This is a genomic window from Lutibacter sp., from assembly GCF_041555395.1.
Taxonomy (GTDB): Bacteria; Bacteroidota; Bacteroidia; order Flavobacteriales; family Flavobacteriaceae; genus Lutibacter.
The window spans coordinates 1-106,639 of record NZ_JBFFKM010000002.1; the positions used below are offsets into that span (position 1 = coordinate 1).

Annotated in this window: 94 protein-coding genes and 3 tRNA genes; 47 read left to right on the plus strand and 50 right to left on the minus strand. The window is 32.7% G+C overall.

Annotation, left to right across the window (positions count from 1 at the left end):
• The 8 genes from ABY285_RS00710 to ABY285_RS00745 form a co-directional block, all read right to left on the minus strand.
• A partial coding sequence (locus tag ABY285_RS00710) for a WbqC family protein (RefSeq protein WP_372765977.1) occupies nt 1–398 on the minus strand: 398 nt, incomplete at its 3' end.
• 4 nt (nt 399–402) lie between these two features.
• Nucleotides 403–1,941 carry a signal peptidase I gene (lepB, locus tag ABY285_RS00715; protein WP_372765979.1) on the minus strand — a complete coding sequence of 513 codons (1,539 nt, stop codon included), beginning with the start codon at nt 1,939–1,941 and terminating at the stop codon, nt 403–405.
• Between the two features lie 18 nt (nt 1,942–1,959).
• Nucleotides 1,960–2,664, minus strand: coding sequence for a 4-hydroxy-tetrahydrodipicolinate reductase (dapB, locus tag ABY285_RS00720; RefSeq protein WP_372765982.1), 705 nt, complete (start codon nt 2,662–2,664; stop codon nt 1,960–1,962).
• Between the two features lie 2 nt (nt 2,665–2,666).
• Nucleotides 2,667–3,245, minus strand: coding sequence for a DUF5683 domain-containing protein (locus ABY285_RS00725; RefSeq protein WP_372765984.1), 579 nt, complete (start codon nt 3,243–3,245; stop codon nt 2,667–2,669).
• A complete protein-coding gene (locus ABY285_RS00730; RefSeq protein ID WP_372765986.1) occupies nt 3,246–4,139 on the minus strand; it encodes a ParB/RepB/Spo0J family partition protein in 894 nt (297 codons plus the stop codon).
• The gene (locus ABY285_RS00735; RefSeq protein ID WP_372765988.1) at nt 4,123–4,905 is read right to left on the minus strand and encodes a ParA family protein; all 783 of its coding nucleotides are present in this window, start codon (nt 4,903–4,905) and stop codon (nt 4,123–4,125) included. Before ABY285_RS00735 ends, ABY285_RS00730 begins: the two co-directional genes overlap by 17 nt.
• 122 nt (nt 4,906–5,027) lie before the next feature.
• The gene (locus ABY285_RS00740; RefSeq protein WP_372765990.1) at nt 5,028–6,485 is read right to left on the minus strand and encodes an aminoacyl-histidine dipeptidase; all 1,458 of its coding nucleotides are present in this window, start codon (nt 6,483–6,485) and stop codon (nt 5,028–5,030) included.
• 19 nt (nt 6,486–6,504) lie between these two features.
• Nucleotides 6,505–7,137 carry an NAD(P)H-dependent oxidoreductase gene (locus tag ABY285_RS00745; protein WP_372765993.1) on the minus strand — a complete coding sequence of 211 codons (633 nt, stop codon included), beginning with the start codon at nt 7,135–7,137 and terminating at the stop codon, nt 6,505–6,507.
• A gap of 118 nt (nt 7,138–7,255) precedes the next feature.
• On the opposite strand from ABY285_RS00745, the gene ABY285_RS00750 reads away from it, so the two are divergent.
• Nucleotides 7,256–8,527 carry a DUF2851 family protein gene (locus ABY285_RS00750; RefSeq protein ID WP_372765995.1) on the plus strand — a complete coding sequence of 424 codons (1,272 nt, stop codon included), beginning with the start codon at nt 7,256–7,258 and terminating at the stop codon, nt 8,525–8,527.
• Here ABY285_RS00750 and ABY285_RS00755 read toward each other — a convergent pair whose 3' ends face one another.
• The 7 genes from ABY285_RS00755 to ABY285_RS00785 form a co-directional block, all read right to left on the minus strand.
• The gene (locus tag ABY285_RS00755) at nt 8,528–10,177 is read right to left on the minus strand and encodes a M28 family metallopeptidase (protein ID WP_372765997.1); all 1,650 of its coding nucleotides are present in this window, start codon (nt 10,175–10,177) and stop codon (nt 8,528–8,530) included.
• 136 nt (nt 10,178–10,313) lie between these two features.
• Nucleotides 10,314–11,075: an MBL fold metallo-hydrolase gene (locus tag ABY285_RS00760; RefSeq protein WP_372765999.1), complete on the minus strand. Its 762-nt coding sequence runs from the start codon at nt 11,073–11,075 to the stop codon at nt 10,314–10,316.
• Nucleotides 11,076–11,225: 150 nt separating this feature from the next.
• Nucleotides 11,226–11,633: a hypothetical protein gene (locus ABY285_RS00765; RefSeq protein WP_372766001.1), complete on the minus strand. Its 408-nt coding sequence runs from the start codon at nt 11,631–11,633 to the stop codon at nt 11,226–11,228.
• Between the two features lie 157 nt (nt 11,634–11,790).
• Nucleotides 11,791–13,584: an acyl-CoA dehydrogenase family protein gene (locus tag ABY285_RS00770; RefSeq protein ID WP_372766003.1), complete on the minus strand. Its 1,794-nt coding sequence runs from the start codon at nt 13,582–13,584 to the stop codon at nt 11,791–11,793.
• 57 nt (nt 13,585–13,641) lie between these two features.
• The gene (locus ABY285_RS00775) at nt 13,642–14,826 is read right to left on the minus strand and encodes an acetyl-CoA C-acyltransferase (RefSeq protein WP_372766005.1); all 1,185 of its coding nucleotides are present in this window, start codon (nt 14,824–14,826) and stop codon (nt 13,642–13,644) included.
• Nucleotides 14,827–14,915: 89 nt separating this feature from the next.
• Entirely contained in the window at nt 14,916–17,315 is a 2,400-nt protein-coding gene (locus ABY285_RS00780; protein WP_372766007.1) for a 3-hydroxyacyl-CoA dehydrogenase/enoyl-CoA hydratase family protein, read from the minus strand.
• Nucleotides 17,316–17,327: 12 nt separating this feature from the next.
• Nucleotides 17,328–17,780, minus strand: coding sequence for a MarR family winged helix-turn-helix transcriptional regulator (locus tag ABY285_RS00785; protein ID WP_372766009.1), 453 nt, complete (start codon nt 17,778–17,780; stop codon nt 17,328–17,330).
• Between the two features lie 129 nt (nt 17,781–17,909).
• Here ABY285_RS00785 and ABY285_RS00790 point away from each other — a divergent pair, with 129 nt between their 5' ends.
• From ABY285_RS00790 to ABY285_RS00805, 4 genes are all read left to right on the plus strand, one after another.
• Complete coding sequence (locus ABY285_RS00790; protein WP_372766011.1) at nt 17,910–18,602, plus strand: hypothetical protein; 693 nt, start codon at nt 17,910–17,912, stop codon at nt 18,600–18,602.
• Nucleotides 18,603–18,672: 70 nt separating this feature from the next.
• Nucleotides 18,673–19,602: an ABC transporter ATP-binding protein gene (locus tag ABY285_RS00795; RefSeq protein ID WP_372766013.1), complete on the plus strand. Its 930-nt coding sequence runs from the start codon at nt 18,673–18,675 to the stop codon at nt 19,600–19,602.
• 83 nt (nt 19,603–19,685) lie between these two features.
• Nucleotides 19,686–20,999, plus strand: a complete 1,314-nt coding sequence (locus ABY285_RS00800; protein ID WP_372766015.1) for an ABC transporter permease — start codon at nt 19,686–19,688, stop codon at nt 20,997–20,999.
• A 40-nt stretch (nt 21,000–21,039) separates the two neighbouring features.
• Nucleotides 21,040–22,203, plus strand: coding sequence for a sigma-54-dependent transcriptional regulator (locus ABY285_RS00805; RefSeq protein ID WP_372766017.1), 1,164 nt, complete (start codon nt 21,040–21,042; stop codon nt 22,201–22,203).
• 73 nt (nt 22,204–22,276) lie between these two features.
• Here the strand turns inward: ABY285_RS00805 and ABY285_RS00810 are convergent, their stop codons facing one another.
• Nucleotides 22,277–23,248, minus strand: a complete 972-nt coding sequence (locus ABY285_RS00810; protein WP_372766019.1) for an alpha/beta fold hydrolase — start codon at nt 23,246–23,248, stop codon at nt 22,277–22,279.
• A 190-nt stretch (nt 23,249–23,438) separates the two neighbouring features.
• Between ABY285_RS00810 and ABY285_RS00815 the strand changes: the two genes are divergently transcribed.
• The 5 genes from ABY285_RS00815 (at nt 23,439) to ABY285_RS00835 (ending at nt 29,549) form a co-directional block, all read left to right on the plus strand.
• Complete coding sequence (locus tag ABY285_RS00815; protein WP_372766021.1) at nt 23,439–24,086, plus strand: peroxiredoxin; 648 nt, start codon at nt 23,439–23,441, stop codon at nt 24,084–24,086.
• A 191-nt stretch (nt 24,087–24,277) separates the two neighbouring features.
• Nucleotides 24,278–25,126: a PPK2 family polyphosphate kinase gene (locus tag ABY285_RS00820; protein WP_372766023.1), complete on the plus strand. Its 849-nt coding sequence runs from the start codon at nt 24,278–24,280 to the stop codon at nt 25,124–25,126.
• Nucleotides 25,127–25,234: 108 nt separating this feature from the next.
• The gene (locus tag ABY285_RS00825) at nt 25,235–26,053 is read left to right on the plus strand and encodes an exonuclease domain-containing protein (RefSeq protein ID WP_372766025.1); all 819 of its coding nucleotides are present in this window, start codon (nt 25,235–25,237) and stop codon (nt 26,051–26,053) included.
• Nucleotide 26,054: 1 nt separating this feature from the next.
• Nucleotides 26,055–26,546 carry an ABC transporter ATPase gene (locus tag ABY285_RS00830; RefSeq protein ID WP_372766027.1) on the plus strand — a complete coding sequence of 164 codons (492 nt, stop codon included), beginning with the start codon at nt 26,055–26,057 and terminating at the stop codon, nt 26,544–26,546.
• An 84-nt stretch (nt 26,547–26,630) separates the two neighbouring features.
• Entirely contained in the window at nt 26,631–29,549 is a 2,919-nt protein-coding gene (locus ABY285_RS00835; RefSeq protein WP_372766029.1) for a glycoside hydrolase family 3 N-terminal domain-containing protein, read from the plus strand.
• Here ABY285_RS00835 and ABY285_RS00840 read toward each other — a convergent pair.
• The 6 genes from ABY285_RS00840 to ABY285_RS00865 all read right to left on the minus strand — a co-directional run bounded on the left by ABY285_RS00840 (nt 29,539) and on the right by ABY285_RS00865 (nt 34,975).
• Entirely contained in the window at nt 29,539–30,591 is a 1,053-nt protein-coding gene (locus tag ABY285_RS00840) for a lysophospholipid acyltransferase family protein (protein WP_372766031.1), read from the minus strand. The two genes, ABY285_RS00835 and ABY285_RS00840, sit on opposite strands and share 11 nt — an antisense overlap.
• Nucleotides 30,588–31,499, minus strand: coding sequence for a bile acid:sodium symporter family protein (locus ABY285_RS00845; protein ID WP_372766033.1), 912 nt, complete (start codon nt 31,497–31,499; stop codon nt 30,588–30,590). The genes ABY285_RS00840 and ABY285_RS00845 overlap by 4 nt, the downstream gene beginning before the upstream one ends.
• A 2-nt stretch (nt 31,500–31,501) precedes the next feature.
• Nucleotides 31,502–32,116, minus strand: a complete 615-nt coding sequence (locus tag ABY285_RS00850; protein ID WP_372766163.1) for a DUF4159 domain-containing protein — start codon at nt 32,114–32,116, stop codon at nt 31,502–31,504.
• Nucleotides 32,117–32,199: 83 nt separating this feature from the next.
• Nucleotides 32,200–32,907: a 16S rRNA (uracil(1498)-N(3))-methyltransferase gene (locus ABY285_RS00855; protein ID WP_372766035.1), complete on the minus strand. Its 708-nt coding sequence runs from the start codon at nt 32,905–32,907 to the stop codon at nt 32,200–32,202.
• On the minus strand, nt 32,907–34,025 hold the full coding sequence (locus ABY285_RS00860; RefSeq protein ID WP_372766037.1) for a GTP cyclohydrolase: 1,119 nt from the start codon (nt 34,023–34,025) through the stop codon (nt 32,907–32,909). Before ABY285_RS00860 ends, ABY285_RS00855 begins: the two co-directional genes overlap by 1 nt.
• A gap of 11 nt (nt 34,026–34,036) precedes the next feature.
• Entirely contained in the window at nt 34,037–34,975 is a 939-nt protein-coding gene (locus tag ABY285_RS00865) for a transporter (protein ID WP_372766039.1), read from the minus strand.
• Nucleotides 34,976–35,075: 100 nt separating this feature from the next.
• On the opposite strand from ABY285_RS00865, the gene ABY285_RS00870 reads away from it, so the two are divergent.
• Nucleotides 35,076–35,348 carry a DUF4834 family protein gene (locus tag ABY285_RS00870; RefSeq protein WP_372766041.1) on the plus strand — a complete coding sequence of 91 codons (273 nt, stop codon included), beginning with the start codon at nt 35,076–35,078 and terminating at the stop codon, nt 35,346–35,348.
• On the plus strand, nt 35,349–37,766 hold the full coding sequence (locus tag ABY285_RS00875; protein WP_372766043.1) for a YfhO family protein: 2,418 nt from the start codon (nt 35,349–35,351) through the stop codon (nt 37,764–37,766).
• Here the strand turns inward: ABY285_RS00875 and ABY285_RS00880 are convergent.
• Complete coding sequence (locus ABY285_RS00880; protein WP_372766045.1) at nt 37,763–38,518, minus strand: LytR/AlgR family response regulator transcription factor; 756 nt, start codon at nt 38,516–38,518, stop codon at nt 37,763–37,765. The genes ABY285_RS00875 and ABY285_RS00880 overlap by 4 nt on opposite strands.
• Before the next feature lie 9 nt (nt 38,519–38,527).
• The gene (locus tag ABY285_RS00885; RefSeq protein WP_372766047.1) at nt 38,528–41,470 is read right to left on the minus strand and encodes a two-component regulator propeller domain-containing protein; all 2,943 of its coding nucleotides are present in this window, start codon (nt 41,468–41,470) and stop codon (nt 38,528–38,530) included.
• A gap of 304 nt (nt 41,471–41,774) precedes the next feature.
• Here ABY285_RS00885 and ABY285_RS00890 point away from each other — a divergent pair, with 304 nt between their 5' ends.
• From ABY285_RS00890 to ABY285_RS00920, 7 genes are all read left to right on the plus strand, one after another.
• Nucleotides 41,775–42,290: a methyltransferase gene (locus tag ABY285_RS00890; RefSeq protein ID WP_372766049.1), complete on the plus strand. Its 516-nt coding sequence runs from the start codon at nt 41,775–41,777 to the stop codon at nt 42,288–42,290.
• A 5-nt stretch (nt 42,291–42,295) separates the two neighbouring features.
• Nucleotides 42,296–43,486, plus strand: a complete 1,191-nt coding sequence (locus ABY285_RS00895; protein WP_372766051.1) for a glycosyltransferase family 4 protein — start codon at nt 42,296–42,298, stop codon at nt 43,484–43,486.
• The gene (locus tag ABY285_RS00900; protein WP_372766053.1) at nt 43,483–44,760 is read left to right on the plus strand and encodes a glycosyltransferase family 4 protein; all 1,278 of its coding nucleotides are present in this window, start codon (nt 43,483–43,485) and stop codon (nt 44,758–44,760) included. Before ABY285_RS00895 ends, ABY285_RS00900 begins: the two co-directional genes overlap by 4 nt.
• Nucleotides 44,757–45,833 (plus strand): non-hydrolyzing UDP-N-acetylglucosamine 2-epimerase, encoded by a 1,077-nt coding sequence (gene wecB, locus ABY285_RS00905; protein ID WP_372766055.1) that lies wholly within the window; start codon nt 44,757–44,759, stop codon nt 45,831–45,833. The genes ABY285_RS00900 and wecB overlap by 4 nt, the downstream gene beginning before the upstream one ends.
• Nucleotides 45,833–47,299, plus strand: a complete 1,467-nt coding sequence (locus ABY285_RS00910) for a polysaccharide biosynthesis C-terminal domain-containing protein (protein WP_372766057.1) — start codon at nt 45,833–45,835, stop codon at nt 47,297–47,299. Before wecB ends, ABY285_RS00910 begins: the two co-directional genes overlap by 1 nt.
• An 86-nt stretch (nt 47,300–47,385) precedes the next feature.
• Nucleotides 47,386–48,000: a LysE family transporter gene (locus ABY285_RS00915; protein ID WP_372766059.1), complete on the plus strand. Its 615-nt coding sequence runs from the start codon at nt 47,386–47,388 to the stop codon at nt 47,998–48,000.
• A gap of 42 nt (nt 48,001–48,042) precedes the next feature.
• Nucleotides 48,043–48,531: a DinB family protein gene (locus ABY285_RS00920; RefSeq protein WP_372766061.1), complete on the plus strand. Its 489-nt coding sequence runs from the start codon at nt 48,043–48,045 to the stop codon at nt 48,529–48,531.
• On the opposite strand, the gene ABY285_RS00925 is transcribed toward ABY285_RS00920, so the two are convergent.
• The 8 genes from ABY285_RS00925 to ABY285_RS00960 all read right to left on the minus strand — a co-directional run bounded on the left by ABY285_RS00925 (nt 48,515) and on the right by ABY285_RS00960 (nt 56,372).
• Entirely contained in the window at nt 48,515–49,585 is a 1,071-nt protein-coding gene (locus tag ABY285_RS00925; RefSeq protein ID WP_372766063.1) for a D-alanine--D-alanine ligase, read from the minus strand. The genes ABY285_RS00920 and ABY285_RS00925 overlap by 17 nt on opposite strands.
• Nucleotides 49,585–49,809, minus strand: coding sequence for a DUF6095 family protein (locus ABY285_RS00930; RefSeq protein WP_372766065.1), 225 nt, complete (start codon nt 49,807–49,809; stop codon nt 49,585–49,587). The genes ABY285_RS00925 and ABY285_RS00930 overlap by 1 nt, the downstream gene beginning before the upstream one ends.
• A complete protein-coding gene (murQ, locus tag ABY285_RS00935) occupies nt 49,796–50,617 on the minus strand; it encodes an N-acetylmuramic acid 6-phosphate etherase (RefSeq protein WP_372766067.1) in 822 nt (273 codons plus the stop codon). Before murQ ends, ABY285_RS00930 begins: the two co-directional genes overlap by 14 nt.
• Before the next feature lie 133 nt (nt 50,618–50,750).
• Nucleotides 50,751–53,006, minus strand: a complete 2,256-nt coding sequence (locus ABY285_RS00940; RefSeq protein WP_372766069.1) for an NADP-dependent isocitrate dehydrogenase — start codon at nt 53,004–53,006, stop codon at nt 50,751–50,753.
• Between the two features lie 777 nt (nt 53,007–53,783).
• A complete protein-coding gene (gene rplS, locus ABY285_RS00945; RefSeq protein WP_372766071.1) occupies nt 53,784–54,134 on the minus strand; it encodes a 50S ribosomal protein L19 in 351 nt (116 codons plus the stop codon).
• A gap of 88 nt (nt 54,135–54,222) precedes the next feature.
• Complete coding sequence (trmD, locus tag ABY285_RS00950; RefSeq protein WP_372766073.1) at nt 54,223–54,900, minus strand: tRNA (guanosine(37)-N1)-methyltransferase TrmD; 678 nt, start codon at nt 54,898–54,900, stop codon at nt 54,223–54,225.
• A gap of 135 nt (nt 54,901–55,035) precedes the next feature.
• A complete protein-coding gene (prmC, locus tag ABY285_RS00955) occupies nt 55,036–55,881 on the minus strand; it encodes a peptide chain release factor N(5)-glutamine methyltransferase (protein ID WP_372766075.1) in 846 nt (281 codons plus the stop codon).
• Nucleotides 55,881–56,372: a GNAT family N-acetyltransferase gene (locus ABY285_RS00960; protein ID WP_372766077.1), complete on the minus strand. Its 492-nt coding sequence runs from the start codon at nt 56,370–56,372 to the stop codon at nt 55,881–55,883. The genes prmC and ABY285_RS00960 overlap by 1 nt, the downstream gene beginning before the upstream one ends.
• Nucleotides 56,373–56,394: 22 nt before the next feature.
• On the opposite strand from ABY285_RS00960, the gene ribD reads away from it, so the two are divergent.
• Nucleotides 56,395–57,447, plus strand: coding sequence for a bifunctional diaminohydroxyphosphoribosylaminopyrimidine deaminase/5-amino-6-(5-phosphoribosylamino)uracil reductase RibD (gene ribD / locus ABY285_RS00965; protein WP_372766079.1), 1,053 nt, complete (start codon nt 56,395–56,397; stop codon nt 57,445–57,447).
• Nucleotides 57,448–57,625: 178 nt separating this feature from the next.
• Nucleotides 57,626–58,213 carry a YigZ family protein gene (locus ABY285_RS00970; protein WP_372766165.1) on the plus strand — a complete coding sequence of 196 codons (588 nt, stop codon included), beginning with the start codon at nt 57,626–57,628 and terminating at the stop codon, nt 58,211–58,213.
• Here ABY285_RS00970 and ABY285_RS00975 read toward each other — a convergent pair.
• Nucleotides 58,203–58,610, minus strand: a complete 408-nt coding sequence (locus ABY285_RS00975; RefSeq protein WP_372766081.1) for an acyl-CoA thioesterase — start codon at nt 58,608–58,610, stop codon at nt 58,203–58,205. The genes ABY285_RS00970 and ABY285_RS00975 overlap by 11 nt on opposite strands.
• Nucleotides 58,611–58,781: 171 nt before the next feature.
• Between ABY285_RS00975 and dnaA the strand changes: the two genes are divergently transcribed.
• Genes dnaA through ABY285_RS00990 form a run of 3 tightly spaced genes read left to right on the plus strand, consistent with a single transcriptional unit; the run spans nt 58,782 to nt 61,389 of the window.
• A complete protein-coding gene (gene dnaA / locus ABY285_RS00980) occupies nt 58,782–60,209 on the plus strand; it encodes a chromosomal replication initiator protein DnaA (RefSeq protein ID WP_372766083.1) in 1,428 nt (475 codons plus the stop codon).
• A 9-nt stretch (nt 60,210–60,218) separates the two neighbouring features.
• Nucleotides 60,219–60,680: a low molecular weight protein-tyrosine-phosphatase gene (locus ABY285_RS00985; RefSeq protein ID WP_372766085.1), complete on the plus strand. Its 462-nt coding sequence runs from the start codon at nt 60,219–60,221 to the stop codon at nt 60,678–60,680.
• Nucleotides 60,673–61,389, plus strand: coding sequence for an SAM-dependent methyltransferase (locus tag ABY285_RS00990; RefSeq protein ID WP_372766087.1), 717 nt, complete (start codon nt 60,673–60,675; stop codon nt 61,387–61,389). The genes ABY285_RS00985 and ABY285_RS00990 overlap by 8 nt, the downstream gene beginning before the upstream one ends.
• A 52-nt stretch (nt 61,390–61,441) precedes the next feature.
• Here the strand turns inward: ABY285_RS00990 and ABY285_RS00995 are convergent, their stop codons facing one another.
• The 4 genes from ABY285_RS00995 to dapF form a co-directional block, all read right to left on the minus strand.
• Nucleotides 61,442–62,068, minus strand: a complete 627-nt coding sequence (locus ABY285_RS00995) for a peptidoglycan-binding protein LysM (RefSeq protein WP_372766089.1) — start codon at nt 62,066–62,068, stop codon at nt 61,442–61,444.
• A 193-nt stretch (nt 62,069–62,261) separates the two neighbouring features.
• Nucleotides 62,262–63,296 (minus strand): endolytic transglycosylase MltG, encoded by a 1,035-nt coding sequence (mltG, locus tag ABY285_RS01000; protein WP_372766091.1) that lies wholly within the window; start codon nt 63,294–63,296, stop codon nt 62,262–62,264.
• Nucleotides 63,286–63,819, minus strand: a complete 534-nt coding sequence (locus tag ABY285_RS01005; RefSeq protein ID WP_372766093.1) for a GNAT family N-acetyltransferase — start codon at nt 63,817–63,819, stop codon at nt 63,286–63,288. Before ABY285_RS01005 ends, mltG begins: the two co-directional genes overlap by 11 nt.
• Nucleotides 63,819–64,598, minus strand: coding sequence for a diaminopimelate epimerase (gene dapF, locus ABY285_RS01010; RefSeq protein ID WP_372766095.1), 780 nt, complete (start codon nt 64,596–64,598; stop codon nt 63,819–63,821). The genes ABY285_RS01005 and dapF overlap by 1 nt, the downstream gene beginning before the upstream one ends.
• 158 nt (nt 64,599–64,756) lie before the next feature.
• On the opposite strand from dapF, the gene ABY285_RS01015 reads away from it, so the two are divergent.
• Nucleotides 64,757–66,163 carry a trypsin-like peptidase domain-containing protein gene (locus ABY285_RS01015; RefSeq protein WP_372766097.1) on the plus strand — a complete coding sequence of 469 codons (1,407 nt, stop codon included), beginning with the start codon at nt 64,757–64,759 and terminating at the stop codon, nt 66,161–66,163.
• Nucleotides 66,164–66,307: 144 nt separating this feature from the next.
• Nucleotides 66,308–67,753: a glyceraldehyde-3-phosphate dehydrogenase gene (locus ABY285_RS01020; protein WP_372766099.1), complete on the plus strand. Its 1,446-nt coding sequence runs from the start codon at nt 66,308–66,310 to the stop codon at nt 67,751–67,753.
• Between the two features lie 60 nt (nt 67,754–67,813).
• On the opposite strand, the gene ABY285_RS01025 is transcribed toward ABY285_RS01020, so the two are convergent.
• From ABY285_RS01025 to ABY285_RS01035, 3 genes are read right to left on the minus strand one after another with little or no spacing between them, the layout of a single operon-like run.
• The gene (locus ABY285_RS01025) at nt 67,814–68,290 is read right to left on the minus strand and encodes a DsrE/DsrF/DrsH-like family protein (protein WP_372766101.1); all 477 of its coding nucleotides are present in this window, start codon (nt 68,288–68,290) and stop codon (nt 67,814–67,816) included.
• A gap of 18 nt (nt 68,291–68,308) precedes the next feature.
• On the minus strand, nt 68,309–68,617 hold the full coding sequence (locus ABY285_RS01030; RefSeq protein ID WP_372766103.1) for a TusE/DsrC/DsvC family sulfur relay protein: 309 nt from the start codon (nt 68,615–68,617) through the stop codon (nt 68,309–68,311).
• Between the two features lie 20 nt (nt 68,618–68,637).
• Nucleotides 68,638–69,870, minus strand: a complete 1,233-nt coding sequence (locus ABY285_RS01035; RefSeq protein WP_372766105.1) for an NAD(P)/FAD-dependent oxidoreductase — start codon at nt 69,868–69,870, stop codon at nt 68,638–68,640.
• A gap of 199 nt (nt 69,871–70,069) precedes the next feature.
• Here ABY285_RS01035 and ligA point away from each other — a divergent pair, with 199 nt between their 5' ends.
• A complete protein-coding gene (ligA, locus tag ABY285_RS01040) occupies nt 70,070–72,103 on the plus strand; it encodes an NAD-dependent DNA ligase LigA (protein ID WP_372766107.1) in 2,034 nt (677 codons plus the stop codon).
• Between the two features lie 2 nt (nt 72,104–72,105).
• Here the strand turns inward: ligA and ABY285_RS01045 are convergent, their stop codons facing one another.
• A complete protein-coding gene (locus tag ABY285_RS01045) occupies nt 72,106–72,759 on the minus strand; it encodes a Crp/Fnr family transcriptional regulator (protein ID WP_372766109.1) in 654 nt (217 codons plus the stop codon).
• A gap of 292 nt (nt 72,760–73,051) precedes the next feature.
• Between ABY285_RS01045 and ABY285_RS01050 the strand changes: the two genes are divergently transcribed.
• The gene (locus tag ABY285_RS01050; RefSeq protein WP_372766111.1) at nt 73,052–73,720 is read left to right on the plus strand and encodes a lysoplasmalogenase; all 669 of its coding nucleotides are present in this window, start codon (nt 73,052–73,054) and stop codon (nt 73,718–73,720) included.
• A gap of 47 nt (nt 73,721–73,767) precedes the next feature.
• On the opposite strand, the gene ABY285_RS01055 is transcribed toward ABY285_RS01050, so the two are convergent.
• The 3 genes from ABY285_RS01055 to ABY285_RS01065 are packed head-to-tail and all read right to left on the minus strand — an operon-like array spanning nt 73,768 to nt 76,500.
• Nucleotides 73,768–74,808, minus strand: coding sequence for a GMP reductase (locus ABY285_RS01055; protein ID WP_372766113.1), 1,041 nt, complete (start codon nt 74,806–74,808; stop codon nt 73,768–73,770).
• 14 nt (nt 74,809–74,822) lie between these two features.
• A complete protein-coding gene (locus tag ABY285_RS01060; RefSeq protein WP_372766115.1) occupies nt 74,823–75,731 on the minus strand; it encodes a bifunctional UDP-sugar hydrolase/5'-nucleotidase in 909 nt (302 codons plus the stop codon).
• 4 nt (nt 75,732–75,735) lie between these two features.
• Entirely contained in the window at nt 75,736–76,500 is a 765-nt protein-coding gene (locus tag ABY285_RS01065) for a 5'-nucleotidase C-terminal domain-containing protein (RefSeq protein ID WP_372766117.1), read from the minus strand.
• A gap of 53 nt (nt 76,501–76,553) precedes the next feature.
• Here ABY285_RS01065 and ABY285_RS01070 point away from each other — a divergent pair, with 53 nt between their 5' ends.
• The 10 genes from ABY285_RS01070 (at nt 76,554) to ABY285_RS01115 (ending at nt 85,543) form a co-directional block, all read left to right on the plus strand.
• Complete coding sequence (locus tag ABY285_RS01070; protein ID WP_372766119.1) at nt 76,554–77,078, plus strand: hypothetical protein; 525 nt, start codon at nt 76,554–76,556, stop codon at nt 77,076–77,078.
• Between the two features lie 84 nt (nt 77,079–77,162).
• The gene (dapA, locus tag ABY285_RS01075) at nt 77,163–78,038 is read left to right on the plus strand and encodes a 4-hydroxy-tetrahydrodipicolinate synthase (RefSeq protein ID WP_372766121.1); all 876 of its coding nucleotides are present in this window, start codon (nt 77,163–77,165) and stop codon (nt 78,036–78,038) included.
• A 38-nt stretch (nt 78,039–78,076) separates the two neighbouring features.
• Nucleotides 78,077–78,592: a ferritin gene (locus ABY285_RS01080; RefSeq protein WP_372766123.1), complete on the plus strand. Its 516-nt coding sequence runs from the start codon at nt 78,077–78,079 to the stop codon at nt 78,590–78,592.
• Nucleotides 78,593–78,712: 120 nt separating this feature from the next.
• On the plus strand, nt 78,713–79,531 hold the full coding sequence (locus ABY285_RS01085; RefSeq protein WP_372766125.1) for an outer membrane protein assembly factor BamD: 819 nt from the start codon (nt 78,713–78,715) through the stop codon (nt 79,529–79,531).
• The gene (locus tag ABY285_RS01090; RefSeq protein WP_372766127.1) at nt 79,531–79,857 is read left to right on the plus strand and encodes a DNA-directed RNA polymerase subunit omega; all 327 of its coding nucleotides are present in this window, start codon (nt 79,531–79,533) and stop codon (nt 79,855–79,857) included. The genes ABY285_RS01085 and ABY285_RS01090 overlap by 1 nt, the downstream gene beginning before the upstream one ends.
• On the plus strand, nt 79,858–81,078 hold the full coding sequence (coaBC, locus tag ABY285_RS01095; protein ID WP_372766129.1) for a bifunctional phosphopantothenoylcysteine decarboxylase/phosphopantothenate--cysteine ligase CoaBC: 1,221 nt from the start codon (nt 79,858–79,860) through the stop codon (nt 81,076–81,078).
• The gene (locus tag ABY285_RS01100; protein ID WP_372766131.1) at nt 81,066–81,953 is read left to right on the plus strand and encodes a DUF4835 family protein; all 888 of its coding nucleotides are present in this window, start codon (nt 81,066–81,068) and stop codon (nt 81,951–81,953) included. Before coaBC ends, ABY285_RS01100 begins: the two co-directional genes overlap by 13 nt.
• Nucleotides 81,954–81,976: 23 nt before the next feature.
• A complete protein-coding gene (gene recN, locus ABY285_RS01105; RefSeq protein ID WP_372766133.1) occupies nt 81,977–83,629 on the plus strand; it encodes a DNA repair protein RecN in 1,653 nt (550 codons plus the stop codon).
• Nucleotides 83,630–83,680: 51 nt separating this feature from the next.
• Complete coding sequence (locus ABY285_RS01110) at nt 83,681–84,496, plus strand: enoyl-ACP reductase (protein WP_372766135.1); 816 nt, start codon at nt 83,681–83,683, stop codon at nt 84,494–84,496.
• A 93-nt stretch (nt 84,497–84,589) separates the two neighbouring features.
• Nucleotides 84,590–85,543 carry a glycosyltransferase family 2 protein gene (locus ABY285_RS01115; protein ID WP_372766137.1) on the plus strand — a complete coding sequence of 318 codons (954 nt, stop codon included), beginning with the start codon at nt 84,590–84,592 and terminating at the stop codon, nt 85,541–85,543.
• Here the strand turns inward: ABY285_RS01115 and ABY285_RS01120 are convergent.
• Nucleotides 85,530–86,096 carry a thioredoxin family protein gene (locus ABY285_RS01120; RefSeq protein ID WP_372766139.1) on the minus strand — a complete coding sequence of 189 codons (567 nt, stop codon included), beginning with the start codon at nt 86,094–86,096 and terminating at the stop codon, nt 85,530–85,532. The two genes, ABY285_RS01115 and ABY285_RS01120, sit on opposite strands and share 14 nt — an antisense overlap.
• A gap of 122 nt (nt 86,097–86,218) precedes the next feature.
• Nucleotides 86,219–88,750 carry an ATP-dependent Clp protease ATP-binding subunit gene (locus ABY285_RS01125; protein ID WP_372766141.1) on the minus strand — a complete coding sequence of 844 codons (2,532 nt, stop codon included), beginning with the start codon at nt 88,748–88,750 and terminating at the stop codon, nt 86,219–86,221.
• 256 nt (nt 88,751–89,006) lie between these two features.
• On the opposite strand from ABY285_RS01125, the gene gyrA reads away from it, so the two are divergent.
• Complete coding sequence (gene gyrA / locus ABY285_RS01130) at nt 89,007–91,547, plus strand: DNA gyrase subunit A (RefSeq protein WP_372766143.1); 2,541 nt, start codon at nt 89,007–89,009, stop codon at nt 91,545–91,547.
• A gap of 24 nt (nt 91,548–91,571) precedes the next feature.
• Nucleotides 91,572–92,852, plus strand: a complete 1,281-nt coding sequence (locus ABY285_RS01135; RefSeq protein WP_372766145.1) for a tetratricopeptide repeat protein — start codon at nt 91,572–91,574, stop codon at nt 92,850–92,852.
• Nucleotides 92,853–92,904: 52 nt separating this feature from the next.
• Here ABY285_RS01135 and ABY285_RS01140 read toward each other — a convergent pair whose 3' ends face one another.
• Together ABY285_RS01140 and ABY285_RS01145 are read right to left on the minus strand one after the other, a co-directional pair.
• Nucleotides 92,905–93,675, minus strand: a complete 771-nt coding sequence (locus ABY285_RS01140) for an NlpC/P60 family protein (RefSeq protein ID WP_372766147.1) — start codon at nt 93,673–93,675, stop codon at nt 92,905–92,907.
• A 9-nt stretch (nt 93,676–93,684) separates the two neighbouring features.
• A complete protein-coding gene (locus ABY285_RS01145; RefSeq protein WP_372766149.1) occupies nt 93,685–94,860 on the minus strand; it encodes an acetyl-CoA C-acyltransferase in 1,176 nt (391 codons plus the stop codon).
• 235 nt (nt 94,861–95,095) lie between these two features.
• On the opposite strand from ABY285_RS01145, the gene ABY285_RS01150 reads away from it, so the two are divergent.
• The 4 genes from ABY285_RS01150 (at nt 95,096) to ABY285_RS01165 (ending at nt 97,542) form a co-directional block, all read left to right on the plus strand.
• Complete coding sequence (locus ABY285_RS01150; RefSeq protein ID WP_372766151.1) at nt 95,096–97,147, plus strand: HD family phosphohydrolase; 2,052 nt, start codon at nt 95,096–95,098, stop codon at nt 97,145–97,147.
• 102 nt (nt 97,148–97,249) lie between these two features.
• Nucleotides 97,250–97,333: transfer RNA gene (locus tag ABY285_RS01155), tRNA-Ser, on the plus strand.
• Nucleotides 97,334–97,346: 13 nt separating this feature from the next.
• Nucleotides 97,347–97,421: transfer RNA gene (locus ABY285_RS01160), tRNA-Pro, on the plus strand.
• A gap of 47 nt (nt 97,422–97,468) precedes the next feature.
• Nucleotides 97,469–97,542 (plus strand) — tRNA-Arg (locus tag ABY285_RS01165).
• Between the two features lie 372 nt (nt 97,543–97,914).
• Here ABY285_RS01165 and ABY285_RS01170 read toward each other — a convergent pair.
• Together ABY285_RS01170 and ABY285_RS01175 are read right to left on the minus strand one after the other, a co-directional pair.
• Nucleotides 97,915–99,102, minus strand: coding sequence for a PAS domain-containing sensor histidine kinase (locus ABY285_RS01170; RefSeq protein WP_372766153.1), 1,188 nt, complete (start codon nt 99,100–99,102; stop codon nt 97,915–97,917).
• Nucleotides 99,103–99,301: 199 nt separating this feature from the next.
• Nucleotides 99,302–100,684 carry a sigma-54-dependent transcriptional regulator gene (locus ABY285_RS01175; RefSeq protein WP_372766155.1) on the minus strand — a complete coding sequence of 461 codons (1,383 nt, stop codon included), beginning with the start codon at nt 100,682–100,684 and terminating at the stop codon, nt 99,302–99,304.
• A 444-nt stretch (nt 100,685–101,128) separates the two neighbouring features.
• Between ABY285_RS01175 and ABY285_RS01180 the strand changes: the two genes are divergently transcribed.
• From ABY285_RS01180 to ABY285_RS01190, 3 genes are read left to right on the plus strand one after another with little or no spacing between them, the layout of a single operon-like run.
• Nucleotides 101,129–102,391 (plus strand): efflux RND transporter periplasmic adaptor subunit, encoded by a 1,263-nt coding sequence (locus tag ABY285_RS01180; RefSeq protein ID WP_372766157.1) that lies wholly within the window; start codon nt 101,129–101,131, stop codon nt 102,389–102,391.
• Between the two features lie 12 nt (nt 102,392–102,403).
• Nucleotides 102,404–103,099 carry an ABC transporter ATP-binding protein gene (locus ABY285_RS01185; RefSeq protein WP_372766159.1) on the plus strand — a complete coding sequence of 232 codons (696 nt, stop codon included), beginning with the start codon at nt 102,404–102,406 and terminating at the stop codon, nt 103,097–103,099.
• 15 nt (nt 103,100–103,114) lie between these two features.
• Nucleotides 103,115–105,520, plus strand: coding sequence for an ABC transporter permease (locus tag ABY285_RS01190; protein WP_372766161.1), 2,406 nt, complete (start codon nt 103,115–103,117; stop codon nt 105,518–105,520).
• Nucleotides 105,521–106,639 lie beyond the last annotated feature (1,119 nt).

Genomic DNA, 106,639 nt, shown 5'->3' on the forward strand with positions numbered 1-106,639 from the left:
GGAATTTCAAACTGAATGGCATCCATAATAATCTCGTGCGCCAATAGATTTAAATCCAGCAAAAATGTTTTCTTCTTTTCAAAAACCGGTAACAAATCATCGATATAAAATTCGTAAAAAGGTGATGAGCTATAAGCTGTTTTCAAGGTTTTTAAATGTTGCTTATGCCAATCATCTTTATAATCAATTTTTATCTCTTTCGTTTTTTGTTTAATTTCTTTGGCATGCTGAACAGGTACATTTAGCAAATGTTTCCCTTGGGAGGTATAAATATAACATCGGTTTCTAAAGGTTTGTTTTTGAAAATTATCTTCTGTTTCAAAAATAATTTCATCAGCATTTGCAACCGCAACATATTGCAGTATTGGTGAAAAATAGGTTGGGTGCAATAAAATCATAAATTTATTCGGCTTTATTGCGCTTTCTGAAAAAGCTAAAAGCATACCATAAAGCAAGAGCGCCTAAGAAATAATACAAGTACGAAACAGGTTTTCCGCTTCCGTGAACAGTGGTGAAAACACGTTCCCATCTAATTTTATTGGCAATTCCTTCCCCGTTAGTATCCCAGCTAAACCAAATAAACACAGGTTTTCCAACTACATGGTCAAAAGGAACATAACCCCAATAACGGGCATCTTCAGAATTATGTCTGTTATCGCCCATCATCCAATAATAATCTTGTTTAAATGTATAAGAGGTTGCCAGTTTTCCGTTTATGAAAATTTCATTTCCACTTGTTGTTAAATTATTGTTTTCATACACTTCAATAATTCGCTTGTAAAAAGGCAACGACTTGGCGTTTAATTCAACTGTTTTTCCAGCTTCAGGAATGTAAATTGGACCATAATTATCTATTGACCAAGGATATTGCTCATTATGTGGGAATATACCTGATTCATAATTCCCTTCGGGTGCAATTTGCTTTGTAATACTTTTAATTAATGGGTTGTTTTTGAGTTTACTAGCATTTTCATCGGTTAGGTTCAAAATGTAATAATCACCAAAAAAACCACCTTCCGTAACATTGTATCTTTTTAATAAAGCCGCAGAAAGTTGTTGTCCGTCAGTTATGACTTTATGCTTGTATTGAGGAAGAGCTCTATCCGGAAGCACTGTTCTTTCTCCATTGATATAAATATACCCTTCTTTTATTTCCAAGGAATCTCCTGGGATACCAACACATCTTTTTACATAATTCGATTTTTTATCAATAGGTTTGTCAACGTGAATTTTGGATATGTCTCTAAAAAAGCGAACAGAATCAACCGGCCAGTTAAAAACGACAATTTCGTTGCGTTTAATTTTTTCAAAACCCGGTAACCTGAAATATGGTAAATGAGGAATATTTAAATATGATTTTGCTTTTATCAATGGCAATGAATCATGAACCATCGGTGCAGCTATAACAGTCATTGGTGTTCTGGCACCATAATGAAATTTACTTACAAATAAGAAATCCCCCACCAATAAAGATTTTTCCAAAGAGGAAGTTGGGATGGTATAAGGCTGCATAAAATAAGTGTGTACAATTGTTGCTGCAACAATGGCAAAAACAATGGAACTTACCCATTCTCCCAATTCGGTCCTTGATTTTAAACTTCTGTCTTCAACATAGTTAACATCGGCAATATAATTTAAATAATAAATGTAAAAACCAAGTGTTAAAACTGCCAAAACTGAATCTATAGTTTTGTATTTTCCAAAACTTTTTACGGTTTCAACCCAAATTACGGGGAACATCAATAAATTGATAATTGGAATAAATAATAAAATGATCCACCAAATTGGCCTTTTTAATATTTTAAATAGCACAATGGCATTATATACCGGGATTAGTGCTTCCCATGATTTTCTACCTGCTTTTATGTATAATTTCCATGTTCCTGCAAAATGAATTACTTGAACAATCAAGAAAAATATAAACCATTGTATCATTGTCATAATTAATAATTTTTAATATTATTTAAGGCCTAAAACGTCTTTCATGGTAAAAACACCAGTTTTTCCAACAAGCCATTCTGCAGCAATAACTGCTCCTAAAGCAAAACCATCCCTGTTGTGTGCGGTATGTTTAATGTCTATCGTGTCTACTTCCGACTTATATTCAACTGTATGTGTTCCCGGCACCTCGTCTATACGTTTTGCTATTATTGGTATTTCAGTTTTCTTGTTTGTTACACCCAAAGCCCAACTTTCTTTATAAGAATTTTCAATAATTCCTTCAGCCAATGTAATTGCCGTACCGCTTGGCGTATCCAATTTTTTGGTGTGGTGAATTTCTTCTACAGAAATGGTGTATTGATCTAAACGATGCATCATTTTTGCCAAATAGGTATTTAATTCAAAAAATAAATTTACACCTAAGCTAAAATTTGAAGCGTAAATAAAAGCACTGTTTTTTTGTTTGCAAAGCACTGTTGCTTCGGGTAATTTTTCTAACCAGCCCGTTGTGCCGCTAATTACGGGGACGTGATTGTTTAAACAGGTTGAGATATTTTTGAAAGCCGCTGCGGGAATGCTGAAATCTATTGCCACATCCGCAATAGTAATATCATAATACAGACTGTTTTCATCAATTTTTAAAACAATTTCATGGCCTCTTTGCAGCGCAACTTGTTCAATTGTTTTACCCATTTTACCATAACCCAATAAAGCTATTTTCATATTTAGAATTTAAAATTGACTGATGCTCCAACAATTGCTTTTTTGTTGGTTTCATCAAAAATTATTTGGGGAGAAACAGATAAATCACTGTCTACATTGAGTTGAAGCAAATGAGCATTGACACTTGCTTCCACAATTTGTAAAACATATAAACCAACCGTAACAAGAAGCGATAAATCCCTGTCTTTTTTATACGATTTTTGAGCTGAAATTAAGGCGTCTTTTGTTAAAAATATATTCCCGTTTAATCCATCAAATTCATCTGGTTTTTCGTTGATTCTTAATTTGTAAGCTGTTCTTGCTCTGTTAAAGTTACTGTTGTTTGTATGATAGAAATAAATGCCGGAACCCATTGCTGCCCAAACAATCGGAATTTTCCAGTATTTTTTGTTGAATGCTTGTCCAAGTCCCGGTAAAACAGCGGAATAAAATGCCGCTTTTGCAGGGGAAAGTGGCTTAAAATTGTCAGTGGAAGCACTTATTGTATCTTTAATTTTTACGTTGGAAATTTTTTGTGCATAGCTGTTGAATACCGTTAAGGCGGTAATAATTAAATAGATAAATAAATTTTTTTTAAGCACTTATTCCAGTAATTTTTTAATTCGGTTAAAATCTTCTTCCGAATGAAACGGAATGCTGATTTTGCCTTTATCTTTTCCAGATAATTTTACGTCAATTTTATGTCCAAAGTAATTGCTGAAAGTATTTAATCCGGCGCTTACAAATGAAGGAAGTTTAGCTTCTTGAACCTGTTTTTTAGGTTTTGAGACAATTCCTTCTTTTAAATCTTTAACAAATTGTTCGGTTTGCCGAACGGATAATTTTTGTTGAATTATTTTTTCGTAAATGCTTAATTGGTCTTCGGTATTTTCAACATTTATTAACGCCCTGCCATGTCCCATCGATAAAAATCCGTCGCGCATACCAGTTTGAATTATTGGATCCAATTTTAGCAATCGCAAATAATTGCTGATGGTAGAGCGTTTTTTTCCTACACGTTTGCTCATTTCTTCTTGGGTCAAATCAATTTCATCAATCAATCTTTGGTAGGAGAGGGCAACTTCTATTGGGTCTAAATCTTTACGTTGTATATTTTCAACCAATGCCATTTCAAGCATTTCCTGGTCGTTGGCAAGTCTTATATAGGCTGGAATTGTTGTATTGCCAATTAATTTTGAAGCCCTGAACCTTCTTTCTCCCGATACCAATTGAAATTTATTTCCTTCTAATTTTCTTATGGTAATGGGTTGAATTACGCCCAATTCTTTTATAGAGCTTCCCAATTCGCGCAACGATTCTTCGTTAAAATAACTTCTTGGCTGAAAGGGGTTTACTTCAATTAATGCTAAATCAATTTCCAGAATACTGCCAACAAGTTTATCCGCATTTTTGTCGTCTGCGGAGGTAATGTCTGAATTGTTCAATAAGGCAGATAATCCTCTTCCTAATGCTTGTTTTTTAATTGCTTTTGCCATCCTTGCTATGCAGTTTTAATATTTCGTTCGCTAAGTTAATATAATTTACAGCACCGGTGCTAGTTGCGTCATAAGCGATAATGCTTTCGCCATAACTTGGTGCTTCGCTTAAGCGAACGTTTCTTTGAATAATGGTTTTGAAAACCATATTTTGGAAATGTTTTTTAACTTCTTCCACCACTTGGTTTGAAAGCCGTAAACGGGAATCATACATTGTCAATAATAACCCTTCAATATCCAAAGTGGTATTGTGTATTTTTTGAACGCTTTTTATGGTATTCAATAATTTACCCAAACCTTCCAAAGCAAAATATTCACATTGAATTGGGATGATTACCGAATCGGCTGCAACAAGAGAATTTAAAGTAATTAAACCAAGTGAAGGCGCACAATCAATTAAAATATAATCGTAATCATCTTTTATATCTTTCAGGGCTTCCTTCAGCATATACTCTCGTTTTGGTTTATCAACTAATTCAATTTCTATAGCCACTAAATCTATATGGGCCGGGATGATATCAACATTTGGTGAATTTGAAGGGACTATAGCCTCTTTTGCTGAAATTGAATGTTCTAACAATTGATACGTTCCAAGTTCAATTTCCTCTATTGAAATACCAAGCCCAGATGAAGCATTTGCTTGCGGGTCGGCATCAATTAATAACACTTTTTTTTCTAAAATCCCCAAAGCAGCGGCTAAGTTAATAGTGGTTGTAGTTTTGCCAACACCACCCTTTTGATTGGCGATTGCAATAATTTTTCCCATATAAGAATGTCGAATTATTTTAAGCAGTAAAAATACAATTATTTATGGTTTTTGAAAGTTTATATTGTTAACAAAGATATAAAAAAGCAAAAGGGGTTGAAATTATCAACCCCCTTTGCTTTTTATTTTTTAAGCGGAATATTTTCCAAAATTGTCAGTAAAAATTGCCAGAATTTTTGAGAAGATTTAATGTTCGCTTTTTCATCGGGCGAATGTGCGCCTTGTATGGTTGGGCCAAATGAAATCATATCCATATCTGGATAATTGGTTCCTAAAATACCACATTCCAAGCCGGCATGACATGCTACAACGTTGGCTTTTTTATTAAAAAGTTTCTCGTAGGTTTCGGTTAAAGTCTTTAAAATTGGTGAGGTTACATTTGGTTTCCATCCTGGGTAAGAACCTGATAATGTAACGGTATATCCTGCCATTTCAAAGGTAGCTCTCAGTGCGTTTGCCAAATCAAATTTTGATGATTCAACGGAAGATCTTGTTAAACACAAGATTTTCACACTTTCATCCTTAACAATTACACGGGCAACATTATTAGAAGTCTCTACCAAATCTTCCATATCATTACTCATTCTGTAAACACCATTATGTGCAGCATAAATAGCATTGAGCAAGGTATTCTGGCTTATGGTTGTCATCACTCTTTCGGGTTTGGCCACTTCAGAAATTTTAATTTCTAAATTAGGGTCAACAGCTGATTGTTCAGCTTTAATTTCTTTTACAATTTTATTTACTTTTTTAATAAAAGCATCTTTTCTAACGTTGGCAACTGAAATGGTTGCAAAACTTTCTCTTGGAATGGCATTGCGCAAACTTCCGCCATTAATTTCCGAAATCCTTATAAAATCTTTTGTTTCGTATAATAAACGGTTCATTATTTTATTGGCATTTCCCAATCCTTTATGGATGTCCATTCCTGAGTGACCTCCTTTTAAGCCAGTAACTGAAATTGAAAATCCGCCACTGTTTACAGGGGCGCCAACTTCATTATAAGTATTTTCAGCAGTGACATCAATGCCTCCGGCACATCCAATATCAATTTCATCATCATCTTCAGTGTCTAAATTTAACAATATTTCACCATTTAAATAATTTGCCTGTAGGCCCATAGCTCCAGTCATTCCGGTTTCTTCATCAATAGTGAACAAAGCTTCAATTGCAGAATGTTTAATGGTTTTTGAAGCTAAAACGCTCATAATTGCGGCAACTCCCATACCATTATCTGCACCCAACGTTGTTCCATCAGCACGAACCCAATCTCCATCAACAATCATTTTAATTCCGTCTGTATCAAAATTAAAGCTGGTATTTGAATTTTTTTGGTGCACCATATCTAAGTGCGATTGCAATACAACTGTTTTGCGATTTTCCATGCCTTTTGAAGCCGGTTTTTTGATAATCACATTTCCAACAGGATCAACTATAGTGTCTAGGTTTAATTTTTTTCCAAAATCGACCATAAATTGTATTACTTTTTCTTCTTTTTTAGAACCCCTTGGGACCGCATTTAAATCGGCAAAATTATTCCAAAGTTCAGTAGGTTCAAGAGCTCTTATATCTTTTGTCATTTTCTTGTTGTTTGAGTTTTTATGATATTTCTAATATGGTTTCACTTAAAGGTTTTCTAACTTTTTTCATGGCGCTCATAATGTCGTCATCAGCTCTAAAACCAACAGGCATCAATAATACGGATTTTAAATTTTGTGACGGTAAATTTAACAATTCATCAATTTTTTCAGGCATAAACCCTTCCATCGGACAATTGTCAATTTTTTCAACAGCGCAAACAGTCATTAAATTTCCCAACGCAATATAAGTTTGATATGTTGCCGATAATTGCTTTTCTTTCAAAGTTTTGTTTTTGTACATATCAACAAGTTGATTTCTAAAATTAGAAATTACGGCTTCTGAAGTTCCTCTAATTTCCTTTTCCATATCAAAATAAGCATTAACATCCTCGATTGTGGTGTCATTTTCAATGCATAAGACCAATAGGTGAGAAGCATCAGCAACCTGACGTTGAAAATAACAATATTTCACAAATTTTTCTTGAAGATCTTTATCTTCAATAACAATCATTTTTATAGGTTGTAACCCAAATGAAGTTGGAGTTAGGTTAAAAGCTTTTTTTAGCGTTTCAATTTGGGGTATTGTTAGTTTTTTTGAAGGATCAAATTTTTTGGTGGCATATCTCCATTCTAAACTATTGATAATGTTCATTTATTTAATTTTTTCAGCAACAAAAATAATATAAAAAATACCGAAAACAGGTAACTTTCGGATTCAATTTTTTTTAACTAAAAGAAATTGTATACTTTTAAGTTGTTATTGAATTGCTATGAAAGAAAATTTACTTCATTTTGTGTGGAAACTTAAATTGTTTTCGGTCAATCATTTAAAATCCACCAATGCTGAAATTATTGAAATTATTTCAGCAGGAACTGAAAATCTGAATTCTGGTCCCGATTTTCTAAATGCCAAATTAAAGATTAACAATCAGCTTTGGGCAGGGAATGTTGAAATTCATTTAAATTCATCTGATTGGTATGCGCACAATCACGAAAGTGATGAGAATTATGATTCAGTGATTTTGCATGTGGTTTGGGAACATTCTGTTGATATTTTCAGAAAAACGAATCATCCCATCGCTACTTTAGAACTTAAAAATTATATTTCGAAGGATTTATTAAACAATTATCAGCAACTTTTCATCAAAAATAAAAACTGGATCAATTGTGAAAAAGACATTGCTGGCATTGATTCTTTTATTTTTAATAATTGGCTTGAAAGGCTTTATGTTGAAAGACTGGAAATAAAGTCTGAACAAATTCAAAATATGGTCGCAAAATTAAATAACAATTGGGAAGCCGCATTGTTTGTTTTATTGACAAAGAATTTTGGTTTGAAAATAAATTCGGAGGCGTTCATGAATTTTGCAAATTCTTTTGATTTTTCTATTGCCAGAAAAGTCTCCAATAATTTAGAACAATTGGAAGCTTTATTTTTCGGTCAAGCCGGATTGCTTTCAAATGATTATGAATCGGAATATTATAAAAAAATAAAAAAGGAATACAATTATTTAAGGGTGAAATTTCAGCTTACACCCATCTCAAATATGCAAATTCAGTTTTTTAGGTTGCGCCCAAATAATTTTCCAACAATTCGGTTGTCTCAATTGGCAAAGGTTTATCACCGACATCAAAATTTATTTTCTAAAATTATTGAAACAGATAATATTCTAGAATTTTACGAATTGTTTGATGAAGCAACATCAGCTTATTGGGAAACGCATTATACTTTTGAAACCACATCAAAAAAAAGCATAAAAAAACTCACAAAACCATTTATTGATTTGTTGCTGATAAACACCATTATTCCTTTGAAATTTTTGTATTTAAAAAGTTTGGGAACAAATGAAATAAGTTCGGCACTTACCATTATCGCCAACATAAAACCGGAAAAAAATGTGATTATTTCAAAATTCAACGAACTTAATATTAAAAGCAACACAGCTTTTGAAACACAGGCACTGCTTCAGCTAAAAAACGATTATTGCAACAAACAACGGTGTTTGAATTGTGCTATTGGCAAAGAATTGATAAAAGGTTAACTATTTTATCATAGACTTTTCGCGAATGGCTTTAAATTCAGAATTTTCATTCCACTTTGGATAAGTGGTTTCATTTGCTAATTTGTATCCGATATTAAAGAAAAGCTTGGCATCTTCAACACATCCAGACAAATCAGCCGTATTTGGGTTATATTCATCTGTAGGTTTGTGATACGTATTTGCCCAATAATTATTAATTTGTTCTTTTGCCCATTCTTTTCCATGTTCTCGGCTGTCTTGCCAACCCTTGATAAATAAAGACGGAATTCCTGCCTGCGCAAAGCTAAAATGATCGGATCTGAAATACATGCCGTTTTCTGGGAAAGGCTCGTTAGCAATATAACGATCTTGCTCTTTTGCAGCTTGTTCAACATAAGAATCTAATTCCGATTGTCCGAAACCGGTTATCGTAACATCTTTCATTTTACCGATTGGCAATAGTAATTCGTAATTTAAGTTTGCAATTGTTTTTTCAGGAGGGAACAGGCCATTTTGCGCATAATATTTTGAACCAATCATTCCGGTTTCTTCAGCCGTAACTGCAATAAAAACAATAGAACGTTCTGGCTTTATTTTTAATTTAGAAAATGCTTTTGCAGTTTCTAACATAGCACCTAATGCAGTGCCATTATCAATAGCGCCATTATATATTGAATCTCCATTTTGAACCGGCCCAATACCAAAATGATCCCAATGGGCACTATAAACAATACATTCATCAGGGCGTTTTGTGCCTTTAATGACACCAACAACATTTTTGCTGTTTGCAAATTTCAATTGTGTTTTAATAATCAAATTCAAATTACAATTTAAGCTTAAAGCGTTAAAATCTTTTGCTTCTGCTTTTTTGGATAGCGCGTCAAAATCAAGTCCGGATTTTTCGAATAGCTTTTTAGCTGCAATATCAGTTATCCAGCCTTCAAGTGCACATTTTTGAGCATTTCCATCCTTAGTTTGGATAGATATCCCAGAGGCAGAAGTGTTTGTAAGCACTTTCCATCCATAACCTGCTGGTTTATTTGAATGTATTACCAATACGCCTTTTGCTCCTTGTCTGGCGGCTTCTTCATATTTATAGGACCATCTGCCGTAATAAGTCATGGCGTTGCCTTTAAACAACTTTTTGTTTTGTGTTGCATAACCAGGGTCGTTAACCAATACCAAAACAATTTTATCTTTTACATCAATATTTTTATAATCGTCCCAGTCATATTCCGGAGCCACAATTCCGAATCCTGCAAAAATAATTTCAGCATTTTTTATTTCAACGGAATCTTTAATATGTGGAGTTTTAGCAATATAATCTTTTGTATTCTCTAATATGAGTTCACCATCTTTAGTATTTATGATGATACTTTTATCAGGATTGTAATTTAATTCAACAGAAGGAACGTCTTGAAAATAATTTCCATCAAAGCCACTTTCAATACCCATTTTTTTGAATTCATTTGCAATATAAAGTGTTGTTTTGTCTTCGCCAATTGTAAAGGGTTTTCTGCCTTGGAATTCATCAGAAGATAACTTGATCAAATGTTTTTCTAAATCAGTGGCATTAATTGAGTTTTCAGCTTCTAAAGCTTGATCTTTATTTGAGCAACTGATAACGGTTAAAATAATTGAGCAACTTATTAATTTTGATAAAAAGTTCATTAAAAAAGTTTTTTATACAAATAAATTTGTGAATGAATATATATCAAATGTAATAAAAAACTACGACTTAGATAGCTATTTTAATACAGGATTATTATGCTTAAATGCTATTTCTAGGCAAGATTTGTCAATAAAATTAGTTGCTGGGATACCAATTTCTTAATCGGACTTCAATGTTTTTATTTTTTGTATTTACCAATTTCTTAAAAGCTTCTGTATCACTAAATCCATCTTGTCCTCTATAATGAAAAGGATATACAATTTTTGGCTGAAATTCTAAAACAGCATCAGCAGCCTGATTGATATCCATCGTGTATGGCAAATTCATACAAACAAAAGCGATGTCAATATTTTGGAGCTTTCTCATTTCCTGTACGTCCTCTGTATCACCTGATATATAAACTTGTTTGTTGTCAATGGTTAAAAGATATCCGTTTCCCCTGCCTTTTGGGTGTTTGGAACTAGGTTCCTCAGGTAAATTATACATTGGAATTGCAGTTATGAAAAAACCCAACCGGTGAACTCCTTGTCTGTTTTGAAGGATTACAATTTCAGACCCATATTTTTTAGGCAATTTATGCGCAACTTCTTCAGGAAGAATAAAAATGGCTTTCGAAGTATCAATGGAATCCAATGTTTTTTGATCCAAATGATCTCCATGAATATCAGTAATTAAAATGATGTCAGGCGCATTTATTCCTTTGTACAATTTTGCACCTCCATACGGATCTACATAAATGGTTTTATTGTTATATGTTAACACCAGACTGCTATGTAAAATGGGTTGAATTTGTAAGATGCCGTTTTTTGTTTTGATGATGTCAATAGCTGGTTTTTGTGCCCAACTAACGCAAGAAATAAGCAATGAAATTGAAATTAGAATTGGTTTTATCTGCATGAAATTAAGTTATAAATTACAGGTTTTCAAATATACATGATAATTTATGCACGTTCAAAACCATAAAATGTTAAAATATAGAATTGCTAAAGTTTAGTTCTTAAAGAGGTAATAGCGAAAATTGTTCCATAAGTATATTTCCGGCAGGTTTTATTTTTTATAAAAATCCTTAACCCAAGCCGAAATTTGATTCTCAGTCATTGAATCTGCATCAAAAACCCCGACAAGTTTTCCAATAAGGTTTAAATCGTTTTTAATTTCCTTTTCAAAAATGGTTTTCATGATTGATGGCCCAAATAGCACAACAGCATCACAATTTTCAATTTCATTCGATAATATTTTAAGAAACTGTTTGGTTTGCTCCATTTTTTTATTCTCCGAATTTTTTTCATAAGTCATATACTGCCCTCCAAATCTTCCATATTTTTTTGATTCTCCAGGTGTTCTCACTTTTGTGTCAATATGAGATTCAATTTTCTTGACGGCTTGATCGCCGTTTGATAGATTAATAACTACAGCTTGGTGCGTGTCTATCCAAATTCCAATGTTATTTTTCATAATTATTGCATTAATAATGAAACAGTTGGGGTAGTGTGATTTGTTGAATTCTAATATAAATTTACAAAAAAAAGCTTATTTTAAACGATTTACAAAAAAAAAAGCTGCAACATTTTTGTTGCAGCTTTTAACTGGTATTTTGTTAAATGATTGAGTTCTAAAAGCAATATTTGTTTTCGGCAATTAGTTTTTCGGCAATTACGTTTCGCAATGCAATCGGATTTGGATTATTAACGTATTTGGTAAAACGTTTTAGACCCATAAGCATCACGCGTTGTTCATCACCTTCAGAAAAGTATAAAATTGCTTCTTTACCAAAGTTGTTTATTTTATCAATAGCATTGTACAAGTTTAATTTCGCTAATGCGATTTGAACTTCCGCTTCTTTTTCAGAAGTTAATTTTACGACTTTTTCTGCTTTCAATATCGCTGATTCTGCCATATAAATTTCAATCATTACTTCAGCAGCGGCCAAAATCAACTGTTGGTGATTGTCTAAATCCATTCCATATTTTTGTACTGCTTTCCCGGAAATCATTAAAAAGGATTTTTTTAATCGGGCAATCATTTCTTTTTCTTCTGAAAATAAAACAGAAAAGTCAGGAGTTTCAAACGATGGAATTCCCATTAAACTATTGCCAACTTCCATTGCGGGAGTCATCAAATCGATTTCACCTTTCATCGCTTTTTTAAGCAACATTCCAACAGTTAACAATCGGTTAATTTCATTTGTTCCTTCATAAATTCTGGTTATACGAGCATCTCGCCAAGCACTTTCCATTGGGGTATCTTTAGAGAATCCCATTCCACCGAAAATTTGAATGCCTTCATCCGAAACAAATTGTGAAACTTCAGAACCAAATACTTTTAGAATTGCACATTCAATGGCAAATTCACTAAAAGCCGTTAATTCTGCTTCTTCGTGTGATTTTCCATTTTCTAAGTGAGTAGCGATAGTGTTTTCAATATCTTTTGCAGCCCTGTAACTTCCTGCATCTAATGCAAAAGTTTTAGCACACATTTCAGCATATTTTTTCTGAATAGCACCAAAACTTGAGATAGGAACTTTGAACTGGAAACGTTCATTTCCATATTTCACGGATTCCGTAATAATTCTACGACTGGCATCTGTACAGGCTGAGCCTAATTTTATTCGACCTACATTTAAAGAATTTAAAGCAATATTAAATCCTTTTCCTCTTTCTGATAAAATGTTTTCAACAGGAATAAGAGTGTCTGTAAAAAACACCTGACGTGTTGAGGATGATGTAATTCCAAGTTTATTTTCTTCTTCTCCAAGGGCAACACCGTTAGGGTTATTTTTATCAAACTCCAAAATGAATGCCGTGATATTCTTATCATTTTCTATACGGCCGAAAACAATAAAAATTTCAGCAAAACCTGCGTTGGAAATCCACATTTTTTGTCCGTTAATTTTATAGTGTTTTCCGTCGGCAGTTAATTGGGCTGTTGTTTTTCCAGAATTGGCATCACTACCGGCTCCTGGTTCAGTTAGGCAATATGCCCCAAATTTTTCGCCTGAAGTTAAAAAAGGTAAATATTTTTGTTTTTGTGCTTCTGTTCCATATAAATAGATTGGCATGGTTCCAATTCCTGTATGCGCTCCAAAAGCTGTTGCCAAGGATCCTGTTGCCGATGAGATGTAGTCGGTAACCAACATGGTTGAAACAAATCCCATCCCAATTCCTCCATATTCTTCAGGTATGGAAACGCCTAAAAACCCCATTTCTCCAGCTTTACGCATTACTTCTTCAGTGAATGCATAATCTTTCTTTTCAAATCGTTCTCTATGCGGCCATACTTCGCGGTCTATAAATTCAATAACCGCATCCTTCATCATTTTTTGTTCTTCGTTGAACTCTTCTGATACAAAAATATCCTCCGATTTAATTTCTTTGATTAAAAATTCGCCTCCTTTTGTTGTTTTCATTTTTAAATTGATGTTTAAGTTTTGTTAATTGGCTCTTACTAAAAAAGCCAGAATGTTTTATTTTAATAATTCATAAATTCCCGCTGCGCCTTGTCCTGCTCCAACGCACATGGTCACGATGCCATATTTACTCTTTCTTCTGCGCATTTCATTGAATAACTGCACAGAAAGTTTAGCTCCTGTACAACCAAGAGGATGCCCTAAAGCTATAGCGCCACCATTCACATTTACAATTTCTTGATTGATGTTGAGCTCACGCATTACTGCTAAAGATTGGGAAGCAAACGCCTCATTCAGTTCAATTAAATCAATATCTTTTAACGATAAATTTGCTTGTTTCAATGCTTTCGGTATCGCTTTTACAGGCCCAATTCCCATAATACGCGGTTCAACACCTGCGGCGGCAAAAGAAACCATTCGAGCTATAGGTTCTATATTAAGTTCCTTCACCATTTCTTCACTCATCACCAATAAAAATGCTGCGCCATCACTCATTTGTGATGAATTTCCTGCAGTTACGCTTCCATCCGCGGCAAAAACCGGACGTAATTTCGATAATGCTTCAACTGTAGTCCCTTTACGAGGACCTTCATCAGATGTAACAGTGTAATTTTTAGTTTGTTTTTTGCTGTTTTCATCTAAGAAAATATTTTCGACAGTGATTGGAACAATATCATCAATAAATTTACCTTCAGCTTGAGCTTTTAAAGCTTTCATATGAGAGTTAAAAGAAAATTCATCTTGGTCTTCACGAGAAACTTTGAATTGTTTTGCCACGGCTTCCGCAGTTAAACCCATTCCCCAATAATAATCTTCGTGACCTTCTTTTGAAATTTTATAATTGGGAGTCGGACGATAACCGCCCATTGGAATGTAACTCATACTTTCTACACCGCCTGCAATGATACACTCGGCCATTCCTGATTGTATTTTAGCTACGGCAATACTAACAGTTTCTAAACCTGAGGCGCAATAACGATTTACGGTCATTCCTGGAACATCATCAATTTTTAATCCCATTAATGAAATTAAACGTCCAATATTCAAGCCTTGTTCTGCTTCTGGCATGGCGTTTCCTACCATGACATCATCTATTCTGTGTTTATCCAGTTGCGGAAAATCTTTCAATAAATGTTCGATAGTTTCAGCGGCGAGCTCATCAGGCCGTTTAAACCTGAAAACACCTTTTGGTGCTTTTCCCACTGCCGTTCTATATCCTTGTACTATATATGCTGTTTTCATTTTTTTTTAAGTTTTAAGTTTTTGGTTTTAAGTTGTGAGTTAAAAATTAAAAATGAACTTTAGACTTTTTAACTTTCAGCTTTTAAACGCTAATTACGTAATGGTTTTCCGGTTTTTAACATGTGCTCAATTCGCTCTAAAGTTTTGCGCTCAGTGCACAAACTCATAAATGCCTCACGTTCAAGATCCAATAAATATTGTTCTGAAACATAAGTTGGTTCTGATAAATTTCCACCTGCCATCACATAACCTAATTTATTGGCTATTTTTTTATCGTGTTCAGAAGCGTAATGACCTTTTTCCAAACTATCGGTTCCTACTAAGAACATTCCCAGAGCCTGTTGTCCGTAAACCAAAGCTCTTTTAGGAACAGGTTGGGTATAACCATCTTCCAATAGTTGAATGGCGTGCCGTTTGGCTGTTGCGATTTGACGGTCTCTGTTTACTACAACAAGATCTTTATATTCTTTAAAGAACCCTAAATCATATGCTTCATAAGCAGAAGTTGCCACTTTCGCCGTAGCCACATTTATAAAGTAATCACGCAGTTTATTTAATTTTACATCATCTTTTAAAACGCCTTCAGAAGCTCTTAAAGCCATCTCTTTTGAACCTGCGCCTCCAGGAATTATCCCGACACCAAATTCAACCAAACCGATATATGTTTCTGCAGCTGCAATAACTTTATCTGCATGCATACTCATTTCACATGCCCCTCCAAAAGTTAAACCGTGAGGCGCAATAATGGTTGGACAAGAAGAATAGCGCAAACGCATTACTGTATCCTGAAAATATTTTACAGAGTAATTAAGTTCATCATATTCTTGCTCAACAGCCATCATAAAAACCATTCCTAAATTGGCGCCAACTGAAAAATTAGCTCCTTGATTTCCTAAGATCACAGCATCGTATTCTGTTTCTGCCAAATCAATTCCTTTGTTAATGGCTTGTAAAACTTCGCTGCCTAACGTATTCATTTTTGATTGAAATTCGATATTTAAAACACCATCACCTAGATGTTGTATGGAAGCTCCCGGATTTGACCAAATAGTTTTTGCTTCTCTTATATTATTAAGAATAATGAAACTGTCTTGCCCAGGTATTTTTTCCTGCTTTTTCGATGGAATTGAATAGTAATATTTTGCACCGTCTTTAACTGAATAGAACGATTTGTTTCCGCTTACAAGCATTTCAGTAATCCATTTCGCAACAGGTAATTTTTCTGCTTTCATCAATTCAATTCCAGCTTCAATACCAATCGCATCCCAAATTTCGAAAGGACCGTGTTCCCATCCAAAACCTGCTTTCATGGCATCATCCAATCGATATAATTCATCTGAAATTTCAGGAATTCGGTTTTGAACGTAACCAAACATGGCCGCAAAATTCTTTCTGTAAAATTCACCTGCTTTGTCTTTTCCTTTTACCAATACCTTAAATCTGTCGATTACATGATCAATAGTTTTGGTAAGTTCCAGCGTTGCGAAATTTGGTCTTTTATTTGGACGATATTCTAAAGTATTTAAATCTAAAGAAAGAATATTTTTTTTGCCATTTTCAACGACCATTTTATAAAATCCCTGTTTTGTTTTACTTCCCAACCATTTGTTTTTCATCATGGTATCTATAAATTCTGGAAGTTTAAACAACTCAAGTGCTTCATCATCCTTGCAGTTTTCATAAATTCCATTGGAAACATGAACCAGCGTATCTAGGCCAACTACGTCAACAGTTCTAAAAGTTGCTGATTTTGGTCGACCAATAACAGGGCCTGTTAATTTATCTACTTCTTCAATAGTCAATCCCAATTCTTTCACTTGGTGGAATAAACTCATAATTCCGAAAATACCGACTCTGTTTCCAATAAATGCCGGAGTATCTTTGGCTAAAACGGATGTTTTTCCTAAGAATTTTTCACCATACATCATTAAAAAATCCACAACTTCTTGTTTACAGTCCGGACCGGGAACTACTTCAAAAAGTTTTAAATATCTTGGAGGATTGAAAAAGTGGGTGACAGCAAAATGCTGCTGAAAATCTTCACTTCTTCCTTTATTCATAAATTTTATGGGAATACCTGAGGTATTTGATGTTATTAATGTACCTGGTTTTCTGAATTTTTCAATTTTTTCAAAAACCTGTTGTTTAATATCCAATCGTTCAATAACAACTTCAATAATCCAATCTACCTCTTTAATCTTATGTAAATCATCTTCTAAATTTCCGGTAGAAATTCTGTCGGCAAATTTCAGGTTGTAAATAGGTGACGGTTTCGATTTTAATGAGGCGGTTAAACTGTCATTTACAATTCTGTTTCGAACTGCTTTGTTTTCAAGTGTAAGTCCTTTTGCTTTTTCTGCTTCATTTAATTCTCGAGGAATAATGTCAAGCAACAAAACTTCTACACCAATGTTTGCAAAATGACAAGCAATTCCCGATCCCATTATTCCGGATCCGATTACAGCTACTTTTTTTATTGGTTTTTTCATTGTTATTATAATTTATTTTATTGGTTTATTATTAAAATCAATTTTGTCGTTAATTAATTTGTTGATGGTTTCGGTAACTTCAAAAAAGTGATTTATTTTTTCTTCAGAAATATGCTTTCTGATAGTTTCGTTAAAAATAAGGACGTGTTCTTTAGAAACATTTCGTTTTTCAATCCCATATTCAGTAATCTTTATAAGAATTCCTCTTCCGTCTTCAGGATTTTTTTCTCTGTAAATAAGATCTTTTTCTTCCATACTTTTTAAAATACGTGAAAGACTGGTTGGTTCCATTCCCATTAAAGGCCCTAAAGAGGTTGAAGGAGTCCCTTTTTCAATGTCAATATTTAATAAAACAAAGGCCATTGACATAGTGCTATCGTGCTTAACAGCCTGTTCATTATACATTTTAGCCACCGTTTGCCAGGTTGCTCTTAATACGTGATCTACTGTTTGTTCTTTTTGCATTTACCAAATATATAAAAAAATACTATGCATGCATAATAAATTTAAAATAAATATTTTGTTTCTCTAAATTGTTTGTTTATGATGAAAAAAAAGAATAAGTTTAAAACACGAAAAACAAACTTTTAAACTATGGCAACAAAAGAACTTATTGGGAAAATTATTATTCAGGAAAATATTGATAGCGTAGATATTAACAAGCTACCTAATACATTTGTTATAAATGTTCCGGACCCTTATAAAAATTACTATGGAAGGTTTACTGAAATAGTGAAACCGGTATCCATTATTTTTGTGACCAAAACGCCCAATTCTTTTGAGAAAATATTGCGTGTCACCAAAAAAATTAATGAAAAATATAATTTAAAATTGGATGGTGCGAAATGTGAAGTGACAATTAAGTCCAGAAAGTTAGATGGTATTAGGGTAAAGGGAATAAATGCGTACCCTGAAATTGCACAAATTCAGCAATATTATAAGGATGAAGGTTATGATTTTGCAAAAAGCGAAAAATTTGCCACTACGGAAGCTTTAATACGAATAAATCGATTTTTCAACATTGAAGAATTGGATAAAGGTGTTTATCATTCAAAAGATGAAGACAGTACCTATTATATTGAGGTGCCAAGATATATGGGTTGGGATGAGTTTAAAAAGTTAACTTATGAAGTAAAACATAACGTAAGCGATAGTAATTATGATATCGCCAAAGGCATATTTTACGTAAATCACGGGATTACTGAAATTTTGCGAATTGTAAAGCCAAAAGCTACACTGGAGCTGTTAAAAACCATACAAAAAAAGTATATTGAAAGGCTGCATTAATTTTATTATAAGATTAACCAAATTTTAGCAAAATAGTTTTATTTTCGTGCCTTGAATAAAAAACTATCGCATGAACAATGTTTTAAAGGTTGAGAATGTCTGTAAAAACTATGGGAGTTTTACTGCGTTAAACAACGTTTCAATTTCGGTGCCAAAGGGAAGTATTTTTGGATTGTTAGGTCCCAATGGTGCAGGAAAAACCTCTTTAATAAGAATTATAAATCAAATTACTTTACCTGATAGCGGAACCGTTTATTTAGACGGAGAAATTCTCCAGCCTCATCATATTCAGCATATTGGATATTTGCCTGAGGAACGCGGTTTGTATAAAAGCATGAAAGTTGGCGAACAGGCCTTGTATTTGGCCCAGCTAAAAGGCATGTCAAAAGAAGAAGCGAAAAGGAAATTGAAATATTGGTTTGAAAAATTTGAAATTACCGATTGGTGGAACAAAAAAATTCAGGAACTTTCAAAGGGAATGGCCCAAAAAGTGCAATTTATAGTCACTGTCATGCACAGTCCAAAATTGTTAATTTTTGATGAACCTTTTAGCGGGTTCGATCCCATAAACGCCAATTTAATTAAAGATGAAATTTTAAATTTGAGAAATGAAGGCGCTAGTATCATTTTTTCAACGCACAGAATGGAATCTGTGGAGGAGATGTGTGATTATATCGCATTGATTAATAAGTCAAATAAAATACTGGACGGAAAGTTAAAAGATATCAAGCATCAGTATAAAACCAATCAGTTTGAAGTTGGTTTATTATCTTCGGATAAAGCATTGTTATTAAACCAAATCAACGAACAATTTACTGTTGAAAATTCCAAAACAATTTCATTTAACGAGGATTTCAGACTTTTATTCAGTTTAAAAAATGGAGAAACTTCCAAAGATTTGATTGAATTTTTAAATGATAAGGCTCAAATAACTCATTTTACAGAAGTTATACCAAGTGTCAATGATATTTTTTTAAAATCAGTAGCCAATAATAAATAATTAAAAATAGGAGATTATTAAAAGGACAATAAAATATTTAAAACTTTTTTATATCCTCTTTTCCTTTCAACTTAAACCTTATAATGGATAAATTAAAATTAATTATTAAAAGAGAGTTTTTAGCGAAGGTTAAAAACAAATCATTTCTTATAATGACCATATTAAGTCCGCTTATGGTGGTTGGGCTTTTATCTCTTATCATTTTTTTAAATGAAAAAAATAGTGAAGAGATACGCACTGTTGCCTTTGTTGATGAATCTCAACAATTTTCTGATGCTTTTATTGATTCAGATGCCTTAAAATACATAGATTTAACAAGTTTAGGTGTTGAAGAAGCCAGGGAAAAGACCAAAGAATTTTATTACGGATTGTTAGTCATACCTAAAACTGACAGTTTGAACCAACTTTCAAAAAATATCACTTTTTTTTCGAATGATACACCAAGTCTGACTGTATTGAGCAGCATAGAAAGTAAATTAGAAAAGAAAATAAGAAACTTAAAAATTGAACAATTACATATTGATGTTGATAAAATTAAGGCAATAGAAACAACCGTTACTATCGCTGCTGAAAATTTTTCGGGAGAAAAATCTTCAAAGATTGGTAGTATGCTCCGAATGGTTGCCGGTGGAGGTTTTGGCTATTTAATTTTTATGTTTATCATTATTTATGGTACTTCAGTAATGCGAAGCGTTATTGAGGAAAAAACCAGCAGAATTATTGAAGTGATTATTTCATCAGTAAAACCTTTTCAATTAATGTTGGGAAAAATAATAGGTAATGCTATGGCTGGTATTTTACAATTTATAATTTGGATGATTATAGGCGGACTTTTAATGTTTGCAATCACCTTATTTTTTGGGGTTGATGTTGCTGAGGTAAGTTCAAATTCAGGAAAAATGACACCTGAAATGATTCAGCAAATGCAGAATTCAACAAATAACGATTTGCAGCTGATACTTCTAGAGATTAAAAACTTGCCAATAATGACCATATTCTTTTCATTTATTATTTACTTCTTGGGAGGATATTTAATATACAGTTCTATTTATGCTGCAATTGGCGCAGCTGTTGACAGTGAAACTGATACGCAACAATTTATGATGCCGGTTTTAATGCCTTTGGTGATTGCCATTTATGTTGGTTTTTCAGTAATTGAAAATCCGCACGGACCAATTGCTGTTGCCTTTTCACTATTTCCGCTAACCTCGCCAATTGTGATGCTTATGCGAATTCCTTTTGGAGTGCCTTGGTGGCAATTAATTACATCAATAGCATTATTAATAGTTACTTTTATTGGCATGGTTTGGTTTGCTGCTAAAATTTATAGGGTGGGTATATTAATGTATGGAAAAAAACCAACCTATAAGGAAATATACAAATGGCTGAAATATTAATTTGTAAAAAGAACTTTACGAGCTTAAAAAATAACTTAAAATGCCGAAAATATTAATTATTGAAGATGAAGCTTCAATCCGAAGAGTACTGATGAAAATAATTTCTGAAGAAAATGAAACCTATGAGGTTGAAGAAGCGGAAGATGGTTTGATTGGAATTGATATGATTACTAAATCGGATTTTGATTTGGTGTTGTGCGATATAAAAATGCCGAAAATGGATGGTGTTGAAGTGCTTGAAAGAGTCAAAAAATTAAAACCTGAAATACCGATTGTGATGATTTCCGGTCATGGGGATTTAGACACTGCAGTAAATACGATGCGTTTGGGCGCCTTCGATTATATCTCAAAACCACCCGATTTAAATCGTTTGTTAAATACAGTTCGGAATGCTTTGGATAAAAAAGAGCTGGTTGTCCAAAATATACTTTTAAAGAGTAAAGTGAGCAAGAAATATGAAATGATTGGCGCAAGCAAAGCCATCACTCATATAAAAACAATGATTGATAAAGTAGCTCCAACCGATGCCCGCGTATTAATTACAGGACCAAATGGAACGGGGAAAGAATTGGTTGCACATTGGCTGCACGAAAAAAGCGAAAGAGCCAAAGCCCTGATGGTAGAAGTAAATTGCGCTGCAATTCCTTCAGAATTAATTGAAAGTGAATTGTTTGGCCATGTGAAAGGTTCGTTTACCGGAGCGGTTAAAGACAGATCCGGCAAGTTTGAAACTGCAAATGGAGGTACCATATTTTTAGATGAAATTGGAGATATGAGCCTTTCAGCACAGGCAAAAGTGCTTCGGGTTTTGCAGGAAAATATCATTTCTCGTGTAGGAAGCGACAAAGATATAAAGGTTGATGTGAGGGTAATTGCAGCCACAAATAAGGATTTGCAAAAGGAAATTGCTGAAGGTAAATTTAGGGAAGATTTATATCACCGTCTTGCAGTAATTTTAATCAATGTGCCTTCATTAAATGAAAGAAGAGAGGATATTCCGCTTTTAATTAAATTTTTTGCAGAACAAATTGCAGAAGAGCATGGTACTGCCGTCAAGAAATTTTCTGAAAAGGCCATAAAATTGTTGCAGGAATATGTTTGGACAGGTAATATAAGAGAACTCAGAAATGTTGTTGAGCGCTTAATAATTCTTGGTGAAAAAGAAGTTTCAGAAAATGATGTAAAACTTTTTGCGAGTAAATAATAAATTAAAATATAAGAAACCCTCAAACTAAACTTTGTTTGGTTTGAGGGTTTTATGTTTTTATCAATTAAAATTATTCAATTTTTATTTCCATAAATTCTTCAAATAATTTGTAAAATTTTTCAGGTTCTTCCAAATAAGGATTGTGGCCGCTTTGTTCGAAAATCACAAATTTGGCTTGTGGCATAAATAGTTGATACTGAATGTTAAATTCAGGAGTTGAAACGCCGTCATACCTTCCGGAAGTTATTAAAGTTGGGGATTTTACGTTTTTCAAATCGCGTCTGAAATCGGTATCCATCATGCTTCCGCTCACTTCAAAATCGCCATCGCGTCCAATAATTTGAGCATAAACATCATTATTCCAGTTTCTGAAATCGTATTTTGGAACATTTCCTTTAATGCTTGTATTGTGATAATAAATATATTTTGTTGGAAAACTTCCATAGACTTTCATAAATTCTTTATCGGAAGAAACGAGACCTAAAGTTCTTAAAGAATCTACTTTTTTCCATAACTCAGGAAAATGGGTTTTTGCATAGTGATTGTAACTGTCGCAATTGGCTTGCCACATAAGCCCGCTATGAAAACCGGCAATAATCACTATTTTGTTTGTGTGGTTTGGATACTTAATCGCATAATTTTGCGCAGGAACACTTCCGTAGGAATGGCCAACAATCGATATTTTCTCAAAGCCTAATTGTTTTCTTATTTTTTCAATTAAATCGGTATCGTTTTCAATAGAATATTCACTTTTATTCTTTGCGTCATCCGATTTTCCCCTACCCAAAAAATCAAAAAACACCACCGTATTGGTTTTGTAATATTGGCCAAAAGCACCTTGCATATAATCATGTGAATTTCCAGGTCCGCCTGGAATAAATAAAATTGGATCACCGGTTCCATTTACTTCAACATTAATTTTGTAGCCGTCAATATTTAAAAACTTGGACTCAAATTTGTCAAAAATAGCAGGGTCAACTTGCGCTTGAAGTGCTGTTATAACAAATAAAAACAATAAACTGGTTGTGATTTTTCTCATCATTGTTAGGTTTGTTTAAATATATTCAATTTATAAATAATTATAATATAATAAATACATATTTCAAATTTATTGTCATCAATAAAATTGATACATTCATCAAAAATTAGGATGGATTTATTTTTTTAACAACTTATAATAATGGTTACATTTGCAAAAAAATTGAATTAATAATTAAAATTATAAATAAATTATGGCAACACTGGTTGGTAAAAAATTTCCAAATTTAAATGTAGACGCAATGAATGAAATGGCCGAAACTTTTAAAGTAAATGTATTGGAAGAAGCAATAAAGAATAAAAAGAAAGTGATTTTATTTTGGTATCCAAAAGATTTTACATTCGTTTGTCCAACAGAATTACACGCTTTTCAAGCGGCATTACCAGAATTCGATAAAAGAAATACCATAGTTATTGGCGCATCTTGTGATACACCGGAAGTTCATTTTGCTTGGTTAAATACTCCAAAAGACCATGGCGGGATTCAAGGAGTTACTTATCCTATTTTAGGAGACAGTAATCGTAACCTTTCTAGCAGGTTAGGTATTTTAGACATTACCAATGAAACTTACGATGAAGAAACTGGAGCAATTCAAGTTGAAGGAGATAATGTGACTTACAGAGCAACTTATTTAATTGATGAAGAAGGAACGGTTTTTCACGAGAGTGTTAACGATATGCCATTGGGAAGAAATGTAAAAGAATTTTTACGATTGATTGATGCTTATACACATGTTCAGGAAAATGGAGAAGTTTGTCCGGCAAACTGGGAAGAAGGAAAAGATGCAATGCAGGCCGACAGCAAAGGGGTTGCAAATTATTTGGCTTCTCACAAAAATTAATCATTTTGTTTCATGAAATAATTTAAGACAGTTTATCTCAAAAAGAAGGGTTAAATATTTTTATGAAAGGAGTTCTAGGCTCAATTGAAACTTTAAAATAATAACTACTGACTAACACCAAAAAATCCCGAACGTCTCGGGATTTTTTTATGTGTGTAATTTTTATATATTTATAAAAATATTTTTAATAAATGGAAAATCATCAAGTTATCGGTACCGTAAATTTAAGTGAAATGCCGGCTATGGAAGTAGTTGATGACGCGAAAAAAAAACTTAAAAAGGCGAGAAAAGAACTAAGTAAGTTACAAGAGACGATGTATGCTGAAGGAAAATATGCGGTGTTAATTTGCCTTCAAGGAATGGATACTTCAGGGAAAGACAGCTTGATAAAACAAGTTTTTAAAGATGTAAATGCCCGAGGCGTAGTGGTTCATAGTTTTAAAGTGCCAACAGAGCTGGAATTAAAACATGATTATTTATGGCGTCATTATATTGCCTTGCCAGAACGTGGAAAGATAGGCGTATTTAACAGAACTCATTATGAAAACGTATTGGTTACGCGTGTTCACCCCGAATATGTATTGAATGAAAATATTCCAGCAGTTAACAGTCTAGCCGATTTATCTGATGATTTTTACAATAAAAGAATGGAAGGAATCAATGGTTTTGAAAAACATATTGCGACCAACGGAACCATCATTTTAAAATTCTTCCTTAATATTTCTAAACTGGAGCAAAAGAACCGACTTTTAAGAAGGTTGCGATTAAAAGAAAAAAATTGGAAATTTTCTCCTGGAGATTTAAAGGAACGGAATCTTTGGAGTCATTATAAATCTTGTTATCAGGATTTGCTAAACAGAACTTCAACAGCATATGCGCCATGGTTTATAATTCCGGCTGATCATAAACCGACAGCCCGTTTTTTAGTTGCAGATATTATTGTAGAGACGTTAAAAAAATACCATTTTAAAGAGCCTGAGTTGCCGGAAAAATATAAAAATGAAATTGAAAATTATAAAGATCAGCTGGCAAGTGAGTAAGCCTTTAATAGAAATGAATTATGTTAATTTTTTTATAAAACTATTTGCTTAATTCTTAAATCTTACCTTACAAATGGTATCTTTACCAAGAAATTTGATAAAAAAACTATGGAATTAAAATTAAAAAAACCTATTATATTTTTCGACTTAGAAACAACCGGCATTAATATAGCCAAAGACAGAATTGTAGAAATTTCTATATTAAAAATATTTCCAAACGGAAATAAAGAAAGTAAAACCTGGCTGGTAAATCCTGAAATGGAAATCCCAAAAGAATCTTCTGATATTCATGGAATTACGAATGAAAAAGTGGTTACGGAGCCTACTTTCAATGAATTGGCACCGAAAGTAAGCGAAATGATTAAAGGATGTGATTTGGCAGGATTTAATTCAAACAGATTTGACATTCCGTTGTTGGCCGAGGAAATGTTGCGCGCTAAAGTTGACTTTAGCATGAAAAACAGGGTTTCCATAGATGTTCAGGTGATATTTCATAAAAAAGAGGAAAGAACCTTAAGTGCCGGCTATCAATTTTATTGTGGAAAAAATTTAGACAATGCACATTCGGCCGAGGCAGATACCAATGCAACTTATGAAATATTAACTGCCCAATTAGATAAATATGAAGATTTAGAAAATGATGTTGAATTTTTAAACGAATACTCTACCCATGTAAAAAGGGCTGATTTGGCCGGATTTATTGTATTCAACAAAGAAGATAAAGAAATATTTACTTTCGGAAAATATAAAAACCATAAAGTTGAAAAAGTATTAAAGGATGATAAGGGTTATTTTTCTTGGATTCAAAATGCCGATTTCCCTTTGTATACAAAAAAAGTATTGAAGGAAATAAAAGAAAGAGTACATCCAAAAAAGGAAGAACTGACTCTTGAAGATTTAAAAAATAAATTCAATCAAAAAATATAATATGTTAGTGAATTTTGATAGTTTAGAGGATACCTCTAAAATTTGGATATACCAATCCAACAGAGAATTTTCAGCAAGTGAAATTAACGAAATAAGTCGCAATTTAGAAGATTTTATAGGATCATGGAAACGGCATGGAGACGATTTAAAAGCGTCTTATCAAATAAAATACAATCAATTTATTGTGATTGCTGTTGATGAAAATTATAATGAAGTATCGGGCTGCTCCATTGATGCTTCGGTTAATTTAATCAGGAAATTTGAACAAAAATTCGCTATTGATTTAACCAATAAATTAAATATTTCATTTAAAGACAACAACAGTATCAATGTTGTTAGTTTGGCCGATTTTCAAAATTATGCCAAACAGCAAAAAATTACTTCAAACACAGTGGTTTTCAATAATATGATCACGAATAAAGCCGACTTTGAACAAAATTGGGAAGTAACGGCAGATAAAAGTTGGCACAAGCGTTTTATTTTAAATGAATAATAAAAAATTATTTCTGTCATTTTTGTATTTGCAGCAACCAATATTAACAACCAAACTGTTATATAATTCCACAAATCAAAATAAATGATAAAAAAAATATTGTTCCTGTTTTTACTGCTGAATGGTGCTTTTATTGGAGCCCAAAACTTGAACCCTTTACAAACGAGTGATGCTGTTGCCCAAACAAAATGGGTAGATAGTTTGATGAACAACATGACGATTGATGAAAAAATAGGACAGTTGTTTATGGTGCAGGCCTATTCCAATAAAGATGAAAAACATCGCATTTTTATCGACAGTTTAATCAAGAATTATCATATTGGCGGATTGATTTTTATGCAGGGAACCCCTGAAAATCAGGCCGTTTTAACCAATAACTACCAATCCATTTCTAAAATTCCGTTGCTCATTGGTTTTGATGGCGAGTGGGGATTGGATATGCGCTTAAAGGAGACCTATCGTTTTCCTTGGAATATGACGCTTGGCGCTATTACCGACAACAAATTGTTGGAAGATTTTGGCGCGCAATTGGGAAAACATTGCAAACGTTTGGGTATTCATATTAATTTTGCTCCGGTAGTGGATATTAATATAAATCCAGAAAATCCGATAATCGGAAATCGTTCTTTTGGTGAAAACAGAGAAAACGTAACGGATAAAGCATTGGCTTTTGTCAAAGGAATGCAAAGCCAAAATGTATTGTCAAATGCCAAACATTTTCCTGGTCATGGCGATACAGCTTCAGATTCCCATAAATCTTTGCCTATATTGGATTTTGATTTTAATCGACTAGATTCTATTGAGTTATTCCCCTATAAAGAGTTAATTAAAAATAATTTAACCAGTATTATGGTAGCTCATTTAAGCGTTAAGGGGTTAGAGGAAAATAAAGATTGCCCTACATCACTTTCCTATCAGGTTATTTCAAAATTGTTAAAGGAGAAATTAAATTTTGAAGGCTTAATTTTAACTGATGCGTTAAATATGAAAGGCGTTTCAAATTATTCCGAACTGGGAGAAATTAATTTGGAGGCTCTGTTGGCCGGTAATGACATATTGTTAATTCCAACCGATGTGCCTTTGGCAATAGACACTATTAAGGTAGCCCTAAGCCAAAATTTGATTACTGAAGAAAGAATAAATTATTCAGTCAAAAAAATATTGAAAGCAAAATATTGGGCCGGACTCAATAAATATAAAAAGATAGAGTTAACCAATTTACAGGAAGATTTAAACGCCATTGAAGACGTATTACTTCATAGAAATTTAGTGGAGAACTCAATTACGTTGCTCAAAAACGAATCATTGGTTTTCCCAATTCAACATTTAGAGAGAAAGAAAATTGCTTATGTTAAATTGGGTGATGCAGATCATACCGATTTTTTAAACATGTTAAAAAATTATACAGAAGTTGATGAAATTTCAAACGATACGCTGGATAATTTAATGATCAATCTAAAGCCGTATAACTTGGTAATTATCGGATTTCACAAATCAAATGACAATCCTTGGAAAGACTATAAATTTACAGACCAAGAATTGATTAAGCTACAAGAAATTTCCAAAACCAATTCAGTTATTTTAGATGTTTTTGCAAGCCCGTACAGTTTATTGCAGATTCAAAATTTTGAAAATATTGAAGGCGTTTTAGTTTCTTTTCAAAATAGTGAAATTTCCCAGGAAATTTCCGCTCAAATGCTATTTGGAGCTTTAGAAATAAAAGGAAAATTACCCGTTTCAATTGCTGGTCAATTTTCAGAAAATGAAGGGTTAATATCTAATTCACTTGGTTTATTAGGATATTCGATTCCTGAAGATGTGGGTTTGAGCAGCGAAAAATTAAGTAAAATAGACTCAGTTGCCGCCATTGTTTTAAATGGAAAAATGGCTCCCGGTATGCAAATTTTAGTGGCTCGAAGGGGAAAAGTGGTGTACCAAAAAAGTTTTGGTTTTCATACCGATGAAAAGATAACTCCTGTGTTAAACAGTGATTTATATGATATTGCTTCACTTACAAAAATAGTGGCAACACTCCCGCTGATTATGGAACTTGAAGAGCGTAATATTTTGGATGTTAACAGTACTTTAGGAAGCCTGATTCATAAATTAAGGAAAACAAATAAAAACAAAATAACGGTAAAAGAAGTTCTTTCGCATTACGGAAGGCTAAAACCTTGGATTCCATTCTATTTACAAACATTGAATATTGACACGAAAAATCCTTCAGCGGAATATTACCGAAGAGAAAAAAGCGATGAATTCAATATAAAAGTAGCCGATAGTTTGTATTTAATCAGCACCTATAAAGATTCAATTTTTGATATTATTGCACATACAGATCGGCTTAAAAAAAAGGAATATAAATACAGTGATTTAGGATATTATATTTTCAAGGAATATCTTGAAAATTATTATAAAGCTGATTTAAATGTGCTTACCCAACTACATTTTTATAGGCCTATGGGTGCAGACAGGACAACTTATTTGCCTTTAGATAAATTTTCAAAAAATGAAATAGTCCCTACTGAAAAGGATGCCTATTATCGTTTTCAATTGGTTAATGGATATGTGCACGATATGGGAGCAGCTATGCAAGGGGGAATAGGAGGTCATGCCGGAATATTTTCCAATGCGAATGATATTGCGAAAATAATGCAAATGTACCTGCAAAAAGGCTATTATGGAGGAGAAAGATTCTTTAAACCGGAGACTATTAATAAATTTAACGTTCGTTATTATGCAAAGGAAGGTGTGAGAAAAGGGCTTGGTTTTGACAAGCCGCAATTAAAAGAGAGCGTAAAAGCTACGTGTGGCTGTGTTTCTGAGCAAAGTTTCGGACATAGTGGTTTTACTGGTGCCTATACCTGGGCCGATCCGGAATCGGGAATTGTATATGTGTTTTTATCGAATAGGGTTTTTCCTACCGCAGAAAATATGGATTTGGTTAAATACAATATAAGAACCGAAATTCAGCAGTTGATACAGGATGCAATTATTGACTAACAGTAATTGTTTTGGTTGAAATAATGCCTAAAATAATACTACTTAGAAGGTAAATAATTGCAAATTTTAAATCAAATATATAATAGACGATTCCTGCCTGGATTAAATAAAACAGCGGAAAAAGGGTGGCAATTAATGCAAATCTGTAAGTATTTGTAAAAACTACATCCTGAATGTTTGGTTTGATGTATTTCCAAATTAATAAAGGGAAAATACTGTTTAATTTAGCAAGTAACTGCATAGGGGCGAACCAATTTATTTTATTTTTTTTTCTATAAGCTGTTGAAGGAATTGTTTCTATATTTTCAAGTAATTTTTTGGCTTCCAACGGATTTAAATAGTCAACATTCAAATCTTCCAGCTTTCCGATAATTTCACCATAATTAGCAAAATCTTCAACATGAAGCGTTAAATTTTTAAGGGCTGCTAAAACCTGATTTTGGATTTCCTTAAACTTTAAATCGGGATTTTTAATATCAATAAATTTATTGGCAAGAATAGGTTTTCCATAATAAACAGAAGTACTTGACGGAAAGTTTAAATGGGAATCATAGTTAATTCCAACTGGAACTATGTAAATCGTTAAGTCGGGGTATTTTTGAAGTGTTCCTAAAATAATTCGTGCAAATCCTTTTTTAAAAGGTCGAATTCTGCGTTCTAAATGATGGTCGCCTTCTGCAAAAATTTGAATTCCTTTTTCTTGTTTCAAAATTTCTATGCACTGCTCAAAAACGTCAACATTTTTTTCTATGGTACGAATCCCATCTCGTATTCTAAACACGGGAATCAAATTGAGCGACCGCAATATTTTGTTGACTATGCCAATTTTAAAGGCACTGGCTCTGGTAAGAAAATGAATATTTCTGCTATTCGTTGTTGGAATTAATAAGGCATCAATTAGCGCATTTTGATGATTTCCAATAAAAATTACAGCACCTTTTTTGGGAATATTTTCCTCACCATAAACTGACACTTTTTTGAATAAAAAGAACAATCCGATTTTTACATAAATTCTAACGATTTTGTACCAAAGATTTCTCAAATCTGTTCTTTTATTTTTTGTTTTGACCAATAAGTTGCGAGAGCCAAACCAGAAAAAATATCCCAAATGGCCCAAAAAGCGACTAAAAGAGCCATGCCTCCGAGTCCGTTAAAAAAACTAAAAATAAGCAACAACCCCAACCCGGAGTTCTGAATTCCAGTTTCAATGGAAATCGTTTTTTGATTTTCATGGGATAGTTTCATCAATTTCGCAAAATAGAAACCGGTTAACAAAGCCAATATATTATGCGCTATGACTAAAATTAGCACATACTCAATATAATTTATAAAAATATCAAAATTCTCATAGAAAGCAATAATGATAAAAAGCATAAAAATGAGCAAAGAAACTGGTTTTAGAATTTTAGCCAATTTAGCAGCCAATTCAGGCTTGGAATTTCTTACCCACATTCCTAAAATTAACGGAATTCCCAAAATAAGCGTAACTAATTTCACCAATTCCCAAGGGTTTAATTCTATGGTTTGAAGAATTTCAGAAGTAGGTGCGTATAAATTTCCATAAAAATATAGATTAAAAGGGGTCATTACTAAGCAAAGCAAGGTTGAGAAAGCAGTTAAACTAATTGATAATGCCGAATTTCCTTTAGCCATTTGCGTCATGAAATTTGAGATGTTTCCTCCCGGACAGGCTGCAACCATCATCATTCCTAGAGCAATACTTGGCATTGGGTTCGTCAATTTTATAAAAATAAAAGTGACCATTGGCAATAAAATAAATTGCGAAATAACACCAGTAATTAAAATTTTCGGATTTTGAAATAATCGTTTAAAATCATCCATGGTAATTCCAAGCGCAACGCCAAACATAATAATTGCAAGGGTAATGTTTAAAACCCAAAGACCTTCGGTATCAAAATTTATTTTTAGGGAATCTAAATTTTCTGACATATTTAGTTTTTAAAAGCGTATTCAACAATATTTGCACCCATTTTCAATGCTTTTTCACGAATTTCATAAGGATCGTTATGCACTTCTTCATCTTCCCAACCATCACTTAAATCGGACTCATAGTCGTAAAAGACAACCAATCTTCCTTCATAAAACAATCCAAAACCCTGAGGTAGTTTATTGTTGTGTTCATGAACTTTAGGGCAGCCATTTTCAAAATTAAATGTTTGGTGATAGACAGGATGATTGTAAGGTATTTCTTTAAAATCCAGTTTCGGAAATACTTTTTTGAGTTCTCTTCTGATATAATTGTCAAGTCCGTAATTGTCGGAAACATGTAAAAACCCACCTGAAATTAAATAGTTTTTTAGATTCTCAATATCGTCGTCTGAGAAGCTCACATTACCATGTCCGGTCATAAAAATAATGGGATAATTATAAATAGCAACGCTGTTTACTTCAACCGTTTCCGGATTTTCTTTGATGGATGTTTTAATATTTTTATTGCAAAATTCAATAAGGTTGGGCAAAGCAGTAGGGTTTGCGTACCAATCACCTCCTCCGCCGTACTTTAAAACAGCAACTTGTTGTGCGGAAATTTGGGTAAAAGACACCATAAAAAAGACAACAGAAAAAAGACGAAGCTTTAAACTATTGCTACGGGTTTTTAAATAAAATATTTGAAATGTACCCATTAAATTCATTCATTTACAAATGCCACGCTGTGAACTGCAACCAAACCGGCAGTTTCAGTACGTAAACGGCTTTTTCCCAAAGATACAGGAATAAAGTTATTGTCCAAACTTTGTTGAATTTCTTTGGATGAAAAATCACCTTCCGGACCAATTAGTATGGTGGTTTTCAAGGCAGGTTTTAATTCTGATTTCAATGATTTTTTGTCTGTTTCTTCACAATGAGCAATAAATAGTTGTCCGCTGAAATCTGATTGCACAAACGCACTATAACTGACAGGTTCATTTAATTTCGGAAAATGGAATTTAAGTGATTGTTTCGCTGCCGAATGAATTATTTTTTCCATTCTGTCTGTTTTAAGTACTTTGCGTTCAGAGTTTTCGCAAATAATTGGCGTAATTTCATCAATTCCTATTTCGGTTGCTTTTTCTAAAAACCATTCAAATCGGTCGTTAAGCTTTGTGGGCGCAATGGCGACGTGCAAATAGTAATTTCTATCATTTTTTTGGATTTCCAGATTCACAATTTTGACCAAACATTTTTTGTCGTCCGCAATCAGTATTTCCGAAGTAAATAATTGACCTAAACCATTTGTGATAAAAATTTTGTCACCTTCTTTTTTTCTTAAAACACGAACAACATGTCTGCTTTCAATTTTATCAAAAGAAAACTGTTTTGTCTCGGTTGTTAATTCTGGATTGTAAAATAATTGCATTATAAATCTTTTCTAAACGTACTTCTTTTTTTATAAATTACCGGGTCAAAATTTTTCCACAATGCTGCTGCCGCTTTGTTTGTAGAGAGTTCAGGTGTTCTAAAGCAGTTAATAATTCCTTTTTTGGAATATGTTTTATAATATTCTTCAAAAATGATGGAATGAACGCCCTTATTTTGATAGCTGGGATGAACGCCAATTAAATAAAAAAGAATGTCTTTGCTGTTTTTTTTCGCATTTAACAGGTGAAAAATTCCAAATGGAAATAATTTGCCTTTTGATTTTTGAAGCGCTTCAGAAAATGATGGCATGGTAATGGCAAAAGCGACCAATTTGTTATCTTTATTCACAACAAATGTGATCAGTTCCGGATTGATAAAAGGTATAAATTTCTTTTTAAAATATTCCTTTTGAATATCGGAAATTGGCACGAATGATGACAAAGAAGCGTAACTGTCATTGAATAAATCGAACATTTCATTCACATAAGGTAAAATATCTTTTGTTTTGGTGAAATTAAGCGGTTTAAGTTCATAGCGATTTTTAATGATTTCATTCGCTTTGGAAAAAAATTCAGGCTTTACATTGATAAACGGGAATTTACTTTCATTGTATTCCTTTTCTTTTTTGAATCCTAAATTTTCTAAATGTTTTTGGTAGTAAGAATAATTATACCAGGTAATCATAGAACCAATATGATCAAAACCTTCGGTTAATACACCAACTTTATCTAAGTTTGAAAAGCCCATTGGGCCTTCCATAAATTCCAATTTATTTTGCGTTCCAATTTCTTCAACCTTGTTTAATAGAATTTTTGAAACCTTGGGATCATCAATAAAATCGAACCAGCCAAAGCGCATTTTTTTTACGTTTTGTTCATGAATCTCTGTATCATTAATAATTGCTGCAATTCTGCCTACAATTTCATTGTTTTTAAGGGCAACAAAAAAACGTGCTTTGGCATGTTGAAAAACCGGGTTTTTAGTTTTATCAAAACTTTCAATTTCATCATTTATGATAGGAGGAACCCAGTAAGGATTATTTTTATAAAGTTTAAAAGGAAATTCAACGAAATCTCTCATTTCCTTTTTTGATGTCATTTCTTGCAGTGTAATCATAGGTATTAAAATTAGTTACGCTTCTTTTTAAATAGTCTGGAAAAGAATCCTTTTCTATTTGGCCTTCTAGACATCGTTTCTTTTGGGGAATTTTTATAGACAAAAGAGTCCTTATGGCGATCCAATCTCCAGGAAAACCCTGCCGTGGCATATAGATATGAATAGTCGTTAAAAAAATTGGTTCTTGCGGAAGCATCAAGCTGCAAATTTTCTGTAACCAGATAGGCAACTCCTGTTCCGAATTGATAATTAGGAGAAAAATCATTATAATATCTTCCCTGATTTTCAATAAAATAGGACCAATTTTGATTGATCGCATAGGTCATTGTAACAATATAGGAGTAGTATTTATCTTCGGAAGTTATTTTATCAGCAATTAAATTGGTCAATAAAACCAAGCGGTCCGAAAAATCGTTCTGCAATAATACAGCACCTTTATAACTCATTCCGTCGTTTTTATAATCTTTCCCCAAAAAGTTTAAGTGCACTCCGCCATAAACACCAACAGAAGGAATTAGACGCTTTTTGTCAAAAGCCACCCTGCGTTTCCAACTGCGAATTTCTTTAGACTTATCCTTATATTCTTGCTGATAAACCAAATATTTTGCACCAACTGTAAGGTCACTTATTCCTTTTATATGAAAATTTGAACCCAATGGGTTTTTAACTTCGTCGCGCTGATAAGCGACGTTTGCATTAAATTCCAATCTTTCTTTAAATTTACCAACCCTAAAAAACAATTCACCACCCAGTGTTTTTGGGTATGATTCCAGACTTTTATCATTGTTGCTGTTATAAAACATGCCAGTTTCAAACTGATAAACATTGGTTCCAACGCCATAAGGACTTTCAGAAAAACCAGGTCTTTTTGAGTTGATAATTTCTGTGTATTGTGCAGTAAGCATTTGAAAACTCGCTAAAAAGATCACTAAAAATATAACGTTTTTCATAGTTTGGATTGTTTGACGTGTCAAAGATAAGTTTTTATATAATTAAACGTTTTAGTTCCTGTCAAATTGTTATTTTTGAAAATTATAAAACCTTGATGAAATGGGATTGTTAAGAACACTAGCAATTATAGTAATTGTATATTATGTTATTAAATTTATTGGTAGGTATATTTTGCCTTTGTTTGTAAGGAAGATTGTTGATAATGTAGAGAAAAAAATGAGAGATCAACAACAGCAACATCAAAATCAGCAAGAAAAATCGTCAGGTAAAGTTGGCGAAACAGTGATAGCAAAAAAGCCTTCCGATTATAAAGAAGGAAATAAAGATGTGGGAGATTATGTTGATTATGAAGAGGTTAAAGACGATAAATAAATGAATTTTTCAATAAAAAAAGCGGTTCCATACCTTATAGCTATTGCAACTTTTATCTTAATCTCTGTTGCCTATTTTTCTCCGATTCTTGAAGGAAAAAAAATATTCCAAAACGACATCAAGCATTTTACCGGAATGGCGAAAGAAATCAATGATTTTCGTATTGAAAATGATGCTGAACCGTATTGGACAAATGCTGCTTTTGGAGGAATGCCAACTTATAATTTAAGTGTTTTATATCCAAATGATTATATTAAAAAAATAGATCGGTTTTTACGATTTTTACCACGACCGGCAGATTATTTATTTCTTTATTTTTTAGGCTTTTTTATATTGCTGTTGGTTTTAAAAGTTGAGTATAAGTTAGCAATTTTGGGTGCGTTGGCATTCGGTTTTTCAACCTATTTCATTATTATTTTAGGCGTTGGCCACAATTCAAAAGCACATGCAATTGCTTATATGCCAATGGTTTTGGCTGGTATTTTATTGGTGTTGCAACGCAACTATTTATGGGGTTTTTTGTTAACTGCTTTAACGATGTCTCTGGAAATCAATGCGAGCCATCCCCAAATGACCTATTATTTGTTTTTTGCAGTTTTAATTTTGGGTGTTTTCTATTTAATTGAGGCGTTTAAAGAAAAACAACTGCCTTCATTTTTTAAAAGTATTGCCATTTTAATTGTGGCGGTGATTTTGGCTATAGGCACAAATGCAACAAGTTTATTGGCAACAAAAGAATATGTTGAACACAGCACAAGAGGAAAAAGTGAATTGACCATCAATCCTGACGGTTCTCTTAAAGAGACTTCCAGCGGATTGTCAAAAGAATATATCACAGACTATAGTTATGGTGTTTTAGAAACATTTAATTTGTTTATTCCCCGTTTTATGGGCGGTGGAAACTATGAAAATGTTGGTTTGGATTCTAATATTTACAACTTTCTAAAAGACAAAACCGATCCTCGCCAAGCGAAAGAATTTACTGAATTTGCGCCAATGTATTGGGGAAAACAACCTGGTGTTGAAGCGCCCGCTTATGTAGGTGCTGTGCTAATGTTTTTGTTTGTTTTAGGAATTTTTCTTGTGAAAGGGAAACTAAAAAAATGGTTGGTGGGTGTTGTTATTTTTTCAATACTGCTTAGCTGGGGAAAAAACTTTAACTTTTTGACCGACTTCTTTATCGATTATGTCCCAATGTACAATAAATTTAGGGCGGTTTCATCTATTCAGGTAATTGCTGAACTTGCCATTCCTTTATTGGGAATTTTGGGATTAAATGAGTTTTTAAAAAACACCAATACGTCTGAACTTAAATTAAAGGCTTTAAAAAGTACTTTATATATAATGGGTGGTATTGCATTAATATTTACCTTAATAGGCACAAGTTTTTTTTCTTTTGAAGGCCTAAGTGACCCAAGTTATGACAAAATGTTGCCAGGCTTTTTAGAGGCTATTATAGCCGATAGAAAAGCTATTTTCTTTTCAGACAGTTTACGGACGCTTATTTTTGTTGTGATTTCAGCAGGTGTTTTGTGGTTGTTCATTAAAGAAAAATTGAATAAAAATTATGCCATTTTAATATTTGCTGGGCTAATTTTGTTCGATTTGGTTTCTATTGATAAACGTTACGTAAACAACGCCGATTTTCAAAATTCAAGGAAAATTGACAAGCCTTTTGTCGCCTCTGAAATTGACCAAGAAATTCTAAAAGACAAAAGCTATTATAGGGTTGCCAATTTTATGGTAAATCCAATGAATGACGGAAGCACTTCTTATTTTCACCATTCTATTGGTGGTTATCACGCTGCAAAAATGGAAAGATATCAAGAATTGTTCGATTTTCATATTAGCAAAAACAATATTGAAGTGTTAAATATGCTGAATACCAAATATTTTATTTTTGAAGATGGAAGCAGGAGGGAAACGGTACAACAAAATCCTGGAGTCAACGGCAATGCGTGGTTGGTAAATACCATTAAAATTGCTAATAACGCCAATGAAGAAATATTGGCTTTGGACAGTTTAAAAACAAAAGCGGAAGCGGTAATCGATAAAAGGTTTGTTTCTGAAGGATTTAATACAAATTATTCAAATGATTCCACAGCGACCATTCAATTAACATCCTATGCATTAAATAATCTTGTTTATGATTTTACTTCAAAAACAAACCAATTTGCTGTGTTTTCTGAAATCTATTACAAAGATGGATGGAATGCCTATATTAATGGGAATTTAACGCCACATTATCGCGTTAATTATGTGCTGCGTGGATTGGAAATTCCAAAAGGAAAACATACCATTGAATTTAAGTTTGAACCTACGGTTATTAAGCAAGGAAGCATCATTACATTGATTTCGTATGGATTGCTTCTGATAATTTCCGCAGGTTGGTTTTTTGTTGACAGAAAGAAATCTTAACTGACAGAATAATTCATCAATTTTAGAATTCTTAAAAAATTCGTTTTATTTCTTGAAGAAACCATTAGCTTTTTTTTGTTTGAGAGCACAAGCTCACCTGTGTGGTTAAATTGAACAATGTGCTTTAAGTTTAAAAGGGTAGAACGATGTATCCTAAAAAAAGTAGCCTGCATTAAAATGCCTTCAACTTTTTTTAAATTGCATGATGTGGTGTAAACTTTATTGTCTTTTGTGTGAAATTTGGTGTAACTTCCATCTGCTTCACAGTATAAAATATCATCTATGTCAACAATGGCAAAATCACCATTTATCATTGGTAGGGAGATTTTTTTTTGTTTGTTTTCCAGTTGATTTTTAAAAGCGACGTACTTATCATTATTAAAAGCTGGTTGCTTTGATAAAAATTTATCTAGAACACCAATTAATTGATCCTCCTGAATTGGCTTGTTTAGATAATAAAAAGCAAAATAATCCATTGCCTTTTCTTTGTAATCTCTAAGTCCAGTTGTAAAAATGACTTCAAAAGCATAAGAATCTGAAAAATGATCCAATATTTCAAAACCATCACCATCCTGTAATTGAATGTCTAAAAATACCAATTGTGGATTTAAATCATTTATCAATTTAATTCCTTTTTCTACTCTGGTTTCGTGACCAACAATAGTGAGTTGGGAACCATAATTTATTTCTAAAATATTTTTGAGATGCAAGTAGGCAGCGTTCTCGTCTTCAATAATTACGGCACTTATCATAGAGATAATTTAAAAACTTATTAACGGAATTTTTAGGGTAACTTTTAACCCGACTAAGGTATTAAATTCATCCGTCACATTTGAAATAATGACTAAATTTTCTTCACTTTTAGATTCATTAATCAATTGAAGCCGTTCATTTATATTGGAAAATGATATTTCCGAACTGCTCGATGTTGAAGAATTATCACTTTTTTGAATTCCAACGCCATTATCTATTATTTGACAGATTAAAAATTCGTCATCTACTATATTAAAATTCACGATAATGTGATTCGTTTTATGCTCTTCCTTAAAACCGTGCTTAAATGAGTTTTCTATAATTGGCTGTAAAATCATTGGAGGAACCAAAATATTTTCCAGTTCATCTTGTGGAATGGATGCAGTATTTATGGTATATGAGGTGTTTTTATGGAATCTTAACTTTTGAAGCTCTAAGTATAATTTAGCCATTTCAATTTCATCGGTTAAATTAATAAGATTTGATTTGGTTGACTGAAGAATTAAATTTACAAGTTCGGCAAATTTACTTAAACTGCCTTTTACTTCTTCAAGTTCTCCCTTATTTACCAAATTTTCAATGTTTACCAGCAAATTGTTTATGAAATGGGGATTCATTTGTGCATTTAATGCCTTATAACGCAGATTGGAAATATTTTCTTTGATTTTTTCATTGCGTTTAATTTTTTGGTTTCGGTTGTAAAATAAATAAGCAATAAATAATAAAAGGGCGAATGTTGCAAGGCTTATAAACCACCAGGTTTTGTAAATAGGAGGTTTTATGGTAAATGTAAATATGGAAGAATTGCTGCTTTCTAGGTTGTTTTTTGAGATTGCTTTCACCTCAAATGTGTAACTGTTTGGTGGTAATGATGAATATCTAACAGTGTTATTTTTGGTTTCAATCCAATCGGGCTCCAAGCCTAGCAAGCGATATTCAAACTTAATGTTTCCCAAACTTTTAAAAGATATTCCAGAGAAATTAAACTGAATGTTATTTAATTCATGATCAAAAGCTTGGTTGTTTGTTTTTTCAATTGAAGTATTATTCAAAAGGACTTCATTAATATGTATTCTGGGAGCTAAAATTGAATTTTCATCCTTAGAAAGATCAATAATATTCAATCCTTTTGACGTTGCTACATATACTTTGTTATTCTCAACATAACAATCCCTAACATCATTACTGTAAAGCCCGTCTGAAGTAGTATAGGATTTTATAGGTTTTATGTTATTGTTTTTGTCAAGTTCAATGTTGTTCAATCCCAAATTTGTACAAATCCAAATAGTATTTTTTGTGTCAATAAAAATAGATTTTATATAATTGCTTATTAAGCCTTCTTTTATCGATATTTTTTTAAATATTCCATTTCTTAAGAAACCCAAACCATAGGAATTTGATCCAATTAATAAACCATTTTTAAAATTCTCCAAAGCATAAATAATACTGTTGTTAAATTCTTCGCCCAAATCATATTTTTTAGTATTGTCATTGATATGGAGGTAAAGACCTTTCGTGGTTCCTATCCAAAGAGAATCTTTTGTAGTATAGCAAATGGAAGTGCTTCTCTTATCCCATAATTTTTTTGAGAGGAATGACGTTTTGTTTATCTTGGCAACTCCGTTTGCATTTGCAGTATAGATAAAATCGCCATTAAAGGAAAAATCTTTAAAACTTGTTAATCTGAGATTTTGAAAATCAGTATCATACATGTCTTTTATTTTCTTCGGAGTTAAATTTGACTCCAGTTTAAAAATAGAGGTTTCACTCAAAATATAGAGTTGATTTTCATGAGATTTTATATTAACTATCCTTTTTTGGTTTCCGCCTAATTTAAAGGAGGTCTTGGCTTGTAAAGTTTCAGCATTTAAAATAGTAATTTCACTCTGCTCATTACCTACTACTAAATTGTTTTTAAATATACTTACACTATAGAAATCATTTCTTTTTGAATCATCAAATTGAACTCCACTAATATTTAGATTTGGAAATAGAAATATGCCATTGGATTGACTACCGAGCCAAATGTTATTTTCATTGTCCAAAAAAGACCTTGTGGAATGAACGTAAGAGAGTAATTTTTTATTTTTAAATTTATCTTTTGAATTTAATAGTAACACACCATTATTTAAATTTGTGATTAAAAAGGAATCACCAAATGAGAGTGATTGATAAAGTAAATTACTTGATTCGTCATAATGATAATGATTGAAAATAGTGTTTGAAATTTGCATTGAAATACTATCAATGTTTTTAAAAACTTCCGGCCTTCCATTACGAAGTGAATTAATTGTTTTTTGACTATATAAATCTAAATTTATGACTTCCCACTTTGGGTTTAAAAAAGAACTGCTTAATATTTGTTTACGAATGTTATTGGGTTTTTTTGCATATACTAATATTTTGACTGTACCTTTAATATCCTCAACTATTTGAAGTGTTATAAATCTTATTTTTAAAAGTGAACTACTCAAATCATAACTAGTAACATTATTTTCTGAATCTAATTTTTTAATATTAGTTAATGATGCAAAAAACCAGATATTTTTATGGCTGTCTTCAAATACATTGGACACAAAATTATTAAAGCTTAAATTTTTTAAATAAGATTGATTGTTGTAACTGAATAATTTTTCATTTTGAATATACCCCATTCTTCCATTAAACCCTGTTAACCAAATACGTTTATTTGAGTCTATAAATAATGATAAAATTTCATTATCCGGGAGACCATCATCAATTGTAAAATTTTTAAATGTAAGCCCATCAAATCTGCTTAACCCATAATCTGTTGCAATCCAAATAAACCCATTTTCATCTTGGGTGATGTCATATACAGTATTACTCGGCAATCCGTTATTGATGCTGAATTGGGTAAATCCAGGAATCTGGGCAAGTAAAGATGTTTGAAATAATAGACAAACAATAAAAAGGCGAACAATTTTACGCATTAAAAGCTAACAATTAAATATCAAATATAACGCTTATAAATTTATAAAGCACACTCATGTTTAAAATATGATCGCTTGTAAAAGAGGTGTTTAATTTAGGAAATATTCGAGGTATATTTACATCAGTAACATCAATTCAGGGAAATTATTTGAAAAAGGGAATACAAGTTATGAAAATGGAAGAGGTGCTTTTAAGCGCCTTTTTTCTTGCTAAAAAATTATATTTCTGAGGAATTATTTTTATTGATTATGTATAATTAAATCAATACCTTGTGAAGGAATTTAATTTTTATTTATTTATTTGATGCATAGCACCTTACCATTAAAAAGATATCAAAATACTTTATTATTTCTGCAAGAGGTCTTACCAGCGCCAGCAACTATTTTAGATTTAGGAGTTCGCAATCCGTTTACCGAAATTATGGAGCAAAACGGATATATAGTTTATAATACTTCGGGGGAAGATTTAGATGAATTGCCGGAAATCGTTAAAAATTATAAGGTTGATGCTGTGACCGCATTTGAAATTTTTGAACATTTATTGTCACCGTATGCTGTTTTAAAAGCAATTGAAGCTAACAAATTAATTACGACAATTCCATTAAATTTATGGTTTGCAAAAGCGTATCGAAGTAAAACGGATATGTGGGACAGACATTACCACGAGTTTGAAGATTGGCAATTTGATTGGTTGATTGAAAAATCGGGCTGGGAAATAAAAAACACAGAAAAATGGACAAGCATCGTGAATAAAATTGGATTTAGACCTATTTTAAGAAAATTTACACCTCGTTTCTACGCTGTGTATGCGGAAAAATAGTTGATATGCGCATAGGAATGATTTTAGATAAAACGTTTCCGCCCGATCCTAGGGTAGAAAATGAAGCAATTTCACTTATTAAAAATGGGCATGAAGTTTTTTTATTTTGTTTGAAATATAATAAAAAGGAAGGTGATGTTTTAATCAACGGTATACAGGTAAAGCGTTATCAATCAAATAAATTAGAATACAAATTTTCAGCTCTAGCCTATACGTTTCCATTTTATACAAATTTGATGAAGCGAAAAATCGTTCGTTTTTTAAATAAATATAAGATAGAAGCAATTCATATTCACGACATTCGAATTGCTGAAGCTGTTTTTAAGGCAAATAAAACATTAAAATTAGCTACGGTTTTGGATTTGCATGACAATATGCCCGAAATCATGAAACTATATGCGCATCTTCAAAAGTTCCCGGGAAAACAATTGATTTCTCCCAAAAAATGGAAACAAAAGGAGGAAGAATTTATTAATAAGGCAACTAAAATTATCACGGTTTCACAAGAATTTATAGAAGAGGTTGTTGAACGAACGAAAATCGCTCGCGATAAAATTGTGTTGGTTCCAAATACTGTGCATCAATCATTTTATAAAGATGCCGTAATTGATAAATTGATTGTTGATGCTTACAAAAATGATTTTGTGATTTTATATTTGGGTGATACAGGATTGCGTAGAGGATTGCAAACCGCTATTGACGCATTGGTAATTTTAAAGGAAAAAATTCCAAATGTAAAGTTGGTCATTGTTGGAATTAGTTCTACCGACACCATTTTGAAACAACAGGTAACTGAATTGAAATTGGAAAGTCTTGTTGATTTTCAAGGATGGCAAAATGTAAAGCTATTTCCTTCTTATATTGTTTCAAGTAAGGTTTGCATTTCACCATTACTCAGAAATATTCAACACGATGTTGCTTACGCAAATAAACTTTTTCAATATATGAGTTTTGGAAAACCTGTTTTAGTGAGCGACGCTATTGCTCAGAAAAATTTGATTGAAAAAACGAATTCCGGATTGGTACATTTGGAGAAAAATGCCCAGGATTTTGCAAATAAAGTGATGCAGTTATACGTTGATTCGGCCTTAAGAGATCGATTGGGAAGAAATGGAAAACAATTTGTGGAAGAAGAATTTTGCTGGGAAAAAACATCAGAAAAATTAATAGCTTTGTATGCCAATTTAAAATCATGAAGAAAGCACTCATCATAACCTACTATTGGCCGCCGGCAGGAGGTTCGGGCGTTCAGCGTTGGCTGAAGTTTGTAAAGTATTTTCGGGATTTTGGTATTGAGCCCGTTGTTTATACCGTTGAAAATCCTAATTATCCTATTTTAGATGAATCGCTTTTCAAAGACATTCCAAATAATATTGAAATTTTAAAACAGCCTATTTGGGAACCAAATAATTTGTTTGCTTTCTTCGGAAAAAAGAAAACGGAGAGTGCCGGATTTTTAAATCCGAATCCTTCTTTCTTTGGAAAAACCCTTCAATATATAAGGGCAAATTATTTTATTCCAGATGCCCGAAAATTCTGGGTAAAACCATCAATCAAGTATTTAAATAAATATTTGAAATTAAACAAAATTGAGGTTGTTATTACCACTGGTCCTCCTCATAGTTTGCACTTAATTGGTTTAAATTTGAAGAAGGAATTGAATATAAAATGGATTGCAGATTTTAGGGATCCGTGGACAGAAATTGATTATTTTCAGCAGTTGCCTTTGACAAAAAAGGCCATTAAAAAACACCAATTTTTGGAAAAAGAAGTGTTAAAAAATGCTGATGCCGTTTTAGTTGTTGGTAAAACGATGAATGAAAAATTTAGCAAATTTAATAGCAATGTTGTTACGGTTACCAATGGTTTTGATGGCGAAATTTCAGAAACCTCTGTTGAATTGGATTCAAAATTTACGGTAACGCATATCGGGCTTATGAATGCTGACAGGAATCCTAAAATATTGTGGGAGGTTTTGTCGGAAATTATTGCCGAAAATAAGGAATTTGCCAATGATTTTGAATTAAAGTTAATTGGTAAAGCTGATGCTTCCGTAGTTGAGGACATTTCGACACACCAACTTTCAAGGAACATTCATGTAATTGATTATGTGACGCATGATAAGGTTATTGAGTTTCAGAAAAAATCTCAGGTTTTGCTGCTAATCGTAAATAATGTGCCAAGCGCAAAAGGTATTATTACCGGAAAAATCTTTGAATATCTGATGGTAAAACGCCCAATTTTAGGTATTGCTCCATTAAATGGGGATGTGGCTAAAATTATAACGGAAACCAATTCTGGAGTTGTAATTGATTTTAGTGACGAGATTGGGTTAAAAAAGGCTATATTAGAATTATATGCCAAATTTAAATTGGGTAATTTGACTGTGGAATCAAAAAATATTGCGCAATTTCAAAGAAAGGAATTGACAAGAAAAGTTTCAGAAATAATAAATATGACTATTGAATGAAGAAGATCGTTACTATATTGGGAGCGCGGCCACAATTTATAAAAGCGGCAGTATTAAGCAGGATAATTGCCAAACACAATGCTGTTGAAGAAGTTATAGTACATACAGGTCAGCATTATGATGCCAATATGAGCGACATATTTTTTGATGAAATGGAAATTCCAAAACCAAAATACAATTTGGCGATTAACGGAATGAGCCATGGTGCCATGACAGGTCAAATGCTTATTGAAATTGAAACAGTTTTAATCAAAGAAAAACCAAATTTGGTAGTAGTATACGGCGACACAAATTCTACGTTGGCGGGAGCACTGGCAGCAAAAAAAATGAATATAAAAGTGGTGCATGTAGAAGCAGGTTTGCGCTCTTTTAACATGAAAATGCCTGAAGAAATCAATAGAATTTTAACCGACAGAATTTCCGATCTACTGCTTTGTCCAACAGGTACCGCAATGGAAAACTTACAAAAGGAGGGCTTTGAAAATTTGCCTTCAAAAGTTGTTAAATGTGGCGATATTATGAAAGATGCCGTTGAATTTTACGGAAAAACTTCGGAACATAAATCTTCCGTAATTTCAAATTTAAACCTAGATCCGAATGAATTTGTGTTGGCCACTATTCATCGTCAGGAAAACACAGATGATTTGGAAAAACTAAAGGATATTTTCGAAGGATTGGAATTAATAAGTAAACAGAAGCAAGTAGTTTTGCCTTTGCATCCAAGAACAAAAGCCATTTTAAAAGAACATAATTTAACGTATGACATTAAAATAATTGATCCGGTTGGGTATTTTGATATGCTGGAATTGTTAAAAAAATGTAATTTGGTGGTTACTGACAGTGGAGGATTGCAAAAAGAAGCATTTTTCAATAAAAAGCACTGTATAATTGCCAGGGATGAAACGGAATGGGTGGAGTTGGTGAGTAACGGATTTGCGGAAGTTATTGGCAGTGATAAGCATAAAATGTTTCAGGCCTTTAAAAATTTTCAAAATTCAAATGCTGATTTTGAGATGCCTTTATTCGGGGAAAACACAGGGGAGAAAATTTATACTGAAATTCTTAAGTTGTAATGGGAATTATTTTAAAGCAATCTTTTTTTAATACCCTTATTATCTTTTTAGGTTTTGCCGTTGGCGGCATCAATGTGTTGTTTTTATATACCCATTTTTTACACGAAGATTATTTTGGATTAATTACCTTTTTGCTTTCCGCTGCAAATATTATTTTGCCATTGCTTGTTTTCGGGATGCAAAATACCATTGTTAAGTTTTATTCTTCTTATCAAACTAAAATTGAGCGAGATGGCTTTTTGACAACAACGCTTTTAATGCCGTTATTCATAATTATTCCTTTAGCTTTAGTAGGAACTCTTATTTATGAAAATATTGCTGATTGGATTTCATTGGAAAATCCCATTATAAAAAAATATACGTATCTCATATTTTTATTGGCCATTTTTATGGGTTATTTTGAGGTTTTTTATGCTTGGACGAAAGTGCAGTTAAATTCTGTTTTCGGAAATTTTATTAAAGAAATCTTTCCTCGTATCTGTACCACGTTTTTATTGTTTGCGGTATTTTTTAAATGGATTACCAACGAACAATTTATTTATGGGGTGGTAATTGTCTATGGCTTAAGTACTTTAATTATGATGTTTTATGCTTTTTACGTTTATAAACCAACTTTTAAATTGATACTTCCCTCAAATTTGAAGGAAATAATTTCCTTCTCTATTTATATCATTGTCGCAGGGTCGGCAGCTGGAGTTTTGTTGGAAATTGATAAGTTTATGATTCCCCAAATAGAAAAAATAGCGCAGGTTGCCTATTATTCGGTGGGGATTTATATCGCAAGTGTCATCGCAATTCCTACACGTGCCATGCAACAAATTACAAGTCCGATTACAGCCAAAGATATGAACGAAAATAATATTGGTGAAGTTGAAAAATTATACAAACAAACCTCCATAAATTTATTGGTCATTGGCGGGCTGTTTTTTCTGCTGATAAATTTAAATATTTCAGATTTATATGTGTTAATTAATAAACCACAATTTACGAAGGGAATATGGGTTGTACTTATTATTTCAGTGTCGAAACTAATGGAATTGGCATTAGGGACTGGAAATGCAATTTTGTTAAATTCTAAATATTTTAAAATATTTTTTTACTTATCGTTAGCTATGGCTATTAGTGTAGTTTTTTTAAACAAATGGTTAATTGCTTGGGTCGGTATTGACGGAGCGGCAATAGCTACCCTGATTGTTGTTGTTGTTTATAGCGTAGTTAAAATAATTTATTTAAAAGCCAAATTAAATATTCAGCCTTTTGGTATAAATACCATTAAATTGGGGGTAATTATTTCAGTAATATTTGCTATTTTTTATTTTTGGAATTTTAATTTTCATCCCATTATTAATATTGGATTAAAATGCATAATCATTTCAATATTGTATTTTTTGCTTATTAATAAATTACAAATTTCAAAAGATATTAGTAGTTTTGTTGGTAAATATATGGCGAAAAGCGAATCGTAAAGTAATTAGTATCCGGTAACAAGTAATTTTTAATTTTTTAATTGGTTATGATATTTTAACCTTTAACCTTTCAAATTTTCAGCATAATGATTTATATTCTTCACGTTTTTTATGGAATGACAATGGCTTATTTCGGATTGATTTCTCCCGGAATGCTCAATATGACAGTGCTTAAAATTAGAATTAATGTGGGTAAAATTGAAAGTTTAAAATTTGCTTTAGGGGCAGCGTTGATTATTCTTTTTCAATCTGGTATTGCTTTATTTTTTGCTGATTTTTTTATTAAAAATCCCAAAGTCATTGAGATATTAAAAACTGCAGGGATTTTCGTTTTTTTTATTTTAGCTGTATTTTTCTTCTTTCTGTCCCGAAAAAAAGTTGGAGAGAACAATATGATCAGCAAAGGAAATTTTTTTATTAAGGGCCTGGCAATGTCATCGGTTAACATGTTGGCAATCCCTTTTTATTTGGGCATCAGTATTTATTTAGGTTCTGAAAATAAGATAATTATTGAATTTCCCTATATTTTATTTTTTATTCTTGGTGCCACAATGGGTTCGTTTTTGCTATTTTACACCTATATATTTTTTGCAAAAATTATTAGTAAGAAAATTTCATTCATTGCGACGAACATCAATATTATTCTAAGTTTATTATTTTTGTCGCTTGGGATATTCACATTAGTTAAGCTGATAAGCTAAATTATTTTATATTTAACAGATAAAAATTATTATTTATTCGATATGATTGACGCCATTGAAAAAAACTTATATAGAGGAATTCAGCTTTTAAATTGCATTTCAGATGATGAATATAACAATACTTCAATTGCGCCTTATTATTCAAGCATTGGCGGGCATATGCGTCATATTTTAGATGTTTTCGATTGTATTTTGGACGGATTAGATTCAAATAACATTAATCTAATCAATAGAAAGCGAAATGAATTGGCAGAAAATCACACTGAATATGGAATCGCTTATATTGAGGAAATTATTCAACAGCTAGAATTAATTAGGAACGAAGATTTTAATAAAATTGTTATGGTAACTGATGATTTGGGATTAGGAATTATTTCTGCAAATTATACTTTGGGCGGAATTTTAATTCAAGCACACAGTCATGCCATTCATCATTTTGCAAGTGTGGGATATGTAATTTCTCAACTTGGAATTGAACTTCCTGATGTTGATTTTGGATTTAATCCAACTACGCCTAAAAATAATTTTTAGCATTAGAATTTAGCGCTTTTACTTTTTTTAGATACTTTTTATAATTAAAATATAGTGAAATCAAATAATTTAAATTAGTGAAGCTAACCTTGTTTATTTCATTATTTTTAATGCCAATGAGATATATTATTTTCCAATGATTTTTAATTGATACTAGTGCCTGAAGATAACTGCCTTTTGATGAATCATAAATATGGGTAGGTTCAGAAATTACGCCGTTAATTTCAATAATTTTTATATTCTTACCTAATAAAAGTTCATCAAAATTATGATACTTTATATCGATTCTTCCATAAAACCAACCTTTAATATCAGCATTTAATTCGTTCATAAAATTAGTTAATTGACTAGAAATTAGATTATTGCCATTTATGAACTGGGTTCCTTTGGAATGATTTCCAATAATGTTTAGAATAACTTCTTCATTGTTTTTTGGAATAGTTTTAAGCCTGTCCTTATTTAATTCTGTAATTAATTTAAAATAATGTTTGGCTCTTTCATCATTCAGGATAAGGCTTAAAATTGTTGAATTGCCATTTCCGATTACTGTTAAATATTTTTTAAGAGTAACAGAGGTTATTGTCCCGGTTTTTGCTGCTGGTATTCTATAATATAAAATTCCGCATTCATTTTTGTATTCAATAAATTCTTGAATGATTAAATTTATGGAATTGTATTTTTTAATATAGATAGAGAGTTCATTTTCATCTTTAACCTTTGTTACCAACAATCCCCTAAAACCAATATCAGGTTTAATGATTAAAGGAAATTGTATGTTATTTGAGGTTAATTTTGGGGCGATTTCTTCAAAATTTTCACCTTTGGTCACATAAATTGTTTTCGGGCAATATTTTTGAGGTAACAATTGAAGTGTTTTATATTTTGATTCCAATCCGTTACCGGAACCTTCTATACTTGGATTAACTGCCGAAAAGAAGCCAAAACTTCTCGCTTTTATAGCCAAATAAAAAGCATAAGGCAATAATGGAACATAAAACATATAGGAAGGCCAATATTCCCAGTTTGTAAATTTTTTTAAATGACTGATTCCCATTATTTGGTGTTAAAAAAGGCATTTAGAATTATTTTAATTCCTAAAAACCCTAAAATAATGGCTGTGATTGCCAATATAATTCCAACAATGAGCCATAAATAATTGTTTTGCTGCCTAATGGCTTTAAACCCGATGGTTATTAAAATTGGAGCCGCAATCAAAAGGGGTAAAGTGGCTAATTCATACTTTAGGCCTCTTACCAATTCGTTTCTATCTGTTCCCATTTGTATAATTTTGGATTGCAGTTCTTACGTTTTTATGTTTTATTAGCAGTTCAATGGCTTTTTCTTCTGATATATTCAATTCCTCCATCAGTATTTTTGTTCCTCTGATGACCAATTTATTATTCGTTAATTGCATATCAACCATTTTATTCCCTTTTATTTTTCCAAGTTGAATCATAACGCCAGTTGAAATCATATTTAAAATAAGTTTTTGGGCGGTGCCTGCTTTCATTCTTGAACTCCCTGTCACAAATTCCGGACCTACCACAACTTCAATGGGGTATTTCGCGATTTTCGCAAGCGGACTTCCAACATTGCATGTAATACATCCTGTTAAAATATTATTTTCATTGCATTTTTTTAGGCCATTTACAACATATGGAGTGGTTCCTGAAGCGGCAATTCCAATCACAATGTCGTTATTGTTAATGTTATGACTTTTTAAATCTTTCCAACATTGTGTGATGGAATCTTCTGCAAATTCAACAGCTTTTCTAATTGCGGTGTCTCCGCCGGCAATAATGCCAATAACAAGATTGTGTGGAACTCCAAAGGTTGGCGGACATTCAGAAGCGTCTAGTATTCCCAGTCGACCACTTGTTCCTGAACCTATATAAAATAATCTGCCCCCATTTTTCATTTGTTGTACAATTACCTGTACCAATTTTTCAATAGCTGGAATCACTTTTTCAACAGCGAAGGGAACGGTTTTGTCTTCAGAATTGATATGTGTCAGCAATTCAATTACAGTCATTTTTTCCAAATGATTGTAATTGGAGGCTTGCTCAGTAGTTTTTGTGAAATCCATTTTTCAAAAATACTAATTTTTTGTGTCAACTTATTTCAAAACGTTAAATTCAGACAAAAAAAGAGCAAGAATTTAAGTTCTTGCTCTATTATGAATTATGAAAATCTCTTAAAAAATATTTTCAAAATTTATTTTAATAAGCTTTTGAAGAGATGTTTACAGAAGAGACTGAGGCAATAATTTTATTAAATGTATCGCTTGGTCTCATTGCCTTATTTACTAAATTATCATCAAATTTATAATAACCGCCAATATTTACAGGCGTTCCTTGCGCATTATTCAATTCACTTATAATAACAGTTTCATTTGTTGTTAATTCTTTAGCAATGTTGGTGAAAATTTCCTTTAATTTGGCATCTTTATTTTGAGCGGCCAATGCTTGCGCCCAATAAGTTGCTAAGTAGAAGTGACTTCCTCTATTGTCCAGTTGATTAACTTTTCGAGATGGAGACTTGCTGTTGTCTAAGAATTTGTCTGTAGCTTCATCTAACGTTTCAGCCAAAATTAAAGCTTTTGGTACGTTATAATTATTTCCCAAATGTTCTAAAGATACTGCCAATGCTAAAAATTCACCTAAAGAATCCCATCTCAAATGGCCCTCTTTAACAAATTGTTGCACATGTTTAGGTGCGGAACCACCAGCGCCAGTTTCAAATAATCCGCCGCCATCCATTAAAGGGACAATGGATAACATTTTTGAACTGGTACCTAATTCTAATATTGGAAAAAGGTCGGTTAAATAATCACGTAATATATTTCCAGTAACAGAAATTGTGTCCAATCCTTTTTTAACCCGGTCTAAAGTACACAGTGTAGCTTCTGTAGGATTCATTATCTGAATATCTAAGCCAGTCGTGTCGTAGTTTGGAAGATATTTGTTTATTTTATTTATGATTTGTGAATCATGCGCCCTGTTTTTGTCTAACCAAAATATTGCAGGAACATTAGTAGCTCGTGCTCTGCTTACGGCAAGTTTAATCCAATCCTGAATTGGCGCATCTTTTGTCTGGCACATTCTCCAAATATCTCCTTTTTCAACAGTGCTTTCTAATAATAGGTTACCGGATGCATCCACAACTTGTACAGTTCCATTTACTTGTATTTCAAAAGTTTTATCATGAGAACCATATTCTTCTGCTTTTTGGGCCATTAAACCAACATTAGGAACTGTTCCCATTGTTCTTGGGTCAAAAGCGCCATGTTTTTTGCAAAAATCAATAGTAGCAGCATAAATTCCAGCATAAGTACTGTCTGGAATTACTGCTTTTACATCTTGTAATTTACCGTCAGCATTCCACATTTGACCAGAAGTGCGGATCATTGAAGGCATTGAAGCGTCAATAATTACATCACTTGGCACATGAAGGTTGGTTATGCCTTTATCAGAGTCAACCATGGCGATTGCAGGGCCATTTTCTAAACAAGATTTGATATCTGCTTCAATAGTCGATTTCTGAGCTTCAGGCAAGCCTTTAATTTTGCTGATTAAATCACCAAAGCCATTATTTACATCAACGCCAAGTTCTTTAATAACGGCACTGTGCTTTTCAAACACATCTTTGAAGAAAGCCGTAACAGCATGTCCAAAAATGATTGGATCAGAAATTTTCATCATCGTTGCTTTCATGTGTAATGAAAACAATACATTTTTAGCTTTGGCATCTTTAATTTGTTCATCCAGGAATTTAACCAAAGCTTTTTTACTTATAAAAGTAATATCAATAATTTCACCTGTCAATAATGCTGTTTTTTCTTTTAATACAGTTACAGCTCCATTTTGATCAATAAATTGAACTTTTACATCTCCAGCTTTAGAAACAGTTATTGATTTTTCATTATTGAAAAAATCGCCGCTTTTCATGGAAGAAACATGTGTTTTTGAATCTGCTGACCAAGCGCCCATAGAATGTGGGTTCTTTTTGGCATAATTTTTTACTGCTTTAGGCGCTCTGCGATCTGAGTTTCCTTCACGAAATACAGGATTCACAGCTGATCCTTTAGCTTTATTGTATCTTAGTTGAATATCTTTTTCTTTGGAATTTGTAATTTCATCGGGATAATTTGGAATAGCGTAACCTAAAGATTGCAGTTCCTTAATGGCCGCTTTTAATTGGGGTTCAGAAGCAGAAATATTGGGTAATTTTATAATATTAGCTTCTGGTTTTTTTACTAATTTTCCCAACTCAGTTAAGGTATCTGGAACGCGCTGTTCCGGAGTTAAATATTCTGGAAATAAAGCTAAAATTCTGCTTGATAATGAAATGTCTTGAGTTTCGACTTCAATACCTGCCGGTTTTGTGAATGCTTCTATAATTGGTAAAAATGAATAGGTTGCTAAAGCAGGAGCTTCATCTGTTTTAGTATAAATTATTTTAGGTATTTTACTCATAATTCTTTGTGTTTTAAAAACTATAATTATCAATAAAGTCTGAAATTATAGCAGGGTAAATTAATTTCGTTTAACGTTTTGCAAATATAAGGAATATAGACGAAAAAATTGCCCCCGAAAACGTTATAAATAAGGGTATAATTTTGTGATTAATCTAAAAAAAGTATTGAAATTTTGAAGAAATTATAACAACAAAAAAAACAAAAGCCATAATATTGATTGCTCAGTATTATGGCTATTTGCTGAAACATTTTTTTAATAAGTCATCAGTCTAATATTTAACTGTTATTGTCATTCTCCTTAAAGAACGGCATACCTTTAAATTTTGTACTGTAACCCTTTTTCTTACGAATCAAGTTCTTATTAAATTGACGTTTCTTCTAAAATAGAATCTAAAACTTTGTTGTAATTCCTAAAAATTACTCGATTTAAGATTCCGTTTTAAAAAGTGCTTTTAAAACCATGTTCCATTTATTCATGCTAAATACTTGGGCACATTACTTGTTACAGTGTGGTTTCAAAAACTATGTTCAAGAACATATAGAACTTCGCATTGAGATTTTTTGGTTCAACTTTAAAGTTTTCACTTTAAGGTTTATGTTAAGCACTCTTGCTAATTCCTTTTGTAAAATAAATACCTAAAAACCTATTTTCCAAATTTATAACACATTTGTTTTCAATAAGATATGAACTTGACTTATTAACAAATGTTAATAACCAAAAAACCCGTTTTGAAATTTCAAAACGGGTTTTTTTATATTTATTAAGGAAAGCAGATTAACGTCTTTTTTCTTTAATTCTTGCTTTTTTACCTGTTAAACCTCTAAAGTAGAAAATACGTGCTCTACGTACGCTACCTTGTTTGTTAACTTCAATTTTTTCAATTGCTGGTAAGTTTACAGGAAAAATACGTTCTACACCAACTGTTCCTGACATTTTTCTGATGGTAAATGTTTCAGAAGCACCTGCTCCTCTACGTTGAATTACAGTGCCTCTAAAGTGCTGGGTACGTTTTTTTTCACCTTCTTTAATTTCATAGTAAACAGTGACAGTGTCTCCTGACTGAAATTCTGGTAGCTCATTTTCGGTTACAAAATTGTCTTGAACAAATTTTACTAAATCTTCCATTGTTAATTTTTTAATGGGTTTTTCAATGACCAACATTCACGATTTTCGTCAGAGGTTGATTTTGAGTGTGCAAATTTAATAAAAAAGATTAATCTTTTAACAAATCTGGTCTTATTTTTTTTGTTCTTTCTAAGGCTTTCTCATTCCGCCATTCCTCAATCTTCGGAAAATTACCCGATAACAAAATTTTCGGTACCTCAAGCCCTTTATATTCTGATGGTCTTGTGTAAACGGGAGGCGAAAGTAAGTTGTCCTGAAACGAATCGGTCAGCGCCGAGGATTCATCCCCCAAAACACCAGGAATTAGTCTGATAATGGCATCGCATAAAACTGCAGCGCCCAATTCTCCGCCGCTCAAAACATAATCTCCTATAGAAATTTCTTTGGTAATTAATAACTCACGAACTCGGTGATCAACTCCTTTATAATGTCCGCAAAGAATCATAATATTTTCAGACAAAGACAATGTATTTGCCATTTGCTGATTTAATGTTGGCGCATCAGGCGTGAGGTAAATAATTTCATCATAATCGCGCTCCAGTTTCAGTTCTGAAATGCATTTGTCTATGGGCTCAATCATTAAAACCATTCCTGCGCCGCCACCAAATTGGTAATCGTCAATTTTTCCATAATCATTTAAAGCATATTTCCTTAAATCATGAAAATGAACTTCGACCAATTTTTTGTCGATTGCCCGTTTAATAATGGAATATTCAAACGGACTTTTAATAAGTTCAGGTGATACGGTAATGATATCAATTCGCATTTGGCAAAGATATTATTTAAAGTTTAAAAGGCAATAGGCAATAGTAAAGCGTTTGAAAGTTTAATATTAGAAGTTAGATATTAAAAGTTAAAACTCACAATGAACCAATACACAAAACAACATACAGCCAACAACTCATAACAAGCATTTAACCATTCTCTCAACACCGTAAATGTCTTTTTTCAGTTCGCTATTTTTAAAACCTTTTGTTTTTAGTAAATCAACAGTTTCTACTCCTAAATATTGATTAATTTCAAAATACAATGCGCCATTTTCTGTCAGATGGTTTTTTGCCAGTTCAGCTATTTTATCGTAAAATAATAACGGATTTCCATTCTCCACAAACAAGGCAATATGCGGTTCGTTTGACAATACGTTTTGGTGCATTTGTTCTTTTTCCAATTCACGGACGTAAGGAGGATTGCTTACGATAACATCAAAATTTTCATCTAATTTTTGGAGCGTTAAGATATCGGCATTTATAAAATCGACCTTCACATTATTTAATATTGCGTTATTTTTGGCAACATTTAAAGCTTCCGCAGAAATATCAATTGCCGAGACTTCTGCATTTGGTAAGTTTTTAGCCAAAGAAATGGCGATGCAACCACTTCCGGTGCCAATATCTAAAATTTTAAGGCTATTCTTGTTTTTGTGGTTTTGGATTATCCAATCAACCAGTTCTTCTGTTTCCGGTCTTGGAATCAATACATTTTTATCCACTTTAAACATGAGTCCGTAAAATGCTGTTTCCCCAACGATATATTGAATTGGAATTTGATATTTTAATTTAGACAATGCGTTCTGCAGAAAAACCAAATCATCATTGCCAAGGTTAAAATTGTGTTCAAGCGCCAATTGAATTCGAGATAAATGGAACTGAAATTCAACTAAAATATTGAAAAAAGACTGAATTTCAGTTTCTGGATATAAATTAGAGAGTTCCAGAAAGAAATGACGTTTAAATTCTTGAATCAGCATTATAATTTTTTAAGCATCCACAAATTGCAGGAATAATGCCCGGTATCGCCCATAGGCGCATCCAAATCTTTAAAACCTACTTTTCTATATAATTTTCTGGCGCTTTCCATATAGGGCAAGGTTTCTAAATAACAGGACTCAAAACCAAACTCTTTGGCTTTTTGCAAGCAAATTTCCATCATTTTACTGCCCAAACCAATGTCTCTTGCTTCTGGCAAAAAGTACATTTTTTGTAATTCACAAACATTCCCGTCATAATTGTCTAACTGTTTTATGCCAGCGCCGCCATAAAGTTCGCCATCTTTTTCAATTACAAAATAAACTGCTTTCTTGGTATCATAAGCTTCATATAAAGTGTCTAAAATTTTATCGGCATAAGCGGTACCCACTTTTGGAACACCAAATTCAATTAAAATTTCACGAATTACTTTGGCTATTTTCGGATTGTCTTTAAGTTGAATTTCTCTAATTTTAAAGTTATTGTGAGTCATTTTAATATCTTATTTTTGCGATGTGAATATACACGAAAAATATATAAATCGCTGCATAGAACTGGCGAAAAATGGCTTGGGTTGTACCTATCCTAATCCGTTGGTTGGCAGCGTAATTGTTTTAAACGATAAAATAATAGGAGAGGGTTGGCATCAAAAAGCAGGCGAACCTCACGCGGAAGTAAATGCCATTAATTCCGTTAAAGACAAATCTTTCTTAAAAGAGGCCACGATTTACGTGAATTTGGAGCCTTGTTCTCATTATGGAAAAACACCGCCTTGTGCGAATTTAATTGTTGAGAATGGCATAAAAAAAGTGGTTGTCGGCAGTATAGATGCTAATAGTAAAGTAAGTGGAAAAGGGGTTTTGCATTTACAAAATAATGGTTGTGACGTTATTGTTGGTATTTTAGAGAACGAATGTTTAAATTTGAATAAGCGGTTTTTTACATATCACAACAAAAAAAGGCCTTTTATTATTTTGAAATGGGCCGAAACTGAAGATGGGTTTATTGATAAATTACGTGATTCAACTTCTGAAAGTTCACCTAACTGGATTTCAAATACGTATTCACAACAATTAGTGCATAAAATGCGTGCTGAAGAACAATCTGTTTTAGTTGGGACAACTACCGCTTTAAATGACAATCCGAAATTAAATACAAGAAATTGGTTCGGATCGAATCCGGTTCGAATTGTGCTTGACAAAATGTTAAAAATCCCATCTCATTACAATTTGTATGATGGAAGTTTAAAAACGATCGTTTTAACGGTAAAAGCACCCGATAAAAACATAAACCATAATACCTGTTTTGAACAAATAGATTTCAACGAAAACCTTCCTAAACAAATTTGTGACGTTTTGTATCAACATGAAATTCAATCTGTAATTATTGAAGGTGGTGCACAAATCTTGCAAACCTTTATTGATGATAATTTATGGGATGAAGCTTATGTTTTTGTTGGAAACACAAAATTTGAAAATGGATTAAAAGCACCTGAATTGAAAAAATCACCCAATGAAGTAAAAAGAATTTCAACGGATACTTTGCGTATTTACGTGAATCAGGTTTAATTGTTATTAAACTTAAAAATTAAAACTTTCCATCACCATTTTTTCTTCTTTTTTTTCGTGATTTAATATTTCTATTTTTAAATATATTAAAGTAAAAATGCAAATTCAGAAATTTGGTTTTGATATCTTTGTATTTCAAAACTGAAGCAATATTTCTGAAAACGATACATATAAAACCATTGAGGTAGCCCAAGGAGATGCCCTTTTTAAAGAGAAGGGTAGTAAATTTATTGGGTATGTTTTTCCAATTGAAAAGGAGGATGATGTTAAATTTCACATTGAAGAATTAAAGAAAAAACATCATGCAGCAAGGCATTGGTGTTATGCTTGGCAACGGGGTGTTGAAGATAAAAGTTATCGTGTAAATGATGATGGCGAACCAAACAATTCAGCCGGAAACCCCATTTACGGACAAATTTTGTCAAAAGATATTACCAATGTGCTGGTTGTGGTAGTGCGTTATTTTGGCGGAACTAAATTGGGTGTTGGCGGACTCATAAATGCTTATAAAACGACAGCTAAATTGATCTTGGATGAAGCAGATATTGTTGATAAGACACTCGATGTTTTTTTTCAGCTGACTTTTGAATATCAGGACATGAATAAAGTTATGCGGATTATTAAAGAAAACAATCTCGAAATTTTTGAGCAAAAAATGAATTTAAACTGCTCGTTTTTAATTGCTGTCCGGAAAAGAAATGCGGTGAAAATTGAGCAATTTTTTAATGATTTGCGATGTCTTAAAATTCAGGAAATCAAGCAGTAATGTTCCGTAGTGTTTCTATGATATATTCTGGTGCTTTCGTTGGTTTGTTGGTTTTCATATTTACAAAAACCAGGGTGGTGTTCGCCTTTGTCAACAGTTCATTTTCTTCATTGAAAATTTCGTAGGAAAACTCAATTTTTGCAGAAGGTATTTTAATTAATGTTGTTTTTAAAGTGAGTAAATCATCATATTTTGCTGGTTTTAAATAGTTTATATTTAAATTCATAACAGGTAGCATAATACCGTTTTCTTCCATTTTTTTATAGGTGATTCCCAATTTCCTGAGCCACTCTGTTCGTCCCATTTCAAAGTATTGGGCATAGTTTCCATAGTATACAAAACCCATTTGATCCGTTTCACCATATCGCACTCGAAATTGAATTTTGTCTGAATTCATTTTTTTTGTTTTTATGAGCATCATGTTACGAAAAAAAAAATTAGGAATCAATAGTGATTTTATTTTTTTATACTAAAATTTATTCACATTTTTGTAACGCCAAAAAAATCTCTTAAATGATACTTTGAGAGAGTCAACAAAATTGTAACTTGAAATACTATTGTTTTAAAAATGACTAAAACTTCATCATCAGTTTGGGAGGAATGCTTATCTTTTATTCAGGATAACATAAAACCACAAGCTTACAAAACTTGGTTTGAACCAATCAAACCAGTCAAATTATCTGGTGAAGCTCTTACAATTCAAGTGCCTAGCAAATTTTTTTATGAGTGGTTGGAAGAACACTATATTAAGTTATTAAGGGTTGCTTTGGTAAAACAATTAGGAGAAGATGCAAAGCTGATTTATGACGTCAGGATGGAAAACAATTATAGCAGCAACAACCAGCATACTGTAAAAATTCCTAGCTCAAACAGAAATCCGATAAATCCGCAGGGAATTTCATTTCCAATGGATGTTAATAAGCGTGAATTGAAAAATCCGTTTATAATTCCAGGCATTCAAAAAGTTAAAATTGAATCCCAGTTAAATCCAAATTATAATTTCGAAAATTTTATTGAAGGCGATTCTAACAGGTTGGCACGTTCAGCAAGTATGGCTGTTTCCAATAAACCAGGAGGAACATCTTTTAATCCTTTATTGATTTACGGTGGCGTAGGCTTGGGTAAAACACATTTGGCTCATGCCATTGGTGTTGAAATTAAAGACAAATATCCTGATAAAATTGTGCTTTATATTTCTTCTGAAAAATTTACGCAGCAATATATAGATTCTGTAAAAGGAAATTCAAGAAATGATTTTATTCATTTCTATCAAATGATTGATGTTTTGTTAATTGATGACGTTCAGTTTTTATCGGGCAAAACAGGTACGCAGGATGTTTTCTTTCACATTTTTAACCATTTACACCAAAATGGCAAACAGGTGATATTGACATCGGATAAAGCTCCGGTTGACATGCAGGATATTGAACAACGCTTACTTTCTAGGTTTAAATGGGGGTTGTCTGCTGAACTTCAGGCACCTGATTATGAAACCCGTGTTTCAATTTTGCAAAATCAATTGTACAGAGATGGTGTAGAAATGCCATTTGAAATTATAGAATATATTGCGAAAAACATAAAATCAAATGTAAGGGAGCTTGAAGGCGTGTTAATTTCTTTAATCGCGCAAGCATCATTTAACAGAAAGGAATTTACACTGGCTTTAACAAAACAAATTGTAGATAAATTTGTTAAAAACACAAAACGTGAAGTTTCCATAGAATATATTCAAAAAATTGTTTCAAACTATTTTGAATTGGATGTGGCCACTTTGCAATCAAAAACACGTAAACGTCACATAGTTCAAGCGCGCCAATTGGCTATGTATTTTGCCAAAAGAATGACAAAAGCTTCCTTGGCTAGTATTGGTTCTCAAATAGGAAAAAGAGATCACGCCACGGTACTTCATGCTTGTAAAACTGTTGATAACTTAACAGAAACCGACAAGCAATTTAGAAAGTATGTGGATGATATTACCAAAAAACTTACTTTTTAATAATCCATAATGACTAAAATATTAATGGTCTGTCTCGGCAATATTTGTCGTTCACCATTGGCAGAAGGAATTTTAAAATCCAAGCTTTTCAGAGCTAACGTAGTTATAGATTCGGCCGGTACTGGTGCTTATCATATTGATGAAAAGCCAGACAATCGTTCTATAGCTATTGCAAAAATAAACGGAATTGATATTACCGGTCAGCGGGCCAGAAAATTTTTGGTAAAAGATTTTGATGAGTTTGACATTATTTATGTGATGGACAATTCAAATTTTAGAGATGTTATTGAAATGGCAAGAAATGAGGCTGACATCAAAAAGGTGAAAATGATTTTAAATGAAGTGTTTCCAAATGAAAATTTGGATGTTCCTGATCCTTATATTGGCGGGGATTTTGGGTTTAAAAGCGTCTATAAAATGCTGGATGAAGCCTGTGATATTATTGCCAAAAAAATAAATCCAAATGGATAATAGCAAAGGTTTTTTATATTTAATACCAACAACTTTAGGAGATAATGATCCAATGGAGGTACTTCCATTTTTGGTTAAAGAAGTGATTGAAAAGTTGGATTGTTTTATTGTTGAAAACGAAAAAACCGCACGTAAATTTATCAAACGAATTACTCCGGGTAAATCACAACCATCATTAACAATTTTCAGCTTGGGCAAATATGCCGATCCACTGGGAGTTAGTACGTATTTGGATATTTGCGCTAAAGGCGTTTCAGTTGGTTTGCTTTCTGAAGCTGGCGTTCCTGCCATTGCCGACCCGGGTGCTGAAATAGTTAAATTGGCGCATCAAAAAAATATTAGGGTAATTCCTTTAGTTGGTCCATCTTCAATAATATTAGCGATGATGGCCTCAGGTTTTAACGGCCAAAATTTTGCATTTAACGGATATTTACCAATTGAAGCTTCACAGAGGAAAGAAACCATAAAAGGTTTGGAAAAATTGTCGAAGGAAAAAAACCAATCACAAATTTTTATTGAAACGCCCTATAGAAATGAAAAATTATTTAACGATTTAAAAAGCTCGTTAAATCCGGCAACCAAACTTTGCGTTGCCTGTGACATTACTTTGTCATCGGAATATATTAAAACGTTGGAGATTAAAGATTGGAGAAACGAACACCCCGATTTACAGAAAAGACCTACCATATTTATCATTCATAAAGATTAAAAGAGGCCTGAATAATCATATTCAGGCCTCTTTTAATTTATAAAAAATGAGTCTAATTAAATACAGATGGCTTTTTATTTGACTCAATTAGTGAAGTGTCATAACCACCAAATGTTTTTAGGTAATGCTGCATCGAAGAACCGAAAGCATCTTTAAACCTATATTGACCATTGGTTTTTAAATACCGATTGATGTTTCCTGCTCCTGCCAAATGTGCAGCGGCAAGAATGCCTGATTCCGTAATTTCAACGCCATTTATTTTTTTTCCAACCTTTTTTTTAATCTCTTTTCGTAAGATCCATTTATTTACGGAACACAATGCCATAAAGGTTTCTTCCTGTAATTCAGGACTGTCTAAAAACAATTGAATGTCGTGAATGTCAAATCTTTCCAATGTGGATTTTCCGAATTGATATTTTCCCAAATATCCGAATGAGCTAACGATATCATATCTTCCCCCAGATTCCCTAAAAGCCAATGCTTCTTTGAATCCATTGAATGACTTACCTACAAATGGGATATTGCTTTTTATGATAGGTGAAATTTCTTTTTCAGAAGGAACCAAAATAATTTCTTTGGTTAAATTAACATCACTGTCGAGGGCTTTATTATCTTTAGTAAAACTCGATATGAAAATTCCTATTGTCAGTAAAATTGTAATAAATATTGTTTTTTTCATAATTTAAAGGTATTTGGCCTATAAAATTTTTCAGGCGCAAATATACAACTTTTTTATGAATCAACAGAATAATTGGAAAATACGACTTGTCTTTTAGTAAAAGTTTAACAAAAATTGCTATCTATTGAATTAACATTAAAAGATAATTTGAATTTATAGAGTTGAAGTGGTGTATTTCACAATTGTTATTGGGTTACCTGTTAACGCCTTGTTTGTTTAGCCATAACTGGTACTTTGCTGCATTTCTATTGTGCTGATTCAACGTTTTTGCAAACTCATGAGTTCCAAAAGTCGTTACGCTGGCACACATATAATAATAATCGTGATTTGCTGGATTTAATACAGCTTCAATGGAAGAAATATCCGGCATTGCAATTGGGCCGGGTGGTAAACCCTTGTTCTTATAGGTGTTATAAGGAGAATTAATTTCCAAATCTTTCGATAATACTCTTTTAATAACCTTGTCATTTCCTAATTTGGCTTTTAAGGCGAAAATAATGGTTGGATCGGCTTGTAGAGGCCAGTCACTGTCCAATCTGTTTAAATATAATTTTGCAACAATTGGCCTTTCACTTACCGATGCCGTTTCTTTTTGAACAATTGAGGCGAGCGTAATGACTTCATTTTTAGTTAAATTTAATTTTTTTGCTTTTTCTAACCTTTCTGAACTCCAAAATTTATTGTATTCATTTAGCATTTTTGTTCTAAATTCCTCGGCGGTTGTATTCCAATAAAATTCATAAGAGTTTGGAATGTACATTCCTAAAGCTTTGGAAGTTGTAAAACCCGATTCATTTAAAAAAGTACTATCGTTAAAAGCTTTGAGGAGTAATAAAGAATCAGCTTCAATTTGTTGGGAAATTCGACTGGCTAGTTTTTCAAATGTATCCTGGTTGTTGAATGACAAGTTTACCGTGGTTTGTTTGCCACTTCTTAGCATTCTTGTTAGCTCCAGGTTATTCATTCCTTTTGAAATTTTATACTTTCCTGGTTTAACGGCTTCCGTATAATTTAATTTTTCCGCTACCCAAACAAAAGGTTTCACTCGTTTTAAAAACGGACGAACTAAATTTTCAACTTCTTTAAAATCACTGCCTGTGGGGATGTATAAAAATCCTTCTTGAATGGTACTTTCCTTAAATATTTTACTGTAAATACTGAAGCCTAAAACGCTGGCAATAATAAACAAGATGCCAATAATAAGCAGAAAAAATTTTTTAGAATTCATTTTGGGATTTAATTAATTGGTATAGAATTTCATCTTTATAGTTAGTATCTGCGAAAATCCAATCTTTTTTTATTCCGATTTTTTTAAAATTAAATTTCTCAAAAAGAGTGATACTACTCTTGTTGTCAGCAGTAATATTAGCGAAAATTTGATGCACGTTTAAATAGGTAAAAGCATAATCAATGATCATTTCCAATGCTTCTGAACCAAAACCTTCGCCCTGATATTCAGGAAGAATTAAGATTCCTACGCCAACTCTTTGGTGTTGCGGATTAAAATCGAACAAATCAATCATGCCGACAGGAATATTTTGCGTGTTGCAAATCACGAACCTGTATTGTTTTGCTTCGTATATATCCTGATGCGAATTTTCAATATATTTTTGTAATATATATTTTGAATACGGAGTTTGAGTACCGCTAATTTCCCAAAATGATTCATTGTTTTCCGTAGAAAATAAAAAATCCAGATCTTCAGGTTCTAAAGCGCGCAGGTTACTATTTTTTCCGTGTAAAGTTGCCATTAAACAGTGATTTTTCCTTCAAAAACAAATTGAGCAGGGCCTTTTAAGAATACGTTTGTGTAGTGGTCATCTTCTTTTTTAAAAGAAACTTCTAAATTCCCTCCTAAAACTTCAATAAAAATTCTTTCTTCACTAGTTCTATTTGTTTTATTGGCAGCAATAGCAACGGCGGTAACACCGGTTCCACACGCCAATGTTTCATCTTCCACACCACGCTCATAAGTTCTTACTTTAAATGAATTTTGAGAAATTTGTTCCACAAAATTCACATTTGTTCCTTCTTCAAAATAGGGAGCGCCATATCTGATTTTTGATCCCAATTTAGGGATATTTAATGGTGCAACAGCATTGCAAAAATTAACATGATGCGGTGAGCCGGTATTTAAAAAAGTATGTGTATCGTGTATTTCAATTTTTTTAACATCAGCCATCTGCAAATTAACCATGTCGTTTTCAATCTTGGCGAAGTGCAGTCCGTCAGTGGCTTCAAAAGTGGTTTTACCATCAATAATATTTAGTTTTTTGGCAAAAGCCACAATGCATCGTCCGCCATTCCCGCACATGCTTCCTTCTTTCCCGTCTGCATTATAATAAAACATGGTAAAATCATGCTTTTCGGAAGGCTCCAATAAAATCAATCCGTCGGCCCCAATACCAAACCTTCTTTCACATAATTTGTGAATAAGGCTCACATTGTTTTTAGGGAAAACGCGACTTCTGTTATCGACCATAATAAAGTCGTTTCCTGCGCCCTGATATTTAAAAAAATGAATTTCCATTGTTGCAAATGTACTAAATTCAGAATAATCTTATTGATAAAAGCGACGTGAAAATTTTATTGTTAAAATCAGTTAAAACTGCGTTAATAAACAGTTAAATTAAATTTTTAAAGCAATAAAATTGTAATTTTAAGTATTAATTTAAAAGAAATTGGATAATGAAAAAAATAATAAGTCTCATATTAATTTCGGCATTAGGAGGTGCCATTACTTTAGGCACTTATGTGTTATTTTTTGAAAATTCCCAGATTAAAATTGATAAAATTGAAAATACCGGGCTAAAAACAATAAACACAAATTATACCGATACAATGTCTGCTTCAGCAGAAAATACTGATTTTACGATTGCTGCAGAAAAGACCCTAAATGCTGTTGTTCACGTAAAAAACACGATGTACAAAACAATACAAGATCCACTCGCTGAGTTTTTTTATGGTCAGGGAAGCGGGACAAGACTCTACTCACAAATAGGGATGGGTAGTGGTGTTATCATTGCTGCAGATGGTTACATTGTAACGAATAACCATGTTATTAGTGATGCAACAGATATTGAGGTTACCTTAAACAATAAGAAAATTTATAAAGCGAAATTAATTGGCGCTGATCCTACAAGTGATATCGCATTGCTAAAAATTGATGCCCATGATTTGTCATACATCACTCTTGGTGACTCCGACAATGTAAAAGTAGGGGAATGGGTATTGGCCGTTGGGAATCCGTATAATTTAACGTCTACTGTAACTGCAGGTATTATAAGTGCCAAAGGAAGAGATTTAGAAGGCAATAGCAGCATTGATTCATTTTTGCAAACTGATGCTGCCGTAAACGCCGGTAACAGTGGCGGTGCTTTGGTAAATACGAGAGGAGAACTAATTGGAATTAACACAGCAATTTCTTCAATGACAGGCGCATTTGTAGGTTATTCTTTTGCAGTTCCTTCCAATATCGCTAAAAAAGTAATTGAAGATTTGATGGAATTCGGAAATGTGCAAAAGGCTATTTTGGGCGTTAACGGTGTTGAATTGAACAGTGAATTGTCTGATAAATTAAATATTGAAAATACAAATGGATTTTACATATCAAATGTAATTGAAAATTCCGGGGCACAAAAAGCCGGTTTAAAAACCAACGATGTTATTGTAAAATTAGACAATGTTAAAATTGCCTCTTTTGCCGATTTAAGCGGGTTTATTAGCACAAAAAGACCTAATGATGTAATTAAGGTGTCATTTTTAAGAAATGGTAAATTGCTGAATGTAAATGTGACTTTAATTAAACAGGAAATCGCAAAAGTTTCCGCTTTGGGTTTAGATTTGGAAAATTTATCTAAAGAGGAACTGAAGAAACTTAATATCTCTAATGGAGTGAGAATTTCAGAAATTACCAATAAAGAATTATTATATTATGGAGTAAAAAAAGGATATATCATCACTTCAATTAACAGCAATAAAGTCTATTCTGTTAATGACGTAAACAATATGATTGCCAATAAAACGAGTGATGAAGTTTTGCGCATAGAGATGTTGAATTTAAAGGGTGAACAGGAACGCTATATATTTAGATAATTTCAATTAAGATTGATTGAAAAGAGACCGCTTTAAAAAGTGGTCTCTTTTTTATTTTTAAGCAATATTTTTTATACAAAAATTTGTTGCGAAATCGTTTGAAATGGGTACTTTTGTTGAAAATTTAAACGAAACAATTTTAATATGTCATTTAACGAACTTTACGAAAAAGAACTTGCTTTTCAGGCTGAAAGAAGAAGGGCAGCTGTTGAATTAATTAGAATTATTAGCGATTTATGGTACGATGATACTGTGGAATTGGTTTTATTCAGAAATCAATTAAATGATCGAAACGTTAGTGAAATCCTAAGTTTGGTGGAATATGCCAGCGATTTTGTGGAAAAACCAATTTCAATTTTTGATGCTGTTGAAATTGCAAAGGAAATTAAAAATCAACATTTGCCACCTTCAAAATTGGATTTAGGTAAGTTGGTGTATGAGTTTCATTTAAGTGATGAGCCGCGATCGATAAAAGATTTTATTCAAGACAAATTAAAAGAGGCTAAAAATTCCGGTAACATAGAACCAAAAGATGTGGTGCTTTATGGGTTTGGACGAATAGGCCGCCTATTGGCACGGGAATTAATGGCTCGTACAGGGAAAGGAAATTTAATGAGATTAAGAGCCATCGTTACCCGTGGTGAAATTACAGAATCCATTTTGGAAAAAAGAGCTTCTTTATTAAGAAATGACTCGGTTCATGGAGATTTTCACGGAACCGTTACTATTGATATTGAAAAAAATGCTTTAATTATTAATGGATTGACCGTTAACGTTATTTCCGCAAATGCTCCTGAAGAAATTGATTATACGGCATACGGAATTTTTGACGCTTTGGTTATAGACAATACAGGTGCCTTTAGAGATAAAGAAGCCTTGAGCCGACATTTAAAATCAAAAGGCGTTTCGAAAGTATTATTGACTGCACCGGGGAAAGGAGTGCCAAATATTGTTCACGGCGTAAATCACCAGGAGTACAATCCGAATGAAGTTGATGTTTTTTCTGCGGCTTCCTGTACCACAAACGCAATCACGCCGGTTTTAAAAGTTATTGAAGACAATTTTGGCGTTGAATATGGTCATTTGGAAACCATTCATGCTTATACAAACGACCAGAATTTGGTTGACAATATGCATAAAAAATACAGAAGAGGAAGGGCTGCAGCATTAAATATGGTGATTACCGAAACTGGCGCAGGAAGTGCAGTTTCTAAAGCATTGCCTTCTTTTCAAGGAAAATTGACCTCAAATGCCATTCGTGTTCCAGTTCCTAACGGATCATTGGCTATTTTAAATTTGCGATTGGAAAATGCGGCAAGTAAAGAAACCATTAACGGAATGATGAGAAAATATGCTTTGGAAGGTGATTTGGTGGAACAAATTAAATATTCCTTAAGCAACGAATTGGTTTCTTCTGATATTGTGGGAACTGCTGCACCTGCAATTTTCGACAGTTACGCAACTATTTCCAGCAATGACGGAAAAAATGTTATCTTATATGTTTGGTACGACAACGAATTTGGCTATACCCATCAGGTAATCAGATTGGCCCGCTACATTTCAAAAGTTAGACGATTTAATTATTATTAATAAAAAAAGCCGAAACATTTTTGTTTCGGCTTTTTTTTTGTAATTAAATTTATTTTTATTTTAAATAAAAATTATTTGAGTTCCTTCAACATCAGCTCTAGAATAGAAATCACCGATTGTTAAAATACCATCTAAATCTTCAACCAAATCTTTTTCTTCTAATTTAAACATATCAACAGCTAATTTACAAGCCCATAGTTTACAGCCAGAAGCTGATAAAATTTCAAGGAACTCATCAATTGGTGGCATGTCCAATTTCTCCATTTCTCTCTTCATCATTTTACTTGCTAATGCTTCCATTCCTGGCAAGCCACCTAACATTGTTGGCATTGGCATAGCTGGGTTTCCAACTGTTGCAACATGTAAATGATTCATTTTCTTTTTAGTAATTGCGTCTAATCCGAAAAAAGTGAAGAATATTTCTGCTTCTATTCCTTCCATTCTTGCGCCATTGGCCATTACCATTGCCGCATAAGCACTATCAATGTGGGCTTTAGACAAAACGAAAAGTATTTTTTTAACTACTGTTTTACTCATAATGTGTAATTTTAAGGATTAAATACAGCTTTTTGGTTTTGGCACCCCAGCTATTTTTGTTGATAATTTTAATGGACCAGCTGGGAAAAGCGCATAAAATTCTTTTATATCAACTACACCGCTTTTTTTAATTCCTCTAACTGATAAAGCGTTTCCCGCTTTAACTTGTTCTTGAATCCATTTAATAACATCCCAATGACGGTCTGTCATTTCAATTCCTTCTTGTTTGGCTAATTCCGTCCCAATTTCTTTAGTCCATTGAGATAAATCTGTTAAGTAACCGTCTTCTGATACCATTACTTTTATTCCTGCTAATACTGCTTCCATAATTTTTAATTTAATAGTTTTTAATTTATTTTTTTTCCTTTAGTGGTCATATTTCTACTTACCATTGGTATGGCTATTCCTTTTAAAAGCATATTCCAATAAATCCATCTAAAAGCCATTTTACCCCAATGGTTAAATACGCTTTCTTTCAATAGTTTAAGAGGTCCAATACCTGGAATAGGAAAAGTTCCTTCCACTGGTTCTTGTTTATAATTAAAATCAATTAATAACGCTTTGTTATTTCCAGTTTCAATAAAACAGTTTGCATGTCCGTCAAACTCTTCTTTTAAAGGTTTGCCATCTATATATAATAAAATATTGTCTGTTAATGTTTCAGCGGCAAAATGGGCAACCGAACCTGCTTTAGATGCCGGTATATTTGTGGCATCACCAATTACAAATACATTTTCATTATCTAAAGACTGCAAAGTGTTGTGATGTGTAGGAACAAAATTTAAATCGTCACCCATTCCTGAGCGCTCAATTAATTCATCTCCCATATTAGTAGGGACAGTAACTAATAAATCGAAATCAACTTTTCTATCACCGTAATCAACAATTTGATTGGTGTCATTATCAACTTTGTCAATTGCGAAATCAGTAACAACCTTAATGTTTTTCTCTTCTAGTAAATGACTCAAAGCTGCAGTTGCTTTTGGTTTTGTAAAAGCACCTCCAAGTGGAGTAACATAGGTTAAATCAACTTTATCTCTCATTCCTTTTTTTATGAAATAAGAATCAGCTAAGAAAACAAATTCTAAAGGAGCAACCGGACATTTAATTGGCATTTCAGTAAAATGAACAACTACTTTTCCTCCTTTAAATTCTCTTAACTTATTTCTTAAAGCCAAAGAGCCTTCATAAGTGTAAAAATCAAATACGTTTTTATACCAGTTTTCACCTTTCATTCCTTCAGTTTCCTGAGGTGCAATTTTACAGCCCGTTGCAATAATCAGAATATCATAATTTAAAGTCTCGTCTTCTAATATTACCTTATTTTCTTTAGGAAGTATTTGCTCTATTTTTTTTTGAATGTAGTTTACCCCCTTAGGAATAAATTTTTTGCCAACTTTTTTTACCTGTTCCTCTGTATAAATATCAAAAGGAAGAAATAGAAATCCAGGTTGGTAATAATGGGTTTTAAATTGATCAACGATCGTAATATTCCACTCATTTTTATTTAATTTGTGTGTTAAATGATTCGCCATCATTGTACCTGAAGTACCAGCACCTAATATAAGTAAGTTTTTCATAATTAGTAGTTTAAATATTTAATTATTTGTGTCATTTTTTAATCTTTTTAATCACGGTGTAAATTTACAACAGTCTAATAGGTAGGTTTATGATAAATGTCATACTGAAGTGTAACATTAGTTACTAGGAAAAATTTTACTGTCATTACTAAAGTTAATGAAAAAACTTAATGCAAACAACTTTATATTGAAATAAAATATGATTATTTTAGCAAAGAATTTAATAAATATGTCCGAAAATATTAAACTTAAAATAAAGCAACTCAGAGCAGAATTAAATCAGCACAATTACAATTATTACGTGCTGGACAAACCAACCATTTCCGATTTCGATTTCGATTTAAAACTGAAGGAATTGGAAAAGTTGGAAAGTGAGTATCCGGAATTTTTCGATCCAAATTCACCAACTAAAAGAGTGGGGGGCGAAATAATAAAAAGTTTCAAAACGGTTACCCATAAAAACAGAATGTATTCCTTGGACAATTCCTATTCAAAAGAAGATATTTTGGATTGGGAGAAAAGAATTGAAAAAATTTTAGGTTCTGCGGAAGTTGAATTTGTATGTGAATTGAAATATGATGGTGCTTCCATTAATTTAAGTTACAATAATGGTGTTTTACAAAGGGCTGTCACCAGAGGTGATGGTTATCAGGGTGATGATGTAACTGCCAATATTAAAACCATACGTTCAATTCCACTTGTCTTAAAAGAAAATTTTATTAGTGAATTTGAAATAAGGGGAGAAATAATTATCCCTTTAGACGGATTTATTAAAATGAATGAAGACAGAGTTGACATTGGTTTAGAACCCTTTAGCAACCCAAGAAATACGGCAAGTGGAAGTTTGAAATTACAGGATAGTGCTGAAGTTGCCAGGCGTCCGTTAGATTGTTTACTTTATCAGGTAGTTGCAGCTAAAAACCTGAATAAAACACATTTTGAATCTTTGGAAATGGCCAAGAAGTTGGGTTTTAAAATTCCAACTACCCTCAAGGTATGTTCAACTATAGATGAAGTGTTTTCTTTTATTGACCATTGGGATACAATGCGTTTCGATCTTCCCTATGAAACTGACGGCGTAGTAATAAAAGTGAACAGTTTAGCCCAACAAGATGAATTGGGATATACCGCAAAATCACCACGCTGGGCAATTGCCTATAAATTTAAATCGGAGCAGGCAAGCACTGTTTTAAAAGAAATAACCTATCAGGTTGGTAGAACAGGCGCAATAACACCGGTTGCGAATTTAGAACCGGTTCAATTGGCCGGAACTGTAGTTAAAAGAGCTTCTTTGCACAATGCAGATCAAATTGAAAAACTGGATATTAGAATTGGTGATACTGTTTTTGTGGAAAAAGGCGGAGAAATTATCCCTAAGATTATAGGTGTTGATTTAAGTAAAAGACCAAAAAATTCTGAACCAACAAAATACATTACCCATTGTCCGGATTGTAATATGGAGCTGGTTAGGGCAGAAGGCGATGCCAAACATTTTTGTCCGAATGAATATGGCTGCCCAACCCAAATTACAGCCAGAATTCAGCATTTTATAAGCAGAAAAGCGATGGATATTGATGGGTTGGGAGCAGAGACAATTCAGCTGTTATTTAAAGAAGGTTTGGTTCGTAATTATACTGATTTATATGAATTAAGGGAAGAACAAATTATTCCTTTGGAACGAATGGCTCAAAAATCTGCACAAAATATCATTGCAGGTATAGAGAAATCTAAAGAAGTGCCTTTTGAAAAAGTATTGTTTGCCTTGGGAATACGTTTTGTGGGAGAAACTGTGGCTAAGAAATTGGTAAGGCATTTTAAATCCATTGATAATTTATTGAAAGCTTCTTTTGAAGAATTAATTTCTGTTGATGAGATTGGCGATATCATTGCCAAAAGCATCATTAATTTTTCAAATAATCCTATTAATATTGAGTTAATTGACCGATTAAAAGATTACGGAGTTCAATTGGAAGTTACTGAAGAATCACAAGTAGGTAAAACTGCTATTTTACAAGGAAAAACTTTTGTTGTATCGGGAGTATTCACCCATTTTGAAAGAAACGATCTGAAAAAATCCATTGAAGACAATGGGGGCAAAGTAGCAAGTTCAATTTCTAAAAAAACTGATTATGTGGTAGCGGGTGACAATATGGGACCAAGCAAACGTACAAAAGCAGAAGGTCTAGGTATTCCAATTATTTCTGAAACAGATTATTTAAAAATGTTAGTTTGATTTTAAATATTTTCTATAATAATTCTATTGCGGCGAATGATTACTTTTCCTTCGTTTTCAAGAATTTTAAGCAAGCGTGAAACAACCACACGGGAGGTGTTTATGTCAGAGGCAATTTCTTGGTGGGTAATAATTAAAGTATTGCTTTGCATTATTTTAACTTTATCAGTTAAATACTTGTGCAACCTATCATCTAATTTCATAAATGCCAAACTGTCAATGGATTCCACCATTTCAATTAAACGCATGTGGTAACTGTCAATAATAAAATGACGCCAGGATTTGTATTTTATCAACCACTCATCAATTTTAGAAACGGGCACAAATATACCTTCGGTTTCTTTTTCTGCAATTCCTTTGAATATGCTTTTACTGCTGTTAATGCAATTTACAAAAGAAATGGCGCAGGTATCTCCTCTTTCCAGAAAGTATAAAGCTAATTCATCACCATTTTTATCTTCGCGAATAATTTTCACAGCCCCACTTAATATCAATGGTACATGAGTCATTTTATCACCTATGTCAATTAGTGTTTCACCACTTTCAAGATTTCTATAATTACCTGAATCAATAATTTCATCTAAAAGTTCTTCTTCAAAAATTTCAGAATAATAATCATCTAATTTTTCTCGCAAAAAAGTTTTATCTATATTCATAATCTATATTTTAGAATGGCGCAGGCGTATAAGTCAAATATACATAAGGCTAACAAGTGAGTTATTGATATTTATCAGGTTCACTTATTTTAATGATTAATAAAAATCTAAAAACTTGTTAAAAGTTACTCTTTGTACTCTAAGAAGTTTAATTAATTTTTGTTGACTTGTTTGCAATGCCATAAAGATGATTCTAAAATAATGCAGCGAAGCTTGATTGATGGAATAAATCCGTTATTAAATAAATTAAGCAAAAATTGTATCTTGCCCTCTTGGAATTAATCAATTTGTAATGAATAAAATTAAAATTACCCTTTTTGTATTTGTGCTGGCATCAATTTTAGATATTATTGGAATTATTTTTTCAATACAAATACTCGTCTATATTTTTAAACCATTAATTATATTATCACTCTTGTTTTTATATGTATTTTCTTTACCAAAAAGACTGAAGTGGTATGTAATGGCCTTAGAACTTTGTTTTTTTGGAGATGTTTTTTTGATGTTTTCAGGAGAGCTATTTTTTATTGCCGGATTGGTTTCATTTTTAATTGCACATGTTTTATTTATAAAAATTGTTATTTCTAGAATTAAAGAAGTCAATTTTTTAAAAATTATTTTTTCAACACTTCCATTTCTATCAGTGTTTAGTTTATTGATTTTTACATTAAAAGATTCACTTCATGAAATGTTATGGCCTGTAATAATTTATGGATTAACGATAGCAACATTTGGTATTATTTCGCTGATTAGTTATTTAGAAACTAAATCCAATAAGTCAATTTGGATGCTAATTGGTGCAATTGTATTTATGGTATCTGATTCACTTTTGGCAATCAATAAATTTCAGAATCCAGCTCATTCTCTGGAAGTTATTGTTATGGCAACATATGTGTTGGCACAATATTTTATTTATCGTTCCATGATTTCAGAAACTGAAAAAAGCAGCAATCAACACTAATTTTTTAGTGAAAACATACTGCTTTTAATTCGAGAAATAGTTAAGAATTATTTCGAAAACACTTCATTATGTTGTTCCTGAACACGTATAAAAGTGGTTCTTTTTGTAAGTTCCTTTAACCTGCTTGCGCCAACATAGGTGCAGGTAGAGCGTAATCCGCCCAAAATATCCTGAACAGTATTTTCAACAGCTCCACGATAAGGGATTTCAACAGTCTTACCTTCAGAGGCCCTGTAATCTGCTATGCCGCCTACATGTTTGTTCATGGCAGTTTCAGAACTCATTCCATAAAATTGTTTGAATTTTTCACCATTAATTTCAATTATTTTTCCGCCACTTTCAGTATGTCCTGCAAACATGCCTCCTAACATAACGAAATCAGCTCCGCCTCCAAACGCTTTTGCAACATCGCCAGGAATTTTACAACCTCCATCGGACACTATTTGTCCGCCCAATCCATGAGCAGCATCGGCGCATTCAATAATTGCCGATAATTGCGGATAACCAACACCTGTTTTAACGCGGGTGGTGCATACAGAACCAGGTCCAATACCAACTTTAATCATGTCAGCTCCTGCCAATAACAGTTCTTCAACCATTTCTCCTGTGACTACATTGCCTGCCATGATTATTTTATCAGGATATTGTTCCCGTGTTTTTTTGACAAAATTCACAAAATGTTCAGAATAGCCATTCGCAACATCAATGCAAATAAATTTTAGCTGAGGATGTTGGTTAAATATTGCCGCCAGTTTTTTTGAATCAGCGGATCCTATACCTGAACTTACCGCAATAAAATCTGTTAAATCATCACTGGCTGATTGCATAAATTCTTTCCATTTTGGCAAAGAATAATGTTTATGAATGGCCGTAAATAGTTTTTGATTTGCCAATGCTGTTGCCATTTCAAACGTGCCGACAGTATCCATATTTGCGGCCATTATTGGAATACCGCTCCATTTATATTTGCTATGCAAAAAAGTAAATTCTCTTTCTAAGGTAACCAGAGATCTGGAGCTTAACGTTGAACGTTTTGGGCGAATCATTACATCTGTAAAGCCTAATTTTAGATCGGTTTCTATGCGCATTTTCTTTAAATATTTTAAATGATGATACTTTTTCCTTTACTTGCTGAATTTTTATCGCTGTCGAAATAAAAATCTATTCTTCCTAAATTAATTCCATAACAGCCAACCTGATTCACCAGCACATTTTCACCAGCGCTATTTTTTGTAACGGTTGGTTTTGGTAAAAAAGTATGGGTATGACCACCAATGATTAAATCAATATTTTTGGTTTTTGAGGCAAGTGCCAAATCGCTTATTTTTTCATTTTTATAATGATATCCTAAATGAGAAAGACAAATTACCAAATCGCAATGTTCCTCTTCTTTTAAAATTCGACTCATATCCTGCGCAATTTCAACAGGATTTAAATATTCGGTTTCTTTATACATTCTTGGATCAACCAAACCCTGTAGTTCAATCCCAAGTCCAAAAACGCCAATTTTAATTTCGTCTTTCACGAAAATTTTATAAGGTTTTACATGAGTATTTAACACCGTGTTTTTAAAATCGTAATTGGCCGACAAAAAATCGAATTGCGCATGGGGCAATTGTGCAAATAATCCGTCAATGCTATTGTCGAAATCGTGGTTTCCAATGGTTGCTGCATCATATTTTAGCATACTCATCAATTTAAATTCCAGTTCACCGCCATAAAAGTTAAAGTACGGAGTTCCTTGAAAAATATCTCCGGCATCAAACAATAAGGTGTTCGGATTTTCTTTTCGAATAGCTTCAACCAAAGTGGCCCGACGCGCAACGCCGCCCAGATTGGGAAAATTGCTGTCATCAATTGGAAATGGGTCTATATGACTATGAACATCATTGGTGTGCAAAATAGTGATGTGCTTAGTGTTTTTGCCGGCAAATGATTGCAATGAAAATCCGCCAAGTGTTAAAAAGGCAGTTGCTGCAGTCGATCTTTGTATAAAATTTCTTCTTTTCATCTGCTTAATTTTTTGGAGCATTTTCATGGCTAAACCTTCCATCCAAAGTGACTTTAAGCGTATCAGTTTCTTTAAGATAATCGATAATTGCGTTTCTTACTTTGTAATCAATTTTGTAAAGATTTACCGGATTCTTAAAGAAATTCATATTGTCACCGCCATTTTGCAAATAATCTGAAGTTAACACAAAATAGGTTTTGGAAGTGTCAAGGGCAGCATTGTTTATTTTTAGGGTATAGCCGTTATCGGTAATCACTAAATTAATATGTTTTGAAAGTGGATGTGCTTTATTTTGAGAAATCAGGTAATCAACAAGTTCTTTTATTTTTTCTGAAGTCAATTCAACTACCACCAAACTGTTTTCAAAAGGCATCAAATTAAAGGCATTTTCGTTGGTAATGTCGCCTTTTGAAATTCCTGATCTGATACCACCGTAATTAAACATGGCAAAATCAATGCTTTTCCCCGTTCTTGAATTAAATACCGGGTTTGCTCTTTGATAACACAAATCTGCCATTAAATTCCCCAGGCTGCTTTCTAAATCTCCATCGGTTCTGTTCAAGTTTATGGGCGTATAGCTAATCACGGTGGTCATTTCTTTTTCAACCTTATCTCTGTAAGGTTTAATAGTATTTTCAATGATTTTGTCGGAAGCAATGATCTCATTTATAGAGGTTTGTTTCCCCTCTATTTTAACCAGTTGGGGAAGCTGGCTTTTACAGCTGAAAAGGGCTAAGAAAATAATAAATGAAATAATAAATTTTTTCATTGTTGATATACTGATGATTTTAATTAATTTTGTTTTCTCAAGCGTAAATATAGATGATTTTTACAGGATTAAAACGAAAAAGTAATCAAATTTTTTTTAAAAAAAACTTGCCAAGTTTACTCAAAAACGCGCTTAAAAGTCCGATTGATGAAGTAAAAAAAGTAATTATTTTTTTAGATACCAATGCCGATAGGACGAGTGTTTTAAGTTCTTTGATGTCAATATTAAAAATATCAGAAAGTGATATAAAAGTGGTTATTTTTCAACAGAAATTGAGAAACGAACAAGAGGCAAATGAAGTGATAACGCCAAAAGATTTTGGCTGGTACGGCAAAATTGAATCTGAAAAATTAAAAAATATTTTAACAAATCAATACGATTTGTTAATTAATTACAGCAAAGGTGATAACTTGTACCTCAACTTATTACTATTGCAATGTAAAGCATCATTTAAAGTTGGCTTTGCGCACTTGGATAAACGGCTTTATGATTTAATGATTCAGTGTGAATCAGATGAAAGAGACCTGTTCAATGAAGAATTAAAAAAATATTTAGTCATTTTAAAGATAATACGATGAAATGAGCAAAACAAATTTTGATATACAAAGGAATGATTAATAGCGAACAGCAGCTGTTACCGCTAAAAAATTAAATTTAAACAGATGAAAGAATTGTTTGGAACCGGTGTCGCTTTAGTTACACCTTTTAACGAAGATAAATCAGTAGATTTTGAAGGGCTAAAACGTTTGGTTAAATTTCAAATTGACAATGGTGTAAATTATTTGGTTGTTTTGGGAACTACAGGTGAACCGGCTACATTAACTTCTGATGAAAAAGAGCAGGTGAAAGCAGTAATCATTGAGGCAAATAACGGAAGACTTCCCTTGGTCATTGGCATAGGCGGCAATAATACTATGGCGGTTGTAAATGAAGTTAGAACTGCAGATTTATCAGCGTTTTCTGCAATACTTTCCGTTTCTCCTTATTACAATAAACCAACGCAAGAAGGCATTTATCAGCACTTTAAAGCCATTTCAGAAGCAAGTCCTTTGCCCATTATTGTATACAATGTACCAGGAAGAACCGCTAAAAATGTTGAGGCAAAAACAATCATCAGATTGGCTCAGGATTTTAAAAATATTGTGGCTGTAAAAGAAGCTGCAGGCGATATTGTTCAGGCGATGAGGTTAATTCAGCACAAGCCAAAAGATTTTATGGTTATTTCAGGCGACGATATGATTGCTTTGCCAATAGTTTTGGCTGGCGGAGCCGGCGTTATTTCGGTAATCGGCCAAGGTTTGCCTAAAGATTTTTCAGAAATGATTCAGCAAGGATTAAAAGGTAATGTTGAGAATGCAAATACATTACACTACAAAGTTATGGATTGCATTGACCTTATATTTGAAGAAGGAAATCCGGCAGGAATAAAAGCACTGTTGAAAAGTTTGGACATTTGCTCAGAAAATGTGCGGTTGCCTTTGGTAAATGCTTCTGATGATTTACGGCAAAAAATCACTAACTTTGCAGCAAATTATTAATTTCAAATCAAATTTATTTTAAAATAAAATTATAAAGTATGTTATCAGAAAGAATGCTATCCGTTTTAAACAAACAAATAAGAATTGAAGCAGAGTCTTCCCAAATATATTTAGCCATGGCTTCATGGTCAGAAGTTAAAGGGTTGGAAGGTGTTGCTCAATTTATGTATGCACAGTCTGATGAAGAAAGATTGCATATGCTTAAATTTTTTAAATACATTAATGAACGTGGTGGGCATGCAAAAGTGTCTGAATTAAGTGCACCTGCGCTTGAATTTGGTTCTATCAAAGAAATGTTCGAAACCTTGTTTAAACACGAAGTTTTTGTTTCTCAAAGTATTAATGAATTGGTGCATATTTCTTTGGAAGAAAAGGACTACGCAACCCATAATTTTTTACAATGGTATGTTGCCGAACAAATTGAAGAAGAAGCACAGGCAAGGACTATTTTGGATAAAATTAATTTAATTGGCGACGATAAAGGAGGTTTATACTTGTTTGATAATGATATTAAACAACTTACAGTAGTAAGCTCTGTTGCACCTTCAGCCTAATAATTAACAAACAATTAGGATTGTAGGGCGCTATTTACGCGAAAAGCAGGTTATTTTTGTGGTTCATTAGTAGGTAAAAAATCATTTTAATAATCCATAATAAATAACTAATTTTGCCAAATGCAAAAAAATAAAATTTATATTTTCATTTTGTTAGTCGCTTTGAGTGTTTCATCTTGTGGTGAATACCAAAAAGCATTGAATAAAGGAACCAGCGAAGAGCAATATCAGATGGCTGTTAAAATGTATGATGCACAAAAATACTCGAAGGCCATACCTTTATTTGAGAAAATAACGCCAAGTTACAAGGGGAAACCTCAAATGGAGCGTATTCAATATATGATTGCTCAAGCACATTTTAACACCAAACAATATAGTTTGGCGGCTTATTATTTTGATAAATTTGTAAAAAACTATCCAAAAAGTTCAAAAACGGAAGAAGCGGCATATTTATCGGCTTACAGTTATTATTTGGCGTCACCTATCTATAGCTTAGATCAGAAAGATACAAAAGAAGCTATAACGGCACTTCAAAATTTTATTTATAAGTTCCCGGACTCAGATAAAGTGCCTGATGCAAATAAAAATATTAAGGAATTAACCTATAAATTAGAGAAAAAATCTTTCGAAATTGCCAAACAATATTATCATACCCAAGATTATGTAGCGGCTATGGTTGCTTTTGACAATTTACTTTCGGACTATTTAGGCACTTCATTTAAGGAAGAAGCGGTGTACCTGAAATTTAAATCGGCATACAATTTAGGGGCTAACAGTATTGTATCAAAAAAAGAAGAAAGGATTAATGAAGCCATAAAAGTGCATCAGAGATTTGAACGAAATTTTCCCAATTCAAAATATTTAGAGGAAACAAAAAAATTAATTTCCGATTTAAATAATGAATTAAACGCTATAACTGTCATAAAAACTCAAAACTAATGGATTATAAAAACACAAAAGCACCGAATACAACTGTTACTTACGACAAAAATAAAATTGAAGAGCCAACAGGCAATATTTATGAAGCAATCACTATTATAGCAAAACGAGCTGATCAAATTAGCATCGATTTAAAAAACGAACTTGTTGAAAAATTAGAGGAGTTTGCTACCTATACTGATAGTTTAGATGAAGTTTTTGAAAATAAGGAACAAATTGAGGTGTCTAAATTTTATGAAAAATTACCAAAGCCAACTGCGCTTGCAGTGCAAGAATGGTTAGATACTAAAATTTATTACAGAAATCCAGAAGAACCTCAAAAATAGATGTCCATTTTAAGCGGTAAAAAAATACTATTGGGCGTTACCGCCGGTATTGCTGCTTATAAAACAGCTCATTTAGTGCGACTTTTTGTGAAATTGGGCGCGCAGGTAAAAGTTGTGATGACACCAGCATCCAAAGATTTTGTCACGCCGCTAACACTTTCAACATTATCCAAAAATCCAGTTTGTTCTACTTTTTTTGAAAAAGGGGACGAAGAAAACGAGCAATGGAATAGCCACGTAGATCTAGGCTTATGGGCCGATTATATGCTAATTGCACCGGCAACGGCAAACACGCTGTCTAAAATGGCCAGTGGCGTGTGCGATAATTTGTTGTTAGCTACTTATTTATCGGCAAAATGCAAGGTGTATTTCGCGCCAGCTATGGATTTAGATATGTATCAGCATCCAACCACAAAACAAAGCATAGAAAAACTACAAAGTTTCGGGAATGTGTTTATTCCGCCTGCAAGTGGTGAGCTGGCCAGCGGTTTGGTTGGTGAAGGACGCATGGAAGAGCCAGAAAACATCGTGTCATTTATTGAAAATGAAATTATAAAAGGATTACCGCTATACCATAAAAATGTTTTAATTACGGCTGGTCCAACCTATGAAGCAATTGATCCGGTACGTTATATAGGAAATCATTCTTCGGGTAAAATGGGATTTGAACTGGCCAAAATAGCGGCTAATTTAGGTGCTAATGTTTATTTAATTACCGGAAATTCAAATGAAACGGTATCAAATTCGTTAATTCAAAGAATTAATGTGGTGAGTGCTGAGGAAATGTACCATGAAGTTCATAAATATTTTGAGTCTGTTGATATTGCCATTCTTTCGGCTGCCGTGGCAGATTACAAACCAAAAGAAGTCGCTCAAAATAAAATAAAGAAAGCATCCGACACGATGACTATTGAATTGGTAAAAACCAAGGATATATTGGCTTCATTGGGGAAAGTTAAAAGTCATCAATTCTTAGTCGGTTTCGCTCTTGAAACAAATAATGAACTGGAAAATGCGATTGCTAAATTAAAAAGCAAGAATTTAGATTTAATTGTGCTAAATTCACTTCAGGATAAAGGAGCTGGATTTAAGGGAGAAACAAATAAAGTTACCATTATTGATAAATTCGAAAAAATTTCAGAATTTAGTCTAAAATCTAAAGCTGAAGTTGCTGAAGATATATTTAATGTAATTTTGAATCAAATTTTATGCGTAAAATAATTCAACTACTTATTGTCTTTTTTGTTGCGGCTCAGCTAAACGCTCAGGAGTTACAGTGTACCATAACGGTTAATGCAGATAAAATTCCAAGTTCAAACAAACAGATATTCAAAACATTAGAGAATTCATTAAATGAATTTGTAAACCAAAAACGTTGGACAAATTTTAAGTATGAACCTCAAGAACGCATTAATTGCAATTTAACATTGACAATTTTGGAGCAATCTGGTGATGATTTTAAAGGGCATATTCAAATACAGTCATCACGTCCGGTATACAATTCAACATATTTAACACCAGTTTTTAATTTTAAGGATGATAATTTTTCATTTAAATATACAGAATTTGAGCCCTTGCAATTTAACGAAAACACCTTCGAATCTAATTTGGTGTCTGTTGTTTCATTTTATGTTTACACTATTTTGGGAATAGATGCGGATACTTTTGTTTTAAATGGTGGTACTTTGTTTTTTACCAAAGCACAAAATATTGTGGTGCAGGCACAACAAAGTGGCTACGTCGGTTGGAATCAAAATGATGGATCCAAAACAAGATTTATAATGGTTGACAATATTTTATCGCCAACTTACAATTTGTTTCGTTCTGCGATGTATGCTTATCATTTGAAAGGATTGGATGTAATGCACAAAGACAAGAAACAAGCAAAACAAAAAATTGCGGAATCCATAGGATTTTTAAAAACGATATATGATTCGCGCCCGAACGCATTTCTATTAAGGGTGTTTATGGATTCTAAAGCTGATGAAATTGTTAATATTTTTTCAGACGGACCAAATTATGATGCTTTTAAACTAAAAGAAGACTTACTAAAAATTTCACCTCTTAACGCTGGTAAGTGGAACGACATAAAGTAAATTCTTAACATTAAATTTCAAGAATGCTTACAAATCTTTCCATAAAAAATTATGCATTAATAGATAGCTTATCTGTTAGTTTTAGAGATTATTTATCTACGATTACCGGAGAAACGGGTGCAGGTAAATCAATTCTATTGGGTGCGCTTGGACTGGTTTTAGGAAAAAGGGCTGATACGTCCACGTTGAAAGATGCCAATAAAAAATGTATCATTGAAGCCAAATTTCTTATTTCAAATTATCAATTGGAAGGGTTTTTTGAAGAAAATGATATTGATTTTGAAAACGAAACCATTATCAGAAGAGAAATTTCTCCAACAGGAAAATCAAGGGCTTTTATTAACGACACGCCAACAAATTTACAGGTTTTACAGGATTTAAGCGAAAAACTAATCGATGTACATTCCCAACATCAAACAATGCAATTGTCGGATGTGAATTTTCAATTTCAGATTATTGATGCGCTTGCAGGTAATGCCCCGAAAATTGATTCGTATAAAAGAGGGCTGAAATTGTTCAATCAATTGACCAAAGAGTTAAATGAACTCAAAAAAAATCAGGAAACCGCAACTCAAAATTATGAATACAACTTGCATTTATTTGATGAATTAAAAAAATCAAATTTACAGTCTGATGAGCAGGAAGTTATTGAACAATCGTTAGATAAATTAAACAATATTGAGGAAATAAAACTAAATTTATCTGAAGCTCAGGCACTTGCCTTAGCTGAAGAAACCGGTTTGCAGGCACTCCTAAACTCATTTGCGACAAATCTTAGTAAAATTGTATCCTATTCAAATGAATATAAAGATATTTATGATAGGGTTTTGAGCGTTAAAATTGAATTTGATGATATTGCGGGGGAAATTGAAAATTTCAATGAATATGTAGATTTTGATCCGTTGGAATTGCAAAAGCTGAATGACAGATTGCAATTAATTTACAATTTGCAAAAAAAACATTCGGTTACGACAATTGCTGAATTACTTCAAAAACAAGAAGAAATTTCTGTTAAAGTAGATGCCGTTGAAAATTCTTCCGCAGCTATTTCAGAAAAGGAAAAGGAGATTAACAGTGTTGCCGAAAAAATTGACAAGTTAGCAAAATCAATATTTCAGGAAAGAGAAAAAGCAATTCCAGTTCTTATTCAGAAATTGGAAGATATTTTGGGAAATTTAGGAATGGAGAATACACGTTTTAAATTGGTCATTTCCCATACAAAGCAGTATTTTCAAAACGGGAAGGATGAACTTCAACTCTTTATTTCCGCGAATAAAGGCGCTAACTTTGGAGAATTAAAGAAGATTGCTTCAGGAGGAGAATTATCAAGAATTATGTTGTCCGTTAAGGCCATTCTTTCTGAATATTTAAAATTACCAACCATCATTTTTGATGAAATTGACACTGGGGTTTCTGGTGATGTTTCTCAAAAAATGGCAGATATTATGCAGCAAATGAGTGTTAATATGCAAGTGATTACCATCACACATTTACCGCAAATTGCCGCGAAAGGAAAACAGCATTATAAAGTTTACAAAGAAGATATAGAAAATAATATAGTAACACGGTTAAAGGAACTGACTGAAATTGAAAGAATTGAGGAAATTGCAGAAATGTTAGGTGGGAAAGAAATTTCAAAAACTGCAATTGAACACGCAAAGCAGTTATTAAATTAAGAAATTGCTATATTTGCCAATAAAATTAAGAATAAATAATATAACCTAAATATGTACAACTTACTTAAAGGAAAAAAAGGAATTATTTTTGGAGCCTTAGATGAAAACTCTATTGCCTGGAAAGTTGCCGAAAGAGCACACGAAGAAGGTGCCACATTTGTATTGACAAATGCACCAGTTGCCATGCGTTTTGGAACCATCGATGAACTAGCGAAAAAAACTGGTTCCCAAGTAATTCCAGCCGATGCAACTTCAGTGAAAGACATTCAAAATTTAGTAGATAAGTCAATGGAAATTTTAGGCGGAAAAATTGATTTCGTTTTACATTCAATTGGAATGTCTGTAAATGTTCGCAAGGGAAATCATTATACAACTCAAAATTATGAATATACAAAAATAGGATGGGATGTTTCTGCGGTTTCATTTCACAAAGTGATGGGCGTATTGTATAAATCTAATGCCATGAATGAGTGGGGAAGTATTGTTGCTTTAACCTATATGGCAGCACAAAGAGTTTTTCCTGATTACAATGATATGGCCGATAATAAAGCATATTTAGAGTCTATTGCCCGCAGTTTTGGATATTTCTTTGGAAGAGATCACAAAGTTCGTGTAAATACAATTTCCCAATCTCCAACGTTAACCACTGCCGGTAAAGGAGTTAAAGGTATTGACGGGTTTTTAAATTATGCTGAAAAAATGTCACCTTTAGGAAATGCAACAGCTTTGGAATGTGCAGATTATACGCTTTCATTATTTTCAGATTTAACAAAAAAAGTAACCCTTCAAAATTTATTTCATGACGGTGGATTCTCCAATATGGGAATCAGTCAAGAAGTCATGGAGCTTTTTATGGATAAAGAATAATTAGCTAAAAATATTTAAAAGCACAAATTTTTAAATTTGTGTTTTTTTTTGTTTTAAAACTTATAAATTAGCATTTAACTTTAACTTTACCTTTTGAATCTTTCTTATTCTATCATCATTCCTGTTTACAACAGACCTCAAGAAATTGACGAGTTGTTGCAGAGTTTAGCGAAACAAAGCTTTGATAAGGATTTTGAAATACTGATTATAGAAGATGGATCTACCTTAAAATCTGATGAAATTGTTTCAAAATACACTGCGCTTTTAGACATAAAATATCATTTTAAAGAAAACAGTGGGGCAGGAGCAAGCAGAAATTTCGGAATGCTACTGGCAATAGGAAATTATTTTATCATTTTCGATTCGGATTGCATAATTCCTTCAAATTATTTATCGGAAGTTGATGAGGCATTAAGCCAGAATTATACAGATGCATATGGTGGTTCTGATGCTGCTCACGATTCATTTACAACAGTTCAAAAAGCAATAAATTACAGTATGACTTCCTTTTTGACTACCGGAGGAATCAGAGGAAGTAAAAAAGCAGTAGGGAAATTTCAACCTCGAAGTTTTAATTTTGGAATTTCAAAAAAGGCATTTGAGGTTACCCAAGGTTTTAGCACCATGAAAATTGGAGAAGATATTGATCTAACTTTTAGATTGTGGGAAAATAATTTTCGAACCCAATTTATTGAAAATGCCTTTGTATATCATAAAAGAAGGACTTCGTTGAAGCAGTTTTTTAGACAAACTTTTCTTTTTGGAAATGCACGGCCATTTTTAAATCATAAATATCCGGGAACAGCCAAAATCACTTATTGGTTTCCGATACTTTTCACGGTATTCTTTATAGCTTCTCTGTTATTTTTGCTATTGGGATTTAAGTTGCCTATATATTTATTTGTAATTTATTTTGTGGCACTATTTATAGATTCTTTCATTAAAAATAAAAAAATATCCGTAGCCACTTTAAGTGTTGTAACTACGTTAATACAATTTACCGGCTATGGGTTGGGTTTTTTAAAAGGATTGTTTACTGCTGATTAATCGGATTATTTAATTTGAATCGCTCGGAAATTATCGCCAGCTCGTCCTCATTTAAATTTGAAGTTTCTTTTAATTTGTAGGTAAACGCAGCTATTTCTTCAGGAGTTCCGGGACAACCAATATTATTTCCTTGTGTTTTTAAAACAAACTTATTCTCAACCATTTTGGAATCGGCCAATAAATTTGCATCACCATCAAAAATCAACAAATAAGGTATTCCTTGTTTTTCGCCGCCATATTTATTTAATAATGCTTCAGCTCCATCGTTTTCTAAATGTTTTTTGCTGGCTGATTCTAAAACGACCAAATGCGCAATCACATAGTTTTTGTCGAATAAATCTTTTGTTTTAGCATCAGTCATGGATGCATCCATTTTTTTACACCATCCACACCATGATGCGTGAAACATAATAATAACATTTTTATTTTCTGTTTTGGCTTGTTCTAATGCAGTATTTAAAATTTCGTCTGCACTTTTTGGATTGTTTTGCGCCGAAGCAAAATTAAAAAATAGAATTGTTAGGGTTACTGAAAAAAGTATTTTTGAATTCATTTGGTTTTTTGGAATTAATTTCGCTGTTTTAATGGAATAATTTCGAAAAAAAAACACCAAACAATAGCCTCAATTTTGCGGCTATTGTTTAGTAGAATATATTATAAAACAAAGGTTGTGTCTTATTCGACCTTATCTTTTCCTTTTGTTATTTTTATGGTAAGTTCGTTTTTGTCTTTATCCAAATCCATAAAAATTGAATCTCCTTCTTTTAATTTTGAAGTCACAATTTCTTCAGCCAAAGCATCTTCCACATATTTTTGAATTGCACGTTTTAATGGTCTGGCACCATATTGTTTGTCAAAACCTTTTTCGGCAATATAATCTTTGGCTTTTTTGGTCAAAATCAATTTATAGCCTAAATCGTCAATACGTTTTGATAATTTACTTAATTCAATATCAATAATTAAGTGAATATCTTCAATTTCTAAAGGATTGAATATGACCACATCATCAATTCTGTTTAAAAATTCAGGCGCAAATGATTTTTTTAAGGCGTTTTCAATAACGCTTTTTGCATTTGAATCAGCCTGAGAAGTTTTGGAGGCTGTACCAAATCCAACACCGGCACCAAAATCCTTCAATTGGCGAGAACCAATATTGGAAGTCATAATAAGTATGGTATTTCTAAAATCAATTCTTCTTCCCAAACTATCGGTAATATGACCTTCATCCAATATTTGTAATAACATATTAAAGACATCGGGATGTGCTTTTTCAATTTCATCAAAAAGCACAACGGCATAAGGTTTGCGTCTAATTTTTTCGGTAAGTTGTCCGCCTTCTTCATAACCCACATAACCAGGAGGTGCACCAATTAATCGAGATACAGCAAATTTTTCCATGTATTCGCTCATATCAATTCTAACCAATGCTTCTTCACTGTCAAATAATTCCATTGCCAGAACTTTGGCGAGTTGCGTTTTACCAACTCCGGTTTGTCCTAAAAATATAAATGAACCGATTGGCTTGTTTGGATCTTTAAGTCCAACACGATTACGTTGAATGGCCTTCACCACTTTGCTGACAGCTTCGTCTTGCCCAATAACTTTCCCTTTGATTAAATTTGGCAAATCGTTTAAACGTTTGCTCTCTGCTTCGGCAACCCTGTTTACAGGAATGCCCGTCATCATAGAAACCACTTCGGCAACATTATCTTCGGTAACGATTTCACGATTTAATTTTGAAGTTTCTTCCCACTTTTTTTGTTCAGTGACCAACATGCTTTCAATGCGTTTTTCATCATCGCGCAAGCGTGCTGCTTCTTCATATTTTTGGCCGTTTACGGCTGCGGTTTTGTCTTCTCTGACCTTTTCCAATTGCTCTTCCAATTGTAAAACTTCTTTTGGTACCACAATATTTGTAATGTGAATTCTTGAACCTGATTCATCTAAAGCGTCAATTGCTTTGTCCGGCAAAAAGCGATCTGTCATATACCTGTTAGTCAACGTTACGCAAGCTTTTATTGCCTCATCAGTGTAAACAACATTATGATGGTCTTCGTATTTGTCTTTTATATTTTGCAAAATTTGAATCGTTTCTTCAACAGAAGTCGGTTCAACCATAACCTTTTGAAATCGGCGTTCCAAGGCGCCGTCTTTTTCAATATTTGTTCTAAATTCATCTAAAGTTGTAGCTCCGATACATTGAATTTCACCACGAGCCAAAGCGGGTTTTAGCATATTGGAAGCATCTAAAGAGCCTGTTGCGCCTCCAGCGCCAACAATGGTGTGAATTTCATCGATAAACAAAATGATATCATCATTTTTTTCCAATTCATTTACCAAAGCTTTCATACGCTCTTCGAACTGTCCTCTATATTTTGTGCCAGCAACCAAGCTTGCCAAATCCAAAGAAACAACACGTTTGTTAAATAAAATACGTGAAACTTTACGCTGAATTATGCGCAAGGCCAATCCTTCAGCAATAGCTGATTTACCAACTCCGGGTTCGCCAATTAAAATTGGATTGTTCTTTTTTCTTCGGCTTAAAATTTGAGAAACCCTTTCAATTTCTTTTTGACGTCCAACTACAGGATCTAAATTTCCTTCTTCAGCCAAACGTGTTAAATCACGCCCAAAATTATCTAAAACAGGTGTTTTTGTTTTTTTAAGTGGTGTTTTTTCGCCTCTAGATTGTTCGAAAGGATTTGATTTAGAGGTATCAAAATCGTCATCGGAAGAATTTTCTGCTTTAGGTAAATCTATTTCTTCGTCAAAGAATAATTGTTTAAAAACGGTTTTAACATCCTCATAACTCACGTCAAAATGTTGTAATAATTTTGTTGTTGGGTCATTTTCATTGCGTAAAATGCACAACAGCAAATGTGCCGTATTTACAGAATCGCTTTGATATAATTTGGCTTCCAAAAAAGTCGTTTTTAACGCTTTTTCAGCTTGTTTTGTCAGATGTAAACTTTTCTTTTCGTCGGTATCTTTTAGCGCATTTATAGGATTTAATCCTTCAATTTTTTTGCGCAAATGATCAAGGTTTATTTCCAAGGAATTTAAAATTTCTATTGCTTTTCCATCTCCTTTTCGCAATAATCCTAAAACGAGGTGTTCAGTACCAATAAAATCATGGCCCAAACGTAAAGCTTCTTCTTTACTGTAGGCAATTACATCTTTAACTTTTGGTGAAAAATTATCGTCCATTATCTTATGTTTATATTGTAAATTTAACTGATTTTTTTCTTTTTTATGCACAAAAAACGAACCACTTTCGCATATTTTTTTTAATTTATCCTGAATAGCGCCTAAAAACTACTGAAAACCAGTGTGTTAATGCGGGTTTGCGCAAACTTCTTATTGTTAATAAAAAGAAGAAAAACAACACGACAAATTGGCTTTAAAAAAGTGAAAAATTGTATATTGCTTTGTTAAAAATTGACACAAAATTAAATAAAAATTTATGGCGGACGGAGAAAAAATTATACCAATTAATATTGACGATGAAATGAAATCTGCTTACATTGATTATTCAATGTCAGTAATAGTTTCAAGAGCATTACCTGATGTGCGAGATGGATTAAAACCCGTACACAGAAGGGTGCTTTTTGGTATGCATGAATTAGGAATTAAAGCGACAGGATCTTATAAAAAATCAGCAAGAATAGTTGGGGAAGTTTTAGGTAAGTATCACCCTCATGGTGACACTTCCGTTTATGATGCCATGGTTCGTATGGCGCAACAATGGAGTATGCGTTATATGATGGTCGACGGTCAGGGAAACTTTGGATCTGTGGATGGAGATAGCCCTGCTGCAATGAGGTATACTGAAGTACGAATGCAAAAAATTTCGGAAGAAATGCTTGCTGATATTGAAAAGGATACTGTAGATCACAGACTTAACTTTGATGATACTTTAAATGAACCAACTGTTTTACCTACAAGAATTCCAACTTTATTGGTGAACGGCGCTTCAGGTATAGCTGTTGGGATGGCTACGAATATGGCTCCTCATAATTTAACGGAAGTCATAAATGGTACTTTGGCTTATATTGAAAACAATGATATTGAGATTTCCGGGTTGATGCAATATATTAAAGCTCCAGATTTTCCAACCGGAGGTATCATTTATGGATATGAAGGCGTAAAAGATGCTTTTGAAACAGGAAGAGGAAGGATCGTAATGCGCGCAAAAGCAATTATAGAAGAAGTTAATGGTCGTGAGAGTATTATCGTTTCTGAAATTCCATATCAGGTGAATAAAGCAGAAATGATTAAGAAAACTGCTGAATTGGTCAATGATAAAAAACTGGAAGGAATTGCCAATATTCGTGATGAATCTGACAGAAATGGAATGCGAATCGTATACGTTTTAAAACGTGATGCCATTCCAAACATTGTTTTAAATAATTTATTTAAATACACTGCGCTTCAAACATCATTTAGCGTAAATAACATTGCCTTGGTAAAAGGACGTCCGGAACAACTAAACTTAAAACAATTAATTCATTATTTTGTTGAACACCGACACGAAGTTGTTGTACGCAGAACAGAATTTGAACTTAAAAAAGCGGAAGCCAGAGCGCATATTTTAGAAGGATTAATTATTGCGAGTGACAATATTGATGAAGTTATCAAAATAATCAGGGCTTCCTCAAATGCTGATTTAGCAAGAGAAAGTTTGATGGCACGTTTTGAATTGTCCGAAATTCAGGCGAGAGCCATTGTTGAAATGAGATTGCGCCAATTAACGGGTCTTGAACAAAATAAACTTCGTACTGAATATGATGAGATTATTAAATTAATAGCCGATTTAAAAGATATTTTGGCGAGTGAGGAAAGACGTTACGAAATTATTAAAAATGAATTGATAGCCATAAGAGATAAATATGGAGATGAGCGCAGATCTGTAATAGAATATGCAGGTGGAGATTTATCTATTGAAGATATGATTCCTAATTCAAATGTAGTGATAACAATTTCCCATGCCGGTTATGTTAAACGTACGAATTTGGATGAATATAAAGTTCAAAATAGAGGAGGACGCGGACAAAAAGGCGTAGCAACAAGAACTGAAGATTTCCTCGAACATTTATTTATAGGTACCAACCATCAATATATGTTATTCTTCACCCAAAAAGGAAAAGTATTTTGGATGCGCGTTTATGAAATTCCTGAAGGAGGGAAAACTTCAAAAGGCAGGGCTATCCAGAATTTGATAAATATTGAACAAGATGATACCGTTAAAGCATTTCTTGTTACGGAAGATTTAAAAATGGAAGAATACGTAAATAACCATTACGTCATCATGGCAACTAAAAAAGGCCAGGTTAAAAAAACATCTTTAGAACAATATTCTAGACCAAGAGCAAACGGTATTAACGCTATAACCATAAGAGAAGGCGATGAACTTTTAGAAGCCAAATTGACCACAGGTGACAGTCAGGTTATGTTAGGTTTAAAATCGGGTAAAGCGATTCGTTTTGAGGAAAGCAAAACACGGCCAATGGGCAGAAATGCTTCTGGTGTGAGAGGAATTACATTGGCCAATAAAAATGATGAAGTTATAGGGATGATTGCTGTTAACGGCATAGATAGTGACATTTTGGTGGTTTCAGAAAATGGTTATGGTAAGCGTTCAAAATTAGAGGATTATAGAATAACAAACCGAGGCGGTAAAGGGGTTAAAACCATTAATATTACCGAAAAAACAGGCAGTTTAGTGGCAATAAAGGATGTGAAAGATGATGATGATTTAATGATTATCAATAAATCCGGAATTACAATCAGATTGGCTGTAGGTGACTTGAGAGTAATGGGTAGGGCAACTCAAGGAGTTAAACTTATCAATATAAAAGACAACGATTCCATTGCGGCAGTTGCAAAAGTGATGCATGAAGAAGATGAAGAAGAAGTTGTTGATCTTATTGATGAGAATGACATCGAAACTGAAAATGGCACGGAAATTGAAAACAACAATGAAGATAATTTAAATCAAGAATAAATCAGAAAAAATAAATCAGAAAAAATGAGAAAACAATTAATAATTCTGTCAGCTTTTTTTATTAGTATGACAGTATTCGCGCAAAAAAACGAACTAAAAACCGCTGAAAAAGCCATTAAATCAAATGATTTTGCAACAGCAATACAAGCAATAAACCAAGCGGAGGGTTTAATTGCCAATGCCGACGAAAAAACAAAAGCTAATTTTTATTATTTAAAAGGTATTGCACTTTATCAAAATGCATCGCCCCTTGCTGATATTGATAAAGTTGGAGCTGCATTTAATCAGTTAATTAGTTATGAAAAAGAAATTGGCAAAGCGAAGTATACAAATGAAATTGGTGAATTGCTTAATAAATTGATTGTTACTGTTGCCGAAAATGCTTCTAATGATTATAGTAAAGCAATTGAAACTAAAGAAGATAAAGATTATCTTAATGCCGCTAAAAAATTTCAACAAGTGTATACATTAAGTCCAAGAGATACTTCTTATTTGGACAATGCAGCATTGATTTACTATTTTGGTAAAGATTATGATAAATCTATTAAGTTATATGAAAAATTGTTGGATTTAAATTACACAGGAATTACAACAGTTTATGTTGCTACAGACAAAGAAACTAAAGAAGACGTTGTTTTTAGCGATGCTAAAAGTATGAACTTGCAAGTTAAAATAGGGTTGGCTGAAAACCCTAGAGAAGAGAAAAAAGAATCAAGACGTGAAATAATCTTCAAAAATTTAGCTCAAAATTATGCCGATAAAGGAAATAATGAAAAAGCTTTAGAGGTCATTACAAAAGGAAGAGCAGAATTTCCAAGCAGTTACTCTTTGTTGATTGACGAAGCCAATATTTACTATAAATCTGGTGACAATGCTAAATTTAAAGAACGTTTAGAAGATGCTATTCGATTAAATCCTACCGAACCAACCTTATATTATAATGTTGGAGTTATGAATATGGATCAACAAAATATCGATGAAGCTATTAAAAATTTCAAAAAAGCGATTGAATTGAAACCTGATTATGCCGATGCTTACAATAATATTGGTGCTGCAATTATTGAAAAAACAAAACCAATTATTGAAGAGATGAATAAAAGTTTATCAGACTTTAAAAAATACGATAAATTACAGGCGCAACAATTTGAAATTTATAAAGAAGCATTGCCTTATTACGAAAAAGCATTTTCATTTAATAAAACAAACATTAGTACTATGCAAACATTAATGGGTTTGTATGAAAATTTGGAAATGACTGATAAGCTTAATGAAGTTAGAGCAGTTTATGATGAACTAAAACAATAATTATTTTAAATAATTCTAAAAAGAAAGCTTTCTGAAAATCAGGAAGCTTTTTTTATATAATCTTTTTAATGACTCTTAACTTGTGTGTATGCCTTTGTGTATCAACATTAAAAATACCGCTGTGGTCAATTCGGTCAATTCTAATTTTTCCGTGGGCATGAATAATATAATTATCTTTCATGATAATTCCAACGTGGACAATAACACCTTCTTCATTGTCAAAAAAAGCCAAATCACCAGGCTCACTTTCTTCAATAAAACTTAAAACTTCGCCCTGAGTAGCCTGTTGACCTGCGTCACGCAATAATTTATAGCCGCAAAGCTTATATACCATCTGCGTAAAACCAGAACAATCTATCCCAAAAGGGGTTTTCCCTCCCCATAAATACGGCGCATTTAAAAATTTAACAGACATTTCAATCAGTGCTTCCTTGGGTAGCTTTTCAGAAAAAACCTGACCTTCATAACGGTAATTTATAAGACCTAACTTTAAGGTGCTTTCATGATAAAAAGGCAGTGATGCGCCAATGGTAATGGTAAAAAAAGACTCCTTAACATCGGTTACGAAATCAATTAATTCGCCAGCCAAAGCCATGTTTGACTGTTCAATTTCGAAAAAATTTTGTTCTGAAAGCTTAAGGTATTGGTTGGTGTCAACCCATCCTTCATAATTGTCAAATGCAATACTAATTTTGCTCCATTTTTTATGAATTTCCAGCACTTTAAAATGCTCCCCAAACAGCACCTGTGAAACCATTTCACTTTTGTCGCTTGGTTCAATTCTAAGAGGAACAATACTTAAATTACAAATTCCGTAATCCATACAATAAGTTTACAGGCGTTCAATAATAACAGCACTTGCGCCACCGCCACCATTACATATTGCTGCTGCTCCATATTTCGCCTTATTTTGTTCAAGTATAGAAGCTAATGTGATTACAATTCTGGCGCCAGACATACCAAGTGGATGTCCTAAAGAAACGGCACCTCCATTCACATTCACTTTTGAAGCGTCTATGCCTAAAATTTTAATATTGGCCAATCCAACCACTGAAAAAGCTTCATTAAACTCAAAATAATCAATGTCATCTATTTTTAAACCAGCCTTGGCCAATGCTTTTGGAATAGCCTTCGCTGGGGCTGTAGTGAACCATTCTGGTTCATGAGCAGCATCGGCATAACCAATTATTTTAGCAATGGGTTTAAGATTTAATTCTTTGGCTTTGTCTGCACTCATAATTACCAAAGCTGCGGCACCATCATTTATTGTTGAAGCATTTGCGGCAGTTACGGTTCCATCTTTACTGAACACAGGACGCAAGGTTGGAATTTTTTCCAAATTCACATTTTTATACTCTTCATCTTCAGAAAAAATGATAGGATCTCCTTTTCTTTGAGGAATTTCAACAGGAACAACTTCATTTGAAAACTTTCCTTTTGCCCAAGCATCTGCAGATTTTTTATAGGATTCTATAGCAAAATTATCTTGATCTTGTCTCGTGAATTTATATTCATCAGCACATAAATCACCACAGGTTCCCATATGTTTTTGGTCATAAACATTTATTAAACCATCAACTAAAAGTCCGTCAGCTAAGGTAATGTTGCCAAGTTTAGTCGATTTTCTTCCTTCCAGATAATGTGGAATTTTACTCATATTTTCCATACCGCCTGCAACAATAATTTCAGCGTCACCAGTTTTAATGGATTGCGCAGCAAACATAATTGCCTTCATACCCGAAGCGCAAACTTTATTAACAGTGGTACAAGGAACGGTATTTGGAATTCCCGCAAAAAGGGCAGCTTGTCTGGCAGGTGCCTGACCTAATCCGGCTGAAACTACATTTCCCATAAAAACTTCATCAACAAGTTTTGGGTCTAATTTTATTTTATTTAAAGCGCCCCTGATAGCAATTTCTCCTAATTTTGGGGCTGGAATATTAGATAAACTACCTAATAAACTTCCTATTGGTGTTCGGGCAACAGATACAATTACAACTTCTTTCATTTTGTTTATATTCAAAAATTCTATTGCGAAATTAAGCAATTTTATACAATTTTTTAGTTTTTAGAGGATGGTTTATTTGGTTTTATGTTATAGCTGATTAAAAATACTGTTTTTTCTTTTGAGTGACTAATTTAAAATAATTGTTCCGTAATTAGGCTTGTATTTTAAAAATAACGTCGGCCATAAATGCAGTTAACATAATAATTGCTATTTTTGGAGGGCAAATAAAGACTTAGTGAAAAAAATTATAAACAAATTACTTGTAAACCACTCCTTAATATATAAACTATTCTTATACCTTTTAACTATAATTTTAGTTGTTTATTTATTCCCAAAAGGTGGGCAATTTAAGTATGAATTTCAAAAAGGTAAACCTTGGCAATATGAAAATTATTATGCGCCATTTGATTTTTCCATTAAAAAATCTAACAAGGAAATTGAGGCAGAAAAGCTACAAATTAAGGAAACGTCAAAACAATTTTTCGAGTATAATGATGAGGTTGTTTTGAATGTTAAGAAGAATACTTCGGAAAGGTTTTTAGAATACCTGTCAACAACTAAATTATCTGAACAAAATAGAAACAAACTTATCCAAAAAGTGGATGAAATTTTAAGTGATATTTATGAGTATGGCTATTTGGATCCGTTAAGCGAGGAAAAAATTGACAAAGTTGGAATAACATTAAGAAGAGGAAATGAAATTAAGGACATTCAACCAAACAAACTTTTTATATCATCTCAGATTTCAGAATTTATAAACAGTAAATTTGAAAATCAGCCTTTATCGAGAGAAGAGAAAAGCGTTTTATCAATTATTTCAAGCGAATTAAGGCCTAATGTAATCTTTGATGAAAATTTTACCCAAAAAGCATATGAAGAAAATTTAAGTCATATTTCCTATACAAAGGGATTGGTTGCAGAAAAAGAACGCATTGTATTCAAAGGGGATATTGTTGAAGGAGAAAAGCTCGTAAAATTGAACTCACTTAAGATGGAATTTGATTCGCAAGTGTGGAGCAAATCTAATTCCAATTGGATTGTATTAGGGTATTCGTTATTGGTGGCGTTGTCATTTTTAATGTTGTTGCTTTTTTTAAGAAAATATAGGTTGGACATTTTTGACAACAACAACAAAGTGACATTCATCTTTTTTAACATGGTGCTGGTAATCCTGTTAATTACAGTTATTGTTAAATATGACGCTAAATTTATTTATGCGGCACCCATTGTTATATTGCCACTGGTGTTAAAAGCTTTTTTTGATTCAAGATTGGGTTTGTTTGCCCACACGTTAACCGTATTGCTGCTTGGTTTTATAGTACCCAACAGTTTTGAATTTGTTTTCTTACAGATTATTGCGGGGATAGTGACCATTTTAACCATTTCAGAGCTGTACAAAAGGGCAAATTTATTTATTTCTGTCTTACAAATTACGGTTGTATATTTTGTGGCCTATTTTGCTTTTTCCGTGATTCAGGAAGGGAACGCCCTAAATATAAATTTGGAAAAACTGGCTTATTTTGCGATGAATGGGGCGGCAACTTTATTTGTTTTACCATTAATTTATATATTTGAAAAACTTTTTGGTTTGGTTTCTGATGAATCTTTAAAAGAATTGTCGAACACCAATTCTAAATTATTGCGCGAATTGGCCGAAAAAGCTCCCGGAACATTTCAACATTCTTTACAAGTTGCCAATTTAGCCGAAGCTTGTGCCAATGAAATTCATGCAAACTCAATGTTGGTGCGCACCGGAGCATTGTATCATGATATTGGTAAAATTGTAAATCCTATGTATTTTACGGAAAATCAGGCAACCAATGTGAATCCGCATAATGAACTTACGCCAACCGATAGTGCTAAAATTATTATTGATCATATCATTAATGGTGTGGAAATGGCAAAAAAGAATCGTATTCCTGATAGAATTATTGATTTTATAAGAACGCATCACGGAACTACGCTGGTTTATTATTTTTTTAAAAAAGAAGAAATGAGTGGAAATGTTTTTGCTGAAAGTAATTTTCATTACCCGGGTCCAATTCCGTTTTCAAAAGAAACCGCTATTTTAATGATGTGTGATTCTGTTGAAGCCGCATCAAAAAGCATTAAAGAACCATCAGCCAAGGCTTTTGATGATTTGGTTGAAAAAATTGTAAATAAACAAATGGATGATGGGCAATTTATGAATGCGGATATTACTTTTAAAGAGCTGGAAACCATTAAAAAGGTGTTAAAGAAGAAGTTAAAGAATATTTATCATTTAAGAATTGAATATCCTGAATAAATATGTTCAAGTTTTCATTAAAAAAAGCAAATAAATGTTGTGTGAATGCATTTGTAATGCTACATTTGCACTCGCAAAAATAAGTTCATAAAGCAAATATTAGGAGAGGTGCCGGAGTGGTAACGGAGCAGATTGCTAATCTGTCGACGGGTAACTGTCGCCAGGGTTCGAGTCCCTGTCTCTCCGCTTTTTTATTTTTCGGGGTGTAGCGTAGCCCGGTTATCGCGCCTGCTTTGGGAGCAGGAGGTCGCAGGTTCGAATCCTGCCACCCCGACAAACAATTCTTATTTATTTAAGAATCAGGTTAATTATTAATCCAATGGTCGCATAGCTCAGCTGGATAGAGCACCTGCCTTCTAAGCAGGCGGTCGAAGGTTCGAATCCTTCTGCGATCACAACACAACCCACTGATTTTCAGTGGGTTGTGTTGTTTTTAAACGTTTCTATCTTGGTTGTAAAAACTTATTTGCACAAAATTTGCACAAAATCTCAAATTTTTATAGACACTTATATTATAGTTTTTTTATAATATTTTTCCTTCTAATATTTGACAAATGTTTTGGGATACTTCAAGTCCTGTATAGACCGTAAAAGGCATCTTAATTGAGATGGTATTTCTTAAGAAGAGCTGTAAATCAAGGTAGAGAGAAATAAAACAATCAACGTTACAATTTACTGTACATAATTTATTTTTAAGGTTTTCAAAATGTTTTTGAATATGGCATCAGGGAGTTTCTTCATTCGAAAAAAAATCATTAAATGAAATTTTAATTCTTAAACACAAGTGAAAAAGTAGTAAATAAACCAGCTTCTGAGTTTACCAATAAATTCCCTCCGTGTTTTTTTAGAATGTTTTTTGAAAGACTTAATCCGATGCCTGAACCATTCTTTTTGGTGGTGTAAAATGGAATAAATATCTGATTCATAATTTTTTCTTCAATACCCATTCCATTGTCGGTAATAACAATTATTGTTTTATTAGATTCAATGTTACAGCTTATTTTGATTGTTGGGTTTTTTCTTCCTTCTAACGCGTGAATACTGTTGTTGATAAGATTGATTAATACTTGTTCAATCAGTTTGCTATCAGCATTAATAGATGCATTTGGCGGAATAGGTGAAATCTTTAAGTCAACCTGAGCAGCTTCTATTACTGGGGACATAAGTGACTTTATACTTGTTAAAAATTGTTTTACGTTAATCTTGGTTAGTTGCGGAACTGGAACATTAGAGATTTTTCTATAATCTTTTACAAAAACCAACAGGCCCTCTGAACGTTTTTTGATAGTTGAAGCGGCTGTATTGATGTCTTCAATATCATCTTTCTCCAACTCATTAAAATTTAGAATTTCACCTTGTTCATTTTCTGTAAGAGATTTTATGGTGGAAGCTAAAGAACTTACCGGGGTAAAGGAATTGAGCATTTCATGAGCTAAAATTTTAATTACATTATGCCAGGCTTCAATTTCTTTCTGCTCAATTTCAGATCTTATATCTTGAAAAGTAATAATAAGGTAAGGGGTGTTCAATAATTGTATTTCAATAACTTCTAGGGACAACTGTTTCCGTTCAACTTCATCTTCTAAATCAACCAAAATCTTTCCGCCATTCGCTATTTTTTTTAATTCTATAACCAGCCAAGGTACACTTTTAGCCAATCGATGCCAGTACTTATGTTCTGGCTGTTTAAGAATATCACATGCGGCCTTATTCAAAAATGGAATTTCTGCATCAGCGTGTTCATTAAATAAGTCTTCTTTTTTGATAGAGACAATTCCTAAATTGACATGCTCTAAAATATATTTAAAATAGGTATACTGTGCTTCTTTTTCTATTTTATTCCTTTCAAATTTTTTTATGATTAAATTAAAATCATCATAAACCTTCACAAAGGAATCACCCTTTTTAGATGGGGAAAAGTATACGGAGTAATCTTCGTTTTTTAAAGCGTCCAAAAATTTGACGAGAGCGTAATTGGTAATATTGACATATCGAATTAAAGAAAACACTTGAATTATAACCAGAACACCAATTCCCGCAGTACTAAACCAAAGATTTTTAAGTATAAAAAAAGAAAATAATACACAAAATAATAGAATACTAAAAATTCGTAATGCAACTTGTATGGTAAATCTCTTAATCAAAATGGTTGGATTATAAGTTAAACTTTTCTAAACGCCTGTATAATGCAGCTCTGGTTAGTCCCAATTCTTTGGCAGCTTTGGAAATGTTGCCTTCATGTTTTTCCACAGCTTTCTGAACCAATAATTTCTCTATGTTTTGTAAATTGAAATCATTATATTCTGGGTTGCTATTCGCAGCTGTAATAGGTAAAGCAGTTAAGTTGAAATCAGAAGCTCTTATTTCCTGACCGTCAGACATAATTACCCCTCTTTCAATTGTATGTTGAATTTCCCGAACATTACCAGGCCAGTGATGAGACTGGAGTACTTTAATAGCATGATCATTAATCTTTAAATGTGACTTATGGTATTTTCGCTTATAGGAATTTAAGTAATAAGCAACAAAATCGGCAATGTCTTCAGGTCTTTTTCTGAGTGGAGGGATTTCAATTTCAACAGTATTAATTCTGAACAAAAGATCTTGTCTAAATTTTCCTTCTATTACCCATTGATTTAATGGAGCATTGGTGGCAAATAACAATCGAGCATTAAAGGGGCGTTCAATGCCTTCTCCAAGTCGTGATACTTTTCTGTCTTGAAGCACAGTTAATAATTTAGATTGCAAATTATATGGTAAATTTCCAATTTCATCAAGAAATAAAGTACCGTCTTCTGCCATTTCAAACCTTCCTGGTTTGTCTTCTCTTGCATCTGTAAAAGCACCTTTTTTATGTCCAAAAAGTTCACTTTCAAACAAATTTTCAGAAAGGGATCCAAGGTCTACATGAATGAAAGGCCCATTCTTTTGATTTGATTGTTTATAAATTTCTCTGGCTATATGTTGTTTTCCCGTTCCATTTTCGCCTAATATAAGGATACAGGCATCAGTAGGGCTTACCTTTTCAATAATCTCCATGACCTGTTGCATGGCATCCGATTTTCCAATGATTGCTCCAAATTTTTGGTCAATATTTTTCACTAAGGCTTCATTGGCCGATTTTAGAATTGAAATTTTATGATTCGATTTGCTCAATTCCAGACCAGCATGAATAGTAGCTAAAAATTTTTCGTTGGACCATGGTTTCAAAATAAAATCAAAGGCACCTTTTTTAATGGCTTCAACGGCCAATTCAACTTCACCATAAGCAGTCATTAAAATGACAATCATTTTCGGATTAATATCCAATACATGCTTTAACCAGTACATTCCTTCTTTTCCATCATTGAAACCTATCCGGTAATTCATATCTAAGACAACAATGTCAATAGCTTCTGTTGACAGGAGCTGATTGATTTCTTTAGGATTGGTACGGGTAATAATATTTGTATACTGTTTTTTCAATAAGAGCTTGGCAGATAACAAAACATCCTCATCATCATCTATAATCAATATATTCGCTTGCGTTTTTGACATTTTAAAAAAAGTTTAAAATTTTTACTAAAGTACAAAATGTTCATTTATGAACAATGGAACGTCCGAAAATGAACACTCTGTTTTTTGGTTAAAAATGTAATAATCTGAAAATCAATATTATAATATCGATTATTTTTGTGGCACAAGCATTGAACAGACTAAGTTGAAAGAAATAAACCATTAAAATATACTATTATGAAAACAGCTATTAATACACCAACAGACGAAAGAAAGCTTGCACTTTATTTAAACTTTAAAAACAGTAAAAGAATTCAATGGTCAGGTCATAGACGATTTACTTTTTAATTTTAAACATAAAATACATACTATTATGATTACAATACTTATCACAATTACACTTTATATTTTAACTATTATTCAGAATTGTCTCTAGTAACGATTAACTAAAACAAAAATTAACAACAATAAATTTAAATTTTTGAAATGAAACAAATGGGAATGGACAGAAAGATTGATAAAAAGAAATGGAGTCAAAAAAAATTATATTATATCGTAGGATCAGTCTTATTAATTTTATTGCTTTTTTTGGGTTTCAAGTCATTTAATAGAAAAATTTATAAAGTTGATGGATCTAAGATTTCTGTGAAAGAAGTTATTGAAGGTAATTTTCAGGATATGATTTTAATAGATGGAGATATAGAACCAATTAATTTGGTTTTGGTAAATACGCTTGAAGGAGGAACGGTTGAAGAAATATTTATTGAAGATGGGGTGATGGTTGAAAAAGGAACGCCATTAGTTCGCTTAAGTAATCCATCAGTAACGCTGGGATATATGAATCAGGAAACAGCCATTATGGAGCAAATTAATAACCTAAGAAATTTAAGATTATCATTGGATAAGGAACAAATTAATCTTGCTGAAACACTTATTGATAGTGAGAATAAGCTGGCTGAAGTAGGGAGGTCTTATAAAGTAGATTCTGTTCTTTTTTCAAAGGATGTTATTGCCAAAAATGATTTTGTTGATATGAGAGAAACTTACAAATATCAACAAAAGAAACGCGATTTTATGAATGAAAATATTGAAAAGAACAGGCGTGATAACAAAGATCAAATTAAACAGATTAACCAGTCTATAGTTATGATGCAACGTAATTTAGAATTGATTCATGAAAATATTGAAAAAATGTTAGTACGCGCTCCCGTTACAGGAATGTTGTCTTCATTTGATCCGGTTATAGGTGAATCCTATATAAGAAATCAAACAGTTGCAAAGATTGATGTACAAGCCGGTTTTAAAATTAAGGGTCAAGCGGATGAGTACTATTTAAGTTCAGTAAAACCAGGACAATTGGCACGTTTTTCTTTCGATGGAAATATAATAGAATTAAAAATTAAAAAGGTATTGCCAGAAGTAGTGAATAGGAGATTTGAAGTTGAATTAATATTTGTTAATGAAGCTCCAAAAGCAATTACTATTGGTCAATCCGTTCAGGTTCGTTTAGAACTTTCAAAAGCGCAAAAATCATTGATGATACCAAGAGGAAGTTATTTCCAATCATCAGGAGGACAATATGTGTTTGTTTTAGATGATGAAGGAGAAGCACATAAGCGAATTATAAAATTGGGCAGCCAAAATCCAAGTTACTATCAGGTATTGGAAGGTTTAAGCGCAGGTGATAAATTTATTTCCTCTTCTTATGAAGATTACAAAAATTATGAAACAATTAAAATAAAAAACTAAAAAATTAAAGTGATGATAAAATTAGAAAAACTCACAAAAGTATACAGAACTGAAGAGGTAGAATCAACGGCATTAAACGAAGTGTCATTTAAAATAGAAAAAGGAGAATTTGTATCTATAATGGGACCATCAGGCTGTGGAAAATCAACGCTGTTAAATATTTTAGGAATGCTTGATAAACCTGAAAGTGGCAGTTATGAATTTCTTGGAAATGAAGTAGGTCAATTAAACGAAAAGGGACGTTCTGAAGTTCGAAAAAAAAATATAGGATTTATATTTCAAAACTTTAATTTGATTGATGAACTAACGGTATTCGAGAATATAGAGTTGCCTTTAATTTACAATAAAATAGGTGTTTCTGAACGTAAAGAAAGAGTGAATGAATTAATTAAGAAAATTGGAATTGCCCATAGGGCATCGCATTTTCCGCAACAACTTTCAGGTGGGCAGCAACAAAGAGTTGCGGTTGCCAGAGCCTTAATTACAAAACCACCGTTAATTTTAGCTGATGAGCCAACGGGAAATTTAGATAGTTCTCATGGAAATGAAGTAATGGAACTACTATGCGAATTACATGAAGCTGGAACCACTATTGTAATGGTAACACACTCTTCTCATGATGCAAGTTATTCTCAAAGGATTATAAATTTATTAGATGGACAAGTAGTTTCTGAAAAGAAAAGTAAGGTAAGCCAGGCAGCAGTTTAATTTAAAACCAAAAAAATGTTTAAGAATTATTTAAAAGTAGCTTTTAGAAGCTTAAATAAAAACAGGGTGTATGCCTTTATTAATATTTTAGGCTTGGCATTGGGTTTAACTGTAAGCATACTGGTGTTTATGTTTGTAAAAGACGAAACCAGTTATGAAAAACATTGGGATGGTTACGAGCGTATTTATAGAACAGGAATAAAAGCGGATATGATGGGGCAAAAAATGGATGCTCCAGTATCGCCCAGTCCAATGGCAAACGCTTTTAGAACAGAATTTACAGATGTAGAAACTGCAACTAGAATCAGCCCTTTCAGACAAGAAATTTTAATGCGTCATGAACAAACGAAAGTATATATTCAACATGGCGTATCTGCAGATAGTACATTTTTTAAAGTATTTGATTATGAATTTATTCATGGGAATCCAAATACAGCTTTAAATGAAGACAATGCGGTAGTGTTAACAGAAGAATCAGCTCATAAATTGTTTGGAGATAAGAACCCTATGGGGGGAATTGTAAATTATGATAACCGAAGAGATTTAATAGTAAAAGGTATTGTAAAAGAGCCAAAAGGGCATGCGCATTTTCAATTTGATATGTTTATAGCTCAAAATCAAATTCAAAATGTATGGATGAGTAACAATTTTCATACTTATGTAAAATTAAAAGAAGGTGCAGATGTTGCTGATTTTGAAGTGGAATTGAAGGCGAATTTCATGAAAAAAATTGAACCTGATGTAGAACGATATTTAAAAATTACAGTGGAGGAATTTTTAAAGCAAGGCAATTCTTTTGAGTATCAACTACAACCATTAAAGGATATCCATTTATATTCACATAAAGATTGGGAAATTCAACAAAACGGAAATATTATCTATATCTATGTGTTTATTGGAATTGCATTGTTGGTGATATTAATAGCAGGAATCAATTTTATGAACCTATCAACTGCAAGATCTGGGAAAAGAGCAAAAGAAGTTGGTGTGCGTAAAGTAACAGGTGCTTCAAGAAAGATGCTAATTGTACAATTTTTAATAGAATCTATTATTCAAAGTTTTATAGCACTGTTCTTAGCCTTTATTTTAGTGGAATTATTTTTGCCGGGATTTAATAATGTTATGGAAACAAATCTTACTCTTTTTAATGATCACATTAATCAGACACTATTATTTTCTCTTTTGGTAACTTTATTATACGGCTTGTTTGCAGGAAGCTATCCAGCATTTTTCTTGTCGGCATTTCAACCTATAGCAGTTTTAAAAGGTGATCTTACTAAAACTAAAGGAGGTGCTTTATTGAGAAAAGGGTTGGTAATTATTCAATTTACAGCATCAACCATTTTAATTATTGGAATGATTATCATTTTTCAACAAATTTCCTATTTGCACAATAAGGATATTGGGTTTAAAGGAGATCAGGTATTAATAGTACCCATTCAAACGGATAAAATGACTGAGAATTTCAGGAATTATAATGATATTTTCCTTAAGAATAGTAATGTGTTAAGTGTTTCAAGAGCTTCATATTTTCCAGGGGATACACCTAATCAAAATATGTTTTCTTTTGAAGGAAGTGAAGAACAATTGCCATTATGGAATATGGAGGTTGATTATGAATTTTTTAAGACCTTAGATGTTCAAATGTTAGATGGAAGAGAATTTGATAGGGAAAAAGAGTCTGACTCTATACCTTATTTTATTCTTAATGAAACAGCTGTAAAAAACTTAAACATTGAAAATGCAATAGGAAGGCGTCTTGGCAGATTCGGAAATCAAAATGGAGATATGGAATATGGAACCGTTATTGGAATTGTAAAGGATTTTCATATTGAAGGTTTTAATCAGCCAATCAGACCGATGGTCCTATCTGTTAGTAATTATGTTTGGTTTGCTTCTTTCAAAATTGCTGCAAATGACATGAATGAAACTATAGCTTTTATTGAAAAGGAATGGAATAAATTGGAGCCATCACATCCATTTAGATATACATTCTTGGATCAAAAGTTTGGAGCTTTGCTGAGGCAACAAGAAAATTTTGGAACTATGTTTTTTTTCTTAACTATTTTAGCCATTATAATTTCAGCAATGGGCTTATATGGCTTGGCATCTTATACAGCGGAACAACGCACTAAAGAAATTGGAATACGCAAAGTATTGGGAGCTTCAGTAGGGCAAATTATGAATATGTTAACCAAAGATTTTATGAAGTTGGTGTTAATTTCAAATCTTTTTGCCTGGCCAATAACATATCTGTTAGCGAAAAACTGGTTATCTAATTTCTCCTATCAAATTGACATGCCACTATTACCATTTATTTTCGCCACATTATTAGCACTGTTAATTGCGCTAATCACGGTAAGTTCTCAAGCGTATCTGGCTGCAAATTCTGATCCTGTAAATGCATTAAAATATGAGTAATTGATTACTATATATTGAAGAAACCAATTAAATTAAAAAGGGGGGCTTTTGTTAAATCAAAAACTCCTTTTTAATTATGAATACAGGCTTGGTAACTTGGGTTAATTTATAGTTGAATGAAATAGGGGTATAACAAGTCTATACTTCAATGGGAAATTGCGGTGTAAAATTCGGTATAAAAACAGTTTATTAAAATTTAAGAAACTGAAAACAACACTTTAAAATATTAAAAATAGTTTCGTCCAAACCAGAAACTTTAATTGTGTTAATGTTAATTTGAAAAATATTGAAGTAAAGATTTGAATAAGTAATGATAAGGGAATGTAAATAATTTTTATAAAATACACGTAATCAATCACTTGTAGTTTTTACTATCTTCTAAGCAGGCGGTCGAAGGTTCAAATCCTTCTGCGATCACAAACAACCTCTTGATTTTCAAGGGGTTATTTTACACCTTCCTGTCTCTGCTATAATAATCCATTTGCATAATATTTGCATAATATTTAAAGGTTTAAATAGGATTTTGAATACTAGAGGATAAGCTTAATTAATTTTCAACAGATACAATAATTGGCAATAAAAGTTAGATTTAAATAATTGAAGGCTAATTATTATAGTGATTTTAACTTTCCCCCAGGAATCGGCCGGGGGGCTTATTTAAGGTATGCCCAGTCGGACGCATATTGAGAATATATTTTTTAAAATTTTATAAATCTCTTCAATATAACTCTAGGTAGTTTTCAAGTTTTTGCTGTTGCACATTGGTACTAAAATCGGTAGACCTACTAAAATGGCTTTTAAATAACTGTGAAATTGATATTCAAGCTGTTGAAATATGACCTATTATATGATATCTTCTAAGTAAGAATTCTTAGAGCTTAAGTAAGTACTGTCTTTATTAAAACCTACACGTACAACATAGCTATTATAGTTAAAATAAGGCCTTAAAAAACACATCTACCCCTTAACTAATATTATAACACCAACAAAACAGACGTACGGAATTTGTGGTAAAAAATCCTGAACAATTAAAATCTATGCAGTAATCAGGAAAAATAAAAATGGAAAACCGAAAGAAATCACAAATAATCTGAAATTGAAAATTCACTTTACAAACAA

Excerpts from the sequence above, each read along its gene's own strand:
- lepB (WP_372765979.1), bottom strand. The coding sequence starts at position 1,941 with ATGACAATGATACAATGGTTTATATTTTTCTTGATTGTTCAAGTAATT.
- dapB (WP_372765982.1), bottom strand. The coding sequence starts at position 2,664 with ATGAAAATAGCTTTATTGGGTTATGGTAAAATGGGTAAAACAATTGAA.
- ABY285_RS00730 (WP_372765986.1), bottom strand. The coding sequence starts at position 4,139 with ATGGCAAAAGCAATTAAAAAACAAGCATTAGGAAGAGGATTATCTGCC.
- ABY285_RS00735 (WP_372765988.1), bottom strand. The coding sequence starts at position 4,905 with ATGGGAAAAATTATTGCAATCGCCAATCAAAAGGGTGGTGTTGGCAAA.
- ABY285_RS00740 (WP_372765990.1), bottom strand. The coding sequence starts at position 6,485 with ATGACAAAAGATATAAGAGCTCTTGAACCTACTGAACTTTGGAATAAT.
- ABY285_RS00745 (WP_372765993.1), bottom strand. The coding sequence starts at position 7,137 with ATGAACATTATCAATAGTTTAGAATGGAGATATGCCACCAAAAAATTT.
- ABY285_RS00750 (WP_372765995.1), top strand. The coding sequence starts at position 7,256 with ATGAAAGAAAATTTACTTCATTTTGTGTGGAAACTTAAATTGTTTTCG.
- ABY285_RS00755 (WP_372765997.1), bottom strand. The coding sequence starts at position 10,177 with ATGAACTTTTTATCAAAATTAATAAGTTGCTCAATTATTTTAACCGTT.
- ABY285_RS00760 (WP_372765999.1), bottom strand. The coding sequence starts at position 11,075 with ATGCAGATAAAACCAATTCTAATTTCAATTTCATTGCTTATTTCTTGC.
- ABY285_RS00765 (WP_372766001.1), bottom strand. The coding sequence starts at position 11,633 with ATGAAAAATAACATTGGAATTTGGATAGACACGCACCAAGCTGTAGTT.
- ABY285_RS00770 (WP_372766003.1), bottom strand. The coding sequence starts at position 13,584 with ATGAAAACAACAAAAGGAGGCGAATTTTTAATCAAAGAAATTAAATCG.
- ABY285_RS00775 (WP_372766005.1), bottom strand. The coding sequence starts at position 14,826 with ATGAAAACAGCATATATAGTACAAGGATATAGAACGGCAGTGGGAAAA.
- ABY285_RS00780 (WP_372766007.1), bottom strand. The coding sequence starts at position 17,315 with ATGAAAAAACCAATAAAAAAAGTAGCTGTAATCGGATCCGGAATAATG.
- ABY285_RS00785 (WP_372766009.1), bottom strand. The coding sequence starts at position 17,780 with ATGCAAAAAGAACAAACAGTAGATCACGTATTAAGAGCAACCTGGCAA.
- ABY285_RS00790 (WP_372766011.1), top strand. The coding sequence starts at position 17,910 with ATGGCAACAAAAGAACTTATTGGGAAAATTATTATTCAGGAAAATATT.
- ABY285_RS00795 (WP_372766013.1), top strand. The coding sequence starts at position 18,673 with ATGAACAATGTTTTAAAGGTTGAGAATGTCTGTAAAAACTATGGGAGT.
- ABY285_RS00800 (WP_372766015.1), top strand. The coding sequence starts at position 19,686 with ATGGATAAATTAAAATTAATTATTAAAAGAGAGTTTTTAGCGAAGGTT.
- ABY285_RS00805 (WP_372766017.1), top strand. The coding sequence starts at position 21,040 with ATGCCGAAAATATTAATTATTGAAGATGAAGCTTCAATCCGAAGAGTA.
- ABY285_RS00810 (WP_372766019.1), bottom strand. The coding sequence starts at position 23,248 with ATGATGAGAAAAATCACAACCAGTTTATTGTTTTTATTTGTTATAACA.
- ABY285_RS00815 (WP_372766021.1), top strand. The coding sequence starts at position 23,439 with ATGGCAACACTGGTTGGTAAAAAATTTCCAAATTTAAATGTAGACGCA.
- ABY285_RS00820 (WP_372766023.1), top strand. The coding sequence starts at position 24,278 with ATGGAAAATCATCAAGTTATCGGTACCGTAAATTTAAGTGAAATGCCG.
- ABY285_RS00825 (WP_372766025.1), top strand. The coding sequence starts at position 25,235 with ATGGAATTAAAATTAAAAAAACCTATTATATTTTTCGACTTAGAAACA.
- ABY285_RS00830 (WP_372766027.1), top strand. The coding sequence starts at position 26,055 with ATGTTAGTGAATTTTGATAGTTTAGAGGATACCTCTAAAATTTGGATA.
- ABY285_RS00835 (WP_372766029.1), top strand. The coding sequence starts at position 26,631 with ATGATAAAAAAAATATTGTTCCTGTTTTTACTGCTGAATGGTGCTTTT.
- ABY285_RS00845 (WP_372766033.1), bottom strand. The coding sequence starts at position 31,499 with ATGTCAGAAAATTTAGATTCCCTAAAAATAAATTTTGATACCGAAGGT.
- ABY285_RS00850 (WP_372766163.1), bottom strand. The coding sequence starts at position 32,116 with ATGGTGTCTTTTACCCAAATTTCCGCACAACAAGTTGCTGTTTTAAAG.
- ABY285_RS00855 (WP_372766035.1), bottom strand. The coding sequence starts at position 32,907 with ATGCAATTATTTTACAATCCAGAATTAACAACCGAGACAAAACAGTTT.
- ABY285_RS00860 (WP_372766037.1), bottom strand. The coding sequence starts at position 34,025 with ATGATTACACTGCAAGAAATGACATCAAAAAAGGAAATGAGAGATTTC.
- ABY285_RS00865 (WP_372766039.1), bottom strand. The coding sequence starts at position 34,975 with ATGAAAAACGTTATATTTTTAGTGATCTTTTTAGCGAGTTTTCAAATG.
- ABY285_RS00870 (WP_372766041.1), top strand. The coding sequence starts at position 35,076 with ATGGGATTGTTAAGAACACTAGCAATTATAGTAATTGTATATTATGTT.
- ABY285_RS00875 (WP_372766043.1), top strand. The coding sequence starts at position 35,349 with ATGAATTTTTCAATAAAAAAAGCGGTTCCATACCTTATAGCTATTGCA.
- ABY285_RS00880 (WP_372766045.1), bottom strand. The coding sequence starts at position 38,518 with ATGATAAGTGCCGTAATTATTGAAGACGAGAACGCTGCCTACTTGCAT.
- ABY285_RS00885 (WP_372766047.1), bottom strand. The coding sequence starts at position 41,470 with ATGCGTAAAATTGTTCGCCTTTTTATTGTTTGTCTATTATTTCAAACA.
- ABY285_RS00890 (WP_372766049.1), top strand. The coding sequence starts at position 41,775 with ATGCATAGCACCTTACCATTAAAAAGATATCAAAATACTTTATTATTT.
- ABY285_RS00895 (WP_372766051.1), top strand. The coding sequence starts at position 42,296 with ATGCGCATAGGAATGATTTTAGATAAAACGTTTCCGCCCGATCCTAGG.
- ABY285_RS00900 (WP_372766053.1), top strand. The coding sequence starts at position 43,483 with ATGAAGAAAGCACTCATCATAACCTACTATTGGCCGCCGGCAGGAGGT.
- wecB (WP_372766055.1), top strand. The coding sequence starts at position 44,757 with ATGAAGAAGATCGTTACTATATTGGGAGCGCGGCCACAATTTATAAAA.
- ABY285_RS00910 (WP_372766057.1), top strand. The coding sequence starts at position 45,833 with ATGGGAATTATTTTAAAGCAATCTTTTTTTAATACCCTTATTATCTTT.
- ABY285_RS00915 (WP_372766059.1), top strand. The coding sequence starts at position 47,386 with ATGATTTATATTCTTCACGTTTTTTATGGAATGACAATGGCTTATTTC.
- ABY285_RS00920 (WP_372766061.1), top strand. The coding sequence starts at position 48,043 with ATGATTGACGCCATTGAAAAAAACTTATATAGAGGAATTCAGCTTTTA.
- ABY285_RS00925 (WP_372766063.1), bottom strand. The coding sequence starts at position 49,585 with ATGGGAATCAGTCATTTAAAAAAATTTACAAACTGGGAATATTGGCCT.
- ABY285_RS00930 (WP_372766065.1), bottom strand. The coding sequence starts at position 49,809 with ATGGGAACAGATAGAAACGAATTGGTAAGAGGCCTAAAGTATGAATTA.
- murQ (WP_372766067.1), bottom strand. The coding sequence starts at position 50,617 with ATGGATTTCACAAAAACTACTGAGCAAGCCTCCAATTACAATCATTTG.
- ABY285_RS00940 (WP_372766069.1), bottom strand. The coding sequence starts at position 53,006 with ATGAGTAAAATACCTAAAATAATTTATACTAAAACAGATGAAGCTCCT.
- rplS (WP_372766071.1), bottom strand. The coding sequence starts at position 54,134 with ATGGAAGATTTAGTAAAATTTGTTCAAGACAATTTTGTAACCGAAAAT.
- trmD (WP_372766073.1), bottom strand. The coding sequence starts at position 54,900 with ATGCGAATTGATATCATTACCGTATCACCTGAACTTATTAAAAGTCCG.
- prmC (WP_372766075.1), bottom strand. The coding sequence starts at position 55,881 with ATGCTGATTCAAGAATTTAAACGTCATTTCTTTCTGGAACTCTCTAAT.
- ABY285_RS00960 (WP_372766077.1), bottom strand. The coding sequence starts at position 56,372 with ATGACTCACAATAACTTTAAAATTAGAGAAATTCAACTTAAAGACAAT.
- ABY285_RS00975 (WP_372766081.1), bottom strand. The coding sequence starts at position 58,610 with ATGAATTCAGACAAAATTCAATTTCGAGTGCGATATGGTGAAACGGAT.
- dnaA (WP_372766083.1), top strand. The coding sequence starts at position 58,782 with ATGACTAAAACTTCATCATCAGTTTGGGAGGAATGCTTATCTTTTATT.
- ABY285_RS00985 (WP_372766085.1), top strand. The coding sequence starts at position 60,219 with ATGACTAAAATATTAATGGTCTGTCTCGGCAATATTTGTCGTTCACCA.
- ABY285_RS00990 (WP_372766087.1), top strand. The coding sequence starts at position 60,673 with ATGGATAATAGCAAAGGTTTTTTATATTTAATACCAACAACTTTAGGA.
- ABY285_RS00995 (WP_372766089.1), bottom strand. The coding sequence starts at position 62,068 with ATGAAAAAAACAATATTTATTACAATTTTACTGACAATAGGAATTTTC.
- mltG (WP_372766091.1), bottom strand. The coding sequence starts at position 63,296 with ATGAATTCTAAAAAATTTTTTCTGCTTATTATTGGCATCTTGTTTATT.
- ABY285_RS01005 (WP_372766093.1), bottom strand. The coding sequence starts at position 63,819 with ATGGCAACTTTACACGGAAAAAATAGTAACCTGCGCGCTTTAGAACCT.
- dapF (WP_372766095.1), bottom strand. The coding sequence starts at position 64,598 with ATGGAAATTCATTTTTTTAAATATCAGGGCGCAGGAAACGACTTTATT.
- ABY285_RS01015 (WP_372766097.1), top strand. The coding sequence starts at position 64,757 with ATGAAAAAAATAATAAGTCTCATATTAATTTCGGCATTAGGAGGTGCC.
- ABY285_RS01020 (WP_372766099.1), top strand. The coding sequence starts at position 66,308 with ATGTCATTTAACGAACTTTACGAAAAAGAACTTGCTTTTCAGGCTGAA.
- ABY285_RS01025 (WP_372766101.1), bottom strand. The coding sequence starts at position 68,290 with ATGAGTAAAACAGTAGTTAAAAAAATACTTTTCGTTTTGTCTAAAGCC.
- ABY285_RS01030 (WP_372766103.1), bottom strand. The coding sequence starts at position 68,617 with ATGGAAGCAGTATTAGCAGGAATAAAAGTAATGGTATCAGAAGACGGT.
- ABY285_RS01035 (WP_372766105.1), bottom strand. The coding sequence starts at position 69,870 with ATGAAAAACTTACTTATATTAGGTGCTGGTACTTCAGGTACAATGATG.
- ligA (WP_372766107.1), top strand. The coding sequence starts at position 70,070 with ATGATTATTTTAGCAAAGAATTTAATAAATATGTCCGAAAATATTAAA.
- ABY285_RS01045 (WP_372766109.1), bottom strand. The coding sequence starts at position 72,759 with ATGAATATAGATAAAACTTTTTTGCGAGAAAAATTAGATGATTATTAT.
- ABY285_RS01050 (WP_372766111.1), top strand. The coding sequence starts at position 73,052 with ATGAATAAAATTAAAATTACCCTTTTTGTATTTGTGCTGGCATCAATT.
- ABY285_RS01055 (WP_372766113.1), bottom strand. The coding sequence starts at position 74,808 with ATGCGCATAGAAACCGATCTAAAATTAGGCTTTACAGATGTAATGATT.
- ABY285_RS01060 (WP_372766115.1), bottom strand. The coding sequence starts at position 75,731 with ATGAAAAGAAGAAATTTTATACAAAGATCGACTGCAGCAACTGCCTTT.
- ABY285_RS01065 (WP_372766117.1), bottom strand. The coding sequence starts at position 76,500 with ATGAAAAAATTTATTATTTCATTTATTATTTTCTTAGCCCTTTTCAGC.
- ABY285_RS01070 (WP_372766119.1), top strand. The coding sequence starts at position 76,554 with ATGATTTTTACAGGATTAAAACGAAAAAGTAATCAAATTTTTTTTAAA.
- dapA (WP_372766121.1), top strand. The coding sequence starts at position 77,163 with ATGAAAGAATTGTTTGGAACCGGTGTCGCTTTAGTTACACCTTTTAAC.
- ABY285_RS01080 (WP_372766123.1), top strand. The coding sequence starts at position 78,077 with ATGTTATCAGAAAGAATGCTATCCGTTTTAAACAAACAAATAAGAATT.
- ABY285_RS01085 (WP_372766125.1), top strand. The coding sequence starts at position 78,713 with ATGCAAAAAAATAAAATTTATATTTTCATTTTGTTAGTCGCTTTGAGT.
- ABY285_RS01090 (WP_372766127.1), top strand. The coding sequence starts at position 79,531 with ATGGATTATAAAAACACAAAAGCACCGAATACAACTGTTACTTACGAC.
- coaBC (WP_372766129.1), top strand. The coding sequence starts at position 79,858 with ATGTCCATTTTAAGCGGTAAAAAAATACTATTGGGCGTTACCGCCGGT.
- ABY285_RS01100 (WP_372766131.1), top strand. The coding sequence starts at position 81,066 with ATGCGTAAAATAATTCAACTACTTATTGTCTTTTTTGTTGCGGCTCAG.
- recN (WP_372766133.1), top strand. The coding sequence starts at position 81,977 with ATGCTTACAAATCTTTCCATAAAAAATTATGCATTAATAGATAGCTTA.
- ABY285_RS01110 (WP_372766135.1), top strand. The coding sequence starts at position 83,681 with ATGTACAACTTACTTAAAGGAAAAAAAGGAATTATTTTTGGAGCCTTA.
- ABY285_RS01120 (WP_372766139.1), bottom strand. The coding sequence starts at position 86,096 with ATGAATTCAAAAATACTTTTTTCAGTAACCCTAACAATTCTATTTTTT.
- ABY285_RS01125 (WP_372766141.1), bottom strand. The coding sequence starts at position 88,750 with ATGGACGATAATTTTTCACCAAAAGTTAAAGATGTAATTGCCTACAGT.
- gyrA (WP_372766143.1), top strand. The coding sequence starts at position 89,007 with ATGGCGGACGGAGAAAAAATTATACCAATTAATATTGACGATGAAATG.
- ABY285_RS01135 (WP_372766145.1), top strand. The coding sequence starts at position 91,572 with ATGAGAAAACAATTAATAATTCTGTCAGCTTTTTTTATTAGTATGACA.
- ABY285_RS01140 (WP_372766147.1), bottom strand. The coding sequence starts at position 93,675 with ATGGATTACGGAATTTGTAATTTAAGTATTGTTCCTCTTAGAATTGAA.
- ABY285_RS01145 (WP_372766149.1), bottom strand. The coding sequence starts at position 94,860 with ATGAAAGAAGTTGTAATTGTATCTGTTGCCCGAACACCAATAGGAAGT.
- ABY285_RS01175 (WP_372766155.1), bottom strand. The coding sequence starts at position 100,684 with ATGTCAAAAACGCAAGCGAATATATTGATTATAGATGATGATGAGGAT.
- ABY285_RS01180 (WP_372766157.1), top strand. The coding sequence starts at position 101,129 with ATGAAACAAATGGGAATGGACAGAAAGATTGATAAAAAGAAATGGAGT.
- ABY285_RS01185 (WP_372766159.1), top strand. The coding sequence starts at position 102,404 with ATGATAAAATTAGAAAAACTCACAAAAGTATACAGAACTGAAGAGGTA.
- ABY285_RS01190 (WP_372766161.1), top strand. The coding sequence starts at position 103,115 with ATGTTTAAGAATTATTTAAAAGTAGCTTTTAGAAGCTTAAATAAAAAC.